Below are 114245 nucleotides of genomic sequence, written 5' to 3'. Positions count from 1 at the left end.
TGAACAAGGGCTCGAAACTGAGCACCTTGTGCTTGTTGTTGAGGAAGATGGCCGCGAAGACCTCGTTTTTTTCCTGGGCTAGGGCCATCTGCAGGAACTGGGCGACATCGGTGGGAGAGGTGAGTGCCTCCCGGCCGGTTAGCTCATCCAGCAGAATGGTGGCCGCCGTACTGACAATCTCCTCAGGCTTAACGCAGCCCTGTACGTGGTACAGGCCCTGCTCGTTCTTTACGAAAGTGGGGATATCCATTCAGGCCTCCAAGGCGGCATAAAGAAGCCCGCACAGGGCGGGCTTCGGAGTAGTGGGTAAAGGGGAGAGGGGATTACTCAGAATCGAGGCGGAAGCTGTGACCGCAGTCCAGGCATTCCAGGTTGTCGAGATAGGTCTCGTCGAGCTTGGCTCCCAGTGCAGCACCAGCTTCACCGCCGGCCACGGCTCCCGCCAGGCCACCAAACACAGCACCGGCGATGCCTCCGATAGCTGATCCAGCAGGCCCAAATGCCATACCTACAGTTGCACCGACACGAGCCCCGCTTGTCGCCATGGCGACGCCGCTGGCAGCACCTGCAACCGTGCCTACAGAGCCGCCGACCTTGCGGCCATTTTGGAGGGCTACAACGCGGATGGAGCGGCAAGACGGACATTGAATGATCATGAAACCTCCATGAAGTGGGGTCAGGAAGGTCATTCCTTCCTGGTTTCATGGTGGTGATATGTGGGTAAAAAAAATTGGAATCGGGCATGTGAACTTGCAAGCAAGAGTGAAAACCCAGAATTTAACCACGGTAGTTTAATTTCTCTTCTATTCGTGTTGTTAGTCGAGAGCTAAGCCTATTGAAATTTGTGACATGTTGTCGTGTCATAGAGCCTAACGGCTTTAGATACTCGGCATCTGTAGTTGAAATAGCCGTTATACAGATTACTAGTTAGGTGCTTTCAGTGTCAGAAGATCAAATTAAAAACATAGAGAATCGCCCGAAGGAGCTCGAAAACCTTCCCTTCTATAAAAATTTACCACTGATGCCGATCAGAATTGATGTCGAGGGGGCTATTGGTGACTTTTTGAACTACGACATATTTCAGCTCGATGGAGTTCAACCACTAGAGAAAAGACATATTGAGGCTAATAACGGATTGATAGGTGTTAATGCATCTCAGGAGTCGATTGAAATATATAAAAAAGAGCGTGTTAATTTTCAGCTTATATATGTTGTCATTAATGCCTATGGCTTCAGAGATGAAAATGGCGAGTTAGTAGGTAAGCCCTACCGTATTTCGTTAATGCCAGCTAGCAAAAGGGGGGCGATTTCCTCTGTCCCGCCGGAATGGGTAGAGAATATCGATCTTGAGCGAATGGATGGAGTTCCAAAATTGTATAAAGGGTTCAATCCGTTTCGAGGTGCGTTTGGTTTACATATGCTAGGCATGCACGATTACTCGAATATTGAGTCGGACATGCTGGGTTTTGTTCATAGCGTATATGCACTAGCCGACAAGTTCGAACACAGTGAGGTTCTTCTGCCAGGAATTCCGAAGCTGCAAGGTCATGGCCAAGTCCTGAAAGACTATAAAAAATATAGGAATAACTGGTATTTTAAGAGTTTTAGAAAGCTGAAGCCTAAAAAAATATGGGGCTGTGATTCGCCCATTGAATTGTTTCTTTTGCATGCGATGGATTCTATCGGATTGAATCCTGAGCTACAAACCATTATCTGCGAGGATGGATTTACAGTTCCTAGCTTTCATAAGCTTTGGGAGAACCTAAAATCGCGGAAGCGCCTGAAAAGTATTACTGATGCTGATTTTTATTTTCCGGATAAGAAGCTGGCTGTATTTTGTGATTCTGTCGCCCACCATTCATCGCCAGAAGCCAAGAAGAAAGATCAGGAAATTGATGAGAAGCTGAATAAAATAGGAATCCAGAGTCTGCGGATTTGTGGTACTGATATTGCGAGATCGCCAATGGAATCTGCACGGATTGTTGAATCTGAGTTAAGAAATCAATATAAATGCTTGGTGAGATGAATGAAATTATTCAAATCTGTGCTGCAGCACCGAGGCAGTGGGGGGGGTAGAATTATTGGTAATAATTAATCCTTAAGCGAGATGGTCTTTGCCAAGACTTAGCCGAATTGATGAGGTTGATGGGGGCGCTGTCATGCTTAAAGGATGATTTAGGAAAGAATCCATCTGGACAAGAACCAATAAATTTCGGCTATCTTGGTATTTAGGTCAGGCGTGAAGCTGCGCAGGGGAAATATGGAAATGGATAATAAAAGGGAATAAATGGAACATCCAGACGATTTTTTGAAAGTTATTTTTCATGAGCTCAGTGGGACTGGGGATGATTTGGCTCTCTGTGCAGGATTTGAACGTGGGGAATGGAGGAATGACCAGTTAGCAGACCACATGATGGAGTGGCTGCCTGAGTTCGCATTGGATTATTCAGAGTTGAACGATATAGGTCACGCTAATGCATTGAGGATGACGAAAAAGGCAGCAAAAATTGTTTATCAAACAGAAAAATACGGGTTAAGGGGAGAGTTTGGTGAGATTTTGCTGCATATAGCTATTCGTCAGGTTTATGAAACGCTTCCTGCTGTCAGCAAGATTTATTATAAAAGCGCAGTTAATGAAACAGTAAAGGGATTTGATGCTGTGCATGTTGTCAGGAAAGATGGTGATCTTGAGTTGTGGATAGGTGAGACTAAGTTCTATGAAAATATAACCAGGGCTGTTTATGATGTTTCTAAAGAGGTTGTTGACCATTTGGAAACCGACTACTTGAGGTCAGAGTTTATTCTCATAAAAAATAAAATTGACCCCACTTGGTCAGAGGCTGAAGCGCTTAATAAGTTATTGCATGAGAACACATCTCTGGATTCTGTCTTCAAACAAGCGTGCATTCCGATACTGCTTACTTATGATAGCGATGTTGTCGGAGTTAGCGAGAGTGACAACGAGGAATACAGAGAGAAAATTAAAGTCGAGATGAGAGATGCCTATGCTAACTTAAGAGGGAAAATAAATCATGAATATGAGAATAGATTCAATCAATATTTTCCTCTTGTTGTTCATGTTATCTTTGTCCCATTAAAAGAAAAAAAACAGCTTATAGCAGCTCTTGATGCACGACTTAAGGCATTGCAACTATGATGAATATTTCTGCTATTCGTGAAAAACTCAAATCAGAAACCTGGACAAAAGATCCCTTCATTATTCTCTCAGAAATAGCGAATGTTTGTTCTTCTAGTATCGATTTAGGCCGTGATCTGGTGATTCGAGCTCTTGAAGGGCAGGATTTCCTCGATCAAGACTATAGAAATATACTTAATGATTTGACGATGCAGGTGGGCCTCTACCCATATGTTTCAGATCTTGAGGATCTTTCTTTAAGAAATGCACTGATGCATGCCGCTCATCGGGCTGATGGGGTAATGGGCGAGTATGTTTTGCATAGGTCGCAAGCTCGTGTATTGAACTGGCTAATGTCAGGAGCTTCTGTGATTTTGAGTGCGCCTACTTCTTTTGGAAAAAGTCTTCTAATCGACATAATTATATCAGCAAAGAGATTTGATAATGTCGTATTGATAGTCCCAACTTTGGCGTTGGTAGAAGAAACTAGGCGACGAATGTCAAGATTCGTTGATGAGTATTCGATAGTCACTTCTAGTAACCAAAAAATAGCTGAAAAAAATATATTTGTTCTCACGCAAGAGCGTTATCTCTCTTTAGAAGATGATATCCCAGGAATTGATTTTTTTGTGATTGATGAATTCTATAAGCTTTCTATATCAAGTGATGGAGGTCGTTCAACTCTACTAAATCAGGCTTTCCTGCGATTATCCAATACCGGGGCGCAGTTCTATATGTTGGGCCCTTCAATTAAGTCAATACCGGCTATTGTTAAAGAGAAGCTAAATTGCAAATTTCTCATTGAGGATTTTCAAACAGTAGCTGTTGAACTTCATTTTCTTAAGAAAAAGCCAAATAAGGATGAAGCTCTAGCTAATCTTTTGGATGAAATTGACGGCCAAACGATGATTTATTGCCAGTCTCCCGCAAGTACAAGAAAGTTAATTAAATCTTATCTTGATATAAGAGAAGTGGAGATGACTCAAGATGGTGAACTTTTAGAGGCTGCGAAGTGGACCTCGGATAATTATCATGATGAGTGGTTAGTCTCTGTGGCTCTTCGGCATGGGATTGGAATTCATCATGGGCGCCTCCCTCGTGCGCTTGGGCGCTTTATGATCCGCGCTTTTGAGGAGGGAAAGATAAAAATACTCCTCTGTACTTCTACCCTGATTGAGGGAGTAAATACCTCTGCTAAAAATGTGGTGGTCTACGATAGTAAGCTTAATAGAAGATCACTAGATTTCTTCACTTTTAGCAATATTAAAGGGCGATCTGGTCGTATGTTTCGTCATTTCATGGGGAATATCTTTGTTTTTGATGCTCCCCCTGAAGAAGAACTTCCCTTTGTGGATATGCCTGCCATAAACCCAGGAGAGAACACGCCAAGCAGTCTTCTGATTAATCTTTCAGAAATGGATGTTCCATCGACACTTCGAGAGAAAGTTGACTCATTGTTAAGGCAAAAACTCCTTCCTGTTGAGCTTCTAAAACAACACTCAGGTATTGAGCCTGAGTATTTATTGGATGCCGCTAAAACACTGATTTCTTTGGAAGTTAGAGAGTTGGAACGCTATGTATGGGCTTCAAGGCCTGTGTATGATGACATCAAACTTACGTCTGATCTGATTTGGACGCAATTAGGTGGGGCGGCAGCAGCTAGGCAGAGTTCTATGCGAAGTGCAAGCATGATGACATTCTGGATATGGCGTCTTTACTCTTCGCGCAATGTGCCTCAATTTAGAAGAGAAATGATAATAAGCCAAATAGAGCGGAATACTTCGCCTGACGAAGCGGTAGAGAATGTGCTTGCCTTCTTGAGAGGCTGGGCATCGTTTAATTATCCTAAGTACCTTGCTGCGCTAAATGATGTCGTCAATCATGTTTTGCAATTGAAGGGCTTGTCAGGATGTAACTATTTACCTTTTGCTATGATAATAGAGCACTTATTTCAACCATCATCATTTTCTGCACTTGAAGAGTATGGCCTGCCGACAGAAATTTCGGAAAAGCTCTTGAATGGAAGGGTTTTTAACAAGGACGATTCATTAGATGTGGTCGTGAATAATTTGCGAAACCGAAAGCTTGATCGTTTTGGTGATGGAATCTTTGAAAAGAGGGTTATTGAAGATTTTCAGCGGGGTATTGGTGCGAAGATCAGCTAGTTTAACGCAGCAATCTGACAAAATGTCCGCAGAGCGCGGCGTCTATTCAGGTGGTTGGCATGGAAAGTAATGTTATAGAAGGGATTGTGGTTGGTGCCTCTGGTGGCGCAATTGCAGGGCTCACAGTCTACGGGGTCCAATACCTGCATGAAATGGTCCGTGAGGTATTTGAAATGCGAAGAGTCAACGTATGGCTCCAAGGGAATTCAGTAGGAGGAAAGTGGCGTAGCACTAGGGTAATTGCGAGCTGGACTAATCTTACTGAAGATAGAGTTCAGTATTTGTGTAGCAAGAGCAAAAAAATAAAGCTTTCGACAGGGGAAAATGAAGGTTTGTGGGGGCACCGTGATTCAATAAACATCACGGACTGCTAGGCATTCAATACAGATTTGGCTTCGGCTACCGATTAACCATTTTACTGGTGTATTTTATACCCCTGATAAAAGTGTAGGAAATAGTGTCTAAACTATCGTGTTAAAGACAGATGCCCTTTTTATCCATATGTCAGACACCTTTGTATTATTGATGTATGTTGAATCAGAAAAACCTGTCCACTCCCCCTAAACTGAGACAGACCTGATTAGAGTTTTCTGGGAATATCACATCTCAGGAGACGACTATGAAGAAATCACGGTTTACTGAAACTCAGATCGTATCAATCCTCAAAGAGGTCGATGCGGGCATGAAAGTCGAGGAGATCTGCCGAAAGCATGGCATCAGCAATGCCACCTATTACAACTGGAAGAGCAAGTACGGTGGCATGGAAGCGTCGGATGTGAAGAAGCTCAAGGAGCTTCAGGACGAGAATGCCAAACTCAAGCAGATGTTTGCTGATCTGAGCCTGGAAAATGCTGCCCTGAAGGATCTATTCGAAAAAAAGGGTTGGTGACAGCGGAGAGACGCGAGTCGGCAACGACTCTGGTCGAATTTGGATTATCGATCACTCACGCCTGTAAGCTGGTCGGTCTGGGGCGGGCGAGCTACTACCGCAAGCCCCGGGACTGGCGTGTAGCGGATGCTGCTGTCATTGATGCGCTGAACGAGCAACTCAAGAAGTCACCGAGGGCAGGCTTCTGGAAGTGCTACAAGCGCATTAGGAACAAAGGCCTGCCTTTCAACCACAAGCGTGTCTACCGCGTATATTGCCAGATGGGCCTGAATTTGCGCAGGCGCACGAAGCGAGTATTGCCCAAGCGTATCGCCAAACCGCTGGAGGTCAGCATGTATCCGAACAAGCAGTGGGCATTGGATTTTATGCACGACACGCTTTATTGCGGCAAGCGCTTCCGTACGCTGAATATCATCGATGAGGGCACTCGCGAGTGTCTCGCCATCGAAGTGGATGCCAGCCTCCCGGCAGGACGTGTAGTGCGGACGCTGGAGCGCCTTGAGCAAGAGCGTGGGCTGCCAAACCAGATCAGGGTGGATAACGGGCCAGAGCTGATCGCAGCGGAGTTCTATGACTGGTGTGAAGAGAAAGGCATTGAGGTCGCCTACATCCAGCCTGGCAAACCGCAACAGAACGGCTTCGTCGAGCGATTTAACGGGTCGTTCCGTTATGAGTTCCTGGACGCCTATCTGTTCGAGAGTCTGGGCCAGGTTCGGGAAATGGCCTGGCTGTGGATGCTGGATTACAACGACGAGCGTCCGCATGAAAGCTTGGGTGACATACCGCCAGCGGTGTATCGCCAGAAAGTAGAAAACTCTAGTTTAGGACTGCCTCACTAAAGGGGGAGTGGACAAACCCACTTTACCTCCGAATATTGGTTCATTAAATAAAAGTGGGCATGATATGAAAATTGCTCTAGGGAGCGAGACTTTTCCCTTTCTCAATTGAGGACATCCCCAAAACGCACGTCAGTCCTAAATCAGGGGGGCGATTGGGGTTTCACGCGACTATCCGGCATGAGTTCTATCAGTTGGCGCGGCGGCGAATCGTTTTCAGTCATGCTGGCGTTGCTCTCTGGGTGATGCATGGTACAGAGCGACACCACATTTGCCCGCGCCGATCAGTGAATGTGCGTCATTGAGCCTGCCACCTCAGAAATAGGTAATGGCATCGCCCTCTCCATCGTCTTTTCTAATGCAAAAGCGGCAGATTTCGTAGGCATCCAGTCACGACAGAGTGTGATATACAAAATAGGAGTAGGGGCGTATCACGGCGGTGTGGCTGGGGCCTCAAACCCGGCACGTTGCCGGTCGAGTTTGCCCTGGTCATCATCTGTTGATGGGGGGCGGATTTGGTCAGGAGTTCAGATAAAGTTTGATTATTCCTGACCAAAATTTTTCGTCTTATTGTAAATGCAATCAGTTTACATTTTAATTTTCGCTGAGCGATGGAATCAGTTATTGAAAGCCAACTTTTAAAATTGACTCGCGATTAACCACCGTGCGATATTTTCTGGAACATATAGCCGTGGAGCGTATCTGACATCAGTGGCAGGTAGGATACCATCAATAGAGCGGTCAGCATCACGGCAATAGGCAGAAGATACTTCTCGTGGCGACGGTAAAAGCTGCCTCCGTGAACTTTGGCGGATTCCACTTCCTCGTCGCCGACCACCTGTCTTGTTAATAAGTGGTTAAGTGCCACCGGTGGTGACAAGTAGCCCAGTTCGAAGGCCGCTAGAGTGATCATCCAGAAGTGCAGGGGCTCAATTCCATTGGCGAACGCCACAGGAGCTATCGTGGCGTTCACCAGTAACACCGCGCCCATCGGATCCATGGTCATGCCAATGATTACCATAGTGATCACCAATATAGTCATTGCAACCCAGATATTGGCAAAAGTTTCAGGTAAGTTTTCCATCATCCCAGAACGTTCTACGATGCCACCAAGGCTTACCGACATGCCCATCAAAATCAACAAGGCACCGATATGTCCGGTGGTTTCATTGGTGGCAAAACGCAGTGAAGACTCTAGCTTCTCTCCTGTGCCTGGTTCAGGCTGGTGGTGAGGTTTTGCCGAGGGTTTTTTTACTAGATGCTGCAGAATCAGGCTGACACTAAGTAACATATTGCGCCAGAAAAGCTCCCAGAACAGGCTGTTAAGTTCATTTTTTGAAGTGCCAGTAGGAATGTTGCCGCTATTCAGGGCCTCCTGCATACCAGCCATATTGTAAGAGGAGTAGAGAATGAGGGGGACTAGCGTCAACGAGAAGACGTGTAGAGATTTTACGCTAAGTTTCTCGTAACACAGAATCGACAGCATCATTACAGGCAAAATGATGGGGGCGTAGATTTCGTTTAACTCCGCACCCAGAATATCTCGGAAAAATACTACCACCGTGCCCATGATGATTATATAGGGAAGCAGTGGGACCAGGCGTTTAAGACTGGCGGGTACTGCTTCAGATAAGGGTGCAATACGGGCGGGTGATGTGCGTACAAACTGGCTGTAAACGAAGAACAAGAACAAAGACAAAGAGAAAACCTTCAAGCCTGAGGAAAACATCTCATCTGTCGTCACTGCGTTATTCAATGCGGCAATAATCACTACCAGAAGACAAGGTCGAAGAACGACGCCGAGAGAGCCAGACATAGCAGTGGCTGCCAGAGCTAACTGCTTGCGGGCTCCGGCGCGAATCAGCTCATGGTAAACGGTGGCGCCAGCTGCGATTACAAAAATACCTGAAGCGCCGGTGAACGCTGTCGGGATTGCGGTAATTGCTAGCACGACAAAACACATGAGCTCTGGAGACATTTTCCAGGGTCGCAGTACATCAAATACCAGGTGGGCGAGTTTGGTTTGACGTAACATCATGCCTATCCAGATATACAGCGCGAGGCTCAAAAACAGTGTGGAAAGCTCCATGAGCATACCTAGGTATACACTTATTCCGTGATAGTAACCTTGTTGGGCGAACTGGATACCTGCGGAAATACACATGATGCTGTACAGCGGAATGGTCAGCAGCGATTTCCCCCAAGAGCCGCCATCGCTTAGATCTTTCGGCGGACGGAGCAACTGGTAGAACGCTGCCAGGCTGAGAATACTAAATCCTGCAATCCAGAACTGATGAAGATAGAAGTGATCAACGTTGACTCCATCTGCCACTGCGGATAATTCTGCACTGCGATAAACCCATGCTGACGCCAATAGCATCAGGTTTGCACTTAGCTGACCAACAGTTGAGACCAAATGATCCTTGCGCGTTTGAGCAGGCCGAAGTGCGATGTGGTGTCGGGAGAATGTAGCTGTTGCTGCACAGATTATGATAAGTAGGCAGAGTAAAAGGCGCTTGTAACCCCCAAGGGTGGTGACCAGATGGGCGACCCCTGTTTCCAGGTTGCGGAAGGCAATCACTCCAGGAGTGGCGTTCTCTTGAACCATCCTGTAGTCGCTCCATTTATTGCGACAAATGGAGCGGGATGACTCCAGCGATTGACGTATCGCTCCTTCGTTCACCTCTGATCCCAAAATTCCGGCTAATGGATCGGCCGCCATTCGTGCTTTCTTCTCGGTGATGGCCTTCTGGATCTCCTGTTCAATGTTAGGATCTGAATTACAGGTGGGGGCGCCGACAAGTCCCGCTGTTCGCAGCTTGAAGTAACCTTCCCATGTGCTCTCACCAATCTTGAGTAACTGGGAATGAATCACTTCGCCAGAGGCTAGAAAAATAGTGAGCAATAGCAGGATTATGGTTGGCAAGGAGGAAAGCCATTCTCCCGCAGATCGCTGTGCCATGCTCAAACTGGCAATATTCATCGGTACTTCCTTGCTCTATAAATTTATCGGTTACAAACGACAGGGTCGAACCGAATGTTTAAGGGAATTCTGAATATTTCGTAAAATGTGGTGATTCTCACTTCTTGGCTTTTGATCGGCCCATAGCGCTGATATTTAGCGCATCTTTCATGGTCGAATCACTACTTCGAAAGTTATAAGCATGAAACTTACGTGGTTTTGCCGCTTTGTAGGTTTGTTCTGGTTGACATTTGGTTAGTTGACCAAATAACATCGAAGGATGTCAACCTAAAGACAACCTGTTTCATTGGAGGAATTATGACTTCTTTGCCAATCCAGCCACGTAAAGTTGCTTTTGATGTCTCATCAGTGCCGCGGCACTGGAATGGCGGTGATCCCGTGCTGACCCGCTTTTTTGACGCCCTCTCGGTACATTTCCCGGAGGGAGAGCGCTTCTTTATCCAGTCAGTGCGTAACTTCAAGGATCAGGTGACAGATGATCAGCTGATCGAGGACATTCGTCACTTTATTCGCCAGGAAGGTCAGCACGGCATTGTCCATGATCGTTTCAACGATGTGATGGCCAGCCAGGGCGTGGATGTAGATAAGGTCACTACGAATTTAAGGACGTTTATTCGCACCACACAAAAGTACCTGCCGAAGAAGTATCAGCTCGCCATGACTGCGGCGTTTGAGCACTTTACGGCAACCCTGGGCGAAGCCATGGTTAGCGAGAAGAGCGACATGTTTGGCGAGGCCGATCCCGTCATGAGAGCGTTGTTTCTTTGGCACGGGGTTGAAGAAGTAGAACACAAGGCTGTGGCCTATGATCTTTATCAGGGAGCGGCTGGGGGGGGCTACCTGACTCGTGCCTCGGCGCTGGTGGTTGCGACACTGATGGTTCATTTGGTCGTGGCACCGGTATTCTGGAATATGCTCAAGCTTGATGGTGTCACGCGCCAGCCCGGTGTGATTCTGAAGGGTTTGAACAAACTTTATGGGCGAAAAGGTATTCTCACAGGAATGTTGCCTGATTTTCTTGCCTGGTTTCGTCCCGGGTTTCACCCTTGGGACACCGGTATGCCTGAGAAGGTTGCCGCCTGGTTGGCAGAGTATGAGGCTCATGGTGATCCAATGCAGGCATCGGAGACCATTTATGGTCCGGATCCTGTGAGAGAGGCAGCCTGATGCAGACCAACGATCAGGGTAACCCCGGTGCCTTTGATTTTCGGCACACTCATAGGCCCGGACGCCACTGTGGAAGTTCAGCTATCAGGGATCTTCTGGAGTTTCATGGGCTTAATTTAACTGAAGCTTTCTGCTTCGGTCTCGGTGCCGGGCTTGGTATTACTTATGTGGAAATACCAGGCACGGACACCCCGTTTATTGTCCATGTCCGTTCAATGGGATTTGAGGAAACGGTGTTCTCTACACTGGGCGTGCCGTTTCGCTGGGAAACTTGGCAAGATAAATGTGCTGCCGCCGATGCGCTGGATGCCCATCTTGATGCGGGGCGGCCTGCGCTTCTCTTAACTGATATTTTTTACCTTCCTTATTTCAAGAGCAGTACACATTTCCCCGGTCACGCCATCGTCGCCTGGCAGCGAGCCGAGAAGGGCGAGACGATGCTCGTTAGCGATACCGAGCGCCCAGGGCTTTTAGAGGTGCCTCGTGACAAGTTGGTTGAAGCCAGATTCTCCTTGTCGCCACCCTTTATCCATCATGGTTCATTGTTCGCACCCGAAAGTGTTTCGGTTCAGGTGTCTGCCGAGAACGTGCGCAGTGCGATTGTGAAGAATGCAGATAATCTCCTGCAAGGAAGCAGGAATCACGGTATTCAAGCGCTAACAACTTGGATCCAGGAACTTCCTCGCTGGAAGGCAGTGGATAAATGGCAATGGTTGCTCCGTTTCGCCTATCAAGTGATCGAGAAGCGTGGAACGGGGGGCAGCGGCTTTAGAGCGATGTATTCAGAATTTCTCGATGAAGCGAGTGAAATTGTTCCTGAAATACATGAGGCAGGCTTGGTCGAGTTGATGCGAACGAGTGCTGCGGCATGGTCCGCTCTGGCTGATTGTCTGCGAAAGGGGTCCGAAAGTGAAACATTCCCTGAAGAGGCAATAACGGACGCCATTGAATCTGTGCGTGTTGCAGAGACCCGGTATGCGGATGCCGCTTCAACATTCTGATAAAAAGTTGCTAACTATGACAGCTGAGACATCACTCCCGAGAGAACTGCTTGCCGCAAAGGCTTTTTTTGGTTCAGGGCATCCGTTGTTCAGGGTTTTTGGTATCGCAATGGATGACATTACCAAAGATGGCGCGGTAATGAGCATGCCTTGTGTGGAAGAGGTTTGTGATCAACAGGGAAAGCTTCATCGGGGAGCCATCGCTACCTTGCTTGATACGGCATGTGGTTTGGCGATTTTTGTGCGCCTCGGCGACATGCGCCCAATTGCGACAATTGACTTGCGCGTTGATTTCATCGCTAAACCCGAGGCTGGCGAAGGGGTGGCATGTAATGTCACCTGTTTTGCAGTTGAAGAAAATATTGCCTATGTCCGTGGAGAGGCATTTGGGCGTGATGGCGGCAATTTGCTGGCGTCGGTATCAGGCAGTTTTGCGATAGGAACGGCAGGCCCGTCCTTTGATCAATCTGTGAATCCTAGCAATAAGAGAGCCCCCTCCAAGAAAAAAACAATCGATGATGAAGGAATCATCAGCTTCGAAACAGAAAGGGTAACCGCTCTCTCTACTGTGGTCGGCGATGTATCACCATACGAAAAATTTCTTGGTATGACGGCTTCGGACGATAACGGCGAAGCAACCTATAAAATGCCGTTTCGCGAGCAGCACATTGGCAACCCTCTGATCAAGACTTTTCATGGCGGTATTATCGCAAGCTTCGCGGAGCTTGTTGCTGGCGCGCACTTAACAGCGAATCAGACTGAACAAAATAAGCCAGTATGTTCAAGTATGACTCTGGATTATTTGCGCCCGGCCTTTGCGGGTACGTTGGTGGCCAAGCCGAACATTATTCGTGAAGGAAAGCGCTTCATTGTGGTTGTTGTGGATGTGTTTCTTGATGGCGCCCAGGTTTCCCGAGGTCGCTTCATTTATAAGAGAGCCTTCGCTTCCAGCTAATCCAATCTATAAACAACCCTCCCCCCTTCCTTTTCTGCCTCAATAGAGGAGTTCTGTTATGTATATTTCACAGACTTTGCGCCGTGCGGTTCAATTAAACGGCCAAGGTACGGCTACCGTTTTTGCTGGTCGGCGGCAAACCTGGCGAGAGTTTGAAGACCGTATCGCATGCCTTGCTAACGGGTTGCTAAGTCTGGGCATCAATGCGGGTGACAGGGTTGCCATACTGGCATTAAACAGCGATCGCTACCTGGAGTATTTCTATGCAGTGTCGTGGGCCGGTGCGGCAGTGAATCCCGTCAATATTCGGCTCGCACCACCTGAAATCGCCTATACCTTGAATGACTCAGGTTCTAAAGTGCTTTTCGTTGATGACACCTTTGCAGCATTGCTGCCATCCCTACAGCCACAGCTTGAGTCTATCAAGCATGTTGTCTTCATGGGTGAGGGTGAGTGTCCACAAGGGTGTATTGATTATGAATCCCTTGTCGCCAACGCCGATCGAATCCGTGACGCCAATGCTGGCGGTGACGATCTGGCGGGGCTGTTTTATACCGGTGGTACCACTGGGCGGTCAAAAGGCGTGATGCTGAGTCATGACAACCTGGTATTCAATGCCCTGAACGTGGTTGCCGAGATGGGCTATGACAGTGACACCATATATATGCATGCCGGGCCCATGTTCCACTTGGCTGATATGGCCAGCACGTTTGCCGTGACACTGGCTGCGGGGACACATGGCATTGTTCCTCGCTTTGATGTTGATGAAGTGCTGGCTTTCATTGAGCAGGAGAAAGTCACGAACACCCTGTTGGTGCCGACCATGGTCAATCTTCTAGCCTCATCTGGGCGCATCGCCAATTACGATGTCAGCAGCATAAAACGCATGCTGTATGGCGCCTCGCCAATGCCAGAGGCGGTATTGATTAGTGCTATGGAACAAATGCCGACAGTGTCATTTGCTCAGGGCTATGGCCAGACCGAAGCCTCCCCAATCATTACCTCACTCGGGCCAGAACATCACATTCCCGGCGGAGAAAAATTACGTAGCGCCGGTCGCGCAGCACTGGGTGTGGAGGTGGTGGTGCTTGATGAAAATGATCAGGTGGTATCTCAAGGTACGGTTGGCGAAATATGTGCGCGGGGACCAAACGTCATGTTGGGTTACTGGGGAATGGAATCAACAACCGCTGATACCTTGCGCAATGGTTGGCTACATACCGGCGACCTTGGCTACATGGACGAGGATGGATTTGTCTTCATCGTTGATCGAGCCAAGGACATGGTAATTAGCGGTGGAGAAAATATTTTCTCTGTTGAAGTTGAAGGTGCCATTTATAGCCATCCTGCGGTACAGGAGTGCGCGGTAATTGGTATTCCCGATGAACGCTGGGGTGAAGCTGTGCATGCAATCGTGGTGCTGCGTGAAGGAGAGCACGCCAGTGAGGCAGAGATTATCGAACATTGCCGTGAAAGAATTGCAGGTTACAAAGTGCCTCGTAGCGTTGATTTTAAGGCAGAGTCGTTGCCGGTGAGTGGGGCAGGTAAGGTGCTGAAAAACGAACTGCGAGCCCCCTTTTGGGAGAGCAACGGTAAACAGGTTAATTGAGTAATCGATGACCTTGTATTGCGAAATTTATTGGCTTGGAGGCTTCCATGAATCTGGATTTCAGTAATGACGAAAAAGAATTTCGTAAGAGTATCCGGCAGTGGATGAAGGAAAATGTGCCTGATGATATTCGGCGCTGTACTGCCCGAGGAGCGATGCCAGACAAGAATATGCAGCAACGATGGGAGCGTTTGCTGGGCAGTCAAGGTTGGCTCACGTCTACTTGGCCAGAACAATTTGGTGGCCCAGGGTGGAGCGCAACCCAGCGGTATATTTTCGATCAGGAACGCGCCTCGGCAGGGGCTCCGCCAACAAGTCCTTTTGGTGTGGCCATGGTTGGGCCGGTGTTATATACCTTTGGTTCTGAAGCACAGAAGGAACGGTGGTTGCCCGGCATTCAGCGTGGCGAAACGCTATGGTGCCAAGGTTATTCTGAGCCCAATGCGGGCTCAGATCTGGCCTCGTTAAAAACGCGAGCCACGCGTAATGGCGACCATTATTTGGTTAATGGTCAAAAAATCTGGACGACACAGGCCCATTGGGCAGACATGATGTTTTGCTTGGTGCGAACGGATAGCACCGTGAAACAGCAGCAGGGTATTTCATTCCTGCTGATCGATATGAAAACCCCCGGGCTTGAAGTACGGCCGATTTATTCAATTGATGGGCATCATCACCTTAACGAAGTCTATTTTACCGACGTGAAAGTGCCTGTGGAAAATTTGGTGGGTCAAGAAGGAATGGGGTGGACCATTGCCAAATTTCTTCTTACCCACGAACGCACCACCATTGCCGGTGTGGCGGATATTCACTACGAAATCAATCGCCTTAAAAGTGCTATCGATGCGCTACCAACGGAAACAGATAAGCAGTTGGCGGTGCGTCGGTTGGCTGGCTTGGAAGTCGATCTTATGGCACTGGAATACACCAACTTTCGCACCGTTGCTGCCACAGATGAAGGCAAGCCGTTCGGCCCAGAATCGTCAGGACTGAAAATCAAAGGCACGGAACTACAGCAAAGGGTTTCCCAAGCGATGGTGGAAATCGGAGGTTTGATGTCTTTGCCATGGGATAACGAGGAGCCCATTGGGGAGCAAATTTTTAATCAGGCCAGTCGCCGCTATAACTTCCTGCGTGCGTGCACCATCTATGGTGGATCTAACGAGATCCAGAAAAACGTGTTGGCGAAGATGTTGCTCGGATTGTGAGGTGAAAAATGGATTTCAAGTTACCCGAAAATACCACCATGATTGCGGATACCGCGCGCCGTTATCTTAAAGACAACTATTCATTTGACAGCTACATTGCACAGTTGAATGAGAGTAATCACCTTGAAGCGAATCGCTGGCAGGCCATGAATGATTTGGGTTGGTTTGGCCTTCCGTTTGCTGAATCTGTTGGAGGGTATGGCGGCTCATTGCTTGACGTGTGCGCCATTGTTCAGGAGTTAGGAGCCGCGCTTTGTCTTGACCCTTTTGTCGATTTAATTGTTTCCCCCGGCAAGTTATTGGAGTTCGCCAATACGCCAACATCCTTGGCGTTGCTTGATCGCATTATTGCTGGTGAGGCACGTGTGGCTTGCGGTCTTTATGACCGGCATGCCGGTTATCACGTGCTGAACCCTTCCTTGAGGCTAAACGGAGAACGACTTTCCGGGCAGAAGCACGTTGTGTCTGATGGTGGTGTTGCAGACGCCGTGCTCGTCTCCGCTATGTCTGGTGATGAGTTGGTCATTGTCGCGCTACCTTTCGACGCCTGTGACGTTGAAAGATATCGACTGCTCGATGGAAGCCGTGCTGCCAGTTTGACGCTTGATGATGTGCTCATCACAGACGAAATGGTTTTGTGTCGTGGTGATGCGGCAAAGCAAGCGGTTTCTGCCTGGTTCGATTATCTGTGCGCATTGGACTGCGCACGTATGTACGGCGCCTGCCGAGAGGTGTATCAGGCCACTCTGGAATACGCTCGAACGCGTAAACAGTTTGGTAGAACGATTGGCAGTTTTCAGGTAATCCAGCACTACCTTGTTGATGCGTTTATTGATCTCCAGCAGCTGGAATCCATGCTCTTGATGGTGTCAGTAAAAGGAGAGAGCGCAAACGTCTGTGAGCGCGGGCGCGCGACAGCGGCGGCAAAGGCTTACTACGCAAACCGGGCCGTTGGTATCACTCAGCAAGGTATCCAGATCCATGGTGGCGTTGGTGTTACGGAAGAGCTGAACATTGGCCATTACTTCCGTCTGGTGACACATGCATCATTGAGTCATGGCGACCGAGAGCACCACATGTCACGGTTTATTCAGGCGGGGGAGAAGCAAAATGAAGTCGTTTGATTTTATCGTCGTGGGGGCGGGCTCTTCGGGCTGTGTTCTTGCCAACCGGTTAAGCGAGTGCGGCAAGTATTCCGTTTGTCTTATTGAGGCCGGCCCCCACGATAATAGCGGTTTTATTAATATTCCGTTTGGACTCATCGGTCTAATTAAACAAGGAAAGCGAAACTGGGGCTACGACACCGCGCCACAGAGTCACCTTAATAAAAGGCGCCTCTACTGGCCGCGAGGAAAAACACTGGGGGGCAGCAGCTCAATCAATGCCATGGTCTACATTCGAGGCCAACAACAAGACTATGATGACTGGGCAGCGCAAGGCGCAACAGGGTGGGCGTGGAAAGATGTGCAGCCGGTATTCAATGCACATGAAAACAATGAACAATACTCCGCTGACAATTGGCATGGTGTGGGTGGGCCACTGAATGTTACCCGAGTCAGGGATGTTAACCCGTTAACCCCGCTGTTTATTAAGTCCGGTGAAGAGCTGGGTTATACCCGAAACGATGATTTTAACGGGCCGGAACAGAAAGGCTTTGGCCGGTTTCAGGTAACACAAAAAGAAGGGCGCCGATGGAGTGCCGCGCGTGCTTTCCTGGATCCTGCACGTGGCCGCGATAACCTGCACATCATGACGGATGTGCAGGTAACCAAGGTGTTACTGGATTGCGGCAGGGCGATTGGCGTCGAAATTTGTGATAGTGATGGTGCTCAATCGGTCATTCGTACGAACAAAGAAGTCATCCTGTCCGGTGGGGCGATCAATAGCCCTCAGTTGCTGATGTTGTCGGGTATTGGAGAGCGAGAGCACCTATCGAAAATCGGCATCACCTGTTTGCAAGACTCGCCGGAAGTTGGGGAGAACCTTCAAGATCACCTTGATATGACCGTCATGATCAAGGACAAAAGCCGTCAATCAATCGGCATGTCACCGTTTTTTATACCTCGGCTGATTAGTGCCTTCTACCAGTATTTTCGTCATCGGCGCGGCTTTCTTGCCAGTAACGCGGCGGAAGCAGGGGCTTTTGTCAGCCTGCTCAGCGAGCCGGATCGTCCGGATGCTCAGCTACACTTTTTACCGGCTTATCTTCGAGATCATGGACGTCAGTTGACGCCAGGGTTTGGTTGTACGATTCATGTGTGCCAACTCAGGCCTAAGAGTCGAGGACAGATTCGATTGGCCAATAGCGATCCATTTGCTGCGCCTTTGATAGACCCAAACTATCTTTCTCATCCTGACGATATTCTTGTGCTCCGTGAAGGCGTGAAACTAGCCAGAAAAGTGTTTCACAGTCATTCTTTCAGCTCTGCTTTTGGCGGTGATGACGAACCGGCTTCCAGCGTGGAGAGTGATGACCAGATTGACGCGGATATTCGCCAGCGCGCTGAAACAATCTACCATCCCGTCGGCACTTGCCGAATGGGTAGTGATGAAAAAGCGGTGGTGGATGTCCGTCTGCGGGTAAACGGTGTGAAGGGGTTGCGTGTCGCCGATGCCTCGATCATGCCACTGTTGATCAGTGGTAATACGAACGCGCCATGTATGATGATTGGCGAGCGAGCGGCACAATTCATTCTAGAGGATGCGCAATAAAGATCGGCTAGAGAAAAGCTATGATAAAAGGTGTAATGCCGGAGTTGCATGGAAGCAATTCCGGCATTTTTTTGTGTGTCTTTTAGCAAACGGTGGTGACAGAGTCGTCAACTATTCAGAGGTTCCCTAAACCCCCTTGAGCATTATTATGCCGCCGGATTGCTATACAGCTCATGCAGTTGGCCACCTTCAGCGAACAACTTCTCACGCCACAGTTTTTCCAGCCCTTTGGTGTCATGTTGATCAGGGTGGAAATCCGGCTGAATGAACTCAGGAAGGCGCGAAAGGATTTGCGATACAAACCCGTTACGACCTAGCAAAATATTCAGACCTTTAACATTATCGCTGATGTTGCCGAGCTGGCCGTCTTTGACAAGCATCCAGCTCCAGGTGATGCCCAGCATCGGCAGCAAGACGACCATCGAGGCGAGGGCTGCAGCCACGCGCTCTGTACGGCTGTTACCAATAAGCTCATATACGTCGTAGGCAACAGATTTGTGTTCCAGCTCTTCGAGCGCATGCCACTGCCATATTTTGAGCATTTCAGGGTCTGCCTGGCGTACAAAATTCTCGTCTTCAAGCAGCTGCTCGGCGAGAAGCGCAGTAAAGTGCTCCATAAACGTGGTGGCGGCTAGCCGAGTGCTCGGCGGCAACTTCTCTAGTATGGCCAAGCCAATTTTGACAAACCGATCTGGCGACTGCATGTCATAGCCGTATTCGGCGAGAATCTGGTTCAGCCTGTCATGCTCTCGTCCGTGAATGGCCTCCTGCCCCATGAAGCCCGATATGGCCGCCCGTAGAGATTCGTCCTTAACCTGACCACGAAAGTGTCTAACAGACTCCATGAAATAGCGCTCACCAGGTGGGAAAAACCCGGAGAGCATGGCAAAGAAAGTCGTTGCTGTGGCATTTCCAGCATAAAAATACTTTGGAATGGAATCCGGAAATTGAAAATTGATATGACGCGGTGGAATGCCCACCAGCGCGCCGCTGAGTTTCTTAATGCTTTTTACCGTATTAGACGAGCGCATATCGCCTCCAATCAATAATGTGATAGTTAAAGAGAAAAATGTCAGGCCATGCCCTGATGCGTTTTTTTATTTTTGCTGCTTTGCTGTTTTTTAAACATAATTTCAAGCAAGCGTTGGTAGCCTGTGGGTATCAGTCTCTGTGTGGTGTCCAGCATGACCGCGTCACCGCCTACCAAAACTCTTCGCCGGTTTTTCCGCACGCCTTTCAGGATGGTTCTAGCGGCAGCTTCGGGTGTGGTCATGGCAATTTTTTCGAACATGCTGGCAATCTCTTCTTTGTCGCCCATGTTCATGCTGCCCATGTCTCCCATGCGACTATTACGCGCTATGTTGGTCTTTACTCCACCTGGATGAACGCAAGTCGCGCTGACAAGGCCGCCCGCGATATCCAGCTCTTCACGTAATGATTCTGTAAATCCGCGAACAGCAAATTTTGCGGCGTTGTAGGCTGACTGGGTTGGAACACCGATAATGCCGAAAACGCTGGAGATGTTGACGATATGGCCTTCACCTATTTTCTGGAGATGGGGAAGAAATGCCTTTGTACCGTATACGACACCCCAGAAATTGATATTCATCAGCCATTCAAAGTTTTCATAGCTCATGTTCTCGACGGTCTCACCCAGTCCCACACCGGCATTGTTCATGATGAGATTTACTTTTCCGTGTGTTGAGACGGTATCTTCCGCGTATTGATAAACCGCATTTTTGTTGCTGACATCAACAACATGAGTGCTGATGTTGACGGCGTAGCCTGCCAGTAATTCGACCGTCTTCTCTAGGCTTTCTTCGCTGATATCAGAGATCGCTAAGTGGCAGCCTTCTTTTGCTAGAGCAATCGCCGTGGCTTGCCCGATGCCCGACCCGGCGCCAGTGATCGCCGCGACTTTTCCTGAAAATGATTTCATCGTTGCGCCTCTATATTGAGTGTGTTGCTCAGAAGTTTTTGGACGAGATTGCGTTTCGTTTTATGTAGGTTTGTCGTTTCGAATTTAAGGTGGCCATCATTCATTTTTCCATAACGAAACGCCGGCAGGTCGTGAAGATAATCGTTGAGGTTTTGCCAAGGATCTTTGTTGCCTTGGCGTGGCAGGCGGTCATCAGCACGTTGAATGTAGCCAGAGCGAAGGTTGAGAAAGTTGACATCAGAGCCACACCCTTCCTCGTCGATAGGGGTCACCTTTTCTGCGCCTGTCTTGCGCATATGCTTGAGAAGCCGACAAACAAATTCGGAGGCAATATCTGCCTTGAGGGTCCAGGACGCGTTGGTATAGCCAAAGACCAGTGCCATATTAGGCACTTTTTCCAGCATTAAGCCTTTGTACATCATGGTGTTTGAGAGATTGACGTGCGTACCATCAACACGTAGCTCTGCGCCGCCCAACATTTGCAAATCCAGACCGGTAGCTGTGACGATAATATCGGCAGGTATCCAATCCCCAGATTCCAGTTTTATACCGGTTTTGGTGACATTTTTTATATGATCCGTCACCACGGAAGCCTTGCCTTCACGAAGCACCTTGAACAGATCCCCCTTGGGAACTGCGCACATTCGTTCCTCCCATGGGTTGTAGTGAGGTTGAAAATGCTTCATGTCGATATCCGGCCCCAGTTGTTTGCGAGCAGCGGCCAGCAGTAATCTGCGGATCGCTTTGGGCTTACGAATCGATAGGTTAAATACGGTTCTCTGCAGCAGGATATTGCGTGTGCGCGCCAAGCGGTAAACAAGCATTTCTGGCAGTACTCGGCGCAGGTTTTTCGAGATGAGATCTTGCTCAGGGACGGAGGCAACATAAGTAGGGGAGCGCTGTAACATGGTGACATGCGCAGCGCGGTCGGTCATCGCGGGCACCAGTGTTACGGCGGTGGCGCCGCTGCCGATCACGACAACTCGCTTACCCGTATAGTCGTAGTTATCTGGCCAGTGCTGCGGGTGAATTACGTCGCCGCCAAAGCGATTGATTCCAGGTATTTTCGGTGTGTAGCCGGCGTCATAGTTATAATAACCGGTACAGTTGAGGACAAACCCAGCGGTGAAAACTTCTTCTTCACCGGTTTCCTCGTTCAACGCGGTAACCGTCCAGCGATTGAATTCGCTGCTCCAGTCCTCGGCAGTGACTTTCAGGCCAAAATGAATTTTCTTGTGGACCTGATGATGCTCAGCGGTTTCTTCGATGTAATTGCGAATAGAGGGGCCATCGGCAAGCATCTTGGTGTCTGTCCAAGGCTGAAAGTTATAGCCGAGTGTGAACATATCGGAGTCCGAACGGATGCCGGGATAGCGAAATAAATCCCAGGTGCCACCAACGCGCTTGCGTCGCTCAAGGATGCCATAGCGTAGATCTGGGCACTTGCGGCTTAGGTGACAAGCCGCACCGACGCCGGAAAGGCCCGCGCCAATGATCAGCACGTCGAGGTGTTTATGTTTCATGGTGTAAGTCTCCGATCGGTGGAGCGTATGTGATTTCCTTGCGGGTCAAGGTGCTGAAGAAAGTCCAGCACTGCTCCGGTAAAAATACTGTTGCGGTCACCCGCTACCATATGACCTGCTTGATGGATTACTCGGTACTTGGCATGTGGCACGAGGGCTAATAATTCCTGGGCTCCTGCTTCGCTGAGTACATCACTGTGATGGCCGCGGATGAGTAATATCGGTAATTTGAGTTTGCTTGCTGCAAGATTGAGTCGCGCTCGGCCGAACATGCCTTCATTTGCTTCAGGGATTACCGCATGATCAAGAAACGCAGGATCCCAGTGCCAATGGAGACGGCCATTAGCGTCCTGGCGGAGGTTTTTTCGCAAGCCCTGTGAGCTTGATGGTGCTTTTCGTGTTGGGTTATAGGCAGCCACGGCATCCTGAACCTGATCCAGAGAGTCGAAACCGTCAGGGTGGCGGCGCATGAACTCAATCACCCGGCGAACGCCTTTGGTCTCAAGCCGTGGGGCCACATCCACCAGTACCAGACCTCGACAGGGCAAGGGGGGCTCCTCCCCAAGGGTAAGCATGGCCGTCAGTCCGCCCATTGACGCTCCCACGATATAAGGTGATGTGGGAAGTGATTGGATGATGGCGCGGAGGTCTGATACCAGCGCGGTGCCGCTGTAATCCCCTTCAGGGCACCACTGGCTTTGACCATGACCGCGGGCATCAATGCAGGTAGCGCAGTACCCGGATCTGGCCAGAGCTGTTGCCGTGTGCGCCCAGGCATGACGGGTCTGTCCGCCGCCATGCAGCAAAAGCACCTGCGGTGACTTCGGGTCCCCGAACTGGGTTGCACTAAGAACCAACCCGCCGTTTCCCGGGAACTGTATATCCCTGCCAGATTCCGGTGGGTGCTTTGAATCGCTATAGGCAAGGCTTGCGAGGCTGTCGTGAGGATGCATCATTATAGGCATTTATTTATTTGGCCAAACAACCAAATATTAGCGTTTCTTCTACACAAAGAAAAGTCCTATTTGACGATATTGATGATCATTCAGCGGTGTGGCATACGGTGAGGACAGAAAAAAGCCCCCATAAAGGGGGCATGAAAGTGCGTTAGCACAAGGGGAATATATTAAAAATCTTTTACCGGCAAAAAGGTAAAGGTCAGATCTACGCCGAGGGGGGGGACTTCCAGCTCAACACCCGCCAAGCCGATTCCCACGAGATCAATGTTGGCCGGTATGATGAGAGGGTCGGGGTTACGGACTTTGAGAATCAGACGACCATCATCGACAAAGCGCAGGGGGCCTTCGAGGGTGACTCCGGTAATTACTTTGCTGCGGATGTCATGCCCGAGTTCTATAATTAGCCGTGGTTCTAACTCTGGTGCATCCACCATGAGATCAAACGTAGTACTGAACCAGGGGCCATCAGGGGTTCGGGTGATATAGCCAGTAATGGGCTGATTGTTTTCATATGCCAAGCGAAGCACCAGGGGGCCGGTGTCTAACGGTATTGTGATTAATCCCAGTGCACGGGCTTCCAGAAACACACTCGTCGTTGGGAGAACAGTGGGGAAGACTTTGGCAATGACGGCGCCGGTGACTTCATTTGATGTCATTGGGTCGCTGTCGATGAGGCGTCGGTTGATGGTGACATCCGGCTCATACTGGCTTACCCCGGCTTGCAAGGCGCCTGACCCGACAAAGGCAAATTTCTTTTCCGGGCAATCGTCGCCTATACCACAGCCAATGTTGGCATGGGTTATTACTCCCGATTTGTTTTTTAGCCTAAGCTGTAGGTAGTTGGCATCGGCAATGGCACCGCCGTTACCATCGGGTATCGCACCTTGCTCGTTGTCATCGATACTAAGATTAGCGTTAACATCCGCAACCGGCAGAGAGCGTAACGACACACGGGTGATCCGGTCCTCTTCCCCTGTTACAACGAAGTGATTGGTTAGGTCTGGACCTCCTTCTCTAAGCTCTGGGGCTGAGGAACTGGACTGAGAGATTTGACGTGTTTGTAGCGGTGCACCATCGGTTGAACATATGGCATTGGTGCCACAAACAGGCGAGTTTTGCTCGGAGTGCAGGGTGTAGCGATAAAGCTCGCCAATCTGCCACGGGTTGTTCGGGAGAAACTCTATTCGCTGGGCAAGCACCTTGAGACGACCATTGATGGGGTCCCATGCGTTATTGTTGGTATCGAAGTGTTCAACAACAAAAGTCTGATCATTAACCGTGTCGCCGTCGATACTGCGGCTAAAGATGACTCGAATACTAAAATCCTTGAACAGATTCGGTACAGGATAGAGCGGGTCGCTATTTTTACCTCCTACACATCGGCCATTGCGCCAAGTCTCTCTTTCGCCGGTAAGATCGACATCGGTTAACGCACAGGGGTAACCGGGAAAAACAGCAGCGACAAGTGGTGCACGTAACTCATTGGTGCTGCCATTGGGAAGCACGAAGTCCGGTAGGCGGATGTTGAGTGTCTGGTCCTGGTTGAGCGGGTTTCCCTGCGTATCTCGGAGCAGGCTGGTGAGGGTGAGCTCGACGTCTTTTCCGTGTTGAAGGATATCTCCTCCGATGATGATCGTGGCTCCATCGTGACGTATTGGGTACGTCTTTACTACATCATCAACAGAAACCTGTACGGCACCGTCAAGGAACACCGAAGCTGGGTCTAATGGTTTGTTGAAGTTCAGGATAACGGGGTCACCAGGCCTTGCATTGGGTTGGAACGTTTCTCCCGGTGCCCAAGACTGAAGCTGCAAGGGTCGAGTGTCTTGGCTTGGGGCAGGCGCTTGGCGCTGGTTTTGATAGGCCTCCATGCGGAATGAGAGCAGACCGGATGCCTTCTCCAGGCCCAGTACTTCAGGTTCAACCACACTGACCGCATCCAGTACTAGTACACCATCCTTTACAACGGCTAAACCCGCTACCTGCACATTAAGCAGGTTCTGGCTGAGAGCCGCATTGGGCTCTTGACCTGCTGCAGTCATTGCTGCGTCCATATTAAGCAGGGCATAGCGGGGAACCGATGGGGAATCACTGAATGGATTCGGGATCAGATACCCATTAGCGTCGCTGAGTATCGTGATGGTGACTTCACCGGTTTCCAGCCCGGACGGTATTTCGCCCAGTATATTGACGTCCACGGGGGTGCCTCGGAGTACGGAACCAGCGGGTACTCGCAGTGGAACGGCATTAGGAAAGTTGGGAGCAAAAGCCAGATCTGCAGCTAGATCCCCGCTCAACCCGGTAAATGATTCATCTCCCAGCACAAAGGATTGTACTGGCACCTGATTGATCGGGTTGCCGGTTAAAGTTGACACTAGTCCAGGTTGCTCAGCTCCAAGACTGCCAACTTTTAGAACGGATGTAGCACGGGGAAGAGTGGCTTCCGGAACAAAAGTCCGATTGTACTCCGGCAACTGTTCACCGGTAGTCTGGGCCCGCAGCCCAGCAATCGTTAGTGTGTGTTCCACAGGTTTCAGATCCTGGTCAGGATCCAGTGTCAGGTAACGACCCTGCAAAAATAGCGATGCGGGAACCAACTTGCCGAGGTTGTCACGAAGTTGAACCGATCCGGTTTCGCCATATGCTGTGCTGGTCGGATCAACCGTTTGGTTAAACGACATCCTGAAGGTGCTCATGTCGTTGGGATGGCTGGCATCATCAATCGGCTCTAGCAATGACGGTTGGTCTAGAGGAGTGGCTGAAAGCAGGGTGAAAGAGCCGCTTCCCATGGTTTGCGATGCGCCGGCTTGACTGCCTGCAGTCCGAAACCGAACGCGGGCCACGGAGTTATCATCAATGGCTCCAAGGCCATCATCGTTGACAACCAGATGGTACGCTTCCGCCGGAGCCAGCCGCGATTGAGGATACAGGGCCAGGCCTCTGCCATTGTCTACCACCTGATAGTCAACCATGACGGTATTCCCATCAGTATCACTGACCAGCTGTAGGCGTGAGTCAATGTCATCAATAACCTCTTGCTCAAGTGCAGAGGAAAATCGCAGGATTACTGGCGCGGTAGCTGGAACCTCGGTCTGGCCAGGATAAGGGTAAGAAAAAATTAATGTCTCTGGTGTGCTCCAGGGATTGCTTACATCGCCCTGATCGCCACCGCACCCGGTCAGAAGGGCTGCTATGGCGACCGCCAGACTAATCAGAAACTGGTGGATTGTGATGGGGTTATTATTCATTGCTCTTCTCCTGGTATTAATCGCATGCCTGTTGTTAAAACTTTAGCGACAGGGAGGAAGAAAATACGTTTATTTCACCATCAGCCCTTACCGTTTCATAAGGGGCTGGATCGGTGGAAGAGTTGATGGAGGTCAATTCGAAATCAGCTTCATCCAGAATTTGATACTGGTAAGCGAAGGAGAGTTCTAATGGCATATCTATTATTGGCGCGCTGGACAGACGGTAGCTGGCACCCAGACCGAAAACCTTTTTATCGGTGTCAAGATAGTTAACGTCCTGGGATCGGCTGGATTTTAAAGGTGAGTCCTCCAGGGCTGCGCCGGCAAAGAGTTTCATGGACTCCGACCACTGATAGCTAACGCCAATTCGGGGAATGGTGATGTCGTCAAACGCTAGATTAGCCTGATCGCGAATAGTATCGTCGGCAAACTCGCTTTCAAGCGCAGACCAATTGTGCTGCTCAATGCCTGCCGTTAATTCGAATTTGCCAACGGGAAGCAAAATGGCTGCGCCGAGAACTTCAGGTTGATAGGTATCAATTGTACTAAGCGCTAGGCTCAGGCCTGGTTCAGGGATAACTCCCGGCACAACCACATTGGCATCCACGGATACCTCATAGCTACTTTCCCCCCGCCAGAAAAGAGCCAGCTCCATCTTATCCATTCCAAAAGGCATGCACTCGCTTGTACCGCAAAACATTTCTCCAGAGCGGATATTGATACCTAGTGCCGGTGATAGGGATGGAGAGGCTTCCAGGGAAAGTTTTTCAGAGTCTGTGTTGCCGCCAAGGTCTGAAACTGCTTCCAGGTTGGCTTTGGCCTGGAGGGTAAGACGTGCTGATGCGCCGACGTCAACGCCCCTCAGGACGTTGCTGATAGCGCCACCAAAGGCGAGATAAAGTGGCTGAGATTCATAGCGTAGAAACTGCCCTTTCTGGCTGGTATTGGCCTGATAGGGCAATAGGTTGGATGTGTATTGGTCTACACCCACGTTCAGGCCAAAGTAAATGGGCTTGTCGATGCTGGAAATGCCGGCGACGCGGCTTTTGAAGCCGATTAATAATAGTTCGGAACTGGTGTCAGAGAGGATATCATTCTCTCGCTCCAAAGGGTCTGTTCCTCCCAGTGATTTAGCACGTAATTCCTGGTCGCCATACTGCACAATGACTCCCAGTTCGCCCTCCGGGGAGCGGGCCATGGCGGCCGGGTTGTAGTACACCGACCAGCTGTTGGATGCAAAAGGACTGAATGCCAAGGCAGTGCCGGCATTCATCGGGCCTAGCCCATAAGTGCTCGCTCCGTCGCCAGCACCGCCAATGGCCAAGCCGGGTGAGAGCAATGCTGTAGTGCACGTGAAGAAAAGGAGAGGTAACCGTTTTGTTTTTTTTGCAGACATTTCAGGCTCCTAAAGGGGGCTGTTCTGGTTATAGATGGTGAGTTGTTCTGATTTTCTGTTTGTTTGGTTAAACAACCAATATTGGTCTCAGGCTTAGCTGTCTGTGTCCATGACTGTAATGACGTTGTGCTCTGGCGCTCCGGTAATGTCACACATTAATGCGTGACGCCCAGTCGTCGTCTATGACGAGATGCCGTGTTCTGTTGCTGACCAGGCATGGGTTATCGAGTGGTATAACGCCTCCTGGGCAGCGCTAAAGCGCACGGTCAACTGGATCTGGAGAGCTCTGCTGGCGTGACATGTACAAGCAGGCTCCACACTTTCTCTGGCACAGTCACTGAGAATTGTTATCTGTTTGTTTTGCCGGAATGCCCTTCTCTGGCAGCTGGGGATGTGGCTCACAGGCTTGTCTCCCGCCGTCGTGTCTGCTGGGAGTGTGCCCGGCCAGTACACTGAATCGGTAGTGATCCATCGGTAAATGCTTGGCTCGCCACAGCATTTCCAGAGAGGTAGAGGGCCGCAGCATTGGCGCGTCACCATGATGGTCGAAGTAATAACTGTTCGACAGCGCGCAGTTGTGGTTAAGGAACACGGTGTTTTGCTGGCGTTTCTGGATATTGCGGAAATACGCGTCATGGACGGACTGACGTATTTCCACTTGGCTGGCTCCACGTCGGTTGGCTTCGCGAATACAGCGAGAGAGGTGGATGGCATTCCCTTCGACCATCTTGAAGTAAGAGGTGCCGATAAGGGCATAGGGACCGAGCATGATGTAAAAGTTCGGGTAGCCCGGAATGGTCAACCCTTCATAGGCCTGGTAACGGTAGTCATGCCAGAAATCGCCCAAATTGATGTTGTTGCTGCCGATGACGTCGAACGAGGGAATATTTCCTTTCTCGAAGGTTTTGTAACCGGTGGCGAGGATCAAGGTATCGATACGCCGTGAGCGGCCGTCCTGGGTGGTGATGCCGCGGGACGTAATACGCTTGATCGGGGTCGTGACAAGCTCAACGTTGTTTCGGGCAAAGGTTCGGAAATAGTCGTTGGAAAACGTTGGCCTTTTGCACCCGAAGCCGTATTTCGGTGTCAGTGCTTGCCACAGGTCCTGGCGGTTGGGCAGCTGTTCGCGCAGGTTGTTTATGCCCGCCTTTTCACACATGCGAACCAGCCAAGGGGCCTGCCGGTAATATATTGCGGAAAGCACCATCAGGGTTTCGCTGACGGTGTCGGTAGCGCCGCGAAGGCTGCGTTGCAAGCCCGGTACGGTTCGGAACAATACCTTGAGCCAGCCAGGCAGAGTCTGATCCGGCTTCTTCAGCACCCAGATGGGGGTGCGCTGGTAGACGTCAAGTTGACGAGCCTGGCGGGCAATTTTCGGAATCAGTTGCACTGCAGTGGCGCCAGTGCCTATTACCGCTACTCGCTTGTCACTAAGATCAAGGTCATCTGGCCAGCGTGCAGTGTGAATGACATTGCCCTGGAACGTATCAAGCCCTTCAATATCTGGCATCTTGGGTGATATCAAACCGCCACAGGCCGAGACAATATGGCGTGCACTAAGTCGCCTGCCATCCGTAAGATCGATCAACCAGACATGGCTGTCGAGATCAAAACGGGCGCTAGCGACTTCGACACCAAAGCGAATCAGTGGGTAGATGCCATACTTGCTTGTTACCTGTCTTGTATACTGGTAAAGCTCGTTTCCCGGCGCAAAAACGCGAGACCAATTTGCGTTTTGTTCGAAGGAAAATGAATAGGTAAACGAGGTAATGTCGACAGCGATTCCCGGATAACGGTTGTCGCGCCAGGTTCCTCCCACATCCTTGCTTCGCTCAAGGATCAAGATATCTTTGATGCCATCGGCACGCAGCTGGATTGCCGCACCAATTCCAGAAATTCCCGCGCCGATGATAATGACTTCATGATCAGGAGTAACGCTGGGGCGAGGGTTATGGATTGCAACAGCAGCCATATTCATGATGCAACCTCAACTATGGCGCTATCGCTAGCATTGACCGTTTGGGATGGGGCTTTGCCGACGTTATTGCTGGTCAGATACTTTCCCAGAATTCGGACGATGGTAGGGAAGTCCTGCTTTGCCTCTGGTAGCAAAAAGGTGAATACGGGCCACACGTGCGGCATATCATCGCGCTCCAGAACCTGCACGGGCACCCCCGCATCTCGCGCGCATTGTGCTGCTGCATGGGTATCGTCGCGCAGACACTCTTCGCTACTGACAGTGAAAAGTAGAGGGGGCAAGCCGGTGAAATCCGCGGTGATTGGTGAGGCATACGGGTGAGCGGGGTCCGCGCCGGCCAGATAGATATCCGTTGCCACCTCAATCATGCCATGGGAAAGCATGGTATCGCTGTCGCTATTCGCCTGTCTGGACATCAGGGTGCCTCGCGCATCCGATGCCGGCGAAATGGCGAGGGCGCAAGCCGGCATTTTCAGCAGCTGATCACGGGCACGCAGCAATGTGACTAACGTCAGGTTGCCTCCCGCAGAGTCTCCCGCAATGACCACAGGGCGAGGGTCTGCGATCAGTTCACGATACACATTAAAGGCGTCATCCGTTGCTGCCGGGAAGGGGTGCTCAGGGGCTAGTCGGTAATCCGGAAGAAAGACCCGCGCATTCAGGGCGTGAGCCAAACGGCCACAAAAGCGGTGATAGGTATCAAGCCGCCCGCCGATGAAGGCGCCACCATGCAGGTAGAGTATGGTGATTTGTGGGTCTGCGGTGCCTAGCCAGTGGCCAGCTATTCCTGCAACCTTGCCTCGCTTGAGTCGCACTCCGCGTGGCAGCAGAGAGGGGGCCAAAGGCGCGTTCATCACCCTGCGAAGATGTCTTACCAGTTTGTCCGGGTCGCGTATATCACGCTTCATGCCGGCGCGAAAAAGTAGCTTCAAAATTGTTGTAGGAATGGAGGCCATATTGAATTCCTTGCGTGTTCCGTTTCCTCAAATGCGGTTTAATCAGCCAGCATTCTGTAAGCTTCGCCAATCGCGCGGGCGTATAGTCGTGGCGTCAGGCGTTTCAACCGCCAGGCAAGCCGGCCGTCAATTTGTGGCAGCATGTAAAGCTCACCTCGATCAAGGGCATTGAGGGTCTGGCGAGCAACCTGGTCGGCGTTGGTCAGGGCATAGCGAGTCATTGCTGAACGAGCAAAATCGCGACGACGCTCAGGCAGGCGGCCATTCTCGACGATATTGGTCGGGACCACGGTTGGGCACAGGGCCGTGATTTTTACGCCGGTACCGGTCAGTTCAGAAGACAGCGTTTCGGACAGGGCCAGCACCCCCGCCTTGGTGACGTTGTAGGCGGCCATTTCCGGGGCGGACCCGAATGCGGCAGCAGAGGCCACATTGATGATGCCTCCATAGCCCAGATCGCGAAGCTGAGGGGCAAAATAATGGCAGCCGTGAATAACCCCCCATAGATTGACGTTCATGCACCAGTGCCAATCTTCAAGTGACACCTCGCCGATTGGGCCACCGAGGCCGACGCCGGCGTTGTTGATTACCAGGGTTACCGGCCTGCCGAGCAAAGGCTCGGCATTTTCCGCCAGGTATGCCATCTGTTTTTCATCGCCGACATCACACCCCAGGGCTACCGCGTGAGTACCGAGTGCTCGCAGGCTGATCGCCACCTGTTCGGCGCGCTCTTCATTGATATCGACACACAGTACCGAACCGCCTCGACGGGCAACTTCGTAAGCAAAGCTACGACCGATGCCGCTACCCGCCCCGGTGATGACAGCTGCCGCCTGAGTTGACGGGTGCAAGGGTTTCTTTTTCATGCCTGCCCCCATGCGGGTTCAGGTTGTGGCGTTTCGGATGTACCGTGTACATTGTTGGCGCGATGGTCTCTGAGCGCTTGATAGGCCTTATGAGGGTCGCCAGTTCTTTCGTAGGCGCGTTTCCAGATCCGGATTACATCACGGTTATCGTCATCCCACGGGTGGAAAGTGGGGGAGAAATAGGGGGGCACGCCAGCGAGTACCTTGGAAAGAATGCCGGGACGCCAGAACAGGACTTTGGTCATTTTGGCGGCGGACCACAAATTCAGAATTTGACGATCCTTGTAGAGCAGATAGGTCTGGTTGCCGATCATAATGGGGAAGCCCAGGGCAATGGCCAGTAGCATGCCACTGATACGCAGTCGGTAACTGCGGTAGCCACCACCACTGGCATCGACGAAGACGTCATAACTGACGCTCTTGTGCTCGGTTTCTTCGACAAAGTGCCAGTAGAGCATGGCACGCAAATCCGGGTGGGTTTCGTCAAACAGCTCCGGGTGCTCAAGCAGTACCGAGGAAATAATGGCCGTGAAATGTTCAAACGCCGCTGCGATGGAGCTCTGCATATCGTCACTGAGGCGGTGTTGGAGTTGCTTACGGATCAGCTTGAACACGCCTTCAACCTTGTCGATGGGAACCCCGTGTTGCACGCCGATGGCGTTCATTTCATCGTGCTCACGAGCATGAATGCGCTCCTGGCGAATGAATTCTTTAGCTGCGTTCAGCACTTCTGGATCGTCAAGCTTGCCAAGCTGCCGTCTTGCAGAATTCATCACCCAGCGTTCACCGTCGGGGACGGCGGCGAGAATGGCATTCATCCAGTGAGTGGACCACGGGTCGTTGCGAAACCAGTGGCGAGCCACGTTTTCGATGTTCATGGGAAAGTGAATGTCACGGGTTACAACCTCGTCGTAACCAATCTTGCGGTTTGCCAGAGCCATTGGATCGCTCCCAAGTAAAGTGCATTCATTGGACTTTATTTGTATGACCAACCAAATTCAAGATTATAAGGTAGACAGCGTGTTTTTATCTGTATAGATCGAATAGTGCCATCGGCCAGGAAGGCTGGGCCGACTTTAAAAGGAATGCTAGAATCAAAGGCTTACAGCATGGGAGTGCCTTGTGGGAAGAAAGAAAAATCAGGTAACGCCGGTGGCGGAGGCGGATCGAGTGTTTGTGCTCGGTGCTGCAGCTCGTCTATTTCGTCAAAAGGGGTTCGATAAAACCACCGTTAAAGAAATCGCCGAGGCTTGTGGCATGCTGCCTGGCAGCTTGCATTACCGTTACCCCTCCAAGGAAAGCATTCTGGTCGACTTGATGCGCCTTGCGCTTGAGCAAGCGTCTACGGCCTTGTCTGAGGCCATTCGGGGGGAAAGTGAGCCGCTTGAGCAGTTGCGTCAGGGGATCAATGCTCACCTTGAGTTGCTGGTTGGTGGGTCGGATATGGTCTATGTCCTCCTTTTTGAATGGCGCTCCTTGCATGGTGAGTCCCGCCAGGAAATGATTGATCTACGAGACAAATACGAGCTTCTTTGGTCTGCCATGTTGCAATCTTTGTCCTCTCAGGGCCTGATTCGTGCTGATGTGGATCGTGATCTTTTGCGTCTTATCGGGCTGGGCGCGTTGAACTGGGTAGCAACGTGGTTCAATGAGGGGGGGCGATATACGGTGAAGGATGTCGGAGATTTTGTGTGGACGGTAATTAAGGATGGTGTGCTCAAGCGGTAGACGTTGCTATTCAGTGAGAACTGATGGCCGTACTCGCTGCTGATTGTGAGTGCAGTCTGTTTATAAACACTAACCTGCATGCTGCCTGTATTGATCGGGTGTCTGACCAAACCAGCGTTTAAATGCCCGTCTGAAGCTCGCCGTGTCGTGATAATTCAACAGTGTGGCGGTGGCTTCGACGGACAGCTGGCTATTGCACAAATAGCTTACTGCTTGCTTCGATAGTACCTCCTCGCGAATCTTCCTGAAACTGCTGTTCTCATTTTTGAGTTTCCGTGCCAGGGTGCGCTTGCTTATAAAGAGAGAGGCAGCCGCCTCTTCTTCACTAAGTGTTCCGGGTGGCCGGGACAGCATCATTTTCTGTAACCGAGTCCGATAGTCCGGTTCAGGACTCTGAAGACGCGCAAGCATGGATTCGCACTGCTGAAAGGCTAGATGATAGCTTTCATGATTGGCCGATGCGTTCGGTTTTCGACACAACCCCATTGCCAATTTTAGCTTGAAGTGATCGGAGTTAAAGTAAACCTTGCCTGGTAAATACTCACGGTACATGCCCTGGTAGACGGGAGCTGGATGAGGGAAGTGGACTTCAGATTCATATAGAGGGCGGCCTACGATGAACTCGCCGATTTCGAAAAAAGCCTTGATCACAGTATCTTCCAGGCAGCGCTCCACATCATTTTCCATCGGTACTTGGAAGTTTACAACGCATTCCAGGTAGTCCTCAGCCCGCTGCAAGTCCACTTGAATAAAGCTCGCCCGGGTAGGCAGGAAAGTGTGAACGGCTTGCAGCGCGGTATAAAGGTCGGGGCTGCTGTTAGCAACAAATCCCATCACCCCATGGGTTGCGGGGGTGAGACGCCTGCCCAGCCGTAACCCGAACTCTGGTTTGCCGGATAAATCTAAAGCATTACGCAAGATCTGAATCTGCTGGGTTGCAGTGAGCAAGCTTTCATCTTTGAGTAATTGTTCGACATCTACACCCGTGTTGCGCAAGAGGCTAGGGAGTTCTCGTACACTCAAGCCAAGTTCTCGGGCGATAAGGCGTGAGTAGTTCGACGGGATATCCGCATCCACGTTTTTCAAACCCTGTTTGAGCGTCGTTATTGCCATCAGCGATTCCTCGGAATGCGGTAACTGTCTTTAAATGTCCCCGGTCTGTCAAGAAATGTCCTCGTCGGTGTTCCGACACATAGCCAATCTTCAAGGTAGATATAAATGCTAGGAGACACGCTGTGGGAAAAATTATCTTTATTGAACATGACGACACCGAGCATGTTACGGAGTTCGGGGTGGGTTCTACGCTAATGCAAATCGCCGTTGATAACGCCGTTCCAGGTATTGACGGTGACTGCGGCGGCGAATGCGCCTGTGGTACCTGTCACATGATTGTTCCCGATGAGTGGTTCGGCAAGACCGGAAGGGTTGGTGACGCAGAAGAACAGATGTTGTCCATGACCCCGGAGCGGGCGAGAACCTCGCGCCTGGGGTGTCAGGTAGAAATTACTGAGGCGATGGACGGTATGACCGTGCATTTGCCTGAATTCCAGATGTAAACAGGGAGAATGCTATGTCAACAAAAACAAGATCAAGCAATGCGTTTCAGACAAAAGTATTCAACGCCTCGTCCAAAGTGGTGCCGATGCATTTTCAGATTAAAACGATGAAAATGCTGATGAAGGCGAAGAGAAAGACAGTGGGTTCTCGATCCACACAAATGGAATTCGTCGAAACCTCCTTGCCTGATGTCAACACCTTGGCACTCGAAGATATCGACACCAGCAACCCTTTTTTGTATCGACAAGATCAGTGGCGGGCCTATTTTAAGCGGCTGCGAGATGAAGCTCCGGTACACTACCAGAAGAAGAGTCCATTCGGGCCTTTCTGGTCGATAACTCGCTATGAAGATATTTTGTTCGTGGACAAGAGTCACGAACTGTTCTCCTCTGAACCGCAAATTATTCTGGGTGATCCACCGGACGGACTATCGGTGGAAATGTTTATCGCCATGGATCCGCCCAAGCATGATGTGCAACGTCGGGCGGTGCAGGGTGTGGTAGCGCCAAAAAACCTTAAGGAAATGGAAGGTTTAATCCGGTCCCGAGCAGCCGAAGTGCTAGACAGCCTGCCGCTGGATAAACCCTTCAACTGGGTGCCTGCAGTATCCAAAGAGCTGACTGGCCGCATGCTGGCTACACTGCTGGATTTCCCTTATGAAGACCGCCATAAACTCGTTGAATGGTCTGATCGCTTGTCCGGTGCGGCATCTGCCACGGGTGGCGAATTTACCGACCCAGATGTCATGTTTGACGATGCGGCAGACATGGCGAGGGCGTTCTCAAGGCTGTGGCGAGACAAGGAGGCACGTCGTGCAGCCGGCGAAGAACCCGGTTTTGACTTGATCAATATGTTGCAGAGCAACGACGACACAAAAGACCTGATCAATCGGCCGATGGAGTTTATCGGGAATCTGGCTCTGCTCATCGTTGGCGGCAATGACACCACAAGGAATTCCATGAGCGGTGGTGTCTTGGCCTTGAATCAATTCCCCGAGGAGTTCACCAAGCTGAAGGCTAATCCGGACCTGATTCCGAACATGGTTTCGGAAATCATTCGTTGGCAAACTCCACTGGCCAACATGCGCAGGGTCGCGACACAGGACGTAGAACTTCGTGGCCAGACCATCAAGAAAGGGGACCGGGTGTTAATGTGGTATGCCTCAGGTAATCGAGACGAACGCAAGTTTGACAACCCCGATCAACTCATTATTGATCGCAAGGACGCACGGAACCATATTTCTTTTGGCTACGGTATTCATCGTTGTATGGGTAACCGCCTGGCCGAACTGCAATTGCGCATTTTGTGGGAAGAACTGCTCAAGCGCTTCGAAAATATCGAAGTGGTTGGCGAGCCGGAGCGTGTACAGTCCAACTTCGTGCGCGGTTATTCGAAGTTGATGGTCAAACTGACGGCAAAAAATTAATGAAAAGTTTGACCGGGCTGGCGACTGAAGAATTCGACTATATCGTTGTGGGCGCTGGCTCGGCAGGGTGCGCGGTAGCCAATCGTTTGTCCGAGAGTGGCCTCTATTCGGTGTTGCTACTCGAAGCCGGGCCGGAGAGTCGCCGCAACCCTTTCGTCAACACGCCGCTGGGATTTTTGCAGTTGATGTTCAGTCGCCGTTTCAACTGGCAGTTCTATACCGAGCCACAGCGTCACATGTACGGTCGTTCGTTGTTCCAGCCGCGGGGCAAGATGCTTGGCGGTTCGAGCGGGATTAACGCCCAGGTCTATATCCGTGGTCACGCCAGGGATTACGACGAGTGGGCACGGCAGGGGTGTCACGGTTGGTCATACGCCGAGGTGCTGCCGTATTTTCGTAAGTCAGAACATTACGAGCCTGAGACGGTGCCGGGTACGGCAGTATTCCATGGTAAGGATGGCCCTCTCAATGTGGCGGAGCGACGTTATACCAACCCGTTGAGTGCGGCGTTTGTCGAGGCGGGAGTACAGGCGGGGCATCGACGCAATCGGGATTTCAACGGCCCCGAACAGGAGGGGGTGGGCTATTACTATACTTACCAGAAGGACGGCTCGCGTTTTAGTAATGCGCGTGCTTATCTTGATCCAGCGACGGGGCGTTCGAACCTGAACGTTCGTAGTGATGCACATGTTACTCGGGTGTTGTTTGATGGCACTCGCGCTATTGGTGTCGAGTATCGCAGCGCAAAGGGTCTGGTGCGAGCTCGTGCAGGGCGTGAGGTTATCCTCTGCGGTGGTGCGTTTAACTCGCCGCAACTGCTTATGTTGTCAGGCATCGGTCCCCGCGAGGAACTTGCTCGACATGGCATTGAGCTACGTCATGCACTGGCGGGTGTGGGTCGCAATCTTCAGGACCATATCGATGTTTTTGTCCGGGTCAGGGCTCGCAGCCGTCAGAGTATCTCGATGCATCCGAGCTACTGGCTGAAGGGCGCGTGGGCCTTACTGCAATACCTGAGCGGTCGTCGAGGTGTGCTGTCGAGCAACGGGGCTGAAGCTGGTGGGTTCATCTGCTCCCGGCCAGAGCTGGCGATACCTGATCTGCAACTACACTTCGGGCCAATGCTGTACGCCGATCACGGGCGAGACATGAAAACCGCAATGAGCGGTTATGGCTACATAGTGATGCTCTATGGGCTCAGGCCTTTGTCCCGTGGCCGTATTGGTTTAAACAGTGCCGATCCGCTGGCGGCCCCGTTGATTGATCCCAACTATATGGCTGAGCCTGCCGATGTCGAGCAGCTCGTTCGTGGGGTAAAGCTTGTTCGTAAGATCTTGTCGCAGCGTGCATTTTATGTGCACCAGGACGTAGAGATTTCACCAAGCCAGTCCATACAGGAGGACGTAGATCTCGCCGAGTGGGTGCGTCGCAGCGGCGAATCGGCATATCACCCGGTCGGCACCTGCAAGATGGGGAGAGATCCGATGGCTGTGGTGGATTCCCGACTTCGCGTGCACGGTTTGCAATCGTTGCGGGTGGTTGATGCTTCCATCATGCCAACGCTGGTTGGTGGGAATACTAATCAGCCGGTGACCATGATCGGTGAGAAAGGGGCTGCGATGATTCTTGAGGACGCCGCGATGGCAGGCGGTTAGGCATCATGTGCCTAGCTCGCTGGATATTACAGTTTCTTGTTCTTCACTAAGTTTTTGGCTTATGGATAACTCGGTTCCAAGGCGCATAGAAAGAGACAAGTTATGACCAAAAAAAAGAAAGAGACCACCGTCATCATTGGTGGTGGACACGCAGCGGGAACACTTCTGACCGCCTTGCTGCAAAAAAAATACCCAAATGAAGTGATTTTGGTTAGCGAAGAACCACACCCTCCCTACCAGCGGCCGCCCTTGTCAAAGAATTACCTTGCGGGGGAGGTTGATCAGGCATCGTTATACCTTAAACCGCCTTCGGTTTACGAGAATGCGGGACAGCAATTACGGCTCGGCGTGCGCGTAGAACAGATTAACAGAGACGACAAAAACCTCATTTTGTCAGATCAAAGCACCTTACAGTACGACCGACTGGTCTTGGCCACTGGCTCACATGTCCGCCGCCTTAACGCGCCGGGCTCAGATTTGAAAGGCATTCATTATTTGCATGATATCGCGGACACGGATGCCCTGCGTAGTGAGCTAGCACCCGGCAAACGCCTAGTCATCGTGGGGGGCGGTTATATCGGACTTGAAGTGGCAGCCAGTGCGACCAAGCAAGGTGTTAATGTTACCGTCCTGGAAGCTGCTGAGCGTCTGATGCAGCGTGTTACGGGGCCAGAGATGTCCGAATTTTTCTACGCCAAACATGCGAGGGCCGGCGTTGATGTACGCTTGGAGACGGCTGTAACCGGTTTTGAATCAGATGGTCAGGGGCACGTCTCTGGCGTGACCTTGTCCGGTGGGGGCAAGGTGCCAGCGGATATCGTGCTTGTCTCAATTGGTGTAATACCGGAAACGGTCTTGGCTGAGCATGCTGGCCTGCTCTGTGATGACGGCATTGTCGTCGATGAATTTACTCGCACCGATGATCCTGACATCTTGGCAATCGGCGATTGTACCCGCCACCGGAATCTATTCTTCGACAAGAGGCAGCGCCTTGAATCTGTGGCTAACGCTGTGGATCAAGCGCGTACGGCGGCGGCGACTCTTATGGGCGAGGAGAAGCCCTACGATAGCGCCCCCTGGTTCTGGTCGAACCAGTATGACGTTCGCCTGCAGATGGTAGGGTTGTCGCAAAATCATGACCAGCGCGTACTACGTGGCAACATCACTGACAAGGAATTTGCAGTTTTCTATCTATGCGAGGGGTGTGTCATTGCTGTTGATGCAGTCAATCTGCCTATTGCTTTCATGGTGGGTAAGAAGCTGGTGCAGCAACGCAAAAGCATCAGCGCTAAAGCATTGCGTGATCTGAATTTTGAACTGAAGTCTTTAATCTGAAGTACGGAACTAATTGTTATCTGTAACCGGTCTTAATGACGAGGTGTGTCAATGAAGGTCGTACTTTCGTCCAAGAGTGTCCATGTCCATCCAGCTGAAACCACGGTTTTTGTATAGCTTATGGTGTAGCTAGCCTTATATCCCTTATCCAAAGCAGTAAAAACAGCCGCAAACACACCTGTGCATCATGGGTGTGTCATAGTTTCTATGAGGCTAGCTACTCGCTGGTGAGCTATTTTTCGCTCCTCAAAATAATCATACCGATCATAAATCCCCTCAACCCCCTTCAGCTTGTGATTCAAACACCTCTCCGCCACATGGCTCGGCACACCTTCCGCAGCTGCGAGGCTGCGGAAGGTGCGTCGCAGGTCGTGGATGGTGAAGTGTTCCAAGTCGTCCATTTTGTTGGGTGGCTGCACCTTCCGGCCAGCCTCTCGGCCAAATAGCTTGGAAATGGCGCGGTTCAGGGTGTCAGGGCCCATGTGGGGGCGTTTGCTGGCGCGCCTGGCAGGGAACACATAGGGGGAGCCGCAGGCATGGCCTTGCTGTACCTTTAGCCACTCAATGGCTTGGGTTGGCAGAGGGATGGTGATCGATGCGCCAGTCTTGCTGCGCTCTTTGGAGAGATCCCAGATTCCGGCCTCGAGGTCGAATTCTTCCCAGCGGGCCTCGCATAGCTCGCTTTTTCTCACGCCTAGCACCAGGAACAAGCAGCAGGCCCGATAGTTGTCTCGACCAAAGCTGCTGATGTGCTCCCGGAAGACCCCAAAGGAATGTTCGATTTCTTCCAGCGTCAGGGTGCGCTCCCGGCTGGCTTCGACGCCGCCGGCGTCGCTGACGGTGAAGGGACTGGCCGGGTTGTTCTGGCACAGGTCCAGTTTGATGCCATGACGAAACAGCTGCTTCATGTACATCAGGGTGTCATTGGCGATGGTGGGGCGGTTGCTGCGCTGAACGCGCTGCAGGACTGCCCGGATATCCCTTGGGGTGACGTCGGCAATCGGGTAGAGGCCGATCACCGGGTGGATTTCTTTCTGGTAGATGCGCTTGGGGATGTTGGGGTGTTTCAGGCGCCGGGACAGATCGGTCTCATGCCAGTCCTGGAAGAGGTCTTTGACGGTGCGGATGTCGGGCTGGACAACTTTGGCCCTTTCCTGGATTGGGTCGGTGCCCGTTCGGATGCCTTGCTTGGTCAGCACAGCGGCTTCCCGGGCGTCGCCCAGGGACATCTGAGGGTATTGGCCCAAGGTAATCTCGTGGCGCTTGCCTTGGGCGCTGTAGCGCAGCATCCAGTAGGGCGTGCCTGACTTGCGCACGCAGAAATAGAGGCCGCCACCATCGGTATGCTTCTTGGGGGCCTGCTTTGCCAGGGACTTGATCTGAGTGGCGCTGAGTTTGCTCATTTTGACCTTGTGGCGTTTGAGCCTATAAAAACAGGCTGCCCACCACTTTTTGTTTGTTGATTAAAGAGAAAAATTCTCTGTTATCAATGGTATGCAGGCAGTCTCTTGATGGCTGCCCACCATTTCAGGTCAATATAGGTGCGGGGGAGGAAAAAGTCACGTTTTTGCCCACCATTTTGCCCACCACTTTTGTCTGGATAGGGGTGGATGGCTGTGGATTTCCATGGACTGAGATTCGCATTTAATTCTTTAAAAACAATGAATTAAATACGATTATGGACTTCCCTGGATTTTACTCGATATTCTGAATCTGCTCCCGCATCTGCTCTATTAACACCTTCAATTCTACCGCTGCCGCTGTGGTTTCGCTGTCCACGGACTTGCTGCCCAGGGTGTTGGCTTCGCGGTTGAGTTCCTGCATCAGGAAGTCCAGGCGCCGGCCGATGTGGCCGCCTTTTTTGAGGATGCGGCGCACTTCGGTGACGTGGGTGAGCAGGCGGTCCAGTTCTTCGTCCACGTCCATTTTTTGCGCCAGCAGGACCAGCTCCTGTTCCAGGCGGTCCGGATCCGGGGAGTCGATCACGTCCTGGATGCGGCTGCGCAGGCGTTCGCGCTGGGCTTCCTTGATGCGCGGCACGGCGGTTTTGACGATCTCGACCTGGGTGATGATGCCGTCGAGGCGTTCTTCGATCAGTTTGCCCAGTTGTTCCCCTTCACGGCTGCGGGTGTCGATCAGGGCCTGCAGGGCTTCATCCAGCAGGGTGAGGGATTCGCGTTGCAGCAGGTCCACGTCCAGTTCGCGGGTGCTGAGCACGCCGGGATGGCGGAGGATTTCCATGGGATTGACCTGGCCGGGGTGCTGCACCAGGTCGCCTACCCGGCGGGAGATCTCGGACAACTGTTTGACCAGGGGCTCGTTCAGTTCCAGGTCGGCGTCGCTGGCGTCCTGCTGGTAGCGCAGGGTGATTTCCACCTTGCCCCGGGCGAGGGCCTTGCGGCAGCGCTCGCGCACGGCGTTTTCCAGTGAGCGCAGGGCGTCGGGCAGGCGTGGGCTGATTTCCAGGTAACGGTGGTTCACGGCCTTGATTTCCCAGACCAGGCCGTAGCCTTCAAGCGGGCGGTCGGCGCGGGCAAAAGCGGTCATGCTGCAAATCATGGTGAACCTCTGTGTTGGCCAGGGAATGGGGCTGTCCCGGTCGGTGTGCTGAAGGCGCCTGCTTTCAGGCGAAAAGGCCGCTGCGAGTGACGAGAAGCGAGTTTCGAAAGGCAAACCCCGATGGTGGGAAGCCCGGGTTTTCGCAACTGGACACTCGTCACTCGCTTCTGGTCTTGTCTTTTCGCCTGCAGGCAAGCTCCTGCGGCATGAAAAACCGCGGGCGGTGCCGGGCTCCCTAGTCTAGTCGAGACGGGGTTGGGTGCAAGGCAGGCATCGGCGCCGGTGTTTGCTACAATGGTCGCCCTTTTGATTCCAAGACTACCAGGAGATTCCATGCGCCCATCCGGCCGAGCCCCCGACCAATTGCGTGAACTGAGCTTTACCCGCAACTACACCGTTCATGCCGAGGGCAGCGTATTGGTGGCGTTCGGGGGTACCAAGGTGCTGTGTACCGCGTCCGTGGAAGAGGGCGTGCCGCGCTTTCTCAAGGGCAAGGGCCAGGGCTGGCTGACCGCGGAGTACAGCATGCTGCCGCGTTCCACCCACACCCGCTCCGGCCGTGAGGCGACACGGGGCAAGCAGGGCGGGCGCACGCTGGAAATTCAGCGCCTGATCGGCCGCTCCCTGCGTGCCGCGGTGGACATGAAGGCGCTGGGTGAACGCACCATCTACCTGGACTGCGACGTACTGCAGGCCGACGGTGGCACGCGGACGGCCTCTATTTCCGGGGCCTGCGTGGCGCTGGTGGATGCCTTTACCCACCTGCTGGAAACCAAGAAGATCAAGAGTGATCCGCTCACCGGCCTGGTGGGCGCGGTGTCCGTGGGCATGTACGAGGGTGCCCCGGTGCTGGATCTGGATTACGCCGAAGATTCCAATGCGGGCACCGACATGAACGTGGTGATGACCCAGCAGGGCGGCTTTATCGAGATTCAGGGTTCCGCAGAGGGCGCGCCGTTTACCCGTGAGCAGTCCGACAGCCTGTTGGGGCTGGCGGAGAAGGGCATTGGCGAGATCATCAAGGCCCAGCAGGTCGCGCTGGGCTGGTAATACGCTAAAGAGAGAAAGGCGGGCCGTGTCGCTGTGGTGGCGCGGCTTCGCGCAGTTGCGAACAGACTGGCTAGCACACAGGCTTGAGTATGAAGAACTACAAGAAGCATTTTCTGCGCTTTGCTGAAGAGCGTGACGCGCTGAAATTCGGGGAATTTACCCTGAAGTCCGGACGCAAAAGCCCGTATTTCTTCAATGCGGGGACTTTCCACACCGGCGAGGCCCTGGCTCGGCTGGGTCGCTATTATGCGGATGCGATCATGGCATCCGGGCTGGAATTCGATATGTTGTTCGGGCCGGCCTATAAAGGCATCCCGCTGGTGGCGGCGGTGTCTGTGGCATTGGCTGAGCACCATGGCCGGGATTACCCCTGGGCGTTCAACCGCAAGGAAGCCAAGGACCATGGCGAGGGCGGCTGGCTGGTCGGCGCGCCATTGCAGGGCCGGGTGCTGGTGATAGATGATGTGATTACAGCAGGAACGGCGATTCGCGAAGTGGCGACGCTGTTCGAGAAGACTGACGCGACCATGGCGGGGGTGATGGTGGCGCTGGATCGGCAGGAATGCGCTAAAGAGCCTTCCGAAGCGGGCAAGGGCCTGTCGGCGATCCAGGAAGTGGAACAAGCATTGGGGGTGCCAGTGGGGTGTATCGTCACCATGAGCGATATCATCGACTGGCTGGAACAGCAACCGGACAGCCAGACAATGGTGGCGCCTATGCGTGAGTACCGGGAGCGTTATGGAGTGCAATAATAATGAAAATCGTCGTCTTGTTGATGGCGCTGATCCTGACTTCGTCAGTGTGGGCTCGCTCGGGACAACGTGCCAATGAGCGCATGCCGGATGGCGCCTACTTTCGACATGAAACTTCTGACGGCGTGGTGCACCTGAACCGAACCCTGACCATGGATGCCATCCGCAGTGGTTACCAGTTGCTGGATCAGTATGGCCGGGTGCTGGAAGACGTGGAGGGGGTGCAGCTGAATGACGCTGAGGCGAAAGCCCAGCGGATGCAGCAGGCTCGCCAGGCCCGTGAAGACCGGGACATGCTGCGCCTGTATGCCGGCCCGGAAGATGCGGTGCGGGCGCGCGATCGCAAGGTCGAGGCGCTGGAGCTGAGTATCAGCTACGAAGAGAACAATCTTGCCCAGTTGCAGATGAAGCTGGATGACGAAATTGCCACGGCGGCGCGCAACGAAAGGGCGGGCCGGGACGTGCCGGAGGTGGTGAAAGAGGCCATCGACCGCCTGCAGCGCCAGATCCAAACGGCGGAGCAAAAGCTGCTGGAATTCGACAGGGAAATTGAACAGGCCAACCAGCAATACGCCCCGATTATCGAGCGGCTTGAGGCGATTGAGCAACAACAAAACGAAGGCGGCTGAGGCCGCCTTCGTCATGCAAGAGGCTAACGAAACAGGGTGGGCTGCAGCAGCGCCCATTGAGCTGGCCAGTCCTGGCTGGGCAGGGTTTTGAAACCGGAACGCACAAATTGCGCGATGCGCCCTTCGGCCACGGCCAGCAGCAGGTTGGCGGTGATGGTCGGGGTCGCCTGGGTGCGCAACCCTTCTTTGAATTCTGCATCACGCAGCACCTGCTTTACCTGGCTTTCCACCCGATCATAGAACTGCTGGATACGCTGGTGCAGACGGGCGTTTTCGCCGGTCAGGGCGTCGCCGGTGAGCAGCCGGGTAATGCCCGGGTTGCGCTCGGTGAACGCCAGCAGCAGGGTGAGAATCTGTTCTACCTGATCACTGGCCTTGCCGTCTTCCATAATGCGGTTGATGCGCGAAAAAATGGCTTCTTCGATAAAGCTGATCAGCCCTTCGAACATCTTCGCCTTGCTGGGAAAATGCCGGTACAGCGCCGCCTCGGATACCCCCACTTCCTTCGCCAGCCCGGCGGTGGTAATGCGCCCACCGGGTGCGGCTTCCAGCATGTGGGCGAGCGACTGCAGAATCTGCTCTTTGCGCGACGGTTTTTTATCGGTCATGAAGTATCGTTCCCAGTTCTAAGCAACAAGCTTCTGGCTGCAACGCGAGTGTGGCCCAGAGGTATATCACAGGCAAACACCGCGCCCAACGTTCCCGGGCTTGTTACTGCGGTTTTGTTTTTCGCTGCTGTAGCGTTTCGCGGCAATCCCCTTTGCCGGTGTTTGAGTTGAAAGTGAAAAGTTTAAAGTTGAAACGCGCTTTGAGTCTGTGGATTTTGCAGGTGCGTGCCCGCGATTGCCGGTAAGGGCGCGGGCTGCTGCCGTTAAAAACCAAAACACGTTTGGCGCGCTTTTCAACTTTGAACTTTCATCTTTCAACTAGTCCTTGCTGATCAGCGTGCCGATCCCCTTGTCGGTAAGGATTTCCAGCAGTACCGCGTGGGACACCCGGCCATCGATAATGTGGGCGGTGTGGACGCCGTTTTGTACCGCTTCGAGGGCGCAACCGATCTTGGGCAGCATGCCGCCGTAGATGGTGCCGTCCTTGATCAGGCTGTTGACCCGTTCGGTGGTGAGCCCGGTGAGGATCTGGCCCTGTTTGTCTTTCAGGCCGGCCACGTTGGTGAGCAGGATCAGTTTTTCTGCCCGCAACACTTCGGCCACCTTGCCAGCCACCAGGTCGGCATTGATATTGTAGCTGGTGCCGTTGTCGTCCACGCCGATGGGGGCGATAACGGGGATGAAGTCGCTGCCGGCGAGCAGGTCGATAATGCGGGTGTCGATGCCCTGCACTTCGCCCACGTGGCCGATGTCGATGATTTCCGAGGCCTGCAATTCCGGGCTGTCCGCGTCGCTGGCCTTGAGCACCATCTTGCGGGCCTTGATCAGGCGCCCGTCCTTGCCGGTGAGGCCGATGGCCTGGCCGCCGTTGTGCTGGATCAGGTTGACGATGTCTTTATTGACCAGGCCGCCGAGCACCATTTGCACCACGTCCATGGTTTCCCGGTCGGTGACACGCATACCCTGAACAAATTTCGATTCCTTGCCCAGACGCTCCAGCAGGTCGCCGATCTGTGGGCCACCGCCGTGCACGATCACCGGGTGGATGCCGATTTGCTTCATCATCACCACGTCACGGGCGAAGCTGTTCTTCAGCTCCTCGTTCTCCATGGCGTTGCCGCCGTATTTGATCACCACGGTGGTGCCGGAAAAACGCTGAATGTAGGGCAGCGCCTCAATCAGAATCCGGGCGGTGTCGTGGGCACTGTTGGTGTCCATTACTTCTCCTTGGGGATGGGGGCCTTGGAGTTGAAAGTGTAAAGTTCAAACGCGGTTTTAAGTCTGTCGGCTCCGCAAGGCTGTGCCCGCGTTCGCCGGTGAGGGCGCGGGCTGCGGCCGTTATTGCCCCAAACACGTCTGGCGCGTTTTTCAACGTTGAACTTTAAACTTTCAACTCACTGCCCGGCAATTCTACCTCAAAACGGAAGCTCAAGGCTCTCGTCCACCGCCTTGAGGTGCTTGCGGAACTGGCCTTTGACCCGTTCCAGCGCTTCTTCATCACGGCCTTCGAAGCGGGCGACCAGTGATGGTGTGGTGTTCGAGGCGCGCACCAGCCCCCAGCCATCGGGGAAGTCCACGCGGAGTCCGTCGATGGTGGTGGGGCGGCCACCGGCGAACTGCTCGGCGCGGGCCATCAGGGCCTCGATCAGCGCAAACTTGTTGTCATCGCTGGCATCAATATAGAGCGCCGGGGTGGTGACGCCGGTCTTAAACTGATCGAACACCTGGCCGGCGGTGTCGTCCTGCAGGGAGAGAATTTCCAGCAGCCGGGCGCCGGCATAGGCGCCGTCGTCACAGCCGAACCAGCGGTCGGCAAAGAAGATATGCCCGCTGATTTCCCCGGCCAGGGCGGCGCCGCTTTCCTTCATTTTGGCCTTGATCAGCGAGTGCCCGGTTTTGTACATCAGGGGCCGGCCGCCGTTCTTGCGAATAATGGCGGGCAGGGCGCGGCTGCATTTTACGTCGAACAGGATGTCGGCGCCGGGGCTGCGGCCGAGCAGGTCCTTGGCGAACAGCATGAGCAGGCGGTCCGGCCAGATGATTTCGCCGCTGTTGGTGACCACGGCCACGCGGTCGCCGTCGCCGTCGAACGCCAGGCCCAGGTCCAGGTCTTCCTGCTGGACGATACGGATCAGGTCGGCCAGGTTGTCCGGGTTGCCGGTGTCCGGGGCGTGGTTGGGGAAGTTGCCATCGATCTCGGTGTACAGCGGTGTGACGTCGCAGCCCAGTTGGGTGAACAGCCGTGGGGCCAGTTCGCCGGTGACGCCGTTGCCGCAGTCGATGGCAATTTTCAGGGGCCGGGCCAGCACGATGTCGTTGGCGATATCGTTCAGGTAGCGGTCGCTGATATCGCGTTCTTCTTCGTGGCCGCTGCCTTCGCTGAAGGCCTTGTTGTGGATGCGTTGCTTGAAGGCCTGAATGCGGTCGCCGTGCAGGGTTTCGCCGTTCATGACGATTTTCAGGCCGTTATGTTGCGATGGGTTGTGGCTGCCGGTGAGCATGATGCCGGTTTGGGTTTCCAGCACTTCGGTGCCGTAGTAGAGCACCGGGGTGGGCACTAGCCCGAGGTTGACCACGTCGCGGCCGGATTCCAGCAGGCCCTTGATCAGTGAGCGGCTTAACTCCGGGCTGGACAGGCGGCCATCGCGGGCCACCAGCACGGTTTGCTGGCCCAGTTCGCCGGCTTCGGTGCCAATGGCGCGGCCCAACAGGTAAACGCCCTGGGCGGTGAGGGTGTCGCCGGCCACGCCGCGGATGTCGTAGGCGCGGAAAATACTGTCCGGCAGGGACTCGCCGCCGTTGTCGTCATCCATCAACAGAATGCTGTCGTCGTCGCTTTCTTCCACTATCAGGGCGTCGGGTTTGGCGGTGGCCTGGGGGCGTGCGGGGCCGGCGCGGTCGCGCAGTTTTTTGGCCAGGCGGGCGGAGGCATCGTTGACGCTGGTGAAGAGCGGGAAGTGGAAATGGTCGCGGGCGGTGACGCCGGGTTGGCGCGTTAGCTCATCGCTGTAGCGAATCAGTTCGGCGGCGTCCTGGCGCAAGGCCCGGGTCAGCAGCCGGTTCACCAGCAGGGTGCACAGCAGGATCACGACTACCCCCAGGGCGATGCCCAGGGTGGCGACGATCAGGCTGTTGCCGTCGGGGGCGCGCAGGGTCAGGGTGACCTGAACCGGGCCCTGGCTGACCTGGGCAGTGCCGCCGTTGGCGTGTTGTTTGTTGTCGAACAGGGGGCTGCCGCCGTAGGTGACGCTGAGTGCGCTGCCCTCCGGCATGGCGGTACGCAGGGTAGTGGCCAGCGGAGCCAGGGACTGGGTAAGCAGCAGGCTGCCGGTCTGGTTCTTGGTGGCGCGGGCCATGACCAGCTGGGGTGTTTTGCCGGCAATGATCACCGGGCCGGGTTCTTGGCCCAGGCGGACGTTCTTGAGAAGCTCCTGGGCGGTGTAGCTGAACTGGGCGGTGTCTGCGCCGCGGCGCGGGACGAGCTGCACGGTGGCATCAGGAAGCCACTGGTTCTGGTGTACGTTAAAGCTGGACAGGTTGCCGTCGGAGAGCGCCTTGTTCACATCGCTGCGGTCGCTGAGGATGTCCAGCTGCTGGCGTGAGGTCTGGATGGTGTTGCTCGCCTGGCTGGCCAGTGATTGGGCCAGCAGCCGGGCCTGGGCGTTCTGTTGCTCGGGCTGCAGCTGGCTGGCCTGGTAGGCGTAGAGGCAGCCGGTGGCGGCGATTACGGCTACGATGCCGGCGGCGACCAGAGGCAGTAGCTGCTTCATGGCGCTGGTGGACTTGCCTTGTTTGTTGTCGCTCTTGTTCCCCATATCCCCTCCGCTTGCCCGGCGCTGCCACGGTATTATTGTGGTTGGGTCGTGGTGCGCGCTGTGGTGCGTGCTTGTGCTGCTGTGGTTGTTGTTTTGTGTCCGGTGCTTTTTGTGTCAGGCCTCAATGGCGCCCGCTGTGCCCGAAACCGCCTTCGCCCCGTTCGCTGGCACTGAAGCTTTCCACCTGTTCCAGTTCCACCTGCATGACCGGCACGATCACCAGCTGGGCGATGCGCTCACCGGGCTCCAGGGTGAAGGGCTGTTGCCCCCGGTTCCAGCAGGACACCATCAGCTCGCCCTGGTAGTCGGAGTCGATCAGCCCCACCAGATTGCCCAGCACGATGCCGTGCTTATGGCCCAGACCGGAGCGCGGCAGGATCATGCCGGCGTAGCCCGGATCGTCAATAAAAATGGACATGCCAGTGGGCAACAGTTCGGTGTCGCCGGGCTGGAGCGTTAGCGGTTCCTTGACCATGGCGCGCAGGTCTAGCCCGGCGGAGCCATCGGTGGCGTAGTGGGGCAGCGGAATGCTGTCGCCAAGGCGGGCGTCGAGTACCCGGTATTGCAGTTTCATGCTTTTCCCTTCGGTCAGGCAGCAAGCTTCACGCTACACGCATCACGCGGGAAAGCCCGGCGTGTTGCATGCCGCGTGGCGCGTGCCAGCGTTAGTCTTTATACCGTATCGCGATCAATTCGATCAGCTGCTTGGCAATCTGGGCCTTGGAGGCCAGTGGCAGCACCTTGTGGCCGCTGGGCCAGATCACCGTGAGGGCGTTGTTGTCGCTGTTGAAGCCCACGTTGGTACCGGAAACGTCGTTGGTGGCGATCATGTCCAGTTTCTTGTTCACCAGCTTGCCCTGGGCGTAGGCCATCACGTCCTGGGTTTCCGCCGCAAAGCCCACGGTAAAGGGGCGCTTGGCGTGCTCGGCCACGGACGCCACGATGTCCGGGTTTTTCACCAGTGTAAGGTGAATTTCCTCGGTGGATTTCTTGATCTTGTGGTCAGCGGTCACGGTGGGGCGGTAATCCGCCACGGCGGCGGTGGCGATAAACACATCGCAGCCGTTTTCCACCACGTCCATGCAAGTCTCGTACATGTCCACGGCGCGCACCACATCCACGCGTTCCACCCGTGACGGGGTGGGCAGATTCACCGGCCCGGCGATCAGGGTGACTTTGGCGCCCGCTTCGGCGGCGGCTTCGGCCAGCGCAAAACCCATTTTCCCGGAGCTCTTGTTGGTGATGTAGCGCACCGGGTCGATGGATTCGCGGGTGGGGCCGGCGGTGATCACCACATGCTTGCCGGTGAGTAGCTGGTAGTCGAACACTTCCGCGGCCTGCTGAATGATTTCCAGCGGTTCGATCATGCGCCCGGCGCCCACTTCGCCGCAGGCCTGGCTGCCGCTGCCGGGGCCGAATACGGTGATGCCTTTTTCCTGCAGGATCAGCTGGTTCTTCTGGGTGCTGAGGTCTGCCCACATCTGCTGGTTCATGGCCGGGGCAATGGCGATGGGGGCGCCAGTGGCCAGGCACAGGGTGGTGAGCAGGTCGTTGCCGTGGCCATGGGCCAGGCGAGCCATGAAATTGGCGGACGCGGGTGCAATCAGCACCAGGTCTGCCCAGCGGGCCAGCTCGATATGGCCCATGGCCGCTTCGGCGGTGGGGTCCAGCAGGGTGGTGTGCACCGGGTGGCCGGAGAGGGCCTGCATGGTCAGCGGGGTGATGAATTCACAGGCGCCCTGGGTCATGACCACCCGCACTTGTGCGCCCACATCTTGCAGCCGGCGCACCAGATCAGCGGCTTTATAGGCGGCAATACCACCGGTGACGCCCAGCAGGACCCGTTTGTTCATCAGACGTTGCATGCAAAAACCCTTGTTTGGATGACGGCAGGCATGGCGAATCTCCACTGCCGCTGCAGCTGCAAGGCTGCTATCAAGTCAGGCTGCATAGAGTAGCACTGTATAAGAGACGCGGCACGCAGGACGGTTGGCAGGACGCCACATGCCTGATGCCTGACGCAAAAGAGGGAGCAAGATTGTGAGGACGTACGAGAAAATTCGGGTTTGGCAGTCAGCCATGGACTTGGTGGTATTGATCTATAAGGCAACGCAGGATTTCCCACGGAGCGAGCAATTTGGACTCGTTAGCCAAATGCGCAGGGCGTCGGTCAGCGTTCCCTCCAATATAGCGGAGGGATATGGGCGGGGTTCGCAGGCTGACCGACTGCGGTTCTTTTATATCGCCAGAGGCTCGTTGATGGAGCTCGAGACCCAGATTGCCATAGCCGCAAGGCTGGCATATGCCGGTGCCAACGTGCTTATTGGACAAACGGAGAAAGTGTTCGCCCAGTTGTCAGCGTTGATCACCCGTATGCAGGATGAGACGTTTTTAGCGTCAGGCATCCGGCCTCAGGCGTGGGGCGTATAACCATGGCCATAACAGACTGGCCGGCGGATGAGCGGCCGCGGGAGAAGTTGCTGGCGCGGGGTGCCGGGGCGCTCAGTGATGCGGAGTTGTTGGCGATCTTTCTACGTACCGGCCAGCAGGGCATGACGGCGGTGGATCTGGCGCGCCGGCAGTTGGCGGGCAGCGGTGGTTTGCGGGCCATGCTGGATCTGGGCCCGGAACGCATGGCGCATTTGCCCGGTATGGGGACCGCCCGGCGGGCGTTGTTGCTGGCGGCGCTGGAGCTGGGGCGGCGCTATCTGGCGGAGCCTCTGGAGCGGGGGCAGCCACTGGATAATCCGGACAAGGCCGGGCAGTTGCTTACGGCCCAGTTGCGCGGGTTACCGTTTGAGGTGTTCGCTTGCCTGTTCCTGGATAATAAGCATCGACTGATTGCCTTTGAGAAGTTGTTTCAGGGCACCATCGATGCGGCGGCGGTTTATCCGCGGGAAGTGGTGCGTAGGGCCATGGAGCACAACGCCGCAGCTGTGATCCTGGCCCACAATCACCCATCGGGCGTGGCTGAGCCCAGCCAGTCGGACCATGCCATCACCCGGCGATTGGTGGAGGCGCTAGGATTGGTGGAAGTCCGAGTGTTAGACCATCTGGTAATCGGTGATGGTGGCTGGGTGTCACTGGCTTCGCGAGGAGCGTTGTGAGCCTTGTCTGGGCCAGTTCGGATCAGCCATGGCTGTGGTGCTCCATGGCGCGTCGATTACGTTCCCGGGTGTGCGCAACCAGCGCTGGGAAGTCTTGTAGTAGTTCGCTGGCCGGGCGGGCAGGTAAGGCGCAGTTCTGGCAGGCCAGCCAGTCGCGCTGTTCCACCTCAAATTCATCATGCAGGGCAAAGGGGTCGGTGACCGTCTGGCGAACGTCGTCCCCCAGGCCCTGGGGGGCCGCGCCGTAGAAATAGCCCTTGATGCGGCCGGGTTCCACTTCGAAACGGGAGAAGCCGATGCCCACGAATTCGCTGGCAGACCAGCGCTGTATCCCGTTGTCGTCAAACAGCCGGACGGATTGACCGCCAGTGCCGGTAAGCACCTGCACATAACCCAGCCGCGAAGGGATGCCAAAGCCCATGGGGACGGAGCGTTGGTAAATGTGGTCATGGCCGACCAGCAGCAGATCGACGCCGTAGCGAAGCAGAATGTTTTCCTGCAGGGCAACCAGTGTCAGGTTGGCGGGGCTGCGGCCATCCTGGTCGGTCCAGATGGGGTAGTGCTGGATCAGTATAATGAAGTCCAGTTCGCCGCGGGCACGCCGCAGTGCCGCTTTAGCAAGGTCGATCTCCAGGTTGATCAGTTCTTCGGCCAGGGTGAAGTCATCGATCAAGGCTCCTGCACTGCTGACAAAGAAATGCACCCGACCGATGTCAAAGCCATAGTAGGTACTGCCGGGGTTGGGGTTGAGGTTGTTCAGTAGTGGGTCAGGGTGAGTCAGGCGCGATTTGAAGGCCTTGCCGGATTGCAGGCCGTCGCCATCTTTGGACTCATGGTTGCCCGCCGCCGCCATGGTGATGGTGTTGGCCAGCAGGGGTTCCACCAAATCAAACCACGTGTCCCATACCGATTGCTCGCCGTCAGCATAGGAAAGATCGCCGGCGATGATAGCCAGGTCACGGGGTTGTTTGAGGATTTCTTCGGTAACCCGTTGGGCGCGAACGCTAACCCCTTGATCGCCGTAATGCACAAACGACCAGTTCTGGGTGTTGATGGGTGTTAACTGGTAAACGGGAGACCAGCCTCCGGAAGGGGAACCGACGCGGTAGCGGACGGGTTTATCCGGATCAAGCCCGTCTATTTTGATGCGGTGGGTTTGGGCGTCTACCCCGAAGGTGGCTTCAGAGCTGGCCTGGCGCTGATGGAGAAAAACAGGCGTGTTTTGCTGTCCTTCCAGCAGGGGTTCCTGGTCGTATTCGAGCCGCTGCGCCGGCGCATGGCTGGTGTCGGTAAACCAGGTAATAGACCGGGAGGTAAGGCTGCTCTCCTCAATGCTGGCGTGAACCCCCCGGGGCGGGAAGGGCGCAGGGGGTTCCGGGGGCTCCACCGGTGGATCAATGTCCGGCCCGGGATCGGGTTCCGTGGGCTGGTTCGGGCTCGCGATGTTATCGGAAGGCGAGCTGCTGCTGCCTCCACCACACCCCGACAGTACGGTGGCAGCGCCAGCCAGTCCTGCAAGGAAGGTTCGGCGGGAGGTGGAGTTCGGTCCAGCAGGGGCGGCCCCCGGGCTGTTTGATCGATAAGCGGGCATGGCAAAGGTGTCTTGTCTGAATGAGGACCCCATCAGTAACGGTAAAATATGAATATCGAGTGAATTTATTGTTCCGCTTACCAATCAACACATTAGGCTGCTTTTGTGGGGGCAGGAGGCGGGTTGGCAGGGAGCGTCAAGCAAAGAATACTTGAATCCTGATCGCCGTACTGGTATAAAACGCGCCTTTTCCGGGGCTCTACCGTCCCCCCGCAAGAAGATTTACGGAGCAAGACAATGTCCAAAGTTTGCCAGGTGACCGGTAAGCGCCCTGTAACGGGCAATCGCGTTTCCCACTCGAACATCAAGACCAAGCGTCGTTTCGAGCCGAACCTGCACCACCACCGTTTCTGGGTTGAGTCCGAGAAGCGTTTCGTGCGTCTGCGGGTGAGCTCTAAAGGTATGCGCATCATCGACAAGAAAGGTATCGACTCTGTATTGTCCGATATCCGTTCTCGCGGCGATCGCGTTTAAGGCTAACAGAAGGAGTTAAACCCATGGCCGGTCCTATTCGTGAAAAAATCCGCCTGGTGTCCTCTGCTGGCACTGGTCATTTTTACACCACCACCAAGAACAAGCGTCTCCATCCTGAAAAGATGGAAACCAAGAAGTATGATCCGGTCGTGCGTAAGCATGTGGCCTACAAGGAAGCGAAGATCAAGTAATGATCTTCTAGCTTGCCTGCCTGGCAGCGGACATAAAAGAACCCGGGATTTCCCGGGTTTTTTTATGTCCGGAGAAAAGTACACGCAAGATAAGCTGATTTGCATATCAAATCTGCGCGGGAAAAGCCCGTCTATCGTCTTTCCTGTCCCGCACAGAGGTTTGACCTGCGTCACAAAACGGCGCCGGTGCTAGCTTTACAGGACCGGGAGGTTTTGCAACAAAAGGCTACATGCCCGGCGTTGTGAAGGACATCACAGTTGCATAGGATTGAACCGTAAGTTCATATTTGCGCATATGTAATGGTTTTGGGATAAGTTTGGTAACCCGCACAAAGAGCGTGCACGGAGAGCACTATGAGTACTTTGACTATGATTTCTCAATTTATCTTTGCCCGTCTTTACACCCAGTTGCCAGGTCGCGCGCGTAAGCAGCGTGGTGCCAGTGCACTGGAGTACATTGTCCTGGCCGCCGCGCTGATCATCATCATTGGCGTGTTGGCTACCAACGATACGGTTAAAGACGCGTTGGAAGGGGCTTTCGAAGGCCTGTTTTCTGATGCAACGGATGGTGGTACTGGTACTTGATATCGGCTGGGCAGGAGTGTGCTGTGAAAGCAGGTCGTAAACAGGCAGGGGCAGTGGCACTGGAGTTTCTGATGCTATTCCCCTTCGTTGTCGCCATGTTATATGGCGCGGCGGTATACGGCCTGACATTCTTTGCCCAGTACCGGATGCAGGATGCGGTGGACAATGCGGTATCCACCGCCTTGTACATTGACCGCTCTGCGTTACAAGGGGCCGCCCTGGGGGCATCGGTGACGCAGCGCGCCAATTCGGCGTTGGCCGGGCTGGTGACACAGCTACCGCCAAGCCTCAGGGGGCTGGATGCCAGCGGTGCCTGCAATCTGGAAACAGTGGGGGGGATAGAAATGCTCCACTGTCGCCTGGTTTACCCGAATTATCAGACCAATCCGGTGGTGCCGGCGTTGAGCTTCGGTATGTTGGGGGAGTTTCCTCCCTTGCCGGACCGGCTGGATGCGGAGGCGCGGGCAGCATTCTGATTCTGCGCGCCCGCCACAAGAACCAGAAACAGACAGGGATGTTCCGGAGAGAACATGGGATCAAGACTGCTGTACATGTTGCCGGCGCTGGCAGTGGCGCTGGTGGCATTGATTTTGGCATTGGTGGGATTGAGTCGCGATCCGACACCGGCGTTGGTGGTGAAGGATGAGGGGGCGGATACAGCGTCGTCCACTCAGGAGGCGCCCAGCTATCGCTATTGGGTGGTGACACAAAGCCTGAATGTCGGGGATACACTCGATGAAGAGTCCCTGGCGGTGGTGTCATCCCCTGCGCCAATTGCCAATGTGCTGACCGCCGATGAAACGGTGGTGGGCAAAGAGCTTCGCCAGTTTGCCCGTCCGGGTGAGCTGCTTTCCCGTAATCATCTTGAGCCAGGCGGCACGCTTCCCGGTGCCTTGCCCACGGGGTTCCGTGCGGTGGGCGTTGCTGTGGATGATGTGGTCATGGCGGGCGGCTTGTTGCAGCCCGGCGACCTGGTGGATGTGGTGGTGGCGTTTCGCAAGGTCGAGCGGGATAACCCGGCGGCGCTGGTGCTGCTGCGCAATATTCAGGTGCTGGCGGTAAAAGGCGCCATGGCCGCCGCCAGCAGTGAGCAGGACCGTGAGGCCCAGCGCCGTAACAATACGGTGGTGCTGGCGGTGCCCAGGGATAAAGTGCCTCCGCTGCTCCTGGCGGCGGAAGAAGGGTCGATGCGCCTGGCGGTGGTTGCCAGCGACGACAAGGACACCAACAAAGAGGCTGTGGCCAGCGCCAGCGATGGCAAAGGCAAACCGGTCTATTACAAGGATCTGTTCCCGGTCACCCGTGCGCCAGCGCCAAAGGCCAAGTCGCCGGGACAGCGAGTCGAAGTCTATGAAGGATCTGACTCAAGGAGCACTTATGTGCGTTAAGGGTGGGATGAAAGGGGCCGCTTGGGCGGTAATGGCAACGCTGCTGTGGCTGACGGCCACGGTCTCGAATGCACAGGACCTGACCGACTCCATGCGTTTGGCGCCCGGGGATCAGAAGGTGCTTACGTTCCCGGCGGCGGTGTCAAAGGTGGCGACCTCGGATCCGGGGGTGGCGGCACTGACCGTCACTGGCAGTGCGGAATTGTTGCTGACGGCCAAAGCCGAAGGGTCAGCGGTGCTATCGGTGTGGTTGCGCAATAGCAGCAAACCGCTGCGCAGCACGGTGGTGGTGGCGACAACCCTGGGGGATGCCTTGCCGTTCGGGACCCAGGTGCAAACGGATATCCGCGTGCTGGAAGTCAGCCGCTCCGAACTGAATCAGTTGGGCATGAGTTACAGCAACAGCTTTAACGGTGGGCAGTCTGCGGTGGGTATTGCCGCTCCAGGCTCCGGATTCCAAGTGCCGGGGGCGGTGCCCACGCCGCTGGGCACCGAAGGCTTCAACCTGTTCGGCTTCGGCGCCAACTCCGTGCTGGCGATCAATGCCCTGGAGGCCGGGGGGTTTGCTTATACCCTGGCCGAGCCGTCATTGACCAGCCTGTCCGGGCAAAGCGCCAGCTTCCTGTCCGGTGGTGAATTCCCGGTGCCCACCCGTAGCACCACCGATGGCGTGCAGATCGAATTCAAGGAATTCGGGATCGGCCTGAGCCTCACTCCCACCGTTATCGACAAGAGTCAGATTATTCTCAAGGTGGCGCCGGAAGTCTCCGAGCTGGATTTTTCTGCCGGGGTGGAAACCGGCGGTGTGGCGGTGCCGGGCCTGCGGGTACGCCGGGCGGAAACCACCGTGTCACTGGCACCGGGGGAAACCTTCATCATCAGTGGTCTGGTGAGTCGTAACACCATTAACAGCAGCGACCGCTTGCCCGGTATCGGCAACATTCCATTGCTTGGCGCTTTCTTCCGCTCCTCGCGGATCCAGAAAGACGACAAGGAGCTGGTGATGGTGGTGACACCACATCTGGTCACGCCGCAGGAGGCCACCAGCCCGCCGGTGACCTTGCCGGGTGCTGGCTATCACTCCAGCAGCATGGGCTGGCTGGATATGGCCACGGAAAGCCGTCGCGGCTCCCAACCCATCCGCCATGGACTGAGCTGGTGATGCTATGAGTGACCACGACATTGTTCTTTCGGTTGTTGATGACGATGGCATCGAGGCCTGGCTGGAGCGGGTTGTCGAAGAACCCTTTCGGCTGGAACAGGTCAGCCGTTCCGACCTGACCCGGGTGCTGCGTCTACTGGAGGCCACCACCGCCCATGTGGTGATGGTGGAAATTTCTGAAGCGGATATGGACCAGTCTTTGGCCATTATCACCGCGCTGACCAGCGCCCGCCCCTGGGTCACTGTGATTACCGTATGCGCCCGGGCCAATCAGGAACTGCTGTTGCAGGCCATGCGCGCCGGTGCCCGGGATTGTTTCGTTGCCGGTACGGATGCCGGTGATGTCCGTGAGCGCTTGCGCCGCCACCAGTTATTGCGGGTGGGCCATTACGGTGACGAGGTACGTTCCGGCACCAATAATCTCACGCTGGTGGCCTCGGCGAGTGCCACGGTGGATACCCGCTTCCTGACGCAGAATGTGGCGCTGGCGCTGAACCGGCTGTTTCCCGGAGAGCGCTGCTTGGCCATTGATACCCAGCCGGGTGAGCGGGGGATTTTCTATCTGGATGTACATAACGAGTACAACCTGGAAAACCTGCTGGCCAGCCCTGAAACCCTGGATGAAACCCTGATCGGCACGGCGCTGGAAGAATACCGGCCTGGGTTACGGTTGCTTGCTGGTGGCGTGGACAGCGGCAACCTGCAGGGCGATCGCAGTGCGGACCTGTTCATTGCCCTGAATCACCTGATGCAGATGTTCGATCGCATCGTGATCAATGTGGGAACGCTGGAAAGTCGCCACTGGGTGCGTGCGCTGGGTATCCATGCCCGGCACCTGCTGGTGGCCATGCATCCTTTGGTGGATCAGGCCCATGCGGTGCGTAGCCTGGGTAACGACTGGCGCTCCCATCTGGGCCGCGAGAGCCAGGTGAGTCTGGTCGTCGATGGTGTGGACAGCCATGTGCCGCCGGGATTGGACGAACTGGCAGACACGGCCGGGGTGCCGCTGCTTGGTGGCCTGCCGATGGATTGGCGGTACCGGCTGCTGGCCATGAACAGTGGGCTGCCGATCCATGAGCAGTCGCCGCGGTGCCGTTACAGTCGCACCTTGCAGGCGCTGGTCGGCAAGCTGGAAATGCAGCAGGACGATGTCACCAGTTCGAGCTGGTGGCAGCGCGTGCGCAGTAATGGGTAGCTGGCCTGCGCAATGAGCGTGGCGCCTGGCCCGAATAACAGTCAACGCAACGGATAGCAGGAGCAGTTGTGGCCGGACGGATCGATGCGGAATACCAGCAGCTCAAGGATCGCACCCATCGGTGGGTTGTAGAGCGCCTGGATGAAGAAGGGATCGAGGTCGGCAATGCCGGCAGCGACCAGCTGTCGGATTTTGTCCGTACCACCGTGGGCCAGTATATCGCCCTGAACCGGGTCCCTCTTTCCACCCAGGATCTCAATCAGCTTGCCCGCGATGCGCTGGATGAAGTCACCGGCTTTGGTCCGTTGGAACCCTTGCTGGCGGATGAACAGATCAATGACATCCTGGTGAACGGCCCTGACAGTGTGTTCATTGAAGTGTCCGGGGTGCTGCAAAAGGCGTCGGTGCGTTTTATCGATGACGACCACGTGGTGAGAGTGATTCGCCGCATGCTGGCGCCGCTGGGGCGGCGGCTGGACGAATCCAGCCCCATGGTGGATGCCCGCCTGCCGGATGGCTCCCGGGTGAACGCCATTATCCCGCCGCTGGCGCTGGATGGCCCCAGCATCAGTATTCGTAAGTTCACGCGCAACCATCTGAGCGCCCAGGAACTGATCGATTCAGGTTCGCTGACCGAGGCATGCCTGGACATCATGATCAAGGCGGTGGAGTCGCGCCGCAATATTATTGTCAGTGGTGGTACCGGTACCGGTAAGACCACCATGCTGAACCTGATCAGCCAGTACATTCCCCGCCCGGAACGCATCCTCACCATTGAGGATTCGGCGGAGCTGGTACTGAACCACCCCCATGTGGTGCGGTTGGAAACGCGCCCGGCAAACACCGAGGGCAAGGGGCGCATCAGTGCCCGTGAGCTGGTGATTAACGCCCTGCGGATGCGCCCGGACCGGGTGATTCTGGGTGAGGTGCGTTCCAATGAAGTCATTGAATTGCTGCAGGCCATGAACACCGGCCATGAAGGCTCCATGAGCACCATCCACGCCAACAGTTCCCGCGATGCGCTGGTGCGTATTGAGACGTTGCTGGCGGTGAGTGGCTATGACGCCAGTGAAACGGCTATTGGCCGGCTGATCGGTTCGGCGTTGGACATCATTATTCAACTGGAGCGGACGCCGGACGGCCGCCGCCGGGTGAGTGAAGTGGTGGCGTTAACGCCCACCAGCGATGACCTTTATCACATGGATTACCTGTACCGGAGCAATGATGAGCGCGGTTGAGCTGCTCGGCATGGCACAGGTGCTCGGCATCATTGCCGTGCTGACGGTGTTGTTGCAGCTGGTCTGGTTCCGTTACCGGCAGCGCAGCCTGGTCAGCGACCGGGTGCGCCAGCGGTTACAGCAACGCACCGAGCTGGGTCAGGAGCTGGGGCAGACACGGGTGGTCAGTGGGCCGCTGGAGCGTCTGTTGCTGCGCGCAGATATTCGTTTGTCGCGTACCCAGTTGACGCTGATGGGCATTGTCATCTTTGTCATGCTGGCGCTGGTGCTGGCATCGTCCGGTTTTATTGCGGCTGCCGTGGTCGCCCTGTTCATTATGGCGAGCCTGTGGCTGTACTGGCGTTTCCGGTTTCAACAGCAGCGCCGTGCCATTTTTGAATCCCTGCCGGGCATCATGGATTCGACCCTGCGTTACATGGGGGCGGGCCGTTCTCTGGAAGCGTCGTTGCTGGAGTCGTTTCAGGATGCGCCGCCGGTGTTTCAACCGCTGACATTCCGGCTGCGCAGTGCGGTGGAATCCGGGCGTGACTACACCGGCCTGTTCGATGATTTTGCGCGGCTTTATCGGGTGCCGTCACTGGTGCTGGTATCCATTGCCTTGCGCACCTCCGCCCGCTTCGGCTCATCCATTCGGCCGGTTCTGCAGCAAGTGGCCAATTCCCTGCGTTCGCAACAGGAACTGCGCCGTGAGTTTCTTGCGTCCACCGCAGAAACCCGTTTTACCGCAGGAGCCTTTACGCTGCTGCCCTTGGGTATGGCGGTGTACATGATGCTGATTAATGAAAAATATGCCGATGTGCTTTTGCGCACGGACACCGGGCACACCATGCTGATTATCGCCGGTGTGCTGCAGGGCATCGGTGTGGTGATTATCTGGCGCATGGTGCAGGGGGTGGGGCGTGAGTGATCTGTTTCTGGCGCTGTCCGTCGTCCTTGTGCTGGTGGCGCTGTGGCTGCTGCTGTTCAAGGCACGGGAATGGGAAATGCGGGCACGAGTTCATGCCCGGTTGCACGACACTGCGGGCGTCCGTGTGGAAAATGACAGTGGCGGTTTCTGGCTGTGGCGTATTTCCGGGGCGTTGACAGAGTCTTCCCTGGCGGCCAGTGATTACGAAGATATTCGCCTTGCGCTGAAAGGCATGGGTAAAACCCGTGAACAGTCCCAGGTGATTTATTTATTGTCGTGTTGGTTGTTGCCGGTGTTGGTGGCGGCCATCGGGTTTCTGTTTTTCGGCGCGCTGGGCGGGCTGTTGATGTCGGCGGCAGGATTTATTTTGCCGCGCAGAACCATTCGTGGCATGGGGGCGCAGGCGGAAATGCGCCAGAACCTGGAAGCGGTGGAGCTGTGTCACATGACGCGCATGCTGATGGAGGCGGGGCTGTCACTGGAGCGCGTGCTGCGCATTATTGGTGTGCAGGGCCGCCCGTTGCTGCCAATCCTGATTGCCCGTATTGACCGGTTTAACCGGTTAATGAAATCCGGTGCGGAACGCACCCAGGCGCTGGATGAGCTGGGTGAAAATAAACGGATTCCGGTGCTGCGCAGTTATGTGGTGCTGATGAAACAGAGCAGCCAGTTAGGGGCCGGTGTATCGCACAGCCTGGACCAGATTATTGACGAAGCACAGAACGTGGAGCGTAACCGGATCCGGGAAGAAACCAACCGGATCGGGGCGAAAATGACGGTGATCATGATGGCTTTCATGCTGCCGGCGTTATTTATTCTGATTGGTGGCCCGGCGGTGGTGTCCATTGCCGAGGCGTTGACACGATGAAAGGGAGCAGGGACATGCGTGGCAGTAATTGGGGAGGTCTGTGTGCTGGGGCGCTGCTGACAGTGCTGGCGGGCTGCGCCCACCAAAGCGCGCCTGCACAGGCGAGCGGCACCGTGGATGTGTCTGGCATTGTCTGCAAGGATGCGCTGCAGCCGGAGCAAAGGGTGGACCTGGAAATGGTCGATACCCTGATGGCCAAAGGGCGCAACTATGCGGCGTTGGCGCAGCTGGAGAATGATCCGATGAACGCCATCGATCACTGGTTGCGTTACGGGCAGTTACTGGCGGCGTCCGGCAAACTGGAAGAATCGGAAGAGGTGTATCGGGCCATGGCCAACCGTTGTGGTGATGGCCGCAGTGAACATGGTCTGGGCATGGTGTTGCTGAAGCGCCATGAGGTCATGTCGGCAATTTCACATCTGGAAAAAGCCCGTGATATGGCACCAGCCACATCCCAGGTGCGCAACGATTACGGTTATGCGTTGTTGCTGGTTGGCCGTTATGACGATGCAGCATTTGAATTGCGCACGGCCCTGGAGCTGGCGAATGGCCAGGGGCCGGTTCGCCAGAATCTGGCAGTGGCCTACCTGATGAGTAATAACGAAAAAGGCATCCAGGAATTGCAGTCTCAATACGGTTTTTCCGAGGACGAAATGGCCTATGCGGAGAAACTCAGTCAACAGTTCGGGAGGGTCGCACCATGAATAAATGGCTTCTTGTGCTTCTTCTGCCGGGCCTGGCCGTGGCGGCCGAGCCCGAGCAGAATTATAGCTTCGGTGTATCCGATCAAGTGGTAAACAATGTGCCGGAAACAGTGACCGACTGGTTGCTGAACCAGCAGCGGGACTCTCGTCCGGCCGCAAAAAGTGAGCTCTCGGCGCCTATCTATGTGGATACCCAGCGTCGCCTGGCGGATTCATTCCGCACGGCCATACCGGACACCTTCGGTGAACAGACCCGCGACGAGTAATCGCCGGCGCCAGCAAGGCGCCCTGACGGTGATTACACCGCTGCTGTTGTTGATTGTCGTCATCCTGTCGGTGATGGCACTGGATGGCGCGCGCCTGTATATGCTGCGCGGCGAAATGCAGGCGCAGGTGAATGTGGCGGCGCAGGCAGGGGCGGCAGAGGCGCAGAGTTGTGGAGGCCAATTTGTTAGCACGGCTGTGATTCAAGCCCGGGCCCTTGCTGCTGCTCAGGCTCAGGGTTTTAGTGAAGAGGATGGCTCGTTGCAGGTTCAGGTCGGCCTGATTGAAGACGCGGACGGCAGCAATGTCCTTTCGTTTCGGCCGGTGAACTTCGTTGAAGAAAGTAATGCCGTACTGGTGACCTATACCCGTAGTGAGCCCATTTCCCTGCTATTGCCCGAGTCCACCTTTGGCACGCTGGATATGTCGGTGAATGCGGCCGCCCGTCGCGAGGTGACAGCGACGATCAGTGCTGCCGGAGGCACCGCTGGGGTCGGTGGCGACGGCTCACTATTGGGCTCGCTGTTGGGGGTGGTCTTGAATCAGCCGGGCTTTTCTCTGGATCCAACCAGCCTGGATAGCCTGGAAAACGCCACCGTGCAGCTCGGAGATTTATTGTCCGCGTTGGCGGTGGATGATCTGACGGAGCTGCTGGGGCTGGATGCGGATCAACTGGCATCCGCGATTGCTGATGTGGGTGGCGTTGCCGCACCGGTTGCTTCTTTGCTGGATGATATTGCTACCTCGCAAGGTATTGAAACCATCAAGGTCAGTGATGTCATTGAGGTGGTTGAGGCGACCTCAGTACCGGAAGACAGTGAGTTTCCGGTCTATGATCTGGTGATCAGCCTGGTGCTGAATCTGGCTGAGCAACAACAGGCTGGTCAGGGAGGCGTGCTGGATCTGCCATTGAATATCAATGACCTCAATATCCCCCTGATTGCGGATATTGAAACGGTGGATCTGGGGCTACACGTGGGGGAACCTCCCACCGTGGCTATCGGGCCGGCGAGGCAGGATGCTGACGGTAACTGGAGGACACAGTTTTACGCACCGGATGTGACTCTACAGTTACGGGCAAGAGCCGAGATTCTGCCGATCCCTATATTGGGGATTGTGGACTTTTCTCTGGCCGATCTGGAAATACCCCTGGCAGTGAACGCCGGTGGCGGTCGTGGGTACCTGGTCGCAGCTGATTGTGCGGCAGGTTCTTCCAATACCGTGGAATTTACTGTCGAGCTGGAACGGGAAGTGGCCCGGATCGTGACAGGAAGCCTGGATAGTGAGGGCGAATTGCAATCCTCGCCTCTGGATGCGGATGTGGGTCGAATCAGTCTCTTGTTCGGTTTGTTGTCGATTGATCCACTATTGCATCTTGATGCCGAACTGGATGGCACCGTACCAGGAACAGAGGAAAGGGTGGTGCTGGATCCTCGCTATGATCTTTATTGTGACCCGCTGACTGGTTGTGCTGAGGTGGGCTATGAGGATCTGGGAAGTGGCTTGGCCGGTCTTAATCTTGGGCTCACGGTTAACGCAAGTTTGCTGGAGGGTACGCTGGGAGGGATATCACTTGGTCAGGTGCTGAATCCCGTGATCGATTTGATTGAGGATCTGCTTTCGGATGTGGTCGTCAGTCTGGGCGATGCTTTGATCAATCCTCTTCTGCGCACGTTGGGTGTGGGCTTGGGAGGGATTTCGGTGAATGTCTCAGCGGCAAATCAGGATGCCATTCAGGTGATTGAGAACATCACTGTTGCGTCTGCACAGGGCTGAGCATGTAAACCGGTATTCAATGCTGGCCGACCAAGAAAGGTTCATCACGGATTAGAGTGAATAACACGCTTCTTGCCGTTTGGTTAGCTTATAGCGAATCCCTCCGCACTTTGTTGCCAAACGCTCGACGCCGGATGCCTGACGTAGACCCCCATAGCCTGAGTGGCTGTCGCTATTGCGGTATTTCTTTTGAGGGCTCCAGGGCCATTATTCAGGGAATCATTGAGCCATTCGTTTTGCGAAGATCGCATAGCGGCCATGGTTTGAAATGCAAGCGTCCGTCGTCGGGCATCTGGCGCCCAGCGATTGTCGAGGTTGGATAAAGAGGTAACGCCTGAAATCGACTCATCACTCCATTCCGCGATGAACCAAAAAAACGGGGAAAATGCTTGGAAAGAGATGAATGAAAAACGGCCGCATTAGCGGCCGTTTTCGTTTCAGGCAGTAGCGTGCCGGTAATGAGGTAACCGGTCGGCGAATTCCTGTAGCGCGTGGATGCCGGATTCGCGGGCGTCGTGGCACCACTTCTCCAATGCGTCCACCATTTCCGATGAGCTGCGGCTGGTCTGCGTCCAGATATCCTGCAGGCGCAGACGGAACTGGTAAATCGCTTCCAGGGTTTCGTTGTTCTCGGTCAGGCTTTTCAGGCGCAGTTCCTGATTGGGCTTGATCAGGGTGAGGTCCCGGTGCAGCAACGCCTTGGCGCGGCCGTACAGGTCGCGGGTGGCGTCACAGGCGCGGGCCTGTTCCTGTTTGAAGACCGGCGTAATCACGGTCTTGCGGTAATGGCGCATGACCTGAAAGCGGTGTTGCATGACGCCGCGAAGCGCGTCCAGGTCGATCCCGCGGGCGCTTTTTTCCAGGGCCGGTTTCGGGGCGACTTTCTTCACCTTGGCCAGTCCCAGCATCTCGAACAGGCGAATCCAGGCCCAGCCGGCATCGAATTCAAAGCGGCGTACGGATAGCTTGGCGGAGTTGGGGTAGGTGTGGTGATTGTTGTGCAGCTCTTCGCCGCCAATCAGGATGCCCCAGGGGGAAATATTGCGCGACGCATCGGCGCACTCGAAGTTGCGGTAACCCCAGTAGTGGCCCAGGCCGTTGATGACGCCAGCGGCGAACAGCGGGATCCAGATCATCTGAACGGCCCACACGGTAATGCCCGCGGCGCCAAACAGCAGCAGGTCGATGACCGCCATCAGAGCAATGCCGCCCATGGGGAAACGGGAATAGACGTTACGTTCCACCCAGTCGTTCGGGCAGCCAGCGCCATACTTCTTCAGGGTCTCTTCGTTTTCCGCTTCTTCGCGGTACAGTTCGGCCCCTTCGCTCAGTACCTTGCGAATGCCTTTCACCACCGGGCTGTGCGGGTCCTCTTCGGTCTCGCACTTGGCGTGGTGTTTGCGGTGGATGGCAGTCCACTCCAGGGTGTTCTGGGCGGTGGTGAGCCACAGCCAGAAACGGAAGAAATGCTTGAGCACCGGGTGCATGTCCAGCGCCCGATGCGCGGAATAGCGGTGCAGGTAAACGGTGACGCTGACAATGGTCACGTGGGTCATGGCCAGGGTGATCAGCACCAGGGCACCGAGACTCGGAGCCAGAAGGCCCTCACTCAGATAATTCAGCATAGATGTCGCACAGTAAAAAGACGGAGCCGCTATTGTGCCCTACCCGGGATGACGGACATAAGACACTAAACGGGTCAAATTCGGACTTTACGGCCAATCAGGGTCCCAAAGGTGCTTGCTGACTGACGAATGGGCACTGCTGCTATGCCTTCCGTTGCAGCAACAGGTGCCCCTGGGAATCGACGGTGGCATGCCAGTTTGCGGCCAGCCAGGTGGTGCCCACGGCTTCGTAGATCAGGGCAGGGCCGGCGATACGCTGCCCGGCGCCCAGTGATTCGCGGTTATACACGGCCACTGGGGTGTCTATGCCGGGCAAGGTGATAAGGCGTTCTGCTGACGCTGACCGGGTATGGCGATCTGGCTGGGCAGGCGGGCTGTTTTGGGCCTGGCTCTGGACGCGCAGGTTGACCTGCTCAACGGGGAGCCCCAGCTGGTGACCAAAGCGCTGCTGGTGGGCGGTGTGGAAGCCGGTTTCCCGGTCGGCCAGGGTGGGCTCCCAGTCAATCTGCAGGACGGAAGATTGCCCCCGGTAGCACATGTCCACAAACACCCGGTGGCGAATCCGGTCTGCGCTGACGCCTTCGGCAATGAGCTCTGCCTGGCCCTGCTGTTGCAGTTGCGCAATGCGTTCGTGCAACAGGGGCTCGTCTATCTGTTCTGGCAGTGCCTGCAGCATTTCCCGTTTGCGCGGGGCGTAGACCAGCCCTTCGGCAGACAGGACGCCCGCCCGTTGCGGAACAATGGCCTGGGTCATACCCAGGTTGTCGGCCAGCGCGCAGACATGCAGGCCGCCGGCGCCACCGAAGCTCATCAGTGCGAAGTCCGCGGGGTCGAAGCCTTTCTGGATGGAGATTACCCGCAGCGCCTGGGTCATGTGTTCGTTGGCCAGCGCCAGCACCCCGTCGGCGGCTTGCTGGCGAGTCAGGCCCAGGGCCTGGGCGAGCCTGTCCATGGCCTGTTCCGCGGCGGGCACATCCAGCGCCAGTGAGCCGCCGAGGGCAAAGTCCGGCTGCAGCCGGCCCAGCACCACATTGGCATCGGTGACGGTGACCTGTTGCCCGCCTTTGCCGTAGCAGGCGGGGCCGGGGTCGGCACCAGCGGATTGCGGCCCCACGTGCAGCAGGCCCGCGTCATCCACATAGGCCAGCGAGCCGCCGCCGGCGCCGATGGTGTGCATGTCCACCATGGGAACGGCTACCGGATAGGGGCCAATGTGGCCCTGCTGGGTCAGGCGGATATCGCCATCAAGCAAGGCCACATCGGTGGAGGTGCCGCCCATGTCGAAGGTCATCAGCTGCGGTTGCTGCAGCTGATGACCTAGCCGCTGGGCAGCGGCCAGCCCGCCGGCAGGGCCGGACAGCAGCAGGTTGACGGCCAGATCGGCCGCCTGCTGTGAGGCAATGGTGCCACCGTGGGATTGCATGATCGCCAGTGGCGCGGGGGCCGTGGCCTGTTGCAGGCGTTGCAGGTAGTCGGCGACGCGGGGGGCCAGCCAGGCATTCAGCCAGGTGGCCATGCCCCGTTCGTATTCGCCCCGGGTGGGCAGTATCTGGTGCGATGGGCTCACCGCAAAGCCGGCATCACACAAGGCGTCATTGAGCCGTTGTTCGTGTTCCGGGTTCAGGTAGCTGAACAGCAGGCACAGGGCGATGGATTCCGGGTCCAGCTCGCGGACGGCGCTCAACAGGGTGGCAATGTGTTCGTCGGTGAGCGGCGTCACCGGGTGGCCGGCGGCATCCAGCCGTGCCGGGCAGCCGAGCGCGGGCAGCAGGCTGACCGCAGAGGCGTTGCTGGGGGGCGTCAGATTGTAGAGTTCCGGGCGGTTCTGGCGGCCAATGCGGAGGATATCCTCCAGCCCTTCATTGGTAATCAGCAGGGTGCGGGCGCCCTTGCCTTCCAGGGCCGCGTTGGTGGCCACGGTGGTGCCGTGCACAATGGCCAACTGCCCGCTGGCCATGGCATTACTCAGGCTCAGGTCCCTGATGCCCTGCAGGATGGCGCGTTCCGGGGATGAGGGGGTGGACAGCACTTTGTGGATGCGCGGTTCGCCGTCGCCCAGCAGAACAAAATCAGTAAAAGTGCCGCCGGTATCGACGCCGAGCCAGTAAGTGAGAGACATGAGAGTAAATTAATAATGAATAGTTAATAGTTAATAATGAATAATTGAAAAACGAGTTGCGGAAGCAGTGTAGCCTAAGACATGCATGCTTTTGGATGTTGTGTTGGTTTTCGTTATTAATTATTCATTACTAACTATTCATTGCCTTTTTTATGCCTGAATTACCTGAAGTGGAAACCACCCTGCGCGGCATTCGTCCGCATGTGCAGGGACGCATTTTGACGTCGGTCACGGTGCGTGAGCCGCGCCTGCGCTGGCCGGTGAGTGAGGCGCTTTATGCGTTGCGTGATTGCCCCGTTGTGGCCCTGCGCCGGCGGGCCAAGTACCTGTTGATTGAGCTGGAGCACGGGCAGGTGCTGATTCATCTGGGCATGTCCGGCACCCTGCGGGTGGTGGATGCGACCTTGCCATTGCGCAAACACGACCATGTGGACCTGCTGCTCGATAGCGGCAAGGCGCTGCGTTTCAACGATCCGCGCCGGTTCGGCACGGTGCTGTTCCAGGCCGGCGAAGAGCCACACAGCTTGTTGCAGTCGCTGGGACCGGAGCCGCTCAGCGAGGCGTTCAACGGTGAGAGGATGTTTGCCCGCTCCCGGGGACGCAAGGTGGCAGTGAAGAGCTTCATCATGGATAACGCCACGGTGGTGGGGGTGGGCAATATTTACGCCCAGGAAAGCCTGTTCATGGCGGGTATCCATCCATCACGGGCGGCCGGGCGTATTTCCCTGGCGCGCTATCAGGCGCTGGCGGAGGCCATCAAGGTGGTGCTGGCCCGGGCGATTGAAGCGGGCGGGACGACTCTGAAGGATTTTACCCGCGCCGATGGTCAGCCCGGGTATTTTGCCCAGTCGCTGAATGTGTATGGCCGCGCTGGCCAGCCCTGCCTGCAATGCGAAGCCATCCTGAAGGCGGATCGGCATGGCCAGCGCAGTACGGCCTATTGCCCGCAATGCCAGCGGTGACGGGGTGAAGGATGGGGGGATCGCCTCGCGTCGGTGCTGATCAATGATTGAGCGCCTGACCTATTGCTGGCCTAAGAACAAAGGTGTAGATTGTGATGCAATTGTCGGAATATTAACGACTTAGCTGAAACAATGTCAGCGATACTTTAACTATAAAAATACAAGAGGGACTCACCATGAAGCGAGCAAAGCGCCCGGTAGTGGCATCCGTACTCGCCTCCACCATGCTGTTTGCTGCCATGGCGCCCGTCACGGCACAGGCGGCTGAATCAAAGCTGGATCGGCCGGGGGAAATGGCAATGATCGGCGACGCGGTTTTTGCGCGCCCATTGCTGCTGGTTTCCACGGTGGTGGGGGCTGGCCTGTATGTGGTTACGCTGCCGTTCAGTCTGCTGGGGGGCAATCCGGGAGAAGCCGGCGAAGTGCTGGTGATGAACCCGGGCAAGAATACCTTCGTTCGTTGCCTCGGTTGTACGCCGGCTCAGCATGAGAGCCTGAAGGCGGAAAAAGAGATGCAGAAAAGCGCAGAACAGGAAGCGGTGGCCAGTGCGGAATAACCGCCGGCCATTGTTCACCACAAAAGAGCCCCGCATTGCGGGGCTTTTTTATGGGTGAGCAAACGGTCGAGCCGGGGTCAGGCGCTGCCAAGCTTGAGGCAACTGCCTTTTTCCTTGCACAGATCCGCGAACAGGTAATCGCAGAGGCTGGTGACTTTGCTGCTCAGTGCGCCGTCATCAAAGGGGCTGTCGTCAAGCGGTTGCCACTGCATGGCATTGAGCTGCAGCTGTACGTTGCGCAGTAGCAACCTGTGAGGGTCTTTCAGGTCGTACATATCCAGGATGCCGTCGGCATGGATCAGCGTATGCATGCCCATGGCCATGGACCACTGGCCGATGCTGAATGTCAGCGGGTCCTGACCATGGTCTTCCAGTTCGTTATTGCCAATGGCATCGCGAACGACCTGTTCTACCATCCTGCCAATGGGCTGGGTGGCGGTCAGGAACTGCTCCCGACGGCTGGGTGACGACGCCAGCCAGACGACTTCTGTCATGATGTACTGTTCGAGCCGGAAGTGTTCAGGGTAGTGCTGGGCAAACAGTGAGTAGGCCAGGGAAAACCCCAGCATCTTGTCGCGACTGGACAGGTCGGAATGGGCGACTTTCTCGAAGTATTCCCGCCGTGTGGTGGTCAGCTCGGTGCAGACCGCGATAAGCAGGTCTTCCTTGGACGCGAAGTGGTGATAGAGCGTACCAGTGGCAAAATTGCAGCTGCGGGCAATGGCCGCCATCTGCACGCCCAGCAAGCCTTCATCGCAAAGCTGCTGTCGGGTTGCCTCAATAAAGAGCTGTTCTCTTTCTGCTAGCGCCTGTTCGCGCCCGCTGCGTGTTTTTGTCATAGTCATAATCTTTTGTGATCCCGCCATTCAGTGTGAATAGCCTTGCAATAGGGTTCAAGCGCTTTTGTCGGCGTGTGGACGGGCGTGCCGTTTACAAAAGCGCCGCCGCCAGTTTTTCCAGCAATCCGTTCAGGTGGCGCAAACCATTATCGGTACAGGCCAGCCGCTGGTCTGTGATGGCGAGCAACCCCTGCTGCTCCAACGGGGTCAGTGCGTTTTGCCATTGTGAGACCGGCTCTCCGGTGGCTTGCGCCAGCGTTTGCCAGGTGATGCCGTCCACCAGACGCAAGCCGTTTAGCAGGGCCTCGAACAGGCGATCTTCGCGGGCAATGGGCTGGTGCTGACGGCGGGCATGGGCGGCGTCGGCCAGGTAGTCCTCGGGTTTTCGGGTTTTCTGGTACCGGTGCACGTGACCCTGCGAGGCCTGGGTGATCTTGCCGTGGGCGCCGGCGCCAATTCCGAGATAGTCCCCGAATTGCCAGTAATTGAGATTATGCCGGCAGCGGCGTCCAGATTGCGCGAAGGCGGAAATTTCGTAGCGTTGGTAGCCGTGCTGAGCGAGCAGGGCGAAGCCGGCCTGTTCGGTGTCGGCCATGGCGTCGCTGTCTGGCTGGACCGGCGGCGCGCGGTAGAAAACAGTATTCGGCTCGATGGTCAGTTCGTACCAGCTCAGGTGCGTGGGTTGCAGGGCGATGGCCTGCTGCAGATCGTCCAGGGCCTGGGCGTGGCTCTGCCCGGGTAGCGCATGCATGATATCCAGATTGAAATTGTCGAAGCCGGCGGCCCGCGCCTGGTGGGCGGCGTCGATGGCGGCGCTGGCATCGTGGATGCGCCCCAGCGCTTGCAGGTGCGCGTTATTGAAACTCTGGACACCGATAGACAGGCGGTTGATGCCCGCGTCGCGAAAGCCTTCGAAGCGGCCAGTTTCCAGGGTGCCGGGGTTGGCTTCCAGGGTGATCTCGGCGTCTGCCTGCAGGGTCAGTCGCTGGCGAATGCCCTGAAAGAGTTGCCGGTAAAAGTCGGCGGACATCAGGCTGGGGGTGCCGCCGCCGATAAACACCGTTTCCACTGGACGGTCACCGATCAGCGGTAAATCCTGTTCCAGATCGGTAAGCAGGGCCTGCAGGTAGGCGGCTTCCGGAATCTCGCCCCGCTCATGGGAGTTGAAATCGCAATAGGGGCATTTACGCACGCACCAGGGGGTGTGGATGTACAGCGAGAGCGGCGGGTTGGTCAGGGGCATGGAAGGGCAATGAATAATGAATAGTGAATAATTAATAGCGACAGATAAAAAACAGTGCCGGGTTGGAGTATGGTAACAGAGTCGGGTGACTAGGGGTTTTTCTTTAGTTGTTCACTATTAATTGCTCATTATTAACTGCCATTTATGCATATCTGGGTTGATGCGGATGCGTGCCCGCGTCCGGTGAAAGAAGTGTTATTCCGTGCTGCACAGCGAGCGCAGGTTCCCTGCACGCTGGTGGCGAATCAGCATATCGCCGTACCACGTACGCCGTTGATCCGTTCCATTCAGGTGGGGCAGGGCTTTGACGTGGCGGATAATGAAATCGTGCAGCGCTGTGAGGCCGGCGATCTGGTGGTGACCCAAGACATACCGTTGGCCGCTGAAGTGGTGGAAAAGGGCGCCGAGGCGGTGACGCCTCGTGGTCACTGGCTGGACAAGGATACCGTGCGCGAACGCCTGAATATGCGTGATTTCATGGAAGAAATGCGTTCGGCGGGGATGCAGACCGGCGGCCCGGCCAGCTTCTCCAGTCAGGACAAGGGGCGGTTTGCCAATGCGCTGGACCGGTGGCTGGCGCGGGCTCAGAAGTAACCCATCACCCCGACCTGTCCCCAGCTGAGGTCACCACCGCCGTCGCGGCGCACATCTTCTCCTGCCCAGCTGTGCTGCCAGCCGGCCCACAGGTTGACCGACCGGTGGCAGTGCAAGGTCAGCATCACACCCACTTCGCGGTGATTGGGGCCGTCATAGTCCTCGCTGGCGTAACCCTGATCATAGGCTTGCGTCAGCCGCAGTTGCGCGATGCCGGTTGCCCAGAGCTGCTGTTCCCCTACCAGTGATAGCGCATAGAAAGCGCCGTCGGCCTGCCTGCTCCAGGTGCCGTCTGCGCGCAGGGCCAGCCAGGGCTGCAGATGGGTGGCGATACCGAAGCCGGCTTCCACGTCATCAGGGGTGTCCAGTGCCGGGTCGTCCGCGTGGAACTGCAGGTAGGTCACGTTGAGGTACGGTTCCCAGCGGCCGATGCCCGGCGCGTATTCCGCGAACAGGTTGTTCTCCCGGTAGTCGCTGCTGCCAGCGCCCCAGGCTTGCCAGACCCCCAGGGCCCCGTGGTCTTTTGTCAGGTCGCCGCCCAGGCTATGCAGGCTGTGGCCATCGAGATTGTCGCGGCCTTCGCTCACATAGCGGCTGTGCCATTGCGTCTGCAGGCTGCCGTGTAGCGGGTTGGCCTCGCTCAGGGCGGCAGGCAGTAGCAGGGCAAGGCAGAGGTAATGTTGTGGATAAGGGCGACGTGGGGTTGGCACCGAAGCGGCTCCTTGCTGACGGTAAACCCTGACCTTATCAGAGGGGAGCGAAGGCGCGGTGAAGGCGCTCACTCCCTGCGCGGTCGTCAGGCTTTCAATGCTTCGATCAGGAGAGCCATGGCCTTGCCCCGGTGGCTGATGGCATTTTTTTCCTCCGCGGGCAGCTGCGCGGCGGTGCAGCCTTTTGCTTCCACAAAGAAATGGGGATCGTAGCCAAAACCTTGCTCGCCCTGGGGTTCCAGTACGATGCGTCCGTTCCAGCTGCCCTGGCAGATTAGTGGGGTGGCGTCGTCTTCGTGGTGCATCAATACAATCAATGCCACGTAGCGGGCCTGGCGAGCCTCTTCCGGAATCTCGGTGAGCATCTCTACCAGCAGGGCGTTGTTTTTGGCGTCGCTGGCACCGACCCCGGAAAAGCGGGCGGAGAAGATGCCGGGGCTGCCGTTCAGAGCGGCGACCTCGAGTCCGGAATCGTCGGCGATGGCGGGCAGGCCGGTGTGCTTGCAGGCATTGCGGGCCTTGATGATGGCGTTTTCCACAAAGGTGCTGCCGGTTTCTTCGGCTTCCGGCACATCGAACTCACTCTGGGCGACCACTTCAATGTTGAGCGGGGCCAGCAGGTGCTGCATTTCGGCGAGTTTCTTGGCGTTGCCGGAGGCGAGAACGAGTTTTTCCATGGGGTATCCTGATGAGTTGAAAGTTCAAAGTTGAAAGTTCAAAACGCGGGGAAAGGCTGTGGGTTGCTCGAAATGGCAATGTCCTCGCGCTGCAAAAGAAGTGGTATCGCGGCGAGGGCCTGACAGAGCCCTGCCAACTCTACCGCGCTTTTCAACTTTGAACTTTCCACTTGCTCCTGAATTAAACCGTCACCCGATAAATAGCGATTTCCCCGAACAGATTTGGCCACCATTTGCTGAGCACGCTGGTGCGGTGATTACGGTTAATCACCTGGCGTTCGAGGATACGAATGCCGTGCTTTCGGCAGTGGGTTTCAAAATCCTGCACGGTGCACAGGTGAATGTTCGGGGTGTTGTACCACTCGTAGGGCAGCGCGGACGACACCGGCATGCGCCCTTTCAGGCCCAGGTAGGCGCGGACTTTCCAGTGGCCGAAGTTGGGGAAAGTGATAATCGCTTCGCGACCGACGCGGACCATTTCGTTGAGGATCTGGTCCGGGCGCAGCACCGCTTGCAGGGCCTGGGTCATCACCACGTAATCAAAGCGGTGATCCTGGAAATTGCCCAGCCCGCCGTCCAGATCCTGCTCCAGCACATTCACGCCCTTTTCAAAACAGGCGGCCAGGTTGTCCTGGTTGATTTCCAGGCCATAGCCGGCGGTTTGCTTGTGCGTTTTCAGGTGGGCCAGCAGGGTGCCGTCGCCGCAACCCAGATCCAGCAGGGTTGCGTTGTGGGGAATCCAGTCGCTGATTAGCTGCAGGTCATCACGCATCGGTGCTGGCCTCCACGTTTGTTGCCCTGTTTTCAGTCTCGTTGGCGCTGTTTTCCACCTCGTTGGCGACCCTGTGCATGTAGGCGCCGAACAGCTTGGTGTACTCGGGAATGTCCAGCAGGAAGGCGTCGTGGCCCTTGGGTGTGTCGATTTCCGCGTAACTCACATTGCGCCCGGCGTGGACCAGGCCGTTAACGATTTCCCGGCTGCGTTCCGGCGCGAAGCGCCAGTCCGAGGTGAACGACATGACCAGGAAGTTGCAGCTGGGTTTGGCGAGCGCTTGCTCCAGTGAGTGGTCAAACTCCCGGGCCGGGTCGAAATAGTCCAGCGCCTTGGTCATCAGCAGGTAGGTGTTGGCGTCGAAGTTGCGCGAAAACACCTCGCCCTGATGGCGCAGGTAGGATTCCACCTGAAACTCCACGTCGAAGCCGAAATGGAAACGCCCGGCGCGCAGGTCGCGGCCGAACTTCATGCGCATGGCGTCGTCACTCAGGTAGGTGATGTGGCCGACCATGCGCGCCAGAATCAGCCCCTGGCGTGGGTAGGTATCGTGCAGGTAATAACGCCCGCCGTGGAAGTTCGGGTCGGTCAGAATCGACTGTCGCGCCACTTCATTGAAGGCGATGTTCTGGGCAGAGAGCTTCGGCGCGGCGGCGATGACCACTGCATGGCTGAGGCGTTCCGGGTAATCGATGGACCACTGCAGAGCCTGCATGCCCCCCATGCTGCCGCCGATGACCGCGGCCCAGCGTTGGATACCCAGCACATCGGCCAGCCGTGCCTGGCTGTTCACCCAGTCCTTCACCGTCATCATGGGAAAATCCGGACCCCAAGGCTGGCCGGTCTCCGGATTGATGGATGCCGGGCCGGTAGAGCCGTGGCAGCCGCCCAGGTTGTTCAGGCTCACTACGAAGAAGCGGTCCGTGTCGATGACCTTGCCGGGGCCGATACAGGTATCCCACCAGCCCGGGCGTTTGTCGTCCGGCCGGTGATAGCCGGCGGCGTGATGGTGGCCAGACAGGGCATGGCAGATCAGCACCGCGTTGGACGCGTCGCTGTTCAGGGTGCCGTAGGTTTCATAAACCAGATCATAGGTCGGCAGCGTGCGGCCACATTCCAGCTCCAACGGGGTGTCGAAGTGGTGAACCTGTGGCTCGATCAGCCCTACGGAGCCGGCGGCGGCATGGGGCAAGACGTCGGGATTCTGTTGCGACATGATGACTCGCTAGCAAGAGATGTCGCAAAGTCTAAAGCCCGCCCGGTGGGGGCGCAATCAAAGCCCGGCCGTTGCCATGGTATCCTGCCGAATCGGGCACGGTATTTTCGCGGTTCTGTGCATCCAGTATGCCGGATGCTTTCATACAAAACCCCTGCGCGCCGCAAAACGGGGAAAGCGTCTCGGAATAGCGGCAGCATTTCAGGCCGCGTGTTTTTCGTCAGGCATCCGGCATTCGGCGTCTAGCGATTATCAGGAAGGGTATGAAGAAAGAATCGGTAGTGGACGCTTTGTATGAAAAAGTGGCCAACGATGAAGATGCGCGCACCTGTACGGACATTAGTGAGGACGCTTGCCGGGAGGTGCCGGGCAACTTCTTTCGCATTATCGCCGCCAATACGCTGACCAAGGTCGGCGACCTGTTGATCAACCCGAAAACCGTGCTGGCCTGGCTGATCAGTGCGGTGGGCGCGCCGGGCTCTCTGGCCGGTTTGCTGGTGCCGATTCGCGAGTCCGGCTCGCTGATTCCTCAGTTGATGATCGGCGCGCTGGTGCGGCGCTATCCCGTACGCAAGGGCTTCTGGGTGCTGGGAGCGGCGCTGCAGGGATTGTCCGTGCTGGGCATGGCGCTGGTGGTCTGGTTGCTGGATGGCCTGGCCGCGGGGTGGGGGATTGTTGGCCTGCTGGTGCTCTTTAGCATCAGCCGGGGCTTCTGTTCCGTGTCCATGAAGGATGTGCAGGGCAAGTGCATTCCCAAATCCCGCCGTGGCCGGCTCACCGGACTGTCGGCCACGCTGTCCGGAGCGCTGACCTTCGGGCTGACGCTGTTGATCTTCCGTGGCGACAGCGACCCTTCCGTCCTGTTCTACAGTGCACTGCTGGCCGGTGCCGGTGCGGCCTGGTTGGTGGCCGCGCTGATGTTTCTGTCCGTGGATGAATATCCCGGTGCCAGCGAGGGCGGTAGCAACGCCCTTCGCGAGGCCTGGAATAGCTTGTCCCTGTTGAAGGACGATGCGCCTTTTCGGCGTTTCGTAATCACCCGTGCCTTGCTGATGGCGTCGTCATTGGCGTCGCCGTTTCTGGTGTTGCTGGCGAAAGAGCAATCCAGCCTGGCGTTGCTGCTGGGGAGTTTCGTGTTGGCGTCGAGCCTGGCCAGTGCGGTGAGTGCCACGGTGTGGGGCTATATGGCGGACAGCTCCAGCCGCACCGTGATGGTTCGCGGTGGCGCGCTGGCGGCGCTGGTGTGTGTGGTGGCGGGCGCGGTGTCGGTGTCCGGTGTGCAGGCAGAGGGGATGCACTGGTTGTACCCGGTGGCTTTTTTCATCCTGGCTATTGCCCATGCCGGCGTGCGTATCGGCCGCAAGACCTACATGGTGGACATGGCGGGCGGCACCAAGCGCACCGATTACACTGCGGTGAGCAATACCGTGATTGGCGTTCTGTTGCTGGCGGTTGGCGGTATCAGTGCGGCGGTGGCCATGTTGGGGAACGATTGGGCGTTGCTGGTGCTGGGCACGATGGGGGCGATGGGGGTTGCCAGTGCGACATCTCTCAAAAGCGTGTAAGCAATATCGCAACGATAAGAAAAAGATTTTCCATCTGCCGTTTAGCTATTAGTCTTGCCGCCTTTGCCAAAATAAGGGGGGAATCATGAAAAAAACGCTAGTGATGTTGCTGGTAACCTTGGCCACCGGAAATTCCTGGGCTGCCGAAGATAGCCTGAAAGGAGGCTTTCTTGTGGGTGGAGGCTTTGCGCGGGATACCGGCAATTTTGCTGATGAGCTGGAAGATGTACTGGGTAGCGGCTTCAACGTAGAAGATGATGGTGCCAGTACCGGCCCAGACCTGTACCTGGGGTATGCTTTTAGTGGCGCGTCTTCTATTCGGGTTGGGTATCGCCAATTCGGGGAGCAATCCGGAGAGGTGTTCACTGGTGGAATGAAGATAGGCGAATATGAGGTGGATGCCGATGGTCTGTACCTGGCTGCTGATATCATGTTCCCACTTGCGGACACCGTTTATTTGGGGGGGACATTGGGTTTGCAGAACTGGGATGGCGAATCCACTACTACCACTGCCCTCGGAACGTCTAAAGGCAGCAGCGATGGTCGGGATTTTTTCTATGGCCTGCGTGGTAAATTTCTCTTCAATCAGGGCAAAGGCGGTATTGTCGCCGGTTACACCTTCTACAGTTTTGAAGATGAAATGGGTGAAGAGCTGGAATACAACAGCTTAAGCTTGGGGGTGGAAGGCTACTTCCGCTGAGATCGAGCAAAGAAAAACCGCAGCCCACGCTGCGGTTTTTTTGCCCGTTTGTAGAACGAATTCTTTCCTGTTAAGCGCTTTTCTCGAACAACAAGTCCCAGACTCCGTGGCCAAGTTTTTCTCCGCGGCGCTCAAACTTGGTTTCCGGGCGCCAGCTCGGGCGCGGCGAGAAGCCGCCAGGCCCTGCCGCATTGTTGAATCCCTCGGCCGTGTTCATCACTTCCATCATGTGTTCGGAGTAGTTTTCCCAGTCCGTGGCCATATGCAGGATGCCGCCGGGCTGTAATTTGCGCTGCACCAGCGCCACCCAGGCGGGCTGGACGATACGGCGCTTGTGGTGTTTCTTCTTGTGCCAGGGGTCGGGGAAGTAGAGTTGCACCCGTGCCAGGCTGTTGTCGGGAATACACAGTTCAAGAATCTCTACCGCATCGTCACAGTAGCTGCGCAGGTTATTCAGGCCCTGCTGCTCGATTTCCATTAGCAGGGCGCCTACGCCGGGACGGTGCACTTCGATACCGATAAAGTCCTTGTCCGGGTCGGCGGCGGCCATTTGGGCCAGCGACTGGCCCATGCCGTAACCGATCTCGAGCACCCGGGGAGCATCGCGGCCGAAAACGTGTTCGGGATCCAGCGCGCCCTGAGCCCGCTCCAGCCCGAAGCGGGGCCACAGGGTATCCAGGGCATTGCGCTGCCCGGCGGTCAGGCGGCCCTCGCGCAGGACAAAGCTGCGCACCTTGCGCATGACCTTGCCGGTTTCCGGATCTTTATCGTGGTTGATGAAATCGAGCATGGGGCCGGACTACCGTAGTGAAAGAGGCGGATGAAAGGGTGACGCTGTAGCAGTGGATTATAACAAAAAGGACCGGTTGGCGGTGAATGTGCCCTCTTCACGCCACCTTGATCGGGGATGGGTAAAGTGAACACAGAGATTCAATACAACTCTGCCTGAAGTGCACGAGCATCAACGGTTCAACACTTCCCCTTGGCGCCAACTCCCCCCTGAGTGGCGCCGTTTTTTTGCCTGCCGGCAGCGGGCTTTTACTAGCGACTCAGACCATCCAGCGGCGAAGAAGCCGAGGCGTAGGCCTTGCGCGGCATGCGCCCGGCCAGGAAGGCTTCGCGGCCGGCTTCGATGGCTTTCTTCATGGCGGAGGCCATCAATACCGGCTTTTGGGCATGGGCCACGGCTGAATTGAGAAGCACGCCGTCACAGCCCATTTCCATGGCCAGCGCCGCATCGGAGGCGGTGCCCACGCCGGCGTCCACGATGATGGGGACCTTCGCTTCTTCCATGATCAGCTTGATGTTGTGCGGGTTGAGAATACCCAGTCCGGAACCGATCAGCGAACCCAATGGCATCACTGCTACGCAGCCCATGTCTTCCAGTTCTTTTGCCACGATGGGGTCGTCGTTGGTGTAAACCATCACCTTGAAGCCGTCGTCGATCAATTCGCGGGCGGCGTGCAGGGTGTGGGTAATGTTCGGGTACAGGGTTTTCTGGTCGCCGAGCACTTCCAGTTTCACCAGGTCGTGGCCATCCAGCAGTTCCCGCGCCAGCTTGCAGCACCGCACCGCATCTTCGGCGGTAAAACAGCCGGCGGTGTTGGGCAGGATGGTGTATTTGTCCGGGGTGATGTAGTCGAGCAGGTTGGGCTCGTCCGCGTTCTGGCCAATGTTGGTACGGCGAATGGCCACAGTGACGATTTCTGCTCCGCTGGTTTCGATGGCGTCGCGGGTTTCCTCAAAATCCTTGTACTTGCCGGTGCCGATCAGCAGGCGGGAGGAGTAGGTGTTTCCGGCAATGGTCAGCAGGTCGGACATTCTGGCCTCGATAATTCGGTGAGTAGTTTGCTGTCAGGACAATTCGGGTGGTGCGGGTCAGCCGCCGCCGATGGCATGCACGATTTCCAGCACGTCACCTTCGTTCAGCGTGAAGTCGGCATGTTGGCTTTTCGGGATGATGTCCCGGTTCACTTCCACCGCCAGCCGGCGGCCAGTCAGTTCCAGCTGGGCCACCAGGTCGGCAATGGTGTTGCCGTCCAGGGAGAGCGTATCGCCATTCACAATGAGCTTCATGATCTTTATCAAGCGTGTTTGAAAAGGGACCAGGCCAGCATCAGCCAGCCGATGATCAGGGCGGTGCCGCCTAGCGGGGTAATGGCGCCAAGCCATTTCTGCCCGCTTAACACCAGTACGTACAGGCTACCACTGAATACCAGCATACCGGCAAACAATACCCAGCCGGCAGTGACCATGCTGGAGGCGCCGAACGTTTTCGCCAGTAAACCCACCAGCAGCAGCGCCAGCGCATGAAAGAAATGGTATTCGCTGGCGGTGGCCCAGGTGGCGAGCAGGGATTCGTCCACGCGGGCTTTCAGGCCATGGGCACCGAAGGCGCCGAGCATGACGGCAAGGGCGCTGTTGAGGGCGCCGAGTACAAGCAGGGTTTTCATTCGGGACTCCGCAGTGGCGGTCAAAACGAGTGCCGCCTCGGGTTGCATAGTGTACCGGAATATCCGTGTCGCGGGGTACATTCGTTGCGAGGGTAGGAGCGCCGCTTGGGGCGCGAACCCGAGCCTTGGCGAGGGATGTCGTTTCGAGTAACGAGAAGGGGTTGCGAGGGGCCGCTATTCGCGCCTCAAGTGGCGTTATTCGCTTCGCTCACCCTTACGGGCCAGCCTGTGGCGGTTACCTTCGCAAGCTCGGTTCCTACAGCGGGAATAAGGTTTTTGCGTGTTACGCCGCATGATGTGTGTCGTTGCCGTAAAGCGGCACAAAAAAGCCCCTCGGAAGGGGCTTTTAGCGTGTTGCCTGTTGCGTGAAGCATGCAGCGTATCTTTACGCTGCGATGGCGTTACGCAGCTTTTTGATGGCGTTGTTTTCCAGCTGGCGAATCCGTTCGGCAGACACGCCGTATTCGTCGGCCAGTTCCTGCAGGGTGGATTTCTGGTCCGCCAGCCAGCGGCGTTCCAGAATGTCGCGGCTGCGTTCGTCCAGTGCCATCAGGGCGGAGCTCAGCTGGCGACTTTCGCGCTGCTGCTTGTCCTGTTCCGCAAGCAGATCGGCCGGGTCACTGTTGTCGCTGTGTAGATAGGCGGCGGGTGACACCACGGTGCTGTCGTCGTCATCGTTGGTGGGGCCATCGAAGCTGGCGTCGTAGGCGCCCAGACGGCCTTCCATTTCCTTGACCTGCGTGGCGGTAACGCCCAGGTCGTCGGCGACCCGCTGGGCCTCTTCCATGGTCAGGCGGCCCAGACGTTTTTTCTGGCCACGCAGGTTGAAGAACAGCTTGCGCTGGGCCTTGGTGGTGGCCACTTTCACGATGCGCCAGTTCTTGATCACGTATTCGTGGATTTCGGCCTTGATCCAGTGCACCGCAAAGCTCACCAGACGGACCCCTTTAGTGGGGTCAAAGCGTTTTACGGCCTTCATCAGGCCCACGTTGCCTTCCTGCACCAAGTCGCCCAGTGGCAGGCCGTAACCGGTGTAGCTGCGGGCGATGTGGGCGACAAAGCGCAAGTGAGACAGGACCAGGCTGCGTGCCGCATCCAGGTCCTGATCGTAATACAGTCGTTCGCCAAGGCGTTGTTCTTCCTCTGCGCTGAGTACCGGCACGGCGTTAACGGCTCGCATGTAGGCGTCCAGGTCGTTACCCGGTACGGCTAATGTGAGCGCCTGTGCGCGTTCTGAAAGGTGTGTCATGCGCGTGTTCTCCTCGTTGGCGTCGCTCGTTGACGAGCATCCCAATCCGTTTGAGTCCTGATATTAGCACTCGCATTCATAGAGTGCTAATAGGCGAAAAAGTTCCGTTTGATCGACTCAGTTGATCGATGCTGAAGAGCATGCATCGCCCGTGTTAAGCACGGATGAACAGAGTATTAGAGGGGTTTGGGGCGATCAGGTTCCCTGGGCGTCAATTTGTCAGGCTACCCGCTCAGGCTTGAAGCCGGGCTGCGGGGCCTTTGCCTCAGAAATTAGGCTCGATATCGCCCAGGTGGCGGCCCACGGCCAGCCAGGCGCCCAGCAGGCCCAGTACACCGCTGAACAGGGGCAGGATGATCAGGCTGGATGCGGCCATGGAGGTCAGAGATTGCTCGCTGCTATAAAGCATCAGCAATTCATCAATGGGCCCGCCCAGCCACCACAGCGCAACCTGCACCAGAATGACTGCGGTGAGGCCGCCCGCGAAGCCGAAGCAAAAGCCGGTATAGAGGAAGGGACGACGGACGAAGCCGTCGGTGCCGCCGACAATCTTGACCACCACAATTTCTTCCCGCCGGCTTTCGATGGCCAGGCGGATGGTGTTCACCATGACCAGCACCACGGCGGCGGCCAGCGCCAGGGTGAGGGCGGAAATGAGTCGCTCTCCCAGCTCGATGAGGGCGTGCAGGCGGCGTACCCATTCCACGTCCAGCTGCACCAGATCCACACCATCAGCGTCGCCCAGGCGGTTCTCCAGGGCGCGCAGGGTCACCGGGTCGGTGCTGTCCGGGAAGACCACAATCAGCGGGGGAAGCGGGTTGTCCGGCAGGGCTTCGAGTACATCACCGAAACCGGACAGGGCCTTGAACTCCGCCAGCGCCTGGGCGCGGGTAATCACCTCGGTGCGGGTGATATTTTCGGTGCCTTGCCATTCCTCGGCCAGCGCCCGCTGGCGGGCCTCGCTAATATCCATGTCCAGGAACACGGACAGATGGGCATTGCCGTCCCAGCCCCGGGTGATGGCGCGGGCATTGTCCAGCAGCACGGCCAACCCGGCGGGCAGGGCCAGGGCGATGGCGATGACCAGAATGGTCATGGCGCTGCTGGCGCGGGCGGCATTGAGGCGTTGCAGGGCGTCGCGCAGGGAGTCGCGATGGTGCTGGCGCCAGCTGATAAAACGGTCTCTCAGGGAGGTCTGGGCGCTGTGAGCGCCGGCCACCCGACGTGGCCGTTCCGTTTTCTGGCGGCCGGGTTTGACCGGAGTGGCGCTGCGGGCGCCCCGGTTGCTTTTGCCCTTGTTGGTGTTGTTAGGCGCCATGGGCCTCTCCCGATTCGTCGCCGTCATGGATCAGGCGGCCTTCGCGCAAGGTCAGCAGGCGGTGGTTGTAGCGGGCGATCAGGCTCAGGTCGTGGGTGGCGATCAAGACCGCCACGCCGACCCGGGCGAAATCCTTGAACAGGTCCATGATCTCTTCGGACAGGGCCGGGTCCAGGTTGCCGGTGGGCTCATCGGCCAGCAGCAGCGGGGGTTTGTTGACCACTGCCCGGGCGATGCCCACGCGTTGCTGTTCGCCGCCGGAGAGCATGATCGGGTTGAGCTTTTCCTTGTCCAGCAGGCCCACCTTGTCCAGGGCGGCGCGCACCCGTTTGCCGATGTCGGCACGGGCATAGCCGGCGATGATCAACGGCAGGGCCACGTTATCAAAGACACTGCGGTCGAACAGCAGTTGGTGGTTCTGGTGGACCATGCCGATCTTGCGGCGCAGCAGGGGGATGTGGCGATTACTGAAACCGTTCAGGTTCTGGTTATCTATCAGCACCTGCCCTTGTGTAGGGCGCTCAATCATCATGATCAGTTTCAGCAGGGTGGACTTGCCCGCCCCGGAGTGACCGGTGAGAAACGTCAACTGCCCGGCGGGGAGTGTGAACCCCACTTTGCTGAGCGCGTCTTTCCCGTTCGGGTAGCGTTTGCTGACCCGGTCAAACTGAATCATGGTGTCTCGCTTAGGCTCGACCGCTTCACGTAACACGCAGCAGGCTTACACGCGGCGTGTTGCGTGAAGCCTGGGGCGTGCGGCGTTTAACCGGTCACATCTTCAAACAGTGCCTGCACAAACTCTTCCGCATGGAAGGGGCGCAGGTCTTCCAGTCGTTCCCCGACGCCGATAAAACGAATCGGCAGGCCAGTGCGTTTGGCCAAGGCAAACAGGATACCGCCTTTGGCGGTGCCGTCGAGCTTGGTGAGTGCCAACCCGGTCACGCCGGCGGCATCACGGAACTGTTCTGCCTGGTTGATGGCATTCTGGCCGGTGCCTGCATCGAGTACCAGCAATACCTCGTGGGGCGCATCCGGGATCAGTTTTTTCATCACCCGGGTGACCTTGGTGAGTTCTTCCATCAGGTTGCCGCGGGTATGCAGGCGCCCGGCGGTATCGGCGATCAAAATATCGGCACCGCGAGACTGGGCGGCTTGCACCGCGTCATAGACCACCGAGGCAGAATCGGCGCCGGTGTGCTGGGCCACCACGGGAATGTCGTTACGCTCGCCCCATACCTGTAGCTGCTCCACGGCGGCCGCCCGGAAGGTGTCACCGGCGGCCAGCATCACGCTCTTGCCTTCGGCCTTGAAGCGGCAGGCCAGCTTGCCGATGGTGGTGGTCTTGCCGACCCCGTTCACACCCACCATCAGGATCACGTAGGGCTTTTTGCTGCCGTCGATCTGCATGGGCTGGTCCACCGGAACCAGCAACTTGCGCAATTCGTTCTGCAGGGATTCGTAGAGGGCGTCGGCGTCTACCAGTTCTTCGCGGGTCACCTGGTCGGTGAGGGCCTGAACGATCACGTCGGTGGCTTCCACGCCCACATCCGCCACCAGCAGCTGGGTTTCGATTTCCTCGAAGATCTCGTCGTCGATCTCTTTGGCGCCCACCAGCAGGTCGGCCAGGCCCTTGCCCAGTCCCTTGCGGGTCTTGCTCATGCCCTGCTTCATGCGGGTCCAGAAACCGCCGTCGCCGTCCTCATCCTGAGGGCTTTCCTCGGGGGCGGCTGGCGCAGAAGGTATGGGCTCCGGCGCTGCTGTTGGTGGCGGTGTGGCAGGCTCAGCGGGTGCCGGAGCGCTTTCTGCCGCGGGCTCGGGCGCTGCGGTGGGTGCCTCGTCGGCATCCACACCGGTAAATATGCGCTTCCAGAAACCGGTCTTCTTTTCTTCCGGTTTTTCGTCCGGTTGCGGGCGGTTGTCGTCGTCGCGGGAAACTTCGTCGCTCATGATCAGTCGTATCCAATCAAGAAGGGTGACCCTTCTTTTGCAATGAGGCTGCAAGAGCAGGGCGATAACCCGGTATGCTATGCCGGAGAAAAAAAGGACCTGCTTGCAGAGTTGCCGTTCGCGGGGGCGAACGCGCCGCTATCCTACCATTATGGGGAGAGGGGAGCAGCTTCGGGTTTGTGGTTCTCAACACAGGTGTGCCCCCAATAGAGGTATTTCATGAAAAGACTGATAACGGTATTGGCGCTGGGTCTGTGGTCGCTGACTGCCCAGGCGGCGCTGCCGACCCATGCCTTTACGCTGGATAACGGCCTGAAAGTGCTGGTCCGTGAAGATCACCGCGCGCCGGTGGTCACCGTGATGGTGTGGTTCAAGGCGGGCAGTATTGATGAAGCCCCTTTTGAGACCGGGCTGGCCCACGTGCTGGAACACATGATGTTCAAGGGCACCGAGAAGCTGGGCCCCGGCGATTTTTCCAGGCTGGTGTCTCGTTACGGGGGCAGCGATAACGCCTTTACCAGTTATGACTACACCGCTTACTTCCAGCAATACGAAGTGTCGCGCCTGCCGTTGGCGCTGGAGTTGGAGGCGGAACGCTTGGGGCACCTGGAAATTGACGACGCGGAATTTGCCCGCGAGCTGGATGTGGTGATGGAAGAGCGGCGCATGCGCACGGACGATAACCCCAATGCGCTGGCCTGGGAAAAATTCCAGGCGGTGGCCCGTCCGGGGACTGGCTATGCCCACCCGATTATTGGCTGGCGCTCGCTGCTGGCCCAGCTGCAGCCGGAGCAGGCGCGTAGCTGGTACCAGCGGTTCTATGTGCCGGGCAACGCCACCCTGGTGATTGCCGGGGATGTCACCCGCGAGCAGGTGGAGCCTCTGGTGGAGAAATTCTTTGCCGATCTGCCGGCCGGGCAGACTCCGCCACGGCCCAAACAGACGGTGAATCCGCCGGCCGGTGAGCGCCGTCTGGCGCTGAATCTGCCGGTAAAAGTGCCCTCCCTGTACATGATGTACAACGTGCCGTCGCTGGTCACGCTGGAAGACAAGAGTGATTTCTACGCCCTGACCATGCTGGCTGGCGTGCTTGATGGCGGCATGAGCGCGCGCATCGAAACGGATCTGGTGCGTGGCGAACGGCTGGTGGCCGGCGCCGGTGCCAGCTACAGCGGGATTCAGCGGGGCGATGGTACCTTCACGTTGACCGCCGCTCCCAGCCCGGACGTGACTCTGGAGCAAGTGGAAAAAGCGCTGCTGGCGCAGATCGAACGGCTGCAAACCACGCTGCCCACCGACGCGGAAATGGCGCGGGTGCGGGCCGGGGTGCTGGCGGGCCAGGTGTACGAAAAAGACTCGGTGATGGGTCAGGCCATGGAGCTGGGGATGCTGAGCACCCTGGGGCTGGATATTGACCTGTCCGCCCGCTTTGCCGACAACCTGGAGGCAGTTACCGCCGAAGACGTGCAGCGCGTGGCACAGCAATGGCTGGTGCCAGAACGGCTGACCGTGGGCACGGTGAAACCGAAAGCGCCCACCTCTGATCAACCGAAAGCGGAGCCGCAACCATGAAGATGAATGCTTTCCGACTGGCCTGTTTGCTCGTTCTGGGCGCGCTGCTGAGTGCCTGTGCCGGGACCTTTTCGGGGGCTTTCCCCCGCACCGAAGCGCAGGTGGCAGCAACCGACCCGCAAGCGCCAGCGCTGGATATCCAGTCCTGGCAAACTGGGGACGGGGCGAAAGTCCTGTTTGTGGCCAGCGATGCGCTGCCCATGCTGGATATTCGTCTGGTCAGTGATGCCGGCTCCGCCCGCGATGGTGCGCACCCGGGCCTGGCGTCACTCACCAGCGCCTTGCTGGGCGAAGGCGCCGATGGCATGAGCGTGGACGATATCGCCCGCGGCTTTGAAGATCAGGGCGCCAGCTTTTCCTCGTCCAGCTACCGGGACATGGGGGTGATCAGCCTGCGGACCCTGTCCGAGGCGCAGTACCGTGAACCGGTATTGGCGCTGTTCAATCAGGTGATCGGTAGCCCGACGTTTGAGCAGGACACCCTGGCGCGAATTCGTACCCAGATGATGCAAGGGCTGCGCATGGAAACCCAGGTGCCCGGCCCGCAGGTGAGCAAGGCGTTTCAGGCCACGGTGTTTGCCGGCCATCCCTACGGGCAGCCCAGTGATGGCACCCTGGAGAGTCTGCCGGCCATCGCCCGTGATCAACTGCAGGATTTCTACCGCACCTACTACGCGGCGGGTAACACCGTGATTGCCATGGTGGGTGATCTGGACCGCGCCCAGGCGGAGACAATTGCCGCGGACATCAGCGCTGCGTTGCCGGAAGGTCAGGCGGCGCCGTCGCTGGAGCGGGCCGCACCGCTCGCCGAGCGCCAACGCCAGCACATTACCTTTCCCTCCGCCCAGACCCATATCCTGCTCGGCAATCAGGCCACCTGGCGGGGCAACCCGGACCATGTGGCTTTGTATGTGGGCAATCAGGTGCTCGGTGGTGGTGGCTTTGCCTCCATTCTCACCGACGAAGTGCGGCAGAAGCGTGGCTACGTGTACGGTATCAGCAGCCATTTCGGCCCCATGGCCGCCGGTGGCCCGTTTCAGGTGCGCCTGCAGACGGGTAACGACAATGCCGACGACGCGCTGACCCTGACCCTGGATCTGATCGACCAGTTTGTGCAGGACGGCCCCACCGCGGAACAGCTGGAAGAAACCCGCGCCAGCATTCTTGGCAGCTTTGCCCTGGGCACGGCGGATAACAGCGACATCATCGGCCAGCTTGGCGCCATCGGTTTCTACGACCTGCCGCTGGATTACCTGCAGTGGTTCAACCAGCAGGTGCGCACGGTGACGGCGGAGGAGATTCAGGCCGCGTTCCAGCGCAACCTGACCCCGGACAATCTGGCCATCGTCAGCATCGGTCCCAAGGCGCCACAGATTCGTCCGGCCGATAGCGACGCTGACGCGGCCGCCGCCGAGGAGCCCGCCGATCGTGCCCCGTAAGCGTTCAGGTAAACGCCCCGTCGCCAGCGCCGGGGCGGCGCAGAAAGGCCAGGTACGGATTATCGGTGGTGAACGGCGTGGCCATCGGCTGCACTTTGTGGACCACGGTGGTGATTTGCGCCCGTCTTCGGATCGTATGCGCGAAACTCTGTTCAACTGGTTGCAATTCGAGTTGCCGGGGCTGCGGGTGCTGGATCTGTTCGCGGGTTCCGGTGCGTTGGGGGCGGAAGCCCTGAGCCGGGGTGCCCGGGAGGCGGTGTTGGTGGAGAAGCAGCGTGACCGGAGCGCGGACCTGAACCGTCAGTTAACGCCCCTGTTCGAGGGGCGCATTACGGTGCATTGCGCCGATGCCTTGAGTTGGCTGCCTGCGCAACGGGAAGCATTTGATTTGGTTTTTATCGACCCGCCTTACGATCTGGGCTTGGTGACGCCGGCCTGTGAGGCGCTGGAAGCCCACGGGCTGCTGGCAGACGGGGCGATTATCTATGTGGAAAGTCGCCGCCAGGGCGAGGTGCCGGCGGTGCCTGCACACTGGGTGTTGTCGAAAGAAAAAAGCGGCGGCGATATTCATGCGCGGTTGTACCGGCGGGAAACCGGCGCGGTTTGACCCGTGCCGTGGCGGGATGGCGTGACGGCACAGTAAACCGGCGCCCGCGCACAGGCCTCATCTCATTGAGCCGGGCATGGGCAGGTTGCGCCAGCAAAATGGCACAACCTGCACTAGTGTGCCAGTTGTGACTGACAAATACTGTGTCCATGAGCAACGAGGACACCGCCATGAATGCCAATGCAGCCACTGCTATAACCACAGGGCAACGCGATCAAACGGCCAAGCGTCAGCCGCCGAAAAAAGTGAATAAAAGTGATATTCAGCCCCGCAAGATGGATTTCCAATTTGATCCGGCCATGCCCCGTTACTGGTTCGACAATGACCAGTTCAAGACCATGCTCTTGACGGCGTTGTCCTGCACTTTTCCTGAAGGTGAACGCTTTTTCGTCCGTTCCGTGCGCCATTTCCAGAAGAACCTCACCGATCCCTTGCTGCGTGAGCAGGTGAAAGGGTTTATCGGCCAGGAAGCGCATCACGGCAACGAACACGATGCCTTCAATGCGTTTATGGAATCCAAGGGCGTGCCCACCGGCAAGGTGGATGCCTATGTGAAGGATGGCCTGAAATTCATGGCCAAGTGGTTGTCGCCGGAGCGGCAGCTGGCCAAGACCTGCGCGCTGGAGCATTTCACCGCCATGCTGGCGGAAATGATTCTGGAACATCCGGAATTTATCGAAGGCATGGACGAGCGCATGGTGCCGCTGTGGTTGTGGCATGCGGTGGAAGAAAGCGAACACAAATCCGTGGCCTTTGATGTGTACCGCGATCAGGTGGACAGCTATTGGGTGCGGACGTCGGAAATGGCATTTACCACGGTGGAATTCATCGGGTTTACCATTCTGCATTACAACCAGTTGCGCGCTGAAATGGATGATCCCACTGACTGGAAATCCGTGCGCCAGGGGCTCAACTGGCTGGTGGGTAAGCCCGGCTGGCTGCGCAAGCTGGGCAAATCCTACCTGGCCTATTACAAACGCGATTTTCACCCTTCCAAGCGTGATAGTGCCCACCTGCGACAGCAGGGCCTGGAAAAACTGGCGCGGCTGATGAAGCGCCCGCAATTGCTGTCCTGATCCTCGCCTGACTGGCCGGGTCGTGATCCCGGTCAGTTTTACCGCGTTATTACCATCATGCTCGCCTGCAACCGGGTATATTCGAGGGTGTCTGTTCCGGCAGGGAGAGCCCGATGGCACCGTCAGATTCCACATCCGATACCCCCGACGCGCAAGCCCGGCAGTCCCCGCGTGGATTGCAGGCGCCGCTGTTTGCGTTTCCGTTTCGTCTGTTTTTTCTTTCCGCAGCCTTAATTGCAGCCGTGCTGGTGCCGTTGTGGGTGTTCCTGCTGACCCGGGGGGGCCTGGATAATCTGGCTTTGCCCCCCATGCTGTGGCACCAGCACGAAATGCTGGCGGGCTTTCTCAATGCGGCCATTGCCGGTTTTCTGCTAACGGCGGTGTGCAACTGGACCGGGGCGCGCCCGGTGGCAGGGGGGCGGTTGCTGGCGGTGTGGTTGCTGTGGCTGGCCGGCCGGTTGGCAATGACGTTTGCTGGCACCTGGCCCATGGCGGCCAGTGTGATCGATCTGGCCTTTATGCCCGTGCTGGCCTGGTTGGCAGGTATCCGCATCTGGCATGCCCGCCAGTATCGGCAGCTAGTGCTGATGATGGTGCTGGCGTTCTGCTGGGTGCTGGATCTGTTGTTTCATTTGTCCGGGTCGCCGCATTATTTGCATGCCCTGGTGGTGCTGGCGGCGGTGCTGATCTTGATTATCGGTGGGCGCATTACCCCGGCGTTTACACGCAACTGGCTACAGGCTCGCGGTCGGGACAGTGCCCGGGTGCGCACTATCCCCTGGATGACGCCGGTGGGCTTGGGCCTGGCGCTGATGGTGGCCGTGCTGGTGGCGCTCGATATCAAGGGGACGCTGCTGGCAGTGCTGGCGCTGGCGGCTGCGCTCATGGCGTCGTTGCGGTTGGCGGGTTGGTCGTCCTGGCAGATCCGCGATGAGCCGCTGTTGTGGATTCTGCACCTGGGGCATGTGTGGGTGGTGCTGGGCTTTGTACTGCTGGCGCTGGCCCAGTGGCATTGGGTGGCGCCGACCAGCTGGTTGCATGCCCTGGGGGCGGGCGCCATGGGCACCACCATTATGGGCGTCATGACCCGTGTGGCGGTGGGGCATACCGGCCGTGCCATGGCGCTGCCGCCCGGCGGAATCCTGCTGTATGCGCTGGTGCTGACGGCGGGTGGCTTACGGGTACTCACGGCGCTGGGCTGGTTGCCCTGGTTGTCCGGGGTGTGGCTGTCTGCGGGGCTATGGAGCCTGGCCTTTGCCGGCTTCCTGCTGCTTTATGGGCCGTTGCTGACGCGCCCGCGCGTGGATGGCAAGCCGGGATGATAGGGTAGGCAGAACAGTAACGGCCGGAGGAAAGAGTATGCACTGGCTGAAACGATGGCTTACCGCCTGGCGCCAACGGCGTGGGGTGGCGCAGGAAACGGAGCGTCCGCAATCGGAGGGCGACAGCGCGCCCGGGCCGGCACTGGGTGAGCACCACGCAGCCCATGGCAGTGATGAAGACCCGGAGCCCTTGCACCGGGGGCGGCGGCGTTTGAAAGAAACCTACACCAGTCACTGGGATCTGGATTATATGCCCCGTGAGGAGCTGGAAGAGGTGCTGTCCGGCGAGGCCGACAAGCCCGCCAGTGATAATGGCAACAAGAACACGGAATAACGGCCCGGCAGGTTATGCGGGCCGTGCCACCTGCATTTCGGCAAAGCGTTTGGAGACCCGTACCACGATATCGCTCTGGAACGCCTTCTCGTAATGCACATCCAGCACATAGGCCTTGGCGCGCAGCCGAATCGCCAGCCGGTAGCCCACTTCGATTTCTTCAATGGCAAAGGTGACCGGTTTTTTCAGGTAGGCGTAGCGGCTGGTGACGATGATTTCCTCCACGATGGCCTGGGCCTGTTCGATGTTGGCATCCAGGGCGACGTGGAAATCAGTGACGACCATCATGTCCAGCTCGCCGGCATTGCCGGAGGCGACCACGTCGGTGATAAAGCGTGAATTGGGGATGGTGACCAGGTTGTCGTCCAGGGTTTGCAGGCGCACGGTGCGCAGGCCGATGGAGACAATTTCCCCGTAGACATTATCGAAACTGACCCGGTCGCCCACCCGGAAAGGGCGGTCGAACAGCAGGAGCAGGCCGGCCACCAGCGAAGCGGCAATGTCTTTCAGGGCAAAGCCCAGCGCCACGGCGATGGAGCCCCCGGCGGCAAGCATGAACTCCTTGGGGGGCTGCAGTACCCCGATCACCAGCGCGATGGCGCCGACGGTGTAGAGCACAAAACCGATCAGGGTCGTGATCTGCAGAATCAGGAAGCGCCGGGTGGGCATTTTCTCGGTGATTTTCTGGCTTGCCTTGCTGATGCCCCAGTTCAGCGCCCACAGCACCAGGCCGCCGATAAACAGCAGCATCAAGGCGTAGACATTGAACAGTTCCACCACGACGGTCAGGTCGTTGACGATATTTCCATCATTCATTGAGCAGGTTCTTCCGTGTCAGGTAACTGATCACCTGCTGGTACCACAGGGGCACCAGGCGGTAGCGGCTGTCTTCATCCTTGTGCAGAAAGCCGGCATCAAAGCCGCCTTTCAGGGCGTAGCGCACGATGTTCTCTGGCAAATGGGTGACCGCAGTGATTTCGTGGCTGGTCAGGTTTTCGTGGGTGGCAATGGCCGCGTACACAAACAGGGAGTTATCGCCCATGCCGTCGAGCAGGCTGGCAGAAGGAGGATTGGGCAGCCCCACGGTGACTTGTCGGCCTTTCACTTTGACTGAGGTCAGGAACAGCCGTAATGCCACCATGGGGTTACCGCGGCTGGCGTCCCACAGCAGGCTGAAATAGCGTTGTTCCGCATTACGCAGATTGCCGGCCTCCGGCCCACGCGAGGACAGCAACACTTCGTCGTAGCGTAGCTGGAAGTTGCTCAGGTGGTTGCGGCTAAGGATCAGTGAGCGAATGTCGGTCTGGCCCCAGTGTTTTACCCGGATCACATTGCGGAACTGGTATTCGCGGCCGAAGACGTTACACAGGTAGGCCCAGCTCTGGTTGTTGATCAGCAGTACCCAGAACACATTGTCCAGCCGCGCATTGACCAGATTCAGTACCGTGCGCCAGCCTTCCAGCCCGCCCAGCTGGGCCAGGAAAAAGTTCTGTGCTTCATCCAGAACCACCAGCGTGGGTTGGCGGTGTTCGTCTTCCTTGACCAGAGCGGCGGGGCCGTCGTTGAGCAGATCCGAGCCCAGCGCATCGCCAATTAATCGGTGAATGGCTTCCGGTGTGCAGGTTTTCGCAGGCACTTTCAGGTGCAGGGTCTGCAGGGATTCACAGCTTTTCTCCAGCACCGCGTTGAGTTTGCCCAGCGAAACACTTTTGCCGCAGCCTTTCTCGCCGGCCACGACCAGTGCGTTCTCATCGGTCTTGTCTTCGTGCCAGCGCTGGATGCTTTTCTCCATGGCCGCCACCAGCCCGGTATCGATAAACGGGGTTTTGCTCGCATCGTCCGGCAGGGCGGAGGCAAACCAGCGCTCGTAGGACTGCGCCGCCGGTTGTTCAGCATCATCGGTCTCGTCTTCGTCGGTGGCCACCGTGGCACGGAACCGGAACCAGCGGGCCTTGAGGCGCATGTACCAGTCGAAGTCAGCCAGCACCCGGTCCACAAAGCCGACCAGAAAGCTGATCAGGGCGATGGGCAGCATCATCGGCGCAAACAGCCAGAAGAGCCGGGGATGCAACAGGCGAGTAATCAGCGGGTCCAGCCGCGAGGGCATCAGGGTTTGCAGGCAGACCTGATAGTCCTGATGACGCAATGCCAGTAACCGACCCAGCCCCCAGTAAATGGCTACCAGCAGTACCCCGAAAAACAGGTAGTACATCAGCGATGGCCCCAGGCTTTCCCAGACCACAATGACCGGCACCCAGGGGACAATCATCCAGCGCGCCAGATTACGGGCGTGGCGTGTTACCTGTTGGGTCTGCCCACCGCCCAGATAGGCATTGGCGCTTTGCGCAACGCGCATGACCAGCCATTCGCCAATCAGGCACAGCAGGCCGTAGATCACATACAGCTGCGCCAGTGGTAGCAGCCATAACAGAATCTTGCTGGAGGGGGTGTCCAGCAACGGGTCCAGGCGCCCCAGTACCAGCCAGATCAAAATCCACGGCAGAATCGGCGCCAGCCCGCTGATCAGTCGACTGGCATTGAGTAGCCAGCGGCGCTCGCCACTGAGTTGCACCACCCGGTCATGTAGTGACAGGGCCCAGCGGCGGGTGCGCTGGGCAAGATGAATCAGTAACCAGAAGCCCACCACCCCGAGAATCAACGCCAGGATATTTTGTACCACCGGCATGAAGCCGCCGTTGCGGATAGGGCCATTCAGGTCGTAGCGCATCAACGCAACGATATCGAGCACGCGCAGGCCGATGCGCTGGCTTTCGTGCTGTAACAGCAGTGGGGCCTGGCCAAGGCCGCCCAGGTTGTTGATCTGCTCCAGCAGCGGGCGGTTTTCCCACAGTTCCGAGCGCAGCGCGCGGACGTCTTTCTGAATATCCAGCCGTGTCTTGAGCAGGCTGCGCCAGGCGGTGGAACGGGCGCCACTGGGGGCGCGCAATGCGGGTAGTTGCAGCCACAATTCATCCAGCGTTTGCAGGGCCTCTGCGGGGGCGCTCTGTAGCTGGCCCAGCACCGCCCACACCTGCTGAATGTGCCGCTGCAGTACCTGGCTCGCCTGGTGAATGGAGGGATCCGTCTCCGGGCTATCGGCCAGTGTCTGCAGTTTTGTATGGTGCGTTGCCAGGTTCAGAAAGGCCTGGCGCTGGGGGAAGTTGAGACCGAAAAACGCCTGCCGCAAGGTATAGAGCGATTGCTCCAGCGTGTTGACCTGTTGGGTCAGGGTGTCGATATCGTTCTGCAGCGCCGGACATTTGCTGTCGACCACAGCAAGCGGTTGCGGCTCGATCAGGGGCAGTAACGGCCGCTGGTTCAGGGGGCGCCCCAGCAGGGTGTTGAGCTGGTGTGGGGTGGGGACGTCGCCATCGAAAATGGATTGCAGGGTGTAGCGGTCCGTACGCAGTTGCTGACGCTGCTGTTTCAGCTGGGCCAGTGTCAGCTCTGCCGCATCGCAGGCCGCATTTTCGGCGGCTTGCAGCGGGGAGATAATCAACAGGGCCAATAGCCCGAAAGCCAGCCAGACGCGGGGCGATACCATTCGCTGTTCCTCTGCTCCATGTGGGCCTGCGGTCAGGCTTCTTGTTGTCTTGGGAGCCATTGTAGGAAGGCGATGCCTGCATTGTATAGCGATTGCAGGAATTGATCGTTGGGATGGGCAAGAACCGCAGGCAGAGGCTCCTCGGGGGGTGCTATAGTCAAAACCATGAATCTGGACTGTTCCGGTAGTGGCCGGGCTGGCAGAAGGAGAGCGACATGCAAGAGATGACGGTACGTGCCCTGATGGCAAAGCACCCCATGGCAATCAAGACCGGCACCGAGCTGACCGAAGTGGTGGACGCGCTGTTGCAGCACAAGTTCACCGGGCTGCCGGTGGTGGATAGCCAGAACAAGGTGGTGGGGTTTGTCTCCGAACAGGATTGCCTGCGCAAGCTGCTGATTTCCAGTTATCACTGTGAAGGGGCGCTGGTGGTGGAAGACTTTATGCACGATCAGCCGCTGACGGTGAAAGAAGACGATTCGGCGGTGAACGTGGCGGAGCTGATGGTCACGGAAAAACCCAAAATCTACCCGGTGGTGGATGCCCAGGGCATCCTGACTGGCCTGCTGACCCGCGAGCAGGTGCTGCGCGCGCTGAAGGACAGCCGCCGGGGCTGCGACTGACAGTCTCGTCTGCCTGCTTCCCAGGGGCCACCGCGCGGGATAACCCCTTCGTACAATTTCCGGGTGTGAGCTGCCGCTAAGCTGTGTGGCAGCTCAAAACAACAACTCGGGAGAGCTGTCCATGCGTGATCTCAATACCTTTCTGGCGGACTATGGCGATAGCCACCGCAATCCGGTCAATCAATGGGTACACATCCTCTGTGTGCCGGCCATTTTTGTGTCCACCCTGGGGCTGTTCTGGCTGATACCGCTGGGGCACTGGCTGGGGCTGGACGGCAGCCTGGCGTACTGGGTCAACGGTGGCACCTTGCTGGCCGCGATCTGCATGCCGTTCTATCTGCGCATGTCCGTGGGTATGACGGCGTTGATGGGGGTGTGGCTGGCCCTGTCCCTTGCCGCCGTGGTGGCGGTGGATCGCAGCGCCCTGTCGTTGGGCTGGAGTGCGGCGGCCTTGTGGTTGCTGGCCTGGGCCGTACAAGTGTGGGGCCACAAGGTAGAGGGCAAAAAGCCGTCGTTTGTGGATGATCTGGTGTTTCTGCTGGTCGGCCCCATGTTCGTCAGCATCGAGCTGGCCCACAAGCTGGGGCTGCGCCGCTCCGGTGTGGTGAATTGATCAGGCGCTGATGAACGTTGCCTGCCCGGCCCCGGGCGGGCACTATTTCCGGCATGTCCCAATCGTCGCCGGCTTCTGATCCTCGTCTGCTGACCCCGCTGTTTCTGTGGCGGGGCGGTTGGCTGATGGCGCTTTCCTCGCTGCACAACCAGCCCCACCAGCATGTGGCGGCGTCGTTACTGGTCGGGCTGGAAAAGGATATTCGGGTCACCCGTGACGGCCGGGTTCTTTGTGCCCGGGCCGTTCTGGTGCCCCCGGAGTGCCAGCAAAGTCTGCACAGCGATGGCCCGGTGGCTATCCTGCACCTCGACCCGGACGAGCCGGCCTGGCGATCCCTGGCCCTGCAGCAGCCGTTGTCGGCGGCGCACCAGCAGTGGCTCAGCGATACCTTGCGTGATTTATCGCGGGCGGCTCAGCCCGAAACCGGGGTGGTGACGTTTGTGCAGCAATTGCGGCAGCTGGCCTCTCCGCCGCCGCTGGATGCGCGCATTGCCGCCAGCTGTGCCTGGCTGCGTGATGCGCCGGAGCCGGCGCCCACCATGACCCATCTGGCGCAGCAGGCCGGGTTGTCCGAATCCCGCTTTCGCCACCTTTTCCGGGAGCAGATGGGGGTGGCGTTGAAGCGTTACCAGCTGCATCTCAAGTGCCAACGGGCCCTGTCGCTCTGGCAGAGCGGGATGAATTTTACCGAGCTGGCGGTGCTCGCCGGCTTTTACGATCAGCCTCACCTCAACCGGACACTTCGTGCCATGTTCGATGCCTTGCCGTCGGGGTATGCTCGGGGTCAAACGGTGCAGGTAGTGCCTCTGTCGATACCTGCTGAAAACCGCACAACCCCTGTGGAGTGACCATGGATTATCAGGACATCAAGACGGATCTGGCCGAGCAGATTCTGACCATTACCCTCAACCGCCCCGACCGCCTCAATGCGTTTACCCTGCGGATGAAAGACGAAGTGGTGCATGCGCTGGCAGAAGCGGACCGCAACGATGACATCCGCGCGGTGATTGTTACCGGCGCGGGCAAGGTGTTTTGTGCCGGCATGGAAATGCAGCCGGAAGATGGCGGTCACCTGTTCGGTTATGACGATGCGGAGGGGATGGATCCGCCGCTGGAAACCATTCGCGATTCCGGTGGTGAGCTGTCGCTGGCCATCTACAATTGTCGCAAACCGGTGATTGCGGCCATCAATGGCGCCGCGGTGGGTGTGGGTATCACCATGACCCTGCCCATGGATATCCGTCTGGTGGCGGCCAACAGCAAGATCGGTTTTGTCTTTACCCAGCGGGGGATTACCCCGGAGGCCTGTTCTTCCTGGTTCCTGCCCCGAGTGGTGGGTATTCAGAAGGCGCTGGAGTGGGTAATCAGTGGCGACATTTTCATGGCCGAAGAAGGCGAGAAGGCTGGCCTGTTCCACAGTGTGCATGACAAGGGTGAAGTGCTGGACGTGGCGCGCTGTATAGCCCGCAAACTGATTGCCAAAAGCTCCCCGGTGGCCGTGGCGCTGGCCAAGCAGATGTTGTGGCGCAACCCCAATTTCTCCCATCCGGCGGAAGCCCATGTGGTGGAATCGAAAATGATTTACTGGTCCAACGAGTTCTGGGACGGCAAGGATGGTTTCACCGCTTTCCTGGAAAAGCGCGAGCCGCGTTTTGAGACGTCGCTGGCGGATGTGCCAAAACAATTTGATTTCTGGAACGAACCCCCGATTAAATAGAGAGAACGATTTTTTCAGGCCGCCGTTTGGCGGCCTTTTTTGCGTGTATGTCGCCCGGGCGACAATTCAATCTGAGGCAGGGATTTATGAAACGGGAAACAATTGCCATTCATGGTGGTTTTGCCGGCGATCCGCAGACCCATGCGGTGGCCGTGCCGATGTACCAGACGACGAGCTATTACTTTGATGATACCCAGCATGGTGCGGATCTTTTTGATCTCAAAGTGCCGGGTAATATTTACAGCCGCATCATGAATCCGACAAACGCGGTGCTTGAAGAGCGCGTTGCGCAACTGGAGGGTGGCATCGGTGCGTTGGCCATGGCGTCAGGTATGGCGGCGATCACCGCGACGATTCAGACGCTGGCCAAAGCCGGGGACAATATTGTTTCCACCAGCCAGCTTTATGGCGGTACCTATAACTTGTTCGCGCATACCTTGCCGAATCAGGGCATTGAGGTGCGCATGGCCGATGGCCGTAATCCCCAGGCGATTGCGGATGCCATTGATGAAAAAACCAGGATGGTATTCTGCGAATCCATCGGTAACCCGGCGGGCAACGTGGTGGACATGGGAGCCTTGGCCAAGGTCGCCCATGACGCGGGTGTGCCGCTGGTGGTGGATAATACGGTGGCGACGCCTGCACTGTGCCGGCCTTTTGAACACGGCGCCGATATCGTGGTGCACTCGCTGACCAAGTACATGGGCGGCCACGGCACCACCATTGCCGGTGCCATCGTGGATTCCGGGAAATTCCCCTGGAAAGGCAACCCGCGCTTTCCGCAGTTCAATGAGCCGGACCCCAGCTATCACGGTGTGGTGTATGTGGAAGCCATGGGAGAGGCGGCGTTTATTGGCCGCGCCCGGGTGGTTCCGTTGCGTAATATGGGCGCCGCGCTATCACCAATGAATGCGTTTCTGATCATGCAGGGCATTGAAACCTTGAGTCTGCGCATGGAGCGCCATTGTGAGAATGCCATGAAAGTCGCTGCGTACCTGCGCGACCATGCCAAGGTGAGCTGGGTGAATTTTGCCGGCCTGGAAACCGACAAGGATTACGCGTTGGCACAGCAATACATGGATGGCGGGGTGCCCTCGTCCATCCTCAGTTTTGGTGTAGAAGGTGGCCGTGAAGCGGGGGCGCGTTTTATCGATGCGCTGGCGTTGATCAAACGATTGGTAAACATTGGTGATGCCAAGTCTCTGGCGTGCCATCCGGCGACCACCACACACCGGCAGTTAAATGATGAAGAGTTGGGCAAGGCGGGGGTCAGTGCGGACCTGGTGCGTTTGTCCATTGGCATCGAGCATGTTGACGATATCCTGGCGGATATCGAACAGGCGCTGTTGGCCGTTTAAGGTTGTGAACGAAACTGGGCCGGCGTCATGCCGGTCCAGCGTTTGAAGGCTTTGGCAAAGGCGCTTTCATCAGAAAAGCCCAGTTTGTCGGCAATATCAAAGAGTTTTAACCCTTCCTTCAGCGACTGTTCTGCCATGCCCTGCAGCAGTGAATCGCGCAGCAGCTTGAAGCTGGTGCCTTCTTCGCTGAGTTTGCGGATCAGGTGGCGGCCGCTCATGGCCAGTTGCTCGGCCACTTTTTCCTTGCCCCAACGGGGATTCTGGCGCAGCAGGTCGCGCACACTCACACTCAACGACTGACTCCCCAGTTGCTCCAGCAGCTGGTCGGCCAGGGTGCGCAAGTGCTGGCACAGGGCCGGGTTGGCATAAATTAACGGCAGCGACAGGGCGGCAGCCGGAATACGCAAGCTGTTGTGGGCAGCTTCGAATTCAACGGGGACACCCAGCAGTTGTTGATAGCGATCCGGGTCGGCCAGTGCCGGATGGGAGACACTGATGCTGTTGGCTTGAAGCTGCTCGCCGGTAGACCAGCGTGTCAGCTGCAGCAGTGAGGCCAGCGCGGCTTCCACCCGCTCCGCCAGCCGGGTGGTGTATTGGGGCTGGTAGCGGATTTCGCACACATCACCTGCCACGGCATATTCAAAGGTGCCGCCCTCGCCAACAATGGGGTAGTAATCTATCAACGAGTCCAGCGCTTCGGCCACGGTGTCGCAACTCATCAGCACCATGCCCACGGTATCCAGGTGCCCGACCTGAATGGCCAGCCCGAACTGGATGCCAATCAGCGGATCGTCTGCCTGCTGGCAAAAGGTTTCCCAGATCTCCCCCTGCAACTCCAGGCTCACCCGTTCCTGCTCGGCAAAGGCGTTCTTCAGGGGCGCAGGCAGGGAGAATCCCAACTGCTCTGCGGCCTGACTGATGGCCTGGGTAAAGCGTACCGTGACGGTGGGGGTATGCGACATGGGTGTGAGTGAGGTCCCGAATTAACCGTGACAAAGTCCTGAAATAGCCGTGTGTCTATTGCTGGCCGACCCTAGAGTAGCAAGCATACCAAACTCTGTGCTCCGCTTCGCTTGTGGGGCACCGGTGACCGAATAAAAAAGACACAATAAAACGGGATAGCTATGTACGCAGTGATAGGGGCCGGCCCCATGGGGCTGGCCACGGCCAGAAACCTGAAGAAATACGGTATTCCTTTTGTCGGTTTTGACCTGAATACCGATGTGGGTGGCCTGTGGGATATCGATAACCCGCACAGCACCATGTATGAGTCGGCCCACCTGATCTCGTCGAAGGCGATGACCGAGTTCCGGGAATTCCCCATGGCCGATGAGGTGGCAACCTACCCCCATCACCGCGAAATGAAGCGTTACTTCCAGCAATACGCTGCGCATTTTGGACTCTATGAGCACTACGAGTTTTCCACCCGGGTGGTCCAGGTGTTGCGTGATGGTGATGAATGGCTGGTGACCACCGAGGTAAACGGGGAAGAACAGTGTCGCCGCTTTTCCGGTGTGCTGATTGCCAACGGTACCTTGCATACGCCGAATCTGCCCAACCTGCCGGGCCGCTTTGATGGCGAATTGATGCATTCCTGTGAGTACCGCCATCCGTCCCGTTTCGATGACAAGCGGGTGCTGGTGGTGGGCTGCGGTAATTCGGCCTGTGATATCGCCGTGGATGCGGTGCACCGGGCGGCCAGTGTGGATATGTCCGTGCGCCGGGGTTATTACTTCCTGCCCAAGTTTATTGGCGGCAAGGCCACCGATTCCATTGGCGGCAAAATCAAGTTGCCCCGCGCGCTCAAGCAAAAGGTGGATGATCGCCTGATCCGCATGATCATCGGCAAGCCCAGCGACTACGGTTTGCCGGACCCGGATTACAAGCTGTATGAGTCCCACCCGGTGATCAACTCGCTGGTATTGCATCATATTGGCCACGGCGACATTGCGCCGCGGGGGGACATCTCTGCCGTTTCCGGCAAGACCGTGACCTTTGCCGATGGGCAATCACGGGAGTATGACCTGATTCTCATGGGTACCGGTTACAAGCTGGATTATCCCTTCATCGACCCGGCCGAGTTGAACTGGAAAAACAGTGATGCCCCGCAGCTTTATCTGAATGTGTTCAATCCGGTGCACCGTAACCTGTTCATGATGGGCATGGTGGAGGCTGCGGGTCTGGGTTGGGAAGGGCGTAATGAGCAGGCCGAAATGGTGGCGCTGTATATCCGTGCCAGCCAGCAGGGGGCGCCCGCCGCAAAAGCCCTGGAAGAAACCGTGCGCAAGGAGGCGGAAAAAAATCTGGATGGCGGTTACGCCTATCTGAAACTGGCGCGCATGGCGTATTACGTCAACAAGGACTGCTATCGCAAGGCGGTCAACACTCACATTGCCGAACTGAAAAAATTGAAGACGGAGGTGTGAGATGGAAATACACTTCGGAAGTGAAAATCTGCTGATCCTGAACGTCATCCTGGCGTTCATGATGTTTGGTGTTTCCCTGTCGCTTACCGGTGATGATTTCCGGCGGGTGCTGAAGCGCCCGGATGCCCCCATCGTCGGTCTGCTAGCCCAGTTTGTACTGTTGCCGGCGGCCACCTGTGTCACCACCTGGTATTTCGAAGTCGATCCGGAACTGGCACTGGGGATGATACTGGTAGCGTCGTGTCCCGGCGGTTCGTTTTCCAACATCATGACCTGGCTCGGGCGAGCCAATGTGGCTGTGTCGGTGAGCATGACAGCGGTGTCCAGCGTGGTGGCGATTGTTATGACGCCGTTCAACTTTTCACTTTATGGCTGGCTGAACCCGATTACCCGACCCATCCTCACCGACATCCAGATGGACAGCATGAACATCCTGGTTCTGGTGGCGCTGGTGCTGGGTCTGCCGCTGTTGGTGGGCATGTTGATGGGCAAGGCGTTTCCGGTATTTGCGGAAAAAGCCCAGAAGCCCATGCGTTATGTCACCTTGCTGGTGTTGTTGCTGTTCGTGGGTGTGGCGTTCGGCAATAACATGGATGTGTTTCTGGCCACGGCGAACCGTATTGTCGGGCTGGTGGTGCTGCAGAACTTTCTGGCGCTGGGGTTGGGGGCCATGGCCGGCATGATTACCGGGCTCCCCCGGGGAGACCGGCGCGCCATCACCATGGAGGTGGGTATTCAGAACTCCGGCCTCGGGTTGGCCATTCTGTTTACCTTCTTCCCGGACGCCAGTGAAATGATTTTGATCGCTGCATTCTGGGGTGTCTGGCACCTGATCAGTGGCTTGTTGCTGGCCTGGTGGTGGTCACGAAGCCCGGCGCAGGAGGACACATGTCGCGACGCATTCTGATCACCGGCGCCGCTGGCTATATTGGTAGCCAGCTGGCCCGGCAGCTGCAGCAACATCATTACGTGGTGGGCGTGGATATCCGTAAGGACGAAAGCGCGGATTTTCCGTTCTACCAAATGGATATTCGTGATCCAAAAATCGGCGCGTTGATGAAAGAGCACGGTATCCACCAGGTGGTGCATCTGGCCGCAGTACTGGAAGATTCCGGTGACCGTGCACGTGATTTTGATATTGATGTAAATGGCACGCGCAATGTGCTGGATGCCTGTGTGGCCAGCGGTGCGACGCAATTGGTGGTGACCAGTTCCGGAGCGGCTTACGGTTATTACGCCGATAACCCGGCCTGGCTGGATGAGCAGGACCCCTTGCGGGGTAATCCGGAATTCCCCTATTCGGATCACAAGCGCCAGGTGGAAGAGTTGCTGGCGGATTACCGGGAAAAGTATCCCGCCCTGAAGCAGCTGGTGCTGCGCCCCGGCACCGTGCTGGGCGCGGACACTCGTAACCTGATTACCCGTCTTTTCGAGGGGGAGCGGTTGCTGGCCGTGGCCGGTTCGCCGTCGCCGTTTGTTTTTATCTGGGATCAGGATGTGGTGGGTATTATCGAGCAGGGAGTCAATCAGGATCGTAGCGGTTGCTTCAATCTGGCCGGAGATGGCGCCCTGTCCATTGATACGCTGGGCGACTTGTTGGGCAAGCCGGTGATTCATGTGCCGGCCTGGCTGATTCGCAGCGGGTTATGGATCGGGAATCGACTGCGGTTGACCCAGTATGTGCCGGCGCAGGTGAATTTTCTGCGCTACCGGCCGGTGCTCAGTAATCGCCGGCTGAAAGAAGAGTTTGGCTATATTCCCCGCAAGACTTCCGAGCAGGTCTTCCGCTTTTTCATGGCAGCGGCCCGGCAGCGGGGGCAGTTATGAAAACGGTACTGATTACCGGGGCGGCTTCCGGTCTGGGGTGGGCCTTGAGCCGGCAGGCGTTTGCGTTGGGTCACCGGGTGATCCTGGTGGACATGAATGCTGCGTTGCTGGCATCGCGCGCCGATACGCTGGCCGCTGAAGATCCTGCCCGCGTCACCTTTCAGGATCTGGACGTCACCGATGGCGATGCCGTGCAGGCGTTGGTGAATTGGGTGCAGGATAACGAGCCTTCGCTGGATATTCTGGTCAACAACGCGGGCATTACCCACCGGTCGCTGGCGGAAAAAACCCGCATGGCGGTCTTTCGTAAAGTCATGGCGGTGGATTGGCAGGCGCCGGTGGAGTTGGCGATTGGCTTCTTGCCGCTGCTGAAAAAAAGCCGTGGCGGCATTATCAATATTGGTTCCATGGCGGGCTGGATGCCGGTGTTGGGCCGTGCGGGCTACTGCAGTGCGAAAAGTGCCTTGAGCCAGTTTTTTGAAGTGTTGCGCGGCGAAGTGGCCCGTGATGGCGTCCATATTCTGATGGCGTACCCGAGCTTTCTGGATACCCCGATTGAAACCAACGCCCTGGGGCATGATGGGCGCCCGGCCAGCCATAAACGCTCCATGGTCGGCGATATGCGCAGCCCGGAATGGATGGCTGAATTGGTGTTTGACGCTTACGCAAAGAAGAAGAAACGTTTGTTCCCGGATCGCTTCACCTGGTTCGCCAGCTTGCTCTGGCGGCTGCTCCCGGACCTTTATCAGCGCATGATGCAGCGTAAATTCGCCAGCGAATTGAACCAGTAGGAGCCCCCGTGACGGACCTGATGACCTTGCCCTGGCTATTGCTGGGGTTGTTCATATTCTTTGCCTTTACCACCGAAGCCATGACCGGTTTCGGCAGTATCGTGATTGCCCTTTCCCTGGGGGCGTTGTTTCTGCCAATCCCGGAGATTCTGCCGGTATTGGTGCCGCTGAATATTGTCATGAGTGCGACCTTGAGCTGGCGTCATCGTCAGCATATTCACTGGCCCACCTTGTGGCGGCTGATTCTGCCGTTGATGGTGCTGGGTACACTGACGGGGTATGGCTTGCGTCCGTGGATGGGCGATCAGTTGCTGAAAAATGGTTTCGGGTTGCTGGTGGTGTGGTTCAGTAGCCGTGAGCTGTGGCGCATGTGGAAGGGCATCAAGGTGGCGCCCCATGGTAGCTGGTGGTCGCGCTGCTGGATGTTTCTGGCCGGGATCACCCATGGCCTGTTTGCCTCCGGTGGGCCGCTGCTGGTGTATGCCCTGAGCGGCCTGTCACTGGAAAAGAAAGCCTTCCGCGCTACCCTGATTCTGGTCTGGCTGTCGCTGAACAGCCTGCTCACTGTCGTGTTCCTGATCGACGGCACCCTGCTGCCGGCAGCCCCGCGTATCGGTTTGTTGGTACCTGTGGTTATCGCGGCCATCCTGCTGGGGGAATGGCTGCATCACCGGGTGAATGAAGAGCGTTTTCGCCAGGCGGTGTTTATGGTGCTCTGGTGCACCGGGCTTATTCTTGCCTGGCCGGGGTGAATGTTGAGTTGAAAGTGTAAAGTTTAAAGTTCAAAAGCGCGGCGAATGTGTTTTGTATCGGGAAGGCCGTGCCCGCGTTCCCGTTTAGCGTAAAGCGCGGAGCAAAATATTATCCGGTTAGCGCTGTGCCAGCTTCGCGTTTGAACTTTTCACTTTTAACTCGTCTCCTCATCGCCTCCAGGGCCCTGCCGTGGTATTCATGTGACTCCTTGTCGTAGACATTCAGGAGCGCCCATGTCCGCAGTGGAAATTCGTCCGGTTACCGGTATTGCCGTCGAACCCTGGCTGGATGCACTGGCGCAATTGCGTATTGAGGTGTTTCGGGATTACCCCTACCTCTATGACGGCGATCTGGAATACGAGCGCGGTTACCTGGACCGTTATGCCCAGTCTGACCGTAGCGTGCTTGTGCTGGCGCTGGAATATAACCGGCTGGTCGGTGCGGCAACGGCGCTGCCCTTGCGCGAGGCGGATGAAGCGTTTCAGACGCCGTTTCGGCAACTGGGGGCTGAGCTGGATTCGGTGTTCTATTTTGGGGAGTCGGTGTTGCTCAAGCCCTACCGGGGCGAGGGAGTGGGCCACCGGTTCTTTGACCTGCGTGAGCAATATGCGGCGGATTTCGGGTTTCGCCATACCGCCTTTTGCGCAGTAGCGCGGGAAGAGTCGCACCCCGCTCGCCCTGCGGATTACCAGCCGCTGGATGCATTCTGGCGCGCCCGGGATTACTTTCCGCAGAACCAGCTTGTGGCCCATTTCGACTGGACCGATGTGGGCGACAATGCCCCCAGCCGCAAAGCCATGCAATTCTGGCTGCACTCGCTGTAAAGCCCTGCTGGTCTATTGTTGCATATACCCCATTTGGGCGATTTGATATTGTTTTGACATCCCTATACTTCCTGTTTATTTGGGGAAAACAGGGGGCACTTCAATGCATCGTTACTATCGCTGGACGCTCTGGCGCGAGCGCGCTATTCGCAATGGCATCATTATCCTTCCACTGGCGTTATTTGCGCTGGCTGTCGCCGTCCTGGTCGCTGGCTGACCCGGGGCGGGCTCGCTGAAAGCGCAGAGCAGGAAAATATAACAAGCCTGCACTGCGTTTTTTGGCTGGTCTTGCCGTACTTTCACGTGGCGGCTGATTCGTCCAGCCACCGCTGTACCCGTGCGTAGGTGCGGGTTTCCTCGATCATGGTCATGTGGCCCATCTGGTAAAACAGTTCCCGGGTCAGATGGTCCGCTTGCGGGTAGAGATGCTCCGCCAAAGCGCTATCAGTGGTTACCAGCCAGTCGCCCCGGGGCTGGGCATGGTTGGGCTCGCTGACGCTGCCGGCGATAAACAGTTGCTGAACCTGCGGGTCCAGGGGCACCTTGCGGGTGGGGCGCGGGTCGTCCAGTGGGCGGTCCCGCCACTGGTCTTCCAGCACATAGCCAAAGCGCAGGTCACGGATGCCGTCTGAGCGCAGATTGGCCAGGCGCATCAGGGGGCGGGAGTAGGGCGTGCGGCCCAGCAGGCGATTGGCTTCGTTACCAAACCGTTCCAGCAGGGCGCCTTGATGGGGAGAGCCGAGGCAGGCCAGGTGGCTGACCCGGTTGACCCAGCTGTCATCCCGCTCGCGCCCCTGATGCAGGGCACTGCGTGCCACCAGTCCGCCCATGGAATGGCCGATCAGGATCACGCGCTCGGGCAGCGCCGTGTGGGCCAGCAGCCCGGCCAGCTTGCGGCCATTGTCGGAAATATGCAGGCCGGTGTTGTAGCGCAGGTAGCGAATATCCGCGTTGAGATTCTGGCGCGCCCATTGGCAGAAGGCATCAGCGGCGGGGCTATTCCAGCAGGCTTCATTCATGCACAGCCCGTGCAGGAAGATGACCAGCGTATCGGCCTCCGGTGACGGGGGCGCTTTGGGGAGCAGCGTCATGGGCAGGGCATAGCGGTTGTTCTGCTCGACCAGTAGCTGACCGAAAATGCCGTTGATGATGCTTTGCAGGTCCAGGCTGTCGCGCAGTTCCCGTTGTGGGTCCGCGAGCAGGTCGGCCATGCCGGCCAGGTTGCCGGCCTGGCGAAAGCCGTAGCGGATCAGGTTGTACACCATGGGAGCGGGGGTGTAATCGTGCCCGCGCAGGCTGAAGGGGTTGGCCACTGCGCCGTGAATATCCTGTACGACCTGGGTTATTTCGTTGCCGAAACGGGTGACCAGTTGTGCCAGACCGCCCACGTTCCTTCCCATGGTGTGGCCTGCATGCCTGCCGAGTTTTTTCATTTGTTCTCCTTGTTATGGGGGTATCTTACCCGGCGGAAGGCGCTGAGAAAGGAAAAAAACACTATGCCAATTGGCGCGCGCCCATCTGTAACTCTTCGTAAAATGGCCGCTAAATGTGCGAATCCGCTTGGCCAAGTGCCAGGAACATGCTTAGAGTGCTCACTGTCCGAATCAGTTAATTCAAGGAGTGATTCTATGCGTACTTTCGGTAAAGCGGCATTGGCCGCCATTTTCGCCTCTTCTGCCCTGCTGGCAGCCTGTGATGCCAACGACGGTCCGGTTGAGGACGCTGGCGAGAAGGTAGACAAGGCGGTAGAAAACATCACCCCGGATCAAGGGCCGATGGAAGAAATGGGCGAAGATATGGATAACGCCTATGAGAACGCCGAAGAGTCTGCTGAAGACATGAAAGACGCTGCCCAGCAGTAAGCCTGTCATGCAGTGAGCGCACCGTCTGCGGACGGGTGATGCGACAATCAAAACCCCGGCCTTGTGGTCGGGGTTTTGTCGTTTTGGGGTCAGGGATGTGCCGCCAACGGGCAATGGCTTAACAGCTGTTTCAGGGCGTCGGCTTCCTGGAGTGTGACCATCAATTGGTAGCGTTGCTTGATTCGTTCCCAGTGCTGGCCGTATTCGCACCAGTAGCGGCGGTTATCGGGAAGCCACTGGTCCGGGCTGCGGGCGCCTTTGCTGCGGTTGGCGCTGGCGGATACCGGGATCAGGTTGTCCGGGTCGTTGGCAAATTGTCGGCGCAACCGCTCGTCCCACTGGTCGCCGCCGTGGCCGTGTGCATGGCGCAGGGGAACAAAGTGATCCATGTCCAGATCGCCGGCCCGGGTGAAGGTCTGGTTGGTGTAGGGGTCGTACCAGCGGCCGCTGGCCACGGTGCAGTGGTCCGGGCCGGTGAAGGTCACTGCAATTTCACTGGTGGCGATCAAGACTTCTGCCCGGGTGTCCTGGCAATCCCGGTCTGCGTCTATCCAGTGGGGCCAGTGGTCCCGGTCATAGAGTCCGCTGAAGGCGCGTTGGGTGTCAGCGGCCTCCTGTTCAGCCTGTTGCTGTTGGCGGTGCAGGGTGAGGCAGGGCTTCCGGTGGCAATGGTAGTCGCCGGTGCGACGGTCGGTGTGCCCGCCCTGTTGATCGAGCCCGCCGGGGTGGGCCTGAAGGGGCGCTGCGGGGGCAAGCAGGGCAAGGCAAAGCCAGAGCGAGAAGGGGCGTAGGTGCAAAGGGATAGATCCTGTCTGTGGTGACGCAGGAGAATAAGATATTCATGCATTTTGTTGTAGGTGAAATGATACAGCGATTGAAAGTGTGAACTGATTCCAAAACCTGTATCAGGAAGATACAAAACGGCTACGTGGCTACACGGAAATCGGACCGTTTTGTTCTGGGGTGGGCGCGGCTGCCTCGTTAGAGTTAGCGGTGCCGGGCTGAGCCTGTTTCACAGCGGCGCCGGCTTCACTTTTTATGCATTGTCTTTGAGTAGTGGCTATGCAGGAGTTGCAGTTTATGGGCACACAGCAGGGCGCGGGAAAATGGCGTCAGCAGGAGTTGGGGCTGGAAGCGGTGGAGACACGGCTGCAGGCCCTGCAGGAGTACCTGGCCGTTTACCGGGCGAGCTTTGCCTCGTCGGGCAGTGCGGATAGCCATGCCCGGGTGCGGGTGCTGCGCCGGGATGTGTCTCGTCTGCGGGCCTGGGGCTGGTACCTGATCGCGTGTCGCGATGGGGCTCGCTGGTTGGCTGTTGTGCAGTGGTTGGCGCGGGTTTTCTCTGTGCTGGTGGTGCCGCAAAGGCACCGTTCCCGGCGCCAGCAGCGCACGCGCACCATGCGGCATTTGTCCAGTTACAGCCTGGTCGAGCGCGCCTATGCGGCACAGGAAGATGATATCCAGGGTCGTTTGTTGACCTTGCGTCTGGCGCAACGTCAGAACCCCAATGACCTGCGGGCCCGGGAAATCAAGAGGCTCGAGCGTCAGGTCGACGAGGTGGTGCTGCTGCGATTGGCCGGCCTGCCGGAGGCCCGGCAACTTACGGTGATTTGCCATCTGCTGACGTGGACCATGGCCCTGCGTTCCTGCCTGGGCCTGCGGCTTCCCCTGGCGGATGTGGCGGACCGTTGATGCAGGCAGTGACGATGTTGTCTCCCGCGCTGGATAGTTTGCCACGGGTTTTTACCCTCTCGGATCTCAAGCAGCTGCAACCGGAGGAATCTGGTGGCGCGCTGGATACCGTGCTGCGCTGGCTGGAGGCCGGAGTGGTCAAGCAGGTGGCGCCGCCGCGACCGGTATTCTACAAGGTAGTGCTGGGCGAGCCGCTCACCGATGAAGACCGTTGCCGGGCATTGCTGCGGGCGTTTCCGTCGCTGGTCATGGTGGCCGGGTCGGCACTGTGGCGGCAGGGGTTGAGTCGTCAGCAGGACAGCGTGCTGGAATGCTGCGTGGCAGAAACCGAACTGAGTTGCCATTTGCCGGATGTGCGCCTGCACTGGCGGCCGCCGGCCTGGTGGTCGGCGATTCGCCGGGCCGGGGGGATGGCCGGTGATTACCACGGTGTGCCCATGCTCAATGCGGAGCTGGTGCTGGCGGATGCGTCCACGTTTTCCGGTGTATGGATGCCGGATCGCGAATCCGTGGATTGGGATCGCCTGTCCACGGCGCGTCTTAGTGAGGCCAGTGATTATTTGCGCGAGCTGCGCCCCCGCTGAGCCGGTGGGTGCCCTGGGCACCTTGACGAAAACTCCCTGCTACTATTAAATGAGAACCATTATCATGGATTAATGGTTCTCTCCCTATGCTGGTTGCCGTTCTGGCCACACTTGCCAGTGTGTTGCTGTTTTATCTGTCGGATCGCCAGCAACGCTGGCTGGATCAGCCCCTTCCTGTCTTTACCCGCGTAATCGCGCTGGCCCTGCTGGCCGGCGGGCTGTGGCTGTTGTCACTGCAGTTGGGTGTCAGTGTGGGCCTGTTTGTGGGGTTGTGGGTGTTCACGCTGCCGGCCCTGCTGGTGCCGCTGCTGGTCAGCCATTACCGCGATAGCTATCAGCGCCGGGGGGGCAATCGATGAGAGCCTTTTTGGCGTTTTTGCTGAGTCTGCCGTTGTCGGTAATGCTGATGGGGTTGTTGGCGGCGGCGGTACCGGCGCCCTGGCAGTCCTGGCTGGTGTTGCAATTGTTGGGGGTGACCTTGTTGTGGATGCTGCTGGTGGTGCTGGTGGCGCTACCTGAGCGTACCTGGCCCCCGCTGGTGACGTTGCTGGTAATGAATGGGGTCGCCTGGATGGCGCTGCAAACTACCGCCTTGTATGGGGGTGGAGCATGAAGGGAGGTGGAGCATGAAGGCGGACCGCTTGCGACGCTTTATCGACCTGCATGCCTGGCTGGGCATGGCCAGTGGCCTGGCTCTATTTGTGGCGTTTTTTGCCGGCGCCCTCAATGTGTTCCATCACGAACTGCATCACTGGCAGGCGCCGCAGGCTTCGGAGGTGGCATCGCAAGACGCCATCGATGGGCAAGCGCTTCTGGACCGTGTGACCGACCAATACCCGGATGCGCGTAAGCGCCTCTTTTTCCTGCCGGAGGAAGACCCGGCGGTAATGTGGTTTCAGTCCAGCGCTTCTGGTGTGGAAGAGGAGGGGGCCGGGGAGTGGCTCACCGCCCATGCCACGGACTTCGACGAGGCGGGCAAGTATGTTGAAAAGCCTCGCTCGGCGCTGGCGGATTTCATCAACCAGCTGCATTACCAGTTAGCGATTCCCAGTGGCGGCCTGCCCATCAACCTGGGCATGACCTTCATGGGGCTGATCTCGATTCTGTACGGCGCCGCCCTGTTCACCGGCCTGGTGATTCATTGGCCGAAACTGCGCAAGGAATTCTTTGCCCTCAAGCACGAGGGCAACATGCGCCGTTACTGGAAGAACATGCACAACCTGATCGGTGTGGTCAGCTTGCCCTTCCACTTGATCATGTCGGTGACCGGCGCCGCCATGGGCGCCTTTACGCTGGTCGCCGTGGTGCTGGGAACCCTGGTATTTGGCCCGCAGCTGCGTGGGGTTATTGAAGAGGAAACGGCGGTATGGCCCCCGGTGCAAAGCCAGGGTGAAAGCGTTGCCATGGTGCCGATGGCGGATTATCTGTCTGCTGCGGCCGATGCGTTGCCTGAGATGAGTGTGGATTGGGTGGAAATTCGCGGTTACGGCGATGCGGCCGGCTGGGTGGATGTGGCCGGTTCTGTGCCGGGGTATGTGGGGCATCATGCGCATGTGGTGCTGGACCCCGCGATGGGGGTTTTGAACGTGATCGCTCCGGGGCAGCGCAGTTTGAACTTTGATTCGTTCTCGCCGGTGTACTCCCTGCATTTTGGCGATTACGGCGGGATGCTGGTGAAATGGCTGTACTTCGCCATGGGCTTGCTGGGGGCGCTGTTGTTTGTGTCCGGTAATGTGCTGTGGTGTGAGCGTCGCAGTGATCGCCAGGGGCCAAGCCGTGGATCGGCGTTTCTGTTGCGCCTGACCCTGGGGCTTTGTTTCGGCGTTGTGATCGGCGTGGCGAGCAGTTTCCTGGTCAGCAAGGGGCTGCCGTATACGCCCTGGGCGGCCTGGGTTGCTACCGCGGAGCGAGCAATTTGTGGTGTGGTGGTTGTGCTGCTGGTGCTGTGGAGTTTGCGTGCCTCGCCGCTGCGGTTCAGTGGCCTGATGCTTATGGTGGCGCCGTTGTGTTACCTGGCGGTGCCGTTGTTGCAGGTGGTGCTGGAGGGTGGTCACGCTCTTGAGGCCGATAACCTGTTGATCAACGGTCTGTTGCTGCTGGTGGCGTTATCCCTGTGGGTGGTGCGCCGCCAGTTTCGCAAGCGTGTGCGTCTGGCTGAGCCCCATCCGCTCTGGGTGGGCAGGGTGACCGAGGGGCACCCCAAGCATCTTACCGAAACGGAGCGGGAAGCGGTGAGCTGATTCGCTTGCCGATCAAGGGCTAATGCGGCGTTGCGTATTGGTAAAGTGGCCAGTGCTCAGAGGCTTGTCTTCATCGCTGCGGGTTTGTCGGTTTACGGCTAAGCCTAAATCGACCTACGAGAGAGGGTGAAGAGTCATGTTTGGCGTTGGGTGCGTTGCGTGAACCGTGTTGCCGCCGCAGAGCGGCATAAAAAAACGGCGCCCTGGGGCGCCGTTTTTTATTTGACGTGCCTGCGTCTGAAATCAGAAGCGGTACGTCGCCTGCAGGGCCAGGCCGTGAGCGCTGTTTTCGAAATCGGCGCTGTAGGAGTCCTGCGATACGCGGCCTTTTTCTTCATCGATGTAGGCATACGCCGCATCAAGAGTCAGGTCGTCGGACACGTTCCAGCCGGCACCCAGTGTGTAGATATCACGGTCGCTCACCGGGATGCGCACGGTGCGGTGTTCGTCGCTGGTGGGAGATTCGTCATAGGCATAGCCGGCGCGAATAACCCATTTCGGGTTCAGCTGGTAGGCACCGCCTACGGCGAAGGACCAAGTGTCTTCCCAGTTTAGTTCTTCAGAAACCGTGTCGAATTGGGCGGAATAGAGAGGGAATACCCCGCTGTTTTCCACTTCAATACCTTCAAGGCGGCTCCAGCGAGTCCAGGTGGCGCCAGCGTAGAGGGCCAGTTCGTCAGTGGCTTGATAGCTGAATGATGTGTCCACGGATTCTGGCATGGTGATGTCCAGCTTGGCGTCATATTCGCCATTAAGGCCGGGTGTCATCCCCGGGATGGGGCCGAGGGCGCCAGTGCCGCCGCTTACCGTTGTGTCGCCTTCCAGGGTGTAATCCACTTTGGAGTGATAGGTCAGACCCCAGTCCAAAGTATCGGTGATGGCGACTAAGGCGCCCAGGTTAAAACCGTAGGCAATGTCATCCCCCTCAATATCTACTTCTGCGTCGCCGCTGCCACCGAAAGGAACGCTGGAAACGTTGTTGGTCAGCTTGCCTTCGATGTGGTTGATGGTGGGGCCGAAACCTACAGAAACGCGATCGTTGAACGCGTAGCTGATGGTGGGCTGGATGGTGACAACCTGTACTACGCTGTTTAGGCCTTCGTAACGACCCTGCCAGCCATCTTCATAATCACTTTCTACACCGAAAGGGGCATAAATGCCGATACCGGCATGCAGCCTGTCATTGATCGGGCTCACGTAGTAGCCAAACGGCACGGTGGAGAACGGCACCATGTCGCCATCGTTGGTGCCTGGGGCGGTGCCCTGAGCATTGCTGATGTCAGTGCTGGCATCAATAAAGGCCAGGCCGCCGCTCACTTCGGCGCGGTCCAGGCGGCTCATGCCGGCAGGGTTGCCATACAGGGTGCTGGCGTTGGCAGCGGTAGAGGCGCGGCCTGCGTAGGCAGAACCGGCGCTGCTGGCGCTCTGTTCGTTCAGGGCGAGGCCATTGGCCATGAGCTGGGTAGACGCCGCAGCAATCGCGGCTGCCAGCACGGCTTTGTTTGAATACTTCATGGTAACTTTCCCGAGTTATGATTTTGCCGGCGCAAGTTAACATTCAGTCACAAAATATTACAGGTTGTTTATCGTCATAATTAACGGTAAATCGTGTAAAAAACGACTATTTTCGGGAAACATGGTGTTTATTGCTGTGAAGAAGGTTCATGGATGAACGGTATGTTTACCCTGAAATGTGCAGATCTTCTCTTGCGGTGAAGTCGGCTGGCCGCCCTGTCAGGGGCGGCCAGCCAGTCGCTGCCTGTGGTCTATTTCCCTTCGGTGAGGGTGCTGTAGCTGGTGATCAGATTGCGGTAATCCGGGATGTGGTTGGAGAAAAGTGCCCCCAACCCGTCGATATCATTGCGCCAGTCACGGTGTAGCTCGCAGGCTGCGCCAAACCAGGTCAGCAGCTGGGCGCCGGCGGCGCTCATGCGGTCCCAGGCGGCGTCCCGGGTCATGGCGTTAAAGGTCCCGGAGGCATCGGTGATCACGAACACCTCGAAGTCTTCCTCCAGGGCCGAGAGGGCCGGGAACGCCACGCAGACTTCGGTGACCACGCCGGCAATGATCAGCTGTTTCTTGCCGGTGGCCTTTACCGCGGCGAGGAAGTCCTCATTATCCCAGGCATTGATCTGTCCGGGGCGGGCGATATAGGGCGCATCGGGGAACATCTCCTTGAGTTCTGGCACCAGTGGGCCGTTGGGGCCGGTTTCAAAGCTGGTGGTGAGGATGGTCGGCAGTTCGAAGTACTTGGCCATGTCGGCCAGTGCCAGCACGTTGTTCTTGAACTTGTCCGGATCAATGTCGCGCACCAGAGACAGCAGGCCGGCCTGATGGTCGACCAGTAGTACCGCTGCATTGTCCTTGTCGAGTCGCTTGTATTGCTTACCCATGGTCTTTCTCCT

Annotated in this window: 108 protein-coding genes (1 of these 108 running past the window's edge); 62 read left to right on the top strand and 46 right to left on the bottom strand. The window is 56.9% G+C overall.

The window, feature by feature from the left end; translation table 11 throughout:
• Both radC (ADG881_RS09525) and ADG881_RS09520 read right to left on the bottom strand, forming a co-directional pair.
• A protein-coding gene (gene radC, locus ADG881_RS09525) for a DNA repair protein RadC (RefSeq protein WP_007150554.1) crosses the window boundary here: on the bottom strand, positions 1–250 show its 5' portion. It extends 245 nt beyond the left edge of the window; 250 of the gene's 495 nt are visible here — the first part of the coding sequence; its start codon is at positions 248–250; its stop codon lies beyond the left edge, outside the window.
• A gap of 73 nt (positions 251–323) precedes the next feature.
• Entirely contained in the window at positions 324–689 is a 366-nt protein-coding gene (locus ADG881_RS09520; RefSeq protein ID WP_232211714.1) for a hypothetical protein, read from the bottom strand.
• A 251-nt stretch (positions 690–940) separates the two neighbouring features.
• On the opposite strand from ADG881_RS09520, the gene ADG881_RS09515 reads away from it, so the two are divergent.
• From ADG881_RS09515 to ADG881_RS09495, 4 genes are all read left to right on the top strand, one after another.
• On the top strand, positions 941–2026 hold the full coding sequence (locus tag ADG881_RS09515) for a hypothetical protein (protein ID WP_156790380.1): 1086 nt from the start codon (positions 941–943) through the stop codon (positions 2024–2026).
• 261 nt (positions 2027–2287) lie between these two features.
• Entirely contained in the window at positions 2288–3157 is an 870-nt protein-coding gene (locus ADG881_RS09510) for a DUF1837 domain-containing protein (RefSeq protein WP_039926518.1), read from the top strand.
• On the top strand, positions 3154–5301 hold the full coding sequence (locus ADG881_RS09505; RefSeq protein ID WP_007150676.1) for a DEAD/DEAH box helicase: 2148 nt from the start codon (positions 3154–3156) through the stop codon (positions 5299–5301). Before ADG881_RS09510 ends, ADG881_RS09505 begins: the two co-directional genes overlap by 4 nt.
• A gap of 619 nt (positions 5302–5920) precedes the next feature.
• A protein-coding gene (locus ADG881_RS09495) for an IS3 family transposase (RefSeq protein ID WP_156790334.1) occupies positions 5921–7029 on the top strand; the annotation gives its coding sequence in 2 pieces (ribosomal slippage) (positions 5921–6182 and positions 6182–7029; 1110 coding nt in all).
• Positions 7030–7681: 652 nt separating this feature from the next.
• Here the strand turns inward: ADG881_RS09495 and ADG881_RS09490 are convergent.
• Complete coding sequence (locus ADG881_RS09490; protein WP_007150199.1) at positions 7682–10009, bottom strand: TRAP transporter large permease subunit; 2328 nt, start codon at positions 10007–10009, stop codon at positions 7682–7684.
• A 297-nt stretch (positions 10010–10306) separates the two neighbouring features.
• On the opposite strand from ADG881_RS09490, the gene ADG881_RS09485 reads away from it, so the two are divergent.
• Genes ADG881_RS09485 through ADG881_RS09455 form a run of 7 tightly spaced genes read left to right on the top strand, consistent with a single transcriptional unit; the run spans position 10307 to position 18661 of the window.
• Positions 10307–11176, top strand: a complete 870-nt coding sequence (locus ADG881_RS09485) for a metal-dependent hydrolase (protein WP_039927356.1) — start codon at positions 10307–10309, stop codon at positions 11174–11176.
• Positions 11176–12177 carry a BtrH N-terminal domain-containing protein gene (locus ADG881_RS09480; protein ID WP_007150864.1) on the top strand — a complete coding sequence of 334 codons (1002 nt, stop codon included), beginning with the start codon at positions 11176–11178 and terminating at the stop codon, positions 12175–12177. Before ADG881_RS09485 ends, ADG881_RS09480 begins: the two co-directional genes overlap by 1 nt.
• Complete coding sequence (locus ADG881_RS09475; RefSeq protein ID WP_231866193.1) at positions 12152–13132, top strand: PaaI family thioesterase; 981 nt, start codon at positions 12152–12154, stop codon at positions 13130–13132. The genes ADG881_RS09480 and ADG881_RS09475 overlap by 26 nt, the downstream gene beginning before the upstream one ends.
• 58 nt (positions 13133–13190) lie before the next feature.
• Positions 13191–14741: a long-chain-fatty-acid--CoA ligase gene (locus ADG881_RS09470; RefSeq protein WP_007148529.1), complete on the top strand. Its 1551-nt coding sequence runs from the start codon at positions 13191–13193 to the stop codon at positions 14739–14741.
• A 47-nt stretch (positions 14742–14788) separates the two neighbouring features.
• Positions 14789–15949 (top strand): acyl-CoA dehydrogenase family protein, encoded by a 1161-nt coding sequence (locus ADG881_RS09465; protein WP_007150215.1) that lies wholly within the window; start codon positions 14789–14791, stop codon positions 15947–15949.
• 8 nt (positions 15950–15957) lie between these two features.
• Complete coding sequence (locus ADG881_RS09460) at positions 15958–17073, top strand: acyl-CoA dehydrogenase family protein (protein ID WP_007150528.1); 1116 nt, start codon at positions 15958–15960, stop codon at positions 17071–17073.
• Entirely contained in the window at positions 17060–18661 is a 1602-nt protein-coding gene (locus tag ADG881_RS09455) for a GMC family oxidoreductase (RefSeq protein ID WP_007150726.1), read from the top strand. The genes ADG881_RS09460 and ADG881_RS09455 overlap by 14 nt, the downstream gene beginning before the upstream one ends.
• 146 nt (positions 18662–18807) lie before the next feature.
• Here the strand turns inward: ADG881_RS09455 and ADG881_RS09450 are convergent, their stop codons facing one another.
• From ADG881_RS09450 to ADG881_RS09405, 10 genes are all read right to left on the bottom strand, one after another.
• A complete protein-coding gene (locus ADG881_RS09450; RefSeq protein ID WP_007149555.1) occupies positions 18808–19692 on the bottom strand; it encodes a metal-dependent hydrolase in 885 nt (294 codons plus the stop codon).
• 41 nt (positions 19693–19733) lie between these two features.
• Positions 19734–20600: an SDR family oxidoreductase gene (locus tag ADG881_RS09445; protein ID WP_007150445.1), complete on the bottom strand. Its 867-nt coding sequence runs from the start codon at positions 20598–20600 to the stop codon at positions 19734–19736.
• Entirely contained in the window at positions 20597–22123 is a 1527-nt protein-coding gene (locus ADG881_RS09440) for an NAD(P)/FAD-dependent oxidoreductase (RefSeq protein WP_007148413.1), read from the bottom strand. The genes ADG881_RS09445 and ADG881_RS09440 overlap by 4 nt, the downstream gene beginning before the upstream one ends.
• Complete coding sequence (locus ADG881_RS09435) at positions 22120–23076, bottom strand: alpha/beta fold hydrolase (protein ID WP_039926515.1); 957 nt, start codon at positions 23074–23076, stop codon at positions 22120–22122. The genes ADG881_RS09440 and ADG881_RS09435 overlap by 4 nt, the downstream gene beginning before the upstream one ends.
• Before the next feature lie 173 nt (positions 23077–23249).
• Complete coding sequence (locus tag ADG881_RS09430; protein WP_007149059.1) at positions 23250–26330, bottom strand: Ig-like domain-containing protein; 3081 nt, start codon at positions 26328–26330, stop codon at positions 23250–23252.
• 34 nt (positions 26331–26364) lie between these two features.
• Entirely contained in the window at positions 26365–27726 is a 1362-nt protein-coding gene (locus ADG881_RS09425) for an OmpP1/FadL family transporter (RefSeq protein WP_039926514.1), read from the bottom strand.
• 334 nt (positions 27727–28060) lie between these two features.
• Positions 28061–29704: an NAD(P)/FAD-dependent oxidoreductase gene (locus tag ADG881_RS09420; protein ID WP_007149384.1), complete on the bottom strand. Its 1644-nt coding sequence runs from the start codon at positions 29702–29704 to the stop codon at positions 28061–28063.
• Positions 29701–30612, bottom strand: coding sequence for an alpha/beta hydrolase (locus ADG881_RS09415; RefSeq protein ID WP_232211713.1), 912 nt, complete (start codon positions 30610–30612; stop codon positions 29701–29703). The genes ADG881_RS09420 and ADG881_RS09415 overlap by 4 nt, the downstream gene beginning before the upstream one ends.
• 86 nt (positions 30613–30698) lie before the next feature.
• Positions 30699–31526, bottom strand: a complete 828-nt coding sequence (locus ADG881_RS09410) for an SDR family oxidoreductase (RefSeq protein ID WP_039927352.1) — start codon at positions 31524–31526, stop codon at positions 30699–30701.
• Positions 31523–32467, bottom strand: coding sequence for a metal-dependent hydrolase (locus ADG881_RS09405; protein ID WP_007150490.1), 945 nt, complete (start codon positions 32465–32467; stop codon positions 31523–31525). Before ADG881_RS09405 ends, ADG881_RS09410 begins: the two co-directional genes overlap by 4 nt.
• A 181-nt stretch (positions 32468–32648) precedes the next feature.
• On the opposite strand from ADG881_RS09405, the gene ADG881_RS09400 reads away from it, so the two are divergent.
• Entirely contained in the window at positions 32649–33254 is a 606-nt protein-coding gene (locus tag ADG881_RS09400) for a TetR/AcrR family transcriptional regulator (RefSeq protein WP_007151233.1), read from the top strand.
• Positions 33255–33323: 69 nt separating this feature from the next.
• Here ADG881_RS09400 and ADG881_RS09395 read toward each other — a convergent pair whose 3' ends face one another.
• Entirely contained in the window at positions 33324–34367 is a 1044-nt protein-coding gene (locus ADG881_RS09395; RefSeq protein WP_007150482.1) for an AraC family transcriptional regulator, read from the bottom strand.
• Positions 34368–34489: 122 nt separating this feature from the next.
• Between ADG881_RS09395 and ADG881_RS09390 the strand changes: the two genes are divergently transcribed.
• The 4 genes from ADG881_RS09390 to ADG881_RS09375 all read left to right on the top strand — a co-directional run bounded on the left by ADG881_RS09390 (position 34490) and on the right by ADG881_RS09375 (position 39227).
• On the top strand, positions 34490–34810 hold the full coding sequence (locus ADG881_RS09390; RefSeq protein WP_007151505.1) for a 2Fe-2S iron-sulfur cluster-binding protein: 321 nt from the start codon (positions 34490–34492) through the stop codon (positions 34808–34810).
• 14 nt (positions 34811–34824) lie between these two features.
• Positions 34825–36237, top strand: coding sequence for a cytochrome P450 (locus ADG881_RS09385; protein ID WP_039926512.1), 1413 nt, complete (start codon positions 34825–34827; stop codon positions 36235–36237).
• Positions 36237–37892, top strand: a complete 1656-nt coding sequence (locus tag ADG881_RS09380) for a GMC family oxidoreductase (protein ID WP_007149730.1) — start codon at positions 36237–36239, stop codon at positions 37890–37892. The genes ADG881_RS09385 and ADG881_RS09380 overlap by 1 nt, the downstream gene beginning before the upstream one ends.
• Positions 37893–37994: 102 nt before the next feature.
• Positions 37995–39227, top strand: a complete 1233-nt coding sequence (locus ADG881_RS09375) for an NAD(P)/FAD-dependent oxidoreductase (RefSeq protein WP_007149013.1) — start codon at positions 37995–37997, stop codon at positions 39225–39227.
• 185 nt (positions 39228–39412) lie between these two features.
• Here the strand turns inward: ADG881_RS09375 and ADG881_RS09370 are convergent, their stop codons facing one another.
• Positions 39413–40630, bottom strand: a complete 1218-nt coding sequence (locus ADG881_RS09370) for a site-specific integrase (RefSeq protein ID WP_007149751.1) — start codon at positions 40628–40630, stop codon at positions 39413–39415.
• A gap of 292 nt (positions 40631–40922) precedes the next feature.
• Positions 40923–41774, bottom strand: a complete 852-nt coding sequence (locus tag ADG881_RS09365; RefSeq protein WP_007148507.1) for a YicC/YloC family endoribonuclease — start codon at positions 41772–41774, stop codon at positions 40923–40925.
• Positions 41775–42119: 345 nt separating this feature from the next.
• On the opposite strand from ADG881_RS09365, the gene rph reads away from it, so the two are divergent.
• The 3 genes from rph to ADG881_RS09350 all read left to right on the top strand — a co-directional run bounded on the left by rph (position 42120) and on the right by ADG881_RS09350 (position 44217).
• Positions 42120–42836, top strand: a complete 717-nt coding sequence (gene rph / locus ADG881_RS09360; protein ID WP_007149634.1) for a ribonuclease PH — start codon at positions 42120–42122, stop codon at positions 42834–42836.
• An 89-nt stretch (positions 42837–42925) separates the two neighbouring features.
• A complete protein-coding gene (gene pyrE / locus ADG881_RS09355) occupies positions 42926–43588 on the top strand; it encodes an orotate phosphoribosyltransferase (protein WP_007149443.1) in 663 nt (220 codons plus the stop codon).
• Between the two features lie 2 nt (positions 43589–43590).
• Complete coding sequence (locus ADG881_RS09350; protein WP_007151105.1) at positions 43591–44217, top strand: hypothetical protein; 627 nt, start codon at positions 43591–43593, stop codon at positions 44215–44217.
• 23 nt (positions 44218–44240) lie between these two features.
• Here ADG881_RS09350 and slmA read toward each other — a convergent pair whose 3' ends face one another.
• The 6 genes from slmA to coaBC form a co-directional block, all read right to left on the bottom strand.
• Complete coding sequence (gene slmA / locus ADG881_RS09345; RefSeq protein ID WP_007149303.1) at positions 44241–44825, bottom strand: nucleoid occlusion factor SlmA; 585 nt, start codon at positions 44823–44825, stop codon at positions 44241–44243.
• A 66-nt stretch (positions 44826–44891) separates the two neighbouring features.
• Entirely contained in the window at positions 44892–45143 is a 252-nt protein-coding gene (locus ADG881_RS17550) for a hypothetical protein (RefSeq protein ID WP_156790379.1), read from the bottom strand.
• A complete protein-coding gene (gene argB, locus ADG881_RS09340) occupies positions 45144–46043 on the bottom strand; it encodes an acetylglutamate kinase (RefSeq protein WP_007149034.1) in 900 nt (299 codons plus the stop codon).
• Between the two features lie 197 nt (positions 46044–46240).
• A complete protein-coding gene (locus tag ADG881_RS17835; RefSeq protein ID WP_007149282.1) occupies positions 46241–48640 on the bottom strand; it encodes a phosphomannomutase/phosphoglucomutase in 2400 nt (799 codons plus the stop codon).
• A gap of 121 nt (positions 48641–48761) precedes the next feature.
• Positions 48762–49214, bottom strand: a complete 453-nt coding sequence (gene dut / locus ADG881_RS09330) for a dUTP diphosphatase (RefSeq protein ID WP_007150941.1) — start codon at positions 49212–49214, stop codon at positions 48762–48764.
• A 91-nt stretch (positions 49215–49305) separates the two neighbouring features.
• Positions 49306–50505 carry a bifunctional phosphopantothenoylcysteine decarboxylase/phosphopantothenate--cysteine ligase CoaBC gene (coaBC, locus tag ADG881_RS09325; RefSeq protein WP_007149642.1) on the bottom strand — a complete coding sequence of 400 codons (1200 nt, stop codon included), beginning with the start codon at positions 50503–50505 and terminating at the stop codon, positions 49306–49308.
• A 175-nt stretch (positions 50506–50680) separates the two neighbouring features.
• Here coaBC and ADG881_RS09320 point away from each other — a divergent pair, with 175 nt between their 5' ends.
• Complete coding sequence (locus ADG881_RS09320) at positions 50681–51070, top strand: four helix bundle protein (protein WP_255342997.1); 390 nt, start codon at positions 50681–50683, stop codon at positions 51068–51070.
• Positions 51071–51072: 2 nt separating this feature from the next.
• A complete protein-coding gene (gene radC / locus ADG881_RS09315) occupies positions 51073–51747 on the top strand; it encodes a DNA repair protein RadC (protein ID WP_007149483.1) in 675 nt (224 codons plus the stop codon).
• 22 nt (positions 51748–51769) lie between these two features.
• Here radC (ADG881_RS09315) and ADG881_RS09310 read toward each other — a convergent pair whose 3' ends face one another.
• Positions 51770–53338, bottom strand: coding sequence for a metallophosphoesterase family protein (locus ADG881_RS09310; protein ID WP_083787473.1), 1569 nt, complete (start codon positions 53336–53338; stop codon positions 51770–51772).
• Positions 53339–53575: 237 nt separating this feature from the next.
• Between ADG881_RS09310 and rpmB the strand changes: the two genes are divergently transcribed.
• From rpmB to ADG881_RS09245, 13 genes are all read left to right on the top strand, one after another.
• Positions 53576–53812, top strand: coding sequence for a 50S ribosomal protein L28 (gene rpmB / locus ADG881_RS09305; RefSeq protein ID WP_007149468.1), 237 nt, complete (start codon positions 53576–53578; stop codon positions 53810–53812).
• Positions 53813–53835: 23 nt separating this feature from the next.
• On the top strand, positions 53836–54003 hold the full coding sequence (gene rpmG / locus ADG881_RS09300; RefSeq protein WP_007151127.1) for a 50S ribosomal protein L33: 168 nt from the start codon (positions 53836–53838) through the stop codon (positions 54001–54003).
• A gap of 354 nt (positions 54004–54357) precedes the next feature.
• Positions 54358–54588 carry a hypothetical protein gene (locus ADG881_RS09295; protein WP_156790378.1) on the top strand — a complete coding sequence of 77 codons (231 nt, stop codon included), beginning with the start codon at positions 54358–54360 and terminating at the stop codon, positions 54586–54588.
• Between the two features lie 23 nt (positions 54589–54611).
• The gene (locus ADG881_RS09290) at positions 54612–55064 is read left to right on the top strand and encodes a TadE/TadG family type IV pilus assembly protein (RefSeq protein WP_007148503.1); all 453 of its coding nucleotides are present in this window, start codon (positions 54612–54614) and stop codon (positions 55062–55064) included.
• A 54-nt stretch (positions 55065–55118) separates the two neighbouring features.
• Entirely contained in the window at positions 55119–55976 is an 858-nt protein-coding gene (cpaB, locus tag ADG881_RS09285) for a Flp pilus assembly protein CpaB (protein ID WP_039926505.1), read from the top strand.
• A 31-nt stretch (positions 55977–56007) separates the two neighbouring features.
• Positions 56008–57138 carry a type II and III secretion system protein family protein gene (locus tag ADG881_RS09280; RefSeq protein ID WP_230457826.1) on the top strand — a complete coding sequence of 377 codons (1131 nt, stop codon included), beginning with the start codon at positions 56008–56010 and terminating at the stop codon, positions 57136–57138.
• A 4-nt stretch (positions 57139–57142) separates the two neighbouring features.
• Positions 57143–58333, top strand: coding sequence for a hypothetical protein (locus ADG881_RS09275; protein ID WP_007148821.1), 1191 nt, complete (start codon positions 57143–57145; stop codon positions 58331–58333).
• Between the two features lie 68 nt (positions 58334–58401).
• A complete protein-coding gene (locus ADG881_RS09270) occupies positions 58402–59571 on the top strand; it encodes a CpaF family protein (RefSeq protein ID WP_007151324.1) in 1170 nt (389 codons plus the stop codon).
• Positions 59558–60478: a type II secretion system F family protein gene (locus ADG881_RS09265; protein ID WP_007151440.1), complete on the top strand. Its 921-nt coding sequence runs from the start codon at positions 59558–59560 to the stop codon at positions 60476–60478. Before ADG881_RS09270 ends, ADG881_RS09265 begins: the two co-directional genes overlap by 14 nt.
• A complete protein-coding gene (locus ADG881_RS09260) occupies positions 60471–61346 on the top strand; it encodes a type II secretion system F family protein (RefSeq protein ID WP_007148452.1) in 876 nt (291 codons plus the stop codon). The genes ADG881_RS09265 and ADG881_RS09260 overlap by 8 nt, the downstream gene beginning before the upstream one ends.
• 14 nt (positions 61347–61360) lie before the next feature.
• The gene (locus ADG881_RS09255) at positions 61361–62050 is read left to right on the top strand and encodes a tetratricopeptide repeat protein (RefSeq protein WP_039926501.1); all 690 of its coding nucleotides are present in this window, start codon (positions 61361–61363) and stop codon (positions 62048–62050) included.
• Positions 62047–62316, top strand: a complete 270-nt coding sequence (locus tag ADG881_RS09250; RefSeq protein WP_007149057.1) for a hypothetical protein — start codon at positions 62047–62049, stop codon at positions 62314–62316. The genes ADG881_RS09255 and ADG881_RS09250 overlap by 4 nt, the downstream gene beginning before the upstream one ends.
• A complete protein-coding gene (locus ADG881_RS09245; protein ID WP_156790377.1) occupies positions 62294–64090 on the top strand; it encodes a hypothetical protein in 1797 nt (598 codons plus the stop codon). Before ADG881_RS09250 ends, ADG881_RS09245 begins: the two co-directional genes overlap by 23 nt.
• A gap of 437 nt (positions 64091–64527) precedes the next feature.
• Here the strand turns inward: ADG881_RS09245 and ADG881_RS09240 are convergent, their stop codons facing one another.
• The gene (locus ADG881_RS09240; RefSeq protein ID WP_007148709.1) at positions 64528–65715 is read right to left on the bottom strand and encodes an acyl-CoA desaturase; all 1188 of its coding nucleotides are present in this window, start codon (positions 65713–65715) and stop codon (positions 64528–64530) included.
• A gap of 142 nt (positions 65716–65857) precedes the next feature.
• On the bottom strand, positions 65858–67834 hold the full coding sequence (locus ADG881_RS09235) for a hydantoinase/oxoprolinase family protein (RefSeq protein ID WP_007148401.1): 1977 nt from the start codon (positions 67832–67834) through the stop codon (positions 65858–65860).
• A gap of 152 nt (positions 67835–67986) precedes the next feature.
• Here ADG881_RS09235 and mutM point away from each other — a divergent pair, with 152 nt between their 5' ends.
• Together mutM and ADG881_RS09225 are read left to right on the top strand one after the other, a co-directional pair.
• On the top strand, positions 67987–68796 hold the full coding sequence (gene mutM, locus ADG881_RS09230) for a bifunctional DNA-formamidopyrimidine glycosylase/DNA-(apurinic or apyrimidinic site) lyase (RefSeq protein ID WP_007148506.1): 810 nt from the start codon (positions 67987–67989) through the stop codon (positions 68794–68796).
• A gap of 176 nt (positions 68797–68972) precedes the next feature.
• The gene (locus tag ADG881_RS09225; RefSeq protein ID WP_007148517.1) at positions 68973–69353 is read left to right on the top strand and encodes a hypothetical protein; all 381 of its coding nucleotides are present in this window, start codon (positions 68973–68975) and stop codon (positions 69351–69353) included.
• Positions 69354–69430: 77 nt separating this feature from the next.
• Here ADG881_RS09225 and ADG881_RS09220 read toward each other — a convergent pair whose 3' ends face one another.
• Entirely contained in the window at positions 69431–70192 is a 762-nt protein-coding gene (locus ADG881_RS09220; RefSeq protein WP_230457825.1) for a TetR/AcrR family transcriptional regulator, read from the bottom strand.
• Positions 70193–70283: 91 nt separating this feature from the next.
• Positions 70284–71435 carry a radical SAM family heme chaperone HemW gene (gene hemW / locus ADG881_RS09215; RefSeq protein WP_007151469.1) on the bottom strand — a complete coding sequence of 384 codons (1152 nt, stop codon included), beginning with the start codon at positions 71433–71435 and terminating at the stop codon, positions 70284–70286.
• Positions 71436–71579: 144 nt separating this feature from the next.
• Here hemW and ADG881_RS09210 point away from each other — a divergent pair, with 144 nt between their 5' ends.
• The gene (locus ADG881_RS09210) at positions 71580–72029 is read left to right on the top strand and encodes a YaiI/YqxD family protein (RefSeq protein ID WP_007149403.1); all 450 of its coding nucleotides are present in this window, start codon (positions 71580–71582) and stop codon (positions 72027–72029) included.
• Here the strand turns inward: ADG881_RS09210 and ADG881_RS09205 are convergent.
• The 4 genes from ADG881_RS09205 to ADG881_RS09190 form a co-directional block, all read right to left on the bottom strand.
• Positions 72020–72739, bottom strand: a complete 720-nt coding sequence (locus ADG881_RS09205; RefSeq protein ID WP_039926495.1) for a hypothetical protein — start codon at positions 72737–72739, stop codon at positions 72020–72022. The genes ADG881_RS09210 and ADG881_RS09205 overlap by 10 nt on opposite strands.
• 86 nt (positions 72740–72825) lie before the next feature.
• Positions 72826–73416: an RdgB/HAM1 family non-canonical purine NTP pyrophosphatase gene (gene rdgB / locus ADG881_RS09200; protein ID WP_007151008.1), complete on the bottom strand. Its 591-nt coding sequence runs from the start codon at positions 73414–73416 to the stop codon at positions 72826–72828.
• Positions 73417–73597: 181 nt separating this feature from the next.
• Positions 73598–74188 (bottom strand): methionine biosynthesis protein MetW, encoded by a 591-nt coding sequence (metW, locus tag ADG881_RS09195; protein ID WP_007150760.1) that lies wholly within the window; start codon positions 74186–74188, stop codon positions 73598–73600.
• Positions 74181–75404: a homoserine O-acetyltransferase gene (locus ADG881_RS09190; RefSeq protein ID WP_007148434.1), complete on the bottom strand. Its 1224-nt coding sequence runs from the start codon at positions 75402–75404 to the stop codon at positions 74181–74183. Before ADG881_RS09190 ends, metW begins: the two co-directional genes overlap by 8 nt.
• Before the next feature lie 263 nt (positions 75405–75667).
• On the opposite strand from ADG881_RS09190, the gene ADG881_RS09185 reads away from it, so the two are divergent.
• On the top strand, positions 75668–76969 hold the full coding sequence (locus ADG881_RS09185) for a hypothetical protein (protein WP_007149180.1): 1302 nt from the start codon (positions 75668–75670) through the stop codon (positions 76967–76969).
• 85 nt (positions 76970–77054) lie between these two features.
• Positions 77055–77669, top strand: coding sequence for an outer membrane beta-barrel protein (locus ADG881_RS09180; protein WP_007149188.1), 615 nt, complete (start codon positions 77055–77057; stop codon positions 77667–77669).
• A gap of 70 nt (positions 77670–77739) precedes the next feature.
• Here ADG881_RS09180 and trmB read toward each other — a convergent pair whose 3' ends face one another.
• From trmB to ftsY, 8 genes are all read right to left on the bottom strand, one after another.
• The gene (trmB, locus tag ADG881_RS09175) at positions 77740–78459 is read right to left on the bottom strand and encodes a tRNA (guanosine(46)-N7)-methyltransferase TrmB (protein ID WP_007150755.1); all 720 of its coding nucleotides are present in this window, start codon (positions 78457–78459) and stop codon (positions 77740–77742) included.
• Between the two features lie 251 nt (positions 78460–78710).
• Positions 78711–79490: a thiazole synthase gene (locus tag ADG881_RS09170; protein WP_007149119.1), complete on the bottom strand. Its 780-nt coding sequence runs from the start codon at positions 79488–79490 to the stop codon at positions 78711–78713.
• Positions 79491–79547: 57 nt separating this feature from the next.
• Entirely contained in the window at positions 79548–79745 is a 198-nt protein-coding gene (gene thiS, locus ADG881_RS09165; RefSeq protein ID WP_007148846.1) for a sulfur carrier protein ThiS, read from the bottom strand.
• An 8-nt stretch (positions 79746–79753) separates the two neighbouring features.
• The gene (locus tag ADG881_RS09160; protein ID WP_007151521.1) at positions 79754–80122 is read right to left on the bottom strand and encodes a DUF423 domain-containing protein; all 369 of its coding nucleotides are present in this window, start codon (positions 80120–80122) and stop codon (positions 79754–79756) included.
• A 385-nt stretch (positions 80123–80507) separates the two neighbouring features.
• The gene (rpoH, locus tag ADG881_RS09155) at positions 80508–81371 is read right to left on the bottom strand and encodes an RNA polymerase sigma factor RpoH (RefSeq protein ID WP_007149640.1); all 864 of its coding nucleotides are present in this window, start codon (positions 81369–81371) and stop codon (positions 80508–80510) included.
• Between the two features lie 265 nt (positions 81372–81636).
• A complete protein-coding gene (gene ftsX / locus ADG881_RS09150; protein WP_007150536.1) occupies positions 81637–82689 on the bottom strand; it encodes a permease-like cell division protein FtsX in 1053 nt (350 codons plus the stop codon).
• Positions 82679–83365, bottom strand: coding sequence for a cell division ATP-binding protein FtsE (gene ftsE / locus ADG881_RS09145; RefSeq protein ID WP_007150059.1), 687 nt, complete (start codon positions 83363–83365; stop codon positions 82679–82681). Before ftsE ends, ftsX begins: the two co-directional genes overlap by 11 nt.
• Positions 83366–83451: 86 nt before the next feature.
• Positions 83452–84636, bottom strand: coding sequence for a signal recognition particle-docking protein FtsY (gene ftsY / locus ADG881_RS09140; RefSeq protein ID WP_007149048.1), 1185 nt, complete (start codon positions 84634–84636; stop codon positions 83452–83454).
• Between the two features lie 219 nt (positions 84637–84855).
• Here ftsY and ADG881_RS09135 point away from each other — a divergent pair, with 219 nt between their 5' ends.
• The 6 genes from ADG881_RS09135 to ADG881_RS09110 all read left to right on the top strand — a co-directional run bounded on the left by ADG881_RS09135 (position 84856) and on the right by ADG881_RS09110 (position 90986).
• Complete coding sequence (locus ADG881_RS09135; RefSeq protein WP_007148942.1) at positions 84856–86208, top strand: pitrilysin family protein; 1353 nt, start codon at positions 84856–84858, stop codon at positions 86206–86208.
• Positions 86205–87647 carry a pitrilysin family protein gene (locus ADG881_RS09130; protein WP_007148849.1) on the top strand — a complete coding sequence of 481 codons (1443 nt, stop codon included), beginning with the start codon at positions 86205–86207 and terminating at the stop codon, positions 87645–87647. Before ADG881_RS09135 ends, ADG881_RS09130 begins: the two co-directional genes overlap by 4 nt.
• Complete coding sequence (rsmD, locus tag ADG881_RS09125) at positions 87637–88254, top strand: 16S rRNA (guanine(966)-N(2))-methyltransferase RsmD (protein ID WP_007151586.1); 618 nt, start codon at positions 87637–87639, stop codon at positions 88252–88254. Before ADG881_RS09130 ends, rsmD begins: the two co-directional genes overlap by 11 nt.
• Before the next feature lie 170 nt (positions 88255–88424).
• The gene (locus ADG881_RS09120; protein ID WP_155136624.1) at positions 88425–89330 is read left to right on the top strand and encodes a metal-dependent hydrolase; all 906 of its coding nucleotides are present in this window, start codon (positions 88425–88427) and stop codon (positions 89328–89330) included.
• A gap of 113 nt (positions 89331–89443) precedes the next feature.
• Positions 89444–90652 carry an NnrS family protein gene (locus ADG881_RS09115; RefSeq protein ID WP_083787472.1) on the top strand — a complete coding sequence of 403 codons (1209 nt, stop codon included), beginning with the start codon at positions 89444–89446 and terminating at the stop codon, positions 90650–90652.
• A gap of 37 nt (positions 90653–90689) precedes the next feature.
• Entirely contained in the window at positions 90690–90986 is a 297-nt protein-coding gene (locus ADG881_RS09110) for a hypothetical protein (RefSeq protein ID WP_007150660.1), read from the top strand.
• 12 nt (positions 90987–90998) lie between these two features.
• On the opposite strand, the gene ADG881_RS09105 is transcribed toward ADG881_RS09110, so the two are convergent.
• Positions 90999–91802: a mechanosensitive ion channel family protein gene (locus ADG881_RS09105; protein ID WP_007150312.1), complete on the bottom strand. Its 804-nt coding sequence runs from the start codon at positions 91800–91802 to the stop codon at positions 90999–91001.
• Positions 91795–94530, bottom strand: a complete 2736-nt coding sequence (locus ADG881_RS09100; RefSeq protein WP_007151541.1) for an ATP-binding protein — start codon at positions 94528–94530, stop codon at positions 91795–91797. Before ADG881_RS09100 ends, ADG881_RS09105 begins: the two co-directional genes overlap by 8 nt.
• Positions 94531–94745: 215 nt before the next feature.
• Between ADG881_RS09100 and ADG881_RS09095 the strand changes: the two genes are divergently transcribed.
• The 5 genes from ADG881_RS09095 (at position 94746) to ADG881_RS09075 (ending at position 98841) form a co-directional block, all read left to right on the top strand.
• Entirely contained in the window at positions 94746–95153 is a 408-nt protein-coding gene (locus ADG881_RS09095) for a CBS domain-containing protein (RefSeq protein ID WP_007149946.1), read from the top strand.
• Between the two features lie 121 nt (positions 95154–95274).
• Complete coding sequence (locus tag ADG881_RS09090) at positions 95275–95766, top strand: DUF962 domain-containing protein (protein ID WP_007150117.1); 492 nt, start codon at positions 95275–95277, stop codon at positions 95764–95766.
• Between the two features lie 53 nt (positions 95767–95819).
• Positions 95820–96614: an AraC family transcriptional regulator gene (locus tag ADG881_RS09085; RefSeq protein ID WP_007150595.1), complete on the top strand. Its 795-nt coding sequence runs from the start codon at positions 95820–95822 to the stop codon at positions 96612–96614.
• 2 nt (positions 96615–96616) lie between these two features.
• Positions 96617–97483 carry a crotonase/enoyl-CoA hydratase family protein gene (locus tag ADG881_RS09080; protein ID WP_007149129.1) on the top strand — a complete coding sequence of 289 codons (867 nt, stop codon included), beginning with the start codon at positions 96617–96619 and terminating at the stop codon, positions 97481–97483.
• 86 nt (positions 97484–97569) lie between these two features.
• Complete coding sequence (locus ADG881_RS09075) at positions 97570–98841, top strand: O-acetylhomoserine aminocarboxypropyltransferase/cysteine synthase family protein (RefSeq protein WP_007149506.1); 1272 nt, start codon at positions 97570–97572, stop codon at positions 98839–98841.
• On the opposite strand, the gene ADG881_RS09070 is transcribed toward ADG881_RS09075, so the two are convergent.
• Positions 98838–99803: an AraC family transcriptional regulator gene (locus ADG881_RS09070; RefSeq protein WP_007151435.1), complete on the bottom strand. Its 966-nt coding sequence runs from the start codon at positions 99801–99803 to the stop codon at positions 98838–98840. The genes ADG881_RS09075 and ADG881_RS09070 overlap by 4 nt on opposite strands.
• Before the next feature lie 162 nt (positions 99804–99965).
• On the opposite strand from ADG881_RS09070, the gene ADG881_RS09065 reads away from it, so the two are divergent.
• The 6 genes from ADG881_RS09065 (at position 99966) to ADG881_RS09040 (ending at position 105462) form a co-directional block, all read left to right on the top strand.
• A complete protein-coding gene (locus ADG881_RS09065) occupies positions 99966–101267 on the top strand; it encodes an NAD(P)/FAD-dependent oxidoreductase (RefSeq protein WP_007151510.1) in 1302 nt (433 codons plus the stop codon).
• 1 nt (position 101268) lies between these two features.
• Complete coding sequence (locus ADG881_RS09060; RefSeq protein WP_007151555.1) at positions 101269–102174, top strand: bile acid:sodium symporter family protein; 906 nt, start codon at positions 101269–101271, stop codon at positions 102172–102174.
• Positions 102156–103094 carry an SDR family oxidoreductase gene (locus ADG881_RS09055; protein WP_007150325.1) on the top strand — a complete coding sequence of 313 codons (939 nt, stop codon included), beginning with the start codon at positions 102156–102158 and terminating at the stop codon, positions 103092–103094. The genes ADG881_RS09060 and ADG881_RS09055 overlap by 19 nt, the downstream gene beginning before the upstream one ends.
• The gene (locus tag ADG881_RS09050; RefSeq protein ID WP_007151391.1) at positions 103091–103885 is read left to right on the top strand and encodes an SDR family oxidoreductase; all 795 of its coding nucleotides are present in this window, start codon (positions 103091–103093) and stop codon (positions 103883–103885) included. Before ADG881_RS09055 ends, ADG881_RS09050 begins: the two co-directional genes overlap by 4 nt.
• A gap of 8 nt (positions 103886–103893) precedes the next feature.
• Complete coding sequence (locus tag ADG881_RS09045) at positions 103894–104637, top strand: sulfite exporter TauE/SafE family protein (RefSeq protein ID WP_007149082.1); 744 nt, start codon at positions 103894–103896, stop codon at positions 104635–104637.
• 234 nt (positions 104638–104871) lie between these two features.
• On the top strand, positions 104872–105462 hold the full coding sequence (locus tag ADG881_RS09040) for a GNAT family N-acetyltransferase (RefSeq protein ID WP_007149253.1): 591 nt from the start codon (positions 104872–104874) through the stop codon (positions 105460–105462).
• 299 nt (positions 105463–105761) lie between these two features.
• Here ADG881_RS09040 and ADG881_RS09035 read toward each other — a convergent pair whose 3' ends face one another.
• On the bottom strand, positions 105762–106895 hold the full coding sequence (locus ADG881_RS09035; protein WP_007148344.1) for an alpha/beta fold hydrolase: 1134 nt from the start codon (positions 106893–106895) through the stop codon (positions 105762–105764).
• Between the two features lie 195 nt (positions 106896–107090).
• On the opposite strand from ADG881_RS09035, the gene ADG881_RS09030 reads away from it, so the two are divergent.
• Positions 107091–107324 carry a hypothetical protein gene (locus ADG881_RS09030; protein ID WP_007149500.1) on the top strand — a complete coding sequence of 78 codons (234 nt, stop codon included), beginning with the start codon at positions 107091–107093 and terminating at the stop codon, positions 107322–107324.
• An 89-nt stretch (positions 107325–107413) separates the two neighbouring features.
• Here the strand turns inward: ADG881_RS09030 and ADG881_RS09025 are convergent, their stop codons facing one another.
• Positions 107414–108121: a YHYH domain-containing protein gene (locus ADG881_RS09025; RefSeq protein WP_007148461.1), complete on the bottom strand. Its 708-nt coding sequence runs from the start codon at positions 108119–108121 to the stop codon at positions 107414–107416.
• A 283-nt stretch (positions 108122–108404) separates the two neighbouring features.
• Between ADG881_RS09025 and ADG881_RS09020 the strand changes: the two genes are divergently transcribed.
• The 5 genes from ADG881_RS09020 to ADG881_RS09000 all read left to right on the top strand — a co-directional run bounded on the left by ADG881_RS09020 (position 108405) and on the right by ADG881_RS09000 (position 111840).
• The gene (locus tag ADG881_RS09020; protein WP_039926491.1) at positions 108405–109016 is read left to right on the top strand and encodes a hypothetical protein; all 612 of its coding nucleotides are present in this window, start codon (positions 108405–108407) and stop codon (positions 109014–109016) included.
• Positions 109016–109600 (top strand): hypothetical protein, encoded by a 585-nt coding sequence (locus tag ADG881_RS09015; RefSeq protein WP_007151246.1) that lies wholly within the window; start codon positions 109016–109018, stop codon positions 109598–109600. Before ADG881_RS09020 ends, ADG881_RS09015 begins: the two co-directional genes overlap by 1 nt.
• Positions 109601–109686: 86 nt before the next feature.
• Entirely contained in the window at positions 109687–109959 is a 273-nt protein-coding gene (locus tag ADG881_RS09010) for a hypothetical protein (RefSeq protein WP_039926490.1), read from the top strand.
• The gene (locus ADG881_RS09005; protein WP_007148470.1) at positions 109956–110213 is read left to right on the top strand and encodes a hypothetical protein; all 258 of its coding nucleotides are present in this window, start codon (positions 109956–109958) and stop codon (positions 110211–110213) included. The genes ADG881_RS09010 and ADG881_RS09005 overlap by 4 nt, the downstream gene beginning before the upstream one ends.
• A 13-nt stretch (positions 110214–110226) precedes the next feature.
• Positions 110227–111840 carry a PepSY domain-containing protein gene (locus tag ADG881_RS09000; RefSeq protein ID WP_007151621.1) on the top strand — a complete coding sequence of 538 codons (1614 nt, stop codon included), beginning with the start codon at positions 110227–110229 and terminating at the stop codon, positions 111838–111840.
• A 243-nt stretch (positions 111841–112083) separates the two neighbouring features.
• On the opposite strand, the gene ADG881_RS08995 is transcribed toward ADG881_RS09000, so the two are convergent.
• Positions 112084–113355, bottom strand: coding sequence for an OmpP1/FadL family transporter (locus ADG881_RS08995; protein WP_007151615.1), 1272 nt, complete (start codon positions 113353–113355; stop codon positions 112084–112086).
• 251 nt (positions 113356–113606) lie between these two features.
• Entirely contained in the window at positions 113607–114233 is a 627-nt protein-coding gene (ycaC, locus tag ADG881_RS08990) for an isochorismate family cysteine hydrolase YcaC (RefSeq protein ID WP_007149077.1), read from the bottom strand.
• Positions 114234–114245 lie beyond the last annotated feature (12 nt).

It is taken from the genome of Alcanivorax sp. DG881 (assembly GCF_000155615.1).
Classification (GTDB): domain Bacteria; phylum Pseudomonadota; class Gammaproteobacteria; order Pseudomonadales; family Alcanivoracaceae; genus Alcanivorax.
This window is presented reverse-complemented; position numbering and strand designations above follow the sequence as displayed.

Bases quoted from the DNA above. Each gene is read 5' to 3' on its own strand.
- ADG881_RS09520 (WP_232211714.1), bottom strand. From the start codon at position 689: ATGACCTTCCTGACCCCACTTCATGGAGGTTTCATGATCATTCAATGT.
- ADG881_RS09510 (WP_039926518.1), top strand. From the start codon at position 2,288: ATGGAACATCCAGACGATTTTTTGAAAGTTATTTTTCATGAGCTCAGT.
- ADG881_RS09505 (WP_007150676.1), top strand. From the start codon at position 3,154: ATGATGAATATTTCTGCTATTCGTGAAAAACTCAAATCAGAAACCTGG.
- ADG881_RS09490 (WP_007150199.1), bottom strand. From the start codon at position 10,009: ATGAATATTGCCAGTTTGAGCATGGCACAGCGATCTGCGGGAGAATGG.
- ADG881_RS09485 (WP_039927356.1), top strand. From the start codon at position 10,307: ATGACTTCTTTGCCAATCCAGCCACGTAAAGTTGCTTTTGATGTCTCA.
- ADG881_RS09480 (WP_007150864.1), top strand. From the start codon at position 11,176: ATGCAGACCAACGATCAGGGTAACCCCGGTGCCTTTGATTTTCGGCAC.
- ADG881_RS09475 (WP_231866193.1), top strand. From the start codon at position 12,152: ATGCGGATGCCGCTTCAACATTCTGATAAAAAGTTGCTAACTATGACA.
- ADG881_RS09470 (WP_007148529.1), top strand. From the start codon at position 13,191: ATGTATATTTCACAGACTTTGCGCCGTGCGGTTCAATTAAACGGCCAA.
- ADG881_RS09465 (WP_007150215.1), top strand. From the start codon at position 14,789: ATGAATCTGGATTTCAGTAATGACGAAAAAGAATTTCGTAAGAGTATC.
- ADG881_RS09460 (WP_007150528.1), top strand. From the start codon at position 15,958: ATGGATTTCAAGTTACCCGAAAATACCACCATGATTGCGGATACCGCG.
- ADG881_RS09455 (WP_007150726.1), top strand. From the start codon at position 17,060: ATGAAGTCGTTTGATTTTATCGTCGTGGGGGCGGGCTCTTCGGGCTGT.
- ADG881_RS09450 (WP_007149555.1), bottom strand. From the start codon at position 19,692: ATGCGCTCGTCTAATACGGTAAAAAGCATTAAGAAACTCAGCGGCGCG.
- ADG881_RS09445 (WP_007150445.1), bottom strand. From the start codon at position 20,600: ATGAAATCATTTTCAGGAAAAGTCGCGGCGATCACTGGCGCCGGGTCG.
- ADG881_RS09440 (WP_007148413.1), bottom strand. From the start codon at position 22,123: ATGAAACATAAACACCTCGACGTGCTGATCATTGGCGCGGGCCTTTCC.
- ADG881_RS09435 (WP_039926515.1), bottom strand. From the start codon at position 23,076: ATGCATCCTCACGACAGCCTCGCAAGCCTTGCCTATAGCGATTCAAAG.
- ADG881_RS09430 (WP_007149059.1), bottom strand. From the start codon at position 26,330: ATGAATAATAACCCCATCACAATCCACCAGTTTCTGATTAGTCTGGCG.
- ADG881_RS09425 (WP_039926514.1), bottom strand. From the start codon at position 27,726: ATGTCTGCAAAAAAAACAAAACGGTTACCTCTCCTTTTCTTCACGTGC.
- ADG881_RS09420 (WP_007149384.1), bottom strand. From the start codon at position 29,704: ATGAATATGGCTGCTGTTGCAATCCATAACCCTCGCCCCAGCGTTACT.
- ADG881_RS09415 (WP_232211713.1), bottom strand. From the start codon at position 30,612: ATGAAGCGTGATATACGCGACCCGGACAAACTGGTAAGACATCTTCGC.
- ADG881_RS09410 (WP_039927352.1), bottom strand. From the start codon at position 31,526: ATGAAAAAGAAACCCTTGCACCCGTCAACTCAGGCGGCAGCTGTCATC.
- ADG881_RS09405 (WP_007150490.1), bottom strand. From the start codon at position 32,467: ATGGCTCTGGCAAACCGCAAGATTGGTTACGACGAGGTTGTAACCCGT.
- ADG881_RS09395 (WP_007150482.1), bottom strand. From the start codon at position 34,367: ATGGCAATAACGACGCTCAAACAGGGTTTGAAAAACGTGGATGCGGAT.
- ADG881_RS09385 (WP_039926512.1), top strand. From the start codon at position 34,825: ATGTCAACAAAAACAAGATCAAGCAATGCGTTTCAGACAAAAGTATTC.
- ADG881_RS09380 (WP_007149730.1), top strand. From the start codon at position 36,237: ATGAAAAGTTTGACCGGGCTGGCGACTGAAGAATTCGACTATATCGTT.
- ADG881_RS09375 (WP_007149013.1), top strand. From the start codon at position 37,995: ATGACCAAAAAAAAGAAAGAGACCACCGTCATCATTGGTGGTGGACAC.
- ADG881_RS09370 (WP_007149751.1), bottom strand. From the start codon at position 40,630: ATGAGCAAACTCAGCGCCACTCAGATCAAGTCCCTGGCAAAGCAGGCC.
- ADG881_RS09365 (WP_007148507.1), bottom strand. From the start codon at position 41,774: ATGACCGCTTTTGCCCGCGCCGACCGCCCGCTTGAAGGCTACGGCCTG.
- rph (WP_007149634.1), top strand. From the start codon at position 42,120: ATGCGCCCATCCGGCCGAGCCCCCGACCAATTGCGTGAACTGAGCTTT.
- pyrE (WP_007149443.1), top strand. From the start codon at position 42,926: ATGAAGAACTACAAGAAGCATTTTCTGCGCTTTGCTGAAGAGCGTGAC.
- ADG881_RS09350 (WP_007151105.1), top strand. From the start codon at position 43,591: ATGAAAATCGTCGTCTTGTTGATGGCGCTGATCCTGACTTCGTCAGTG.
- slmA (WP_007149303.1), bottom strand. From the start codon at position 44,825: ATGACCGATAAAAAACCGTCGCGCAAAGAGCAGATTCTGCAGTCGCTC.
- argB (WP_007149034.1), bottom strand. From the start codon at position 46,043: ATGGACACCAACAGTGCCCACGACACCGCCCGGATTCTGATTGAGGCG.
- ADG881_RS17835 (WP_007149282.1), bottom strand. From the start codon at position 48,640: ATGGGGAACAAGAGCGACAACAAACAAGGCAAGTCCACCAGCGCCATG.
- dut (WP_007150941.1), bottom strand. From the start codon at position 49,214: ATGAAACTGCAATACCGGGTACTCGACGCCCGCCTTGGCGACAGCATT.
- coaBC (WP_007149642.1), bottom strand. From the start codon at position 50,505: ATGCAACGTCTGATGAACAAACGGGTCCTGCTGGGCGTCACCGGTGGT.
- radC (WP_007149483.1), top strand. From the start codon at position 51,073: ATGGCCATAACAGACTGGCCGGCGGATGAGCGGCCGCGGGAGAAGTTG.
- ADG881_RS09310 (WP_083787473.1), bottom strand. From the start codon at position 53,338: ATGCCCGCTTATCGATCAAACAGCCCGGGGGCCGCCCCTGCTGGACCG.
- rpmB (WP_007149468.1), top strand. From the start codon at position 53,576: ATGTCCAAAGTTTGCCAGGTGACCGGTAAGCGCCCTGTAACGGGCAAT.
- rpmG (WP_007151127.1), top strand. From the start codon at position 53,836: ATGGCCGGTCCTATTCGTGAAAAAATCCGCCTGGTGTCCTCTGCTGGC.
- ADG881_RS09295 (WP_156790378.1), top strand. From the start codon at position 54,358: ATGAGTACTTTGACTATGATTTCTCAATTTATCTTTGCCCGTCTTTAC.
- cpaB (WP_039926505.1), top strand. From the start codon at position 55,119: ATGGGATCAAGACTGCTGTACATGTTGCCGGCGCTGGCAGTGGCGCTG.
- ADG881_RS09280 (WP_230457826.1), top strand. From the start codon at position 56,008: ATGGCAACGCTGCTGTGGCTGACGGCCACGGTCTCGAATGCACAGGAC.
- ADG881_RS09275 (WP_007148821.1), top strand. From the start codon at position 57,143: ATGAGTGACCACGACATTGTTCTTTCGGTTGTTGATGACGATGGCATC.
- ADG881_RS09265 (WP_007151440.1), top strand. From the start codon at position 59,558: ATGAGCGCGGTTGAGCTGCTCGGCATGGCACAGGTGCTCGGCATCATT.
- ADG881_RS09255 (WP_039926501.1), top strand. From the start codon at position 61,361: ATGCGTGGCAGTAATTGGGGAGGTCTGTGTGCTGGGGCGCTGCTGACA.
- ADG881_RS09250 (WP_007149057.1), top strand. From the start codon at position 62,047: ATGAATAAATGGCTTCTTGTGCTTCTTCTGCCGGGCCTGGCCGTGGCG.
- ADG881_RS09240 (WP_007148709.1), bottom strand. From the start codon at position 65,715: ATGCTGAATTATCTGAGTGAGGGCCTTCTGGCTCCGAGTCTCGGTGCC.
- ADG881_RS09235 (WP_007148401.1), bottom strand. From the start codon at position 67,834: ATGTCTCTCACTTACTGGCTCGGCGTCGATACCGGCGGCACTTTTACT.
- mutM (WP_007148506.1), top strand. From the start codon at position 67,987: ATGCCTGAATTACCTGAAGTGGAAACCACCCTGCGCGGCATTCGTCCG.
- ADG881_RS09225 (WP_007148517.1), top strand. From the start codon at position 68,973: ATGAAGCGAGCAAAGCGCCCGGTAGTGGCATCCGTACTCGCCTCCACC.
- ADG881_RS09220 (WP_230457825.1), bottom strand. From the start codon at position 70,192: ATGACAAAAACACGCAGCGGGCGCGAACAGGCGCTAGCAGAAAGAGAA.
- hemW (WP_007151469.1), bottom strand. From the start codon at position 71,435: ATGCCCCTGACCAACCCGCCGCTCTCGCTGTACATCCACACCCCCTGG.
- ADG881_RS09210 (WP_007149403.1), top strand. From the start codon at position 71,580: ATGCATATCTGGGTTGATGCGGATGCGTGCCCGCGTCCGGTGAAAGAA.
- rdgB (WP_007151008.1), bottom strand. From the start codon at position 73,416: ATGGAAAAACTCGTTCTCGCCTCCGGCAACGCCAAGAAACTCGCCGAA.
- metW (WP_007150760.1), bottom strand. From the start codon at position 74,188: ATGCGTGATGACCTGCAGCTAATCAGCGACTGGATTCCCCACAACGCA.
- ADG881_RS09190 (WP_007148434.1), bottom strand. From the start codon at position 75,404: ATGTCGCAACAGAATCCCGACGTCTTGCCCCATGCCGCCGCCGGCTCC.
- ADG881_RS09185 (WP_007149180.1), top strand. From the start codon at position 75,668: ATGAAGAAAGAATCGGTAGTGGACGCTTTGTATGAAAAAGTGGCCAAC.
- ADG881_RS09180 (WP_007149188.1), top strand. From the start codon at position 77,055: ATGAAAAAAACGCTAGTGATGTTGCTGGTAACCTTGGCCACCGGAAAT.
- trmB (WP_007150755.1), bottom strand. From the start codon at position 78,459: ATGCTCGATTTCATCAACCACGATAAAGATCCGGAAACCGGCAAGGTC.
- ADG881_RS09170 (WP_007149119.1), bottom strand. From the start codon at position 79,490: ATGTCCGACCTGCTGACCATTGCCGGAAACACCTACTCCTCCCGCCTG.
- thiS (WP_007148846.1), bottom strand. From the start codon at position 79,745: ATGAAGCTCATTGTGAATGGCGATACGCTCTCCCTGGACGGCAACACC.
- ADG881_RS09160 (WP_007151521.1), bottom strand. From the start codon at position 80,122: ATGAAAACCCTGCTTGTACTCGGCGCCCTCAACAGCGCCCTTGCCGTC.
- rpoH (WP_007149640.1), bottom strand. From the start codon at position 81,371: ATGACACACCTTTCAGAACGCGCACAGGCGCTCACATTAGCCGTACCG.
- ftsX (WP_007150536.1), bottom strand. From the start codon at position 82,689: ATGGCGCCTAACAACACCAACAAGGGCAAAAGCAACCGGGGCGCCCGC.
- ftsE (WP_007150059.1), bottom strand. From the start codon at position 83,365: ATGATTCAGTTTGACCGGGTCAGCAAACGCTACCCGAACGGGAAAGAC.
- ftsY (WP_007149048.1), bottom strand. From the start codon at position 84,636: ATGAGCGACGAAGTTTCCCGCGACGACGACAACCGCCCGCAACCGGAC.
- ADG881_RS09135 (WP_007148942.1), top strand. From the start codon at position 84,856: ATGAAAAGACTGATAACGGTATTGGCGCTGGGTCTGTGGTCGCTGACT.
- ADG881_RS09130 (WP_007148849.1), top strand. From the start codon at position 86,205: ATGAAGATGAATGCTTTCCGACTGGCCTGTTTGCTCGTTCTGGGCGCG.
- ADG881_RS09120 (WP_155136624.1), top strand. From the start codon at position 88,425: ATGAATGCCAATGCAGCCACTGCTATAACCACAGGGCAACGCGATCAA.
- ADG881_RS09115 (WP_083787472.1), top strand. From the start codon at position 89,444: ATGGCACCGTCAGATTCCACATCCGATACCCCCGACGCGCAAGCCCGG.
- ADG881_RS09110 (WP_007150660.1), top strand. From the start codon at position 90,690: ATGCACTGGCTGAAACGATGGCTTACCGCCTGGCGCCAACGGCGTGGG.
- ADG881_RS09105 (WP_007150312.1), bottom strand. From the start codon at position 91,802: ATGAATGATGGAAATATCGTCAACGACCTGACCGTCGTGGTGGAACTG.
- ADG881_RS09100 (WP_007151541.1), bottom strand. From the start codon at position 94,530: ATGGTATCGCCCCGCGTCTGGCTGGCTTTCGGGCTATTGGCCCTGTTG.
- ADG881_RS09095 (WP_007149946.1), top strand. From the start codon at position 94,746: ATGCAAGAGATGACGGTACGTGCCCTGATGGCAAAGCACCCCATGGCA.
- ADG881_RS09090 (WP_007150117.1), top strand. From the start codon at position 95,275: ATGCGTGATCTCAATACCTTTCTGGCGGACTATGGCGATAGCCACCGC.
- ADG881_RS09085 (WP_007150595.1), top strand. From the start codon at position 95,820: ATGTCCCAATCGTCGCCGGCTTCTGATCCTCGTCTGCTGACCCCGCTG.
- ADG881_RS09080 (WP_007149129.1), top strand. From the start codon at position 96,617: ATGGATTATCAGGACATCAAGACGGATCTGGCCGAGCAGATTCTGACC.
- ADG881_RS09075 (WP_007149506.1), top strand. From the start codon at position 97,570: ATGAAACGGGAAACAATTGCCATTCATGGTGGTTTTGCCGGCGATCCG.
- ADG881_RS09070 (WP_007151435.1), bottom strand. From the start codon at position 99,803: ATGTCGCATACCCCCACCGTCACGGTACGCTTTACCCAGGCCATCAGT.
- ADG881_RS09065 (WP_007151510.1), top strand. From the start codon at position 99,966: ATGTACGCAGTGATAGGGGCCGGCCCCATGGGGCTGGCCACGGCCAGA.
- ADG881_RS09060 (WP_007151555.1), top strand. From the start codon at position 101,269: ATGGAAATACACTTCGGAAGTGAAAATCTGCTGATCCTGAACGTCATC.
- ADG881_RS09055 (WP_007150325.1), top strand. From the start codon at position 102,156: ATGTCGCGACGCATTCTGATCACCGGCGCCGCTGGCTATATTGGTAGC.
- ADG881_RS09050 (WP_007151391.1), top strand. From the start codon at position 103,091: ATGAAAACGGTACTGATTACCGGGGCGGCTTCCGGTCTGGGGTGGGCC.
- ADG881_RS09040 (WP_007149253.1), top strand. From the start codon at position 104,872: ATGTCCGCAGTGGAAATTCGTCCGGTTACCGGTATTGCCGTCGAACCC.
- ADG881_RS09035 (WP_007148344.1), bottom strand. From the start codon at position 106,895: ATGAAAAAACTCGGCAGGCATGCAGGCCACACCATGGGAAGGAACGTG.
- ADG881_RS09030 (WP_007149500.1), top strand. From the start codon at position 107,091: ATGCGTACTTTCGGTAAAGCGGCATTGGCCGCCATTTTCGCCTCTTCT.
- ADG881_RS09020 (WP_039926491.1), top strand. From the start codon at position 108,405: ATGGGCACACAGCAGGGCGCGGGAAAATGGCGTCAGCAGGAGTTGGGG.
- ADG881_RS09015 (WP_007151246.1), top strand. From the start codon at position 109,016: ATGCAGGCAGTGACGATGTTGTCTCCCGCGCTGGATAGTTTGCCACGG.
- ADG881_RS09010 (WP_039926490.1), top strand. From the start codon at position 109,687: ATGCTGGTTGCCGTTCTGGCCACACTTGCCAGTGTGTTGCTGTTTTAT.
- ADG881_RS09005 (WP_007148470.1), top strand. From the start codon at position 109,956: ATGAGAGCCTTTTTGGCGTTTTTGCTGAGTCTGCCGTTGTCGGTAATG.
- ADG881_RS09000 (WP_007151621.1), top strand. From the start codon at position 110,227: ATGAAGGCGGACCGCTTGCGACGCTTTATCGACCTGCATGCCTGGCTG.
- ADG881_RS08995 (WP_007151615.1), bottom strand. From the start codon at position 113,355: ATGAAGTATTCAAACAAAGCCGTGCTGGCAGCCGCGATTGCTGCGGCG.
- ycaC (WP_007149077.1), bottom strand. From the start codon at position 114,233: ATGGGTAAGCAATACAAGCGACTCGACAAGGACAATGCAGCGGTACTA.